Source organism: Streptomyces sp. NPDC047880, from assembly GCF_040706515.1.
GTDB lineage: Bacteria > Actinomycetota > Actinomycetes > Streptomycetales > Streptomycetaceae > Streptomyces.
The window spans coordinates 1-87,778 of record NZ_JBEZOK010000034.1; the positions used below are offsets into that span (position 1 = coordinate 1).

The 87,778-nt window shown below is 72.1% G+C and carries 74 protein-coding genes and 2 pseudogenes; 35 read left to right on the forward strand and 41 right to left on the reverse strand.

The window, feature by feature from the left end; genetic code table 11:
* Positions 1–241 precede the first annotated feature (241 nt).
* A complete protein-coding gene (locus tag AB0937_RS34815; protein WP_366717613.1) occupies positions 242–1,924 on the reverse strand; it encodes a hypothetical protein in 1,683 nt (560 codons plus the stop codon).
* A gap of 712 nt (positions 1,925–2,636) precedes the next feature.
* Here AB0937_RS34815 and AB0937_RS34820 point away from each other — a divergent pair.
* A complete protein-coding gene (locus AB0937_RS34820; protein ID WP_366717615.1) occupies positions 2,637–3,101 on the forward strand; it encodes a pyridoxamine 5'-phosphate oxidase family protein in 465 nt (154 codons plus the stop codon).
* 79 nt (positions 3,102–3,180) lie between these two features.
* Positions 3,181–3,573 (forward strand): VOC family protein, encoded by a 393-nt coding sequence (locus tag AB0937_RS34825; RefSeq protein ID WP_366717617.1) that lies wholly within the window; start codon positions 3,181–3,183, stop codon positions 3,571–3,573.
* A gap of 326 nt (positions 3,574–3,899) precedes the next feature.
* Here the strand turns inward: AB0937_RS34825 and AB0937_RS34830 are convergent, their stop codons facing one another.
* Positions 3,900–4,196: a DUF4235 domain-containing protein gene (locus AB0937_RS34830; protein ID WP_358963032.1), complete on the reverse strand. Its 297-nt coding sequence runs from the start codon at positions 4,194–4,196 to the stop codon at positions 3,900–3,902.
* Between the two features lie 34 nt (positions 4,197–4,230).
* A complete protein-coding gene (locus tag AB0937_RS34835) occupies positions 4,231–5,256 on the reverse strand; it encodes a glutathione S-transferase C-terminal domain-containing protein (protein WP_366717620.1) in 1,026 nt (341 codons plus the stop codon).
* A 13-nt stretch (positions 5,257–5,269) separates the two neighbouring features.
* Between AB0937_RS34835 and AB0937_RS34840 the strand changes: the two genes are divergently transcribed.
* The gene (locus AB0937_RS34840; protein ID WP_366717622.1) at positions 5,270–6,316 is read left to right on the forward strand and encodes a cation diffusion facilitator family transporter; all 1,047 of its coding nucleotides are present in this window, start codon (positions 5,270–5,272) and stop codon (positions 6,314–6,316) included.
* Between the two features lie 86 nt (positions 6,317–6,402).
* Here the strand turns inward: AB0937_RS34840 and AB0937_RS34845 are convergent, their stop codons facing one another.
* Positions 6,403–6,852, reverse strand: coding sequence for a nitroreductase family deazaflavin-dependent oxidoreductase (locus AB0937_RS34845; RefSeq protein ID WP_366717624.1), 450 nt, complete (start codon positions 6,850–6,852; stop codon positions 6,403–6,405).
* 103 nt (positions 6,853–6,955) lie between these two features.
* Positions 6,956–7,588 (reverse strand): LysE family transporter, encoded by a 633-nt coding sequence (locus tag AB0937_RS34850; protein WP_366717626.1) that lies wholly within the window; start codon positions 7,586–7,588, stop codon positions 6,956–6,958.
* A gap of 380 nt (positions 7,589–7,968) precedes the next feature.
* Here AB0937_RS34850 and AB0937_RS34855 point away from each other — a divergent pair, with 380 nt between their 5' ends.
* Positions 7,969–9,165, forward strand: a complete 1,197-nt coding sequence (locus AB0937_RS34855) for a cytochrome P450 (RefSeq protein WP_366717628.1) — start codon at positions 7,969–7,971, stop codon at positions 9,163–9,165.
* A 12-nt stretch (positions 9,166–9,177) separates the two neighbouring features.
* The gene (locus tag AB0937_RS34860; RefSeq protein WP_366717630.1) at positions 9,178–9,375 is read left to right on the forward strand and encodes a ferredoxin; all 198 of its coding nucleotides are present in this window, start codon (positions 9,178–9,180) and stop codon (positions 9,373–9,375) included.
* Between the two features lie 9 nt (positions 9,376–9,384).
* Here AB0937_RS34860 and AB0937_RS34865 read toward each other — a convergent pair whose 3' ends face one another.
* Positions 9,385–9,936 (reverse strand): TetR/AcrR family transcriptional regulator, encoded by a 552-nt coding sequence (locus tag AB0937_RS34865; RefSeq protein ID WP_366717632.1) that lies wholly within the window; start codon positions 9,934–9,936, stop codon positions 9,385–9,387.
* Between the two features lie 92 nt (positions 9,937–10,028).
* Here AB0937_RS34865 and AB0937_RS34870 point away from each other — a divergent pair, with 92 nt between their 5' ends.
* From AB0937_RS34870 to AB0937_RS34880, 3 genes are all read left to right on the forward strand, one after another.
* The gene (locus AB0937_RS34870) at positions 10,029–10,487 is read left to right on the forward strand and encodes a nuclear transport factor 2 family protein (protein WP_366717634.1); all 459 of its coding nucleotides are present in this window, start codon (positions 10,029–10,031) and stop codon (positions 10,485–10,487) included.
* 25 nt (positions 10,488–10,512) lie between these two features.
* Positions 10,513–11,049 carry a flavoprotein gene (locus AB0937_RS34875; RefSeq protein WP_366717636.1) on the forward strand — a complete coding sequence of 179 codons (537 nt, stop codon included), beginning with the start codon at positions 10,513–10,515 and terminating at the stop codon, positions 11,047–11,049.
* 106 nt (positions 11,050–11,155) lie between these two features.
* Entirely contained in the window at positions 11,156–12,124 is a 969-nt protein-coding gene (locus AB0937_RS34880) for an aldo/keto reductase (protein WP_366717638.1), read from the forward strand.
* Between the two features lie 16 nt (positions 12,125–12,140).
* Here AB0937_RS34880 and AB0937_RS34885 read toward each other — a convergent pair whose 3' ends face one another.
* Positions 12,141–12,983: a phytanoyl-CoA dioxygenase family protein gene (locus tag AB0937_RS34885; RefSeq protein ID WP_366717640.1), complete on the reverse strand. Its 843-nt coding sequence runs from the start codon at positions 12,981–12,983 to the stop codon at positions 12,141–12,143.
* A 192-nt stretch (positions 12,984–13,175) separates the two neighbouring features.
* On the opposite strand from AB0937_RS34885, the gene AB0937_RS34890 reads away from it, so the two are divergent.
* Together AB0937_RS34890 and AB0937_RS34895 are read left to right on the forward strand one after the other, a co-directional pair.
* The gene (locus AB0937_RS34890; protein WP_366717749.1) at positions 13,176–14,045 is read left to right on the forward strand and encodes a helix-turn-helix domain-containing protein; all 870 of its coding nucleotides are present in this window, start codon (positions 13,176–13,178) and stop codon (positions 14,043–14,045) included.
* 369 nt (positions 14,046–14,414) lie between these two features.
* The gene (locus AB0937_RS34895; protein WP_366717642.1) at positions 14,415–16,802 is read left to right on the forward strand and encodes an RICIN domain-containing protein; all 2,388 of its coding nucleotides are present in this window, start codon (positions 14,415–14,417) and stop codon (positions 16,800–16,802) included.
* A 12-nt stretch (positions 16,803–16,814) separates the two neighbouring features.
* Here AB0937_RS34895 and AB0937_RS34900 read toward each other — a convergent pair whose 3' ends face one another.
* Positions 16,815–18,044: an SLC13 family permease gene (locus tag AB0937_RS34900; protein ID WP_366717644.1), complete on the reverse strand. Its 1,230-nt coding sequence runs from the start codon at positions 18,042–18,044 to the stop codon at positions 16,815–16,817.
* Between the two features lie 307 nt (positions 18,045–18,351).
* Positions 18,352–20,739 carry a SpoIIE family protein phosphatase gene (locus AB0937_RS34905; RefSeq protein WP_366717646.1) on the reverse strand — a complete coding sequence of 796 codons (2,388 nt, stop codon included), beginning with the start codon at positions 20,737–20,739 and terminating at the stop codon, positions 18,352–18,354.
* A 256-nt stretch (positions 20,740–20,995) separates the two neighbouring features.
* Between AB0937_RS34905 and AB0937_RS34910 the strand changes: the two genes are divergently transcribed.
* From AB0937_RS34910 to AB0937_RS34920, 3 genes are all read left to right on the forward strand, one after another.
* Positions 20,996–24,091: a glycoside hydrolase family 2 TIM barrel-domain containing protein gene (locus AB0937_RS34910; RefSeq protein WP_366717648.1), complete on the forward strand. Its 3,096-nt coding sequence runs from the start codon at positions 20,996–20,998 to the stop codon at positions 24,089–24,091.
* A 153-nt stretch (positions 24,092–24,244) separates the two neighbouring features.
* The gene (locus AB0937_RS34915; protein WP_366717650.1) at positions 24,245–26,488 is read left to right on the forward strand and encodes a glycoside hydrolase family 9 protein; all 2,244 of its coding nucleotides are present in this window, start codon (positions 24,245–24,247) and stop codon (positions 26,486–26,488) included.
* Positions 26,489–26,571: 83 nt separating this feature from the next.
* The gene (locus AB0937_RS34920) at positions 26,572–27,363 is read left to right on the forward strand and encodes an alpha/beta hydrolase (protein WP_366717652.1); all 792 of its coding nucleotides are present in this window, start codon (positions 26,572–26,574) and stop codon (positions 27,361–27,363) included.
* Between the two features lie 36 nt (positions 27,364–27,399).
* Here AB0937_RS34920 and AB0937_RS34925 read toward each other — a convergent pair whose 3' ends face one another.
* On the reverse strand, positions 27,400–28,332 hold the full coding sequence (locus tag AB0937_RS34925; protein WP_366717654.1) for a sigma-70 family RNA polymerase sigma factor: 933 nt from the start codon (positions 28,330–28,332) through the stop codon (positions 27,400–27,402).
* Positions 28,333–28,508: 176 nt separating this feature from the next.
* Here AB0937_RS34925 and AB0937_RS34930 point away from each other — a divergent pair, with 176 nt between their 5' ends.
* From AB0937_RS34930 to AB0937_RS34940, 3 genes are all read left to right on the forward strand, one after another.
* Positions 28,509–28,754 carry a hypothetical protein gene (locus AB0937_RS34930; protein ID WP_030845137.1) on the forward strand — a complete coding sequence of 82 codons (246 nt, stop codon included), beginning with the start codon at positions 28,509–28,511 and terminating at the stop codon, positions 28,752–28,754.
* A 3-nt stretch (positions 28,755–28,757) separates the two neighbouring features.
* Positions 28,758–29,135 carry a toxin Doc gene (locus tag AB0937_RS34935; RefSeq protein WP_366717656.1) on the forward strand — a complete coding sequence of 126 codons (378 nt, stop codon included), beginning with the start codon at positions 28,758–28,760 and terminating at the stop codon, positions 29,133–29,135.
* Positions 29,136–29,465: 330 nt separating this feature from the next.
* The gene (locus tag AB0937_RS34940) at positions 29,466–31,088 is read left to right on the forward strand and encodes an RICIN domain-containing protein (RefSeq protein WP_366717658.1); all 1,623 of its coding nucleotides are present in this window, start codon (positions 29,466–29,468) and stop codon (positions 31,086–31,088) included.
* Positions 31,089–31,147: 59 nt separating this feature from the next.
* Here the strand turns inward: AB0937_RS34940 and AB0937_RS34945 are convergent, their stop codons facing one another.
* The 3 genes from AB0937_RS34945 to AB0937_RS34955 all read right to left on the reverse strand — a co-directional run bounded on the left by AB0937_RS34945 (position 31,148) and on the right by AB0937_RS34955 (position 33,685).
* Positions 31,148–32,317 (reverse strand): lactate 2-monooxygenase, encoded by a 1,170-nt coding sequence (locus AB0937_RS34945; RefSeq protein WP_366717660.1) that lies wholly within the window; start codon positions 32,315–32,317, stop codon positions 31,148–31,150.
* Between the two features lie 81 nt (positions 32,318–32,398).
* Positions 32,399–33,094, reverse strand: coding sequence for an alpha/beta fold hydrolase (locus AB0937_RS34950; protein ID WP_366717662.1), 696 nt, complete (start codon positions 33,092–33,094; stop codon positions 32,399–32,401).
* Between the two features lie 33 nt (positions 33,095–33,127).
* On the reverse strand, positions 33,128–33,685 hold the full coding sequence (locus AB0937_RS34955) for a hypothetical protein (protein WP_366717664.1): 558 nt from the start codon (positions 33,683–33,685) through the stop codon (positions 33,128–33,130).
* Positions 33,686–34,011: 326 nt separating this feature from the next.
* Here AB0937_RS34955 and AB0937_RS34960 point away from each other — a divergent pair, with 326 nt between their 5' ends.
* Positions 34,012–34,446: a protease inhibitor gene (locus AB0937_RS34960; protein ID WP_366717666.1), complete on the forward strand. Its 435-nt coding sequence runs from the start codon at positions 34,012–34,014 to the stop codon at positions 34,444–34,446.
* A 220-nt stretch (positions 34,447–34,666) separates the two neighbouring features.
* Here the strand turns inward: AB0937_RS34960 and AB0937_RS34965 are convergent, their stop codons facing one another.
* The 5 genes from AB0937_RS34965 to AB0937_RS34985 form a co-directional block, all read right to left on the reverse strand.
* Positions 34,667–34,873: a CDGSH iron-sulfur domain-containing protein gene (locus tag AB0937_RS34965; protein WP_366717668.1), complete on the reverse strand. Its 207-nt coding sequence runs from the start codon at positions 34,871–34,873 to the stop codon at positions 34,667–34,669.
* A complete protein-coding gene (locus AB0937_RS34970; RefSeq protein ID WP_366717670.1) occupies positions 34,854–35,510 on the reverse strand; it encodes a HemK2/MTQ2 family protein methyltransferase in 657 nt (218 codons plus the stop codon). Before AB0937_RS34970 ends, AB0937_RS34965 begins: the two co-directional genes overlap by 20 nt.
* A 21-nt stretch (positions 35,511–35,531) precedes the next feature.
* Entirely contained in the window at positions 35,532–36,539 is a 1,008-nt protein-coding gene (locus tag AB0937_RS34975; RefSeq protein ID WP_366717672.1) for an iron-containing redox enzyme family protein, read from the reverse strand.
* 173 nt (positions 36,540–36,712) lie between these two features.
* On the reverse strand, positions 36,713–36,913 hold the full coding sequence (locus tag AB0937_RS34980) for a hypothetical protein (protein ID WP_366717674.1): 201 nt from the start codon (positions 36,911–36,913) through the stop codon (positions 36,713–36,715).
* Between the two features lie 44 nt (positions 36,914–36,957).
* The gene (locus AB0937_RS34985; protein ID WP_366717676.1) at positions 36,958–37,965 is read right to left on the reverse strand and encodes a Ppx/GppA family phosphatase; all 1,008 of its coding nucleotides are present in this window, start codon (positions 37,963–37,965) and stop codon (positions 36,958–36,960) included.
* 520 nt (positions 37,966–38,485) lie between these two features.
* On the opposite strand from AB0937_RS34985, the gene AB0937_RS34990 reads away from it, so the two are divergent.
* Positions 38,486–40,525 (forward strand): multicopper oxidase, encoded by a 2,040-nt coding sequence (locus tag AB0937_RS34990; RefSeq protein WP_366717678.1) that lies wholly within the window; start codon positions 38,486–38,488, stop codon positions 40,523–40,525.
* Positions 40,526–40,995: 470 nt separating this feature from the next.
* Positions 40,996–41,748, forward strand: a complete 753-nt coding sequence (locus AB0937_RS34995; RefSeq protein WP_366717680.1) for an ASCH domain-containing protein — start codon at positions 40,996–40,998, stop codon at positions 41,746–41,748.
* Between the two features lie 41 nt (positions 41,749–41,789).
* Here the strand turns inward: AB0937_RS34995 and AB0937_RS35000 are convergent.
* The 5 genes and pseudogenes from AB0937_RS35000 to AB0937_RS35020 form a co-directional block, all read right to left on the reverse strand.
* Positions 41,790–42,597: pseudogene (locus AB0937_RS35000) on the reverse strand (transposase); the annotation flags it as partial.
* Positions 42,598–42,850: 253 nt separating this feature from the next.
* Positions 42,851–45,676, reverse strand: a complete 2,826-nt coding sequence (locus AB0937_RS35005; protein ID WP_366717682.1) for an NHLP bacteriocin export ABC transporter permease/ATPase subunit — start codon at positions 45,674–45,676, stop codon at positions 42,851–42,853.
* Between the two features lies 1 nt (position 45,677).
* Positions 45,678–47,903, reverse strand: a complete 2,226-nt coding sequence (locus tag AB0937_RS35010) for an NHLP family bacteriocin export ABC transporter peptidase/permease/ATPase subunit (RefSeq protein WP_366717684.1) — start codon at positions 47,901–47,903, stop codon at positions 45,678–45,680.
* Positions 47,900–48,706, reverse strand: a complete 807-nt coding sequence (locus AB0937_RS35015; RefSeq protein ID WP_366717686.1) for an HlyD family efflux transporter periplasmic adaptor subunit — start codon at positions 48,704–48,706, stop codon at positions 47,900–47,902. The genes AB0937_RS35010 and AB0937_RS35015 overlap by 4 nt, the downstream gene beginning before the upstream one ends.
* Before the next feature lie 164 nt (positions 48,707–48,870).
* The gene (locus AB0937_RS35020) at positions 48,871–49,086 is read right to left on the reverse strand and encodes a hypothetical protein (RefSeq protein ID WP_003994898.1); all 216 of its coding nucleotides are present in this window, start codon (positions 49,084–49,086) and stop codon (positions 48,871–48,873) included.
* 743 nt (positions 49,087–49,829) lie between these two features.
* Here AB0937_RS35020 and AB0937_RS35025 point away from each other — a divergent pair.
* Complete coding sequence (locus tag AB0937_RS35025) at positions 49,830–51,215, forward strand: S1 family peptidase (RefSeq protein WP_366717688.1); 1,386 nt, start codon at positions 49,830–49,832, stop codon at positions 51,213–51,215.
* A 114-nt stretch (positions 51,216–51,329) separates the two neighbouring features.
* On the opposite strand, the gene AB0937_RS35030 is transcribed toward AB0937_RS35025, so the two are convergent.
* Positions 51,330–53,477, reverse strand: a complete 2,148-nt coding sequence (locus AB0937_RS35030; RefSeq protein ID WP_366717690.1) for a SpoIIE family protein phosphatase — start codon at positions 53,475–53,477, stop codon at positions 51,330–51,332.
* Between the two features lie 326 nt (positions 53,478–53,803).
* Between AB0937_RS35030 and AB0937_RS35035 the strand changes: the two genes are divergently transcribed.
* Complete coding sequence (locus AB0937_RS35035) at positions 53,804–54,412, forward strand: response regulator transcription factor (RefSeq protein ID WP_366717692.1); 609 nt, start codon at positions 53,804–53,806, stop codon at positions 54,410–54,412.
* An 89-nt stretch (positions 54,413–54,501) separates the two neighbouring features.
* Here the strand turns inward: AB0937_RS35035 and AB0937_RS35040 are convergent, their stop codons facing one another.
* The 4 genes from AB0937_RS35040 to lanKC all read right to left on the reverse strand — a co-directional run bounded on the left by AB0937_RS35040 (position 54,502) and on the right by lanKC (position 60,948).
* On the reverse strand, positions 54,502–56,220 hold the full coding sequence (locus AB0937_RS35040; protein WP_366717694.1) for an ABC transporter ATP-binding protein: 1,719 nt from the start codon (positions 56,218–56,220) through the stop codon (positions 54,502–54,504).
* Between the two features lie 46 nt (positions 56,221–56,266).
* Positions 56,267–58,072: an ABC transporter ATP-binding protein gene (locus AB0937_RS35045; RefSeq protein ID WP_366717696.1), complete on the reverse strand. Its 1,806-nt coding sequence runs from the start codon at positions 58,070–58,072 to the stop codon at positions 56,267–56,269.
* An 82-nt stretch (positions 58,073–58,154) separates the two neighbouring features.
* Positions 58,155–58,271, reverse strand: coding sequence for a SapB/AmfS family lanthipeptide (locus AB0937_RS35050; protein ID WP_031113019.1), 117 nt, complete (start codon positions 58,269–58,271; stop codon positions 58,155–58,157).
* 55 nt (positions 58,272–58,326) lie between these two features.
* Positions 58,327–60,948 (reverse strand): class III lanthionine synthetase LanKC, encoded by a 2,622-nt coding sequence (lanKC, locus tag AB0937_RS35055; protein ID WP_366717699.1) that lies wholly within the window; start codon positions 60,946–60,948, stop codon positions 58,327–58,329.
* Positions 60,949–61,134: 186 nt separating this feature from the next.
* Here lanKC and AB0937_RS35060 point away from each other — a divergent pair, with 186 nt between their 5' ends.
* Positions 61,135–63,594 (forward strand): SpoIIE family protein phosphatase, encoded by a 2,460-nt coding sequence (locus AB0937_RS35060; RefSeq protein WP_366717701.1) that lies wholly within the window; start codon positions 61,135–61,137, stop codon positions 63,592–63,594.
* 218 nt (positions 63,595–63,812) lie between these two features.
* Here the strand turns inward: AB0937_RS35060 and AB0937_RS35065 are convergent, their stop codons facing one another.
* A complete protein-coding gene (locus AB0937_RS35065; protein ID WP_366717703.1) occupies positions 63,813–64,508 on the reverse strand; it encodes a type 1 glutamine amidotransferase domain-containing protein in 696 nt (231 codons plus the stop codon).
* Positions 64,509–64,661: 153 nt separating this feature from the next.
* Between AB0937_RS35065 and AB0937_RS35070 the strand changes: the two genes are divergently transcribed.
* The 7 genes from AB0937_RS35070 (at position 64,662) to AB0937_RS35100 (ending at position 70,298) form a co-directional block, all read left to right on the forward strand.
* Entirely contained in the window at positions 64,662–65,618 is a 957-nt protein-coding gene (locus tag AB0937_RS35070) for a LysR family transcriptional regulator (RefSeq protein ID WP_366717705.1), read from the forward strand.
* A 74-nt stretch (positions 65,619–65,692) separates the two neighbouring features.
* The gene (locus AB0937_RS35075) at positions 65,693–66,112 is read left to right on the forward strand and encodes a CBS domain-containing protein (RefSeq protein WP_366717707.1); all 420 of its coding nucleotides are present in this window, start codon (positions 65,693–65,695) and stop codon (positions 66,110–66,112) included.
* A 189-nt stretch (positions 66,113–66,301) separates the two neighbouring features.
* Positions 66,302–66,475, forward strand: a complete 174-nt coding sequence (locus AB0937_RS35080; RefSeq protein WP_366717709.1) for a hypothetical protein — start codon at positions 66,302–66,304, stop codon at positions 66,473–66,475.
* Between the two features lie 104 nt (positions 66,476–66,579).
* Entirely contained in the window at positions 66,580–67,647 is a 1,068-nt protein-coding gene (locus tag AB0937_RS35085) for a glucose-1-phosphate thymidylyltransferase (protein WP_366717711.1), read from the forward strand.
* Positions 67,644–68,624 carry a dTDP-glucose 4,6-dehydratase gene (gene rfbB / locus AB0937_RS35090; RefSeq protein ID WP_366717713.1) on the forward strand — a complete coding sequence of 327 codons (981 nt, stop codon included), beginning with the start codon at positions 67,644–67,646 and terminating at the stop codon, positions 68,622–68,624. The genes AB0937_RS35085 and rfbB overlap by 4 nt, the downstream gene beginning before the upstream one ends.
* Positions 68,621–69,508, forward strand: coding sequence for a dTDP-4-dehydrorhamnose reductase (rfbD, locus tag AB0937_RS35095; RefSeq protein ID WP_366717715.1), 888 nt, complete (start codon positions 68,621–68,623; stop codon positions 69,506–69,508). Before rfbB ends, rfbD begins: the two co-directional genes overlap by 4 nt.
* Entirely contained in the window at positions 69,495–70,298 is an 804-nt protein-coding gene (locus tag AB0937_RS35100; RefSeq protein ID WP_366717717.1) for a class I SAM-dependent methyltransferase, read from the forward strand. Before rfbD ends, AB0937_RS35100 begins: the two co-directional genes overlap by 14 nt.
* A 175-nt stretch (positions 70,299–70,473) precedes the next feature.
* Here the strand turns inward: AB0937_RS35100 and rfbC are convergent, their stop codons facing one another.
* Positions 70,474–71,079, reverse strand: coding sequence for a dTDP-4-dehydrorhamnose 3,5-epimerase (rfbC, locus tag AB0937_RS35105; RefSeq protein ID WP_366717719.1), 606 nt, complete (start codon positions 71,077–71,079; stop codon positions 70,474–70,476).
* A 4-nt stretch (positions 71,080–71,083) separates the two neighbouring features.
* Positions 71,084–73,027 (reverse strand): glycosyltransferase family A protein, encoded by a 1,944-nt coding sequence (locus tag AB0937_RS35110; protein WP_366717721.1) that lies wholly within the window; start codon positions 73,025–73,027, stop codon positions 71,084–71,086.
* A gap of 209 nt (positions 73,028–73,236) precedes the next feature.
* Between AB0937_RS35110 and AB0937_RS35115 the strand changes: the two genes are divergently transcribed.
* Both AB0937_RS35115 and AB0937_RS35120 read left to right on the forward strand, forming a co-directional pair.
* Positions 73,237–73,746: a metallophosphoesterase gene (locus AB0937_RS35115; protein ID WP_366717723.1), complete on the forward strand. Its 510-nt coding sequence runs from the start codon at positions 73,237–73,239 to the stop codon at positions 73,744–73,746.
* Between the two features lie 32 nt (positions 73,747–73,778).
* Entirely contained in the window at positions 73,779–74,600 is an 822-nt protein-coding gene (locus AB0937_RS35120; RefSeq protein WP_366717725.1) for a methyltransferase domain-containing protein, read from the forward strand.
* Here AB0937_RS35120 and AB0937_RS35125 read toward each other — a convergent pair.
* The 6 genes and pseudogenes from AB0937_RS35125 to AB0937_RS35150 all read right to left on the reverse strand — a co-directional run bounded on the left by AB0937_RS35125 (position 74,597) and on the right by AB0937_RS35150 (position 79,028).
* Positions 74,597–74,791, reverse strand: a complete 195-nt coding sequence (locus tag AB0937_RS35125; RefSeq protein ID WP_366717751.1) for a hypothetical protein — start codon at positions 74,789–74,791, stop codon at positions 74,597–74,599. The two genes, AB0937_RS35120 and AB0937_RS35125, sit on opposite strands and share 4 nt — an antisense overlap.
* Before the next feature lie 130 nt (positions 74,792–74,921).
* Positions 74,922–75,200 (reverse strand): annotated as a pseudogene (locus AB0937_RS35130) (carboxymuconolactone decarboxylase family protein); the annotation flags it as partial.
* Between the two features lie 73 nt (positions 75,201–75,273).
* Positions 75,274–76,326: an alcohol dehydrogenase catalytic domain-containing protein gene (locus AB0937_RS35135; RefSeq protein WP_366717727.1), complete on the reverse strand. Its 1,053-nt coding sequence runs from the start codon at positions 76,324–76,326 to the stop codon at positions 75,274–75,276.
* A 25-nt stretch (positions 76,327–76,351) separates the two neighbouring features.
* Complete coding sequence (locus AB0937_RS35140; protein ID WP_366717729.1) at positions 76,352–77,359, reverse strand: NADP-dependent oxidoreductase; 1,008 nt, start codon at positions 77,357–77,359, stop codon at positions 76,352–76,354.
* Positions 77,360–77,491: 132 nt separating this feature from the next.
* On the reverse strand, positions 77,492–77,824 hold the full coding sequence (locus AB0937_RS35145) for a putative quinol monooxygenase (protein ID WP_366717731.1): 333 nt from the start codon (positions 77,822–77,824) through the stop codon (positions 77,492–77,494).
* Positions 77,825–77,921: 97 nt separating this feature from the next.
* On the reverse strand, positions 77,922–79,028 hold the full coding sequence (locus AB0937_RS35150; RefSeq protein ID WP_366717733.1) for an XdhC/CoxI family protein: 1,107 nt from the start codon (positions 79,026–79,028) through the stop codon (positions 77,922–77,924).
* A 192-nt stretch (positions 79,029–79,220) separates the two neighbouring features.
* On the opposite strand from AB0937_RS35150, the gene AB0937_RS35155 reads away from it, so the two are divergent.
* The gene (locus AB0937_RS35155; protein ID WP_366717734.1) at positions 79,221–81,194 is read left to right on the forward strand and encodes a translation factor GTPase family protein; all 1,974 of its coding nucleotides are present in this window, start codon (positions 79,221–79,223) and stop codon (positions 81,192–81,194) included.
* A gap of 76 nt (positions 81,195–81,270) precedes the next feature.
* A complete protein-coding gene (locus AB0937_RS35160; protein ID WP_366717736.1) occupies positions 81,271–83,136 on the forward strand; it encodes an endoglycosylceramidase in 1,866 nt (621 codons plus the stop codon).
* Here AB0937_RS35160 and AB0937_RS35165 read toward each other — a convergent pair.
* Positions 83,129–84,382, reverse strand: a complete 1,254-nt coding sequence (locus AB0937_RS35165; RefSeq protein WP_366717738.1) for a YncE family protein — start codon at positions 84,380–84,382, stop codon at positions 83,129–83,131. The genes AB0937_RS35160 and AB0937_RS35165 overlap by 8 nt on opposite strands.
* 197 nt (positions 84,383–84,579) lie before the next feature.
* Here AB0937_RS35165 and AB0937_RS35170 point away from each other — a divergent pair, with 197 nt between their 5' ends.
* On the forward strand, positions 84,580–85,239 hold the full coding sequence (locus AB0937_RS35170; protein ID WP_366717740.1) for a TetR/AcrR family transcriptional regulator: 660 nt from the start codon (positions 84,580–84,582) through the stop codon (positions 85,237–85,239).
* A gap of 209 nt (positions 85,240–85,448) precedes the next feature.
* On the opposite strand, the gene AB0937_RS35175 is transcribed toward AB0937_RS35170, so the two are convergent.
* Positions 85,449–86,006: a TetR/AcrR family transcriptional regulator gene (locus AB0937_RS35175; protein WP_366717741.1), complete on the reverse strand. Its 558-nt coding sequence runs from the start codon at positions 86,004–86,006 to the stop codon at positions 85,449–85,451.
* A gap of 96 nt (positions 86,007–86,102) precedes the next feature.
* Here AB0937_RS35175 and AB0937_RS35180 point away from each other — a divergent pair, with 96 nt between their 5' ends.
* Positions 86,103–86,711 carry a DUF2867 domain-containing protein gene (locus AB0937_RS35180; protein ID WP_366717743.1) on the forward strand — a complete coding sequence of 203 codons (609 nt, stop codon included), beginning with the start codon at positions 86,103–86,105 and terminating at the stop codon, positions 86,709–86,711.
* A 93-nt stretch (positions 86,712–86,804) separates the two neighbouring features.
* Here the strand turns inward: AB0937_RS35180 and AB0937_RS35185 are convergent, their stop codons facing one another.
* Entirely contained in the window at positions 86,805–87,155 is a 351-nt protein-coding gene (locus AB0937_RS35185; RefSeq protein WP_366717745.1) for a hypothetical protein, read from the reverse strand.
* The coding region (locus AB0937_RS35190; RefSeq protein WP_366717747.1) for a cbb3-type cytochrome c oxidase subunit I at positions 87,152–87,778 on the reverse strand (627 nt) is incomplete at its 5' end. The genes AB0937_RS35190 and AB0937_RS35185, both read right to left, overlap by 4 nt.

Below are 87,778 nucleotides of genomic sequence, written 5' to 3' on the forward strand. Positions count from 1 at the left end.
CCTCGTACGGGGCGTACTCGGGCTTTCGGCCGGTGCGGCGAGAGGGCGTGCCGGGCGTCGCGACGGGGCGAACGTTGCCTGCCGCGGCACTAGGCCACGCCGACGCCGTGCGTGGGCGCAGGCCGAACACGGCCGTGCCCTGGCCGTGCTCTCGCGTCCGCGGTGGGGCCGGGCACAGGCCGGGCCGGTACCCCCACCAGGCGGGTGCGAGCAGCGGCCCGGGGCCTTCAGGATCGAGGCGTCAGCCGTCGAGCCAGTCGCCTGCGACGCCCGTGGGCCGGTATCCCGTGGCGTTCCAGAGGAAATGCGGGTGGGCGCCGCCGAACATGTAGGCGAGCAGGGCGGTGTCCTCCCTGCCGGTCCGAGGGTCGTGCAGGGTGTGGAACTTCTCGGAGCCCACCAGCCCGGCGTCCTCCTGGATCTGACGGGCGCGCTCCAGGGACGGTTCGGCGATGGACGCCTCCACGGCGGCGATGTAGGTGCGGCGCAGGATCTCCCACGCGCTGTCGGTGTTGCCGTGCCAGGGGCCGTGCAGTGCCTCGAAGGCACGCAGCTCGGTGTCGAACAGGGCCCATGCCTGAGGGTGTTGAACCCGGCAGCGCGCGGACAGCTCGGCGGCCCGGGGGCTCAGGCTCGCGACAGTGCGCCGCGGGGCGATGGTGAGGGTGGTGCCGTGGGTGAGGATGCCGCTGCACGGGGTGGGCTGCAGGTCGCACAGCGGGCAGTCCTCGGCCCGGGGGAGGCCCTGGGTGATGCCGTCGAACCACAGGGCGTGGCGGCCCGTGAGCCCCATCCAGACGACCGTGGTGGTCATCAGCCAGGTGTTCCACATCGGGTCGTGCGCCTCGGGCATGCAGCCGTACTTGACGATGGCTATGGCGCAGGCGGCGTAGAGGGCCTTGGTGTGGGTGGGCATGTCGGCGAGCCAGAAGTTGCTGATCTCGCCGGTGAGGGCGTCGGCCCGGACGTCGGCCATGTCGTCGATGGCGCGACACAGCAGCAGGGAGGCGAGGTTCTCCTCCTGCCATAGTTCGGTGTCGGGCGCGACGTGCCAGAAAAGGCAGTCCAGCATCTGCAGGATCGAGTAGGTGCTCTGGGTGAGGGGGTTGGTCTGGGGGAGTACGACGTTGCCCGCGTCGTGCTGCTGGAGCCAGTACTCGTCGACGGACCGCTTGTGGGCCGCGAAGAGGCCGGAGACCAGAGCCCGCGCACTGTTGGTGCTGAAGTTCTCGGCCAGGCGCTCTTCGACGTGCTGGGTGAGGCGGTTCGTGTCGATGGTGTCGATCACGCGTTTGTACTCGTGGAAGACGAGGATGTCGTCCTCGAAGCGGTGGCGGTGGCCGAGGTCTCGCTCGAGGTCGTTCATCTGCCGGGTCCAGGACCAGCCACCGGTGAGGACACTGTCGAGCTCCCGCCGGTGCGGCCAGTTCTTGACGGTGAGGGGGCGACCGGCGCTGTGCCGCCAGCGATAGTCGTCCAGCGTGCGTGCCGGGGGAGTCGGCAGGCGGCGGCACAGAGGGCAGGTGCAGGCGGCTGTCTGCTCCTGCTCGCGCGGCGGGGCGAGTGCCCGGGTCCTCCAGGCTCCCTCCAGCATCGTGCAGGTCAGTCTGCAGACCTCGATATCGGTGCCGACTTGCGGGAAGGCCTCTCCTATCACGCGCAGGCCGGCGTCGAGACGCCTCAACCTGGCGTAGCCCTCCTCGTCGGGCGGGAGGAACGCGGGCCGCGCCAGATGCAGGGCACCCTCCACGCGTAGCGCGGTGCTGGATCCGGCGGATCCGAGTGCGTCCAGCCGCTGCCGGGCGGCGTCCTGGCACCTCCGGTACTCCTCCGTGCTCCCTTTGACACGTTCCACCAGCAGCCGGGTCAGGGCGGTTCCCGCCTCCGTGGGCTGGAGCTGGGCGCCTGGCTGCGCTGGGATCAAGCTCTCGGCGGACGCCTTCGGAACAGCACCTGCGACTCGAGATTTCACACCGGTCTCCCAAAAAGCTGTGGTCATGACAACGGAACCGGTCGACCGTGGTCGTTGACCGGCCGTGTCCGGGAATCTTCTGTACTTTCCGCGACGGCCTCGCCGGGCAGCCGGACTCACGCGACCGGCTCTGGGCTCCCGCTACGCACGACCGCGAGGGGCACGACTGCTGCGTTGAGGGCGCTCCTGCTGCACGGCGGGCACCTGCCTCGCCGCCTCAGCCGTGTTGATCAGGAAGCACCCGCGGCCGGTCAGGTGCAGCACGACCACCGGATCCGGGACGCGCTGCTTCGCCCGGGGCGTGTGGGTGGCCGACCGGGGTGTCGAAGGGCGGGTCGAACCGGACGTCCTGAGGCATGTGCTTCCTTCCGGGAGACGGACCGCAGAGCCCCCGCCCCTGCGAGCGGACGGTGTCGTCACCGGCCGCACACTCGAACTCGGCTTCGCAGTCCGAACGTTGAACCGAGAAGCGGTACGAGACTGCCCACGGCGGGATTGCGCCATTCCGTGACACCACCGTGATCTCGGTTACGGCGGACGGCGCTTGAGCTGCGTACACTCCGTCCTCCCTCACCGGGCCCGGCTTGTCCGCGGGGCCTCCGGCGTCCTGGCACGCCACACTGGTCCGAGTCCGTTTCACGACTCCCAGGGAGGCGCACCCGCGATGACGTCCGCACCCGTACGCAGCGCTGAGCAGCGCAAGAAGGACACACTGCACCGGCTGGAGCATGACGTGGACGCCTGGGTCGCCACGGCTGACGGCGCGTCGGGGACGCCTTACCTCGTCCCGCTGTCCTTCCTCTGGAACGGCTCGTACCTGCTGTTCGCCACGCCCGCGTCGAGCCCCACCGGACGGAACCTGGCCGCGTCCGGCCGGGCCCGGGTGGGGATCGGGCCGACCCGTGACGTCGTCATGGTCGAAGGCGTCGTCGAGACCGTCCAGCCCGGCGAACTGACCGAACAGGACGCCGAACTCTTCGCCGCCAAGACGGGGTTCGACCCCCGCCGGCTCGCCACGCCGTACCTGTACTTCCGGATCGTGCCACGGCGGATTCAGGCCTGGCAGGAGGCCGACGAACTCGACGGACGCGAACTCATGCGTGACGGACGGTGGTTGAAGACCGACTGAATCGGCCGCACCGGGATATCCGCAAGGGAGAGGGCCGCGGGGCACGACCGCCCCGCGCCCGGAATCCTGCGGAGGAGACATGGCACTGGTGAAAGCGGGGGTCCTCGTGCTCGACTGCGCCGAGCCCGAGAAGCTCGCCGAGTTCTACAAGGAACTGCTGGAGGGGGAGGAGTCGGACGCCACCGCCAACCGGGTCGAGATCAAGAGCGCCGACGGCTTCCGGATCGCGCTGCGCCGGGACGTCAACGCGACCCCGCCCAGCTGGCCCCGCCCCGAGAACTCCCTCCAGGCCCATCTGGAGTTCGTGGTGGACGACCTCGACGCGGTGGAGCGCCGCGTCATCAGCCTCGGCGGCCGCCCCCTGGAGGCCAAGGAGCCCTCCGGCCCTCTGGAGGAACGCGGTTACGCGGACCCGGCAGGCCACTCCTTCACCCTGCGCCGCACCGTCCCGACGGCACCGAAGCAGGGCTGAACCGCGAGGACGACGAACAGCGCGGTCGGGTGAGGTCCGGGCCGGTGACACCGCCAGGGACGAGGGATCCCGGCAGGGCTCCGGCCGCCCGCGCCGCCGGCCCGGGGCAGAGGGGTGGCAGCGCGGCAGGGCTCCGGTGGCCCGCGTTGCCTGACCGGGAGAGGTACGTGACGGCCCGGCAGGGCTCCGGCCGCCCGCGCCGCCGGCCCGGGACGGAGGGGTGGCAGCGCGGCAGGGCTCCGGGCGCCTGCTTGCCCGCCCGGGACAGGTGCAGGAAACGAGGCCGGCCCCGCCCGGCAGCCGCTGGGCGGGGCCGGATGGCCGTGTCAGTCCCGGCCGCCCTTCTCGCCGACCGGCCAGGTGCCGGTCGAACGCTCGATGGCCTTGGCGCCCGCGCGGTCCACAGCGCTGCGCACCACCGCGAAGATCGCGCCCTGGATCGCGGCCGCCAGCAGCACTTCGCCCCAGCCACGGTCCTTGTCCAGTGCGTCCGGCGCGTCCTCCTCGTGCCGGATCGCCATCCACGTCTTGCGGAAGGCCAGCCCGGAGAGCCAGCCGCCCGACCAGCCGAGCACGAACCCCAGGGGCTTGTACGCGAGGGACATCTTCTTCTTCTTTGCCACGGGAGCTCCTTGATCGCTAAGGGGGTGAGTGTGGTCAGGGGGTGTGCGCCGCCGGGATGCGCTCCTCGGCGCGGACCGGCCCGGGCGGTGTGCCGTCACCGAACGGCCTGCCACCCAGCTCCTCACGGCGGTGCGGGGTGAGCCAGCCGGCCAGGTCCGGGCCCAGCGGCACGATGCGGGTCGGGTTGATGCCCGTGTGCACCTGGTAGTAGTGGCGCTTGATGTGGTCGAAGTCGACGGTGTCGCCGAACCCCGGCGTCTGGTACAGGTCGCGGACGTACGCCCAGAGCACCTGGTTCTCCGTCAGCTTCCAGCGGTTGCACTTGAAGTGGCCGTGGTACACCGCGTCGAAGCGGACCAGCGTGGTGAACAGCCGGATGTCCGCCTCGGTGATCGTGTCGCCGACCAGGTACCGCTGCCGCTCCAGCCGCCCGGCGAGCAGCTCCAGCCGCCGGAACACCCCGGCGCAGGCCGCCTCGTACTCCTCCTGCCCGGAGGCGAAACCGGCCCGGTAGACGCCGTTGTTGACGTCCTGGTAGACGTCGGCCATCACCTCGTCGATCTCGTCGCGCAGCTTGTCCGGGTACAGGTCGGGTGCGCCCTCCCGGTGCAGGGCCGTCCACTCGGTCGCGAGGTCGAGGGTGAGTTGCTGGTAGTCGTTGGTCACCAGCCGCCCACTGGGCACGTCCACGATCGCCGGCACGCTGACCCCGCCGGGGTAGTCGCTCTCCCGGCGGTCGTAGGCCTCGCTGAGATAGCGGATGCCGAGGACCGGGTCACGCCCGTCCTCGTCCAGCGTGAAACGCCAACTGCGGTCGTCCTGGATCGGGTCGGCGACGGCCAGGGACAGGGCGTCCTCCAGGCCGAGCAGCCGCCGGGAGACCAGCGACCGGCTCGCCCACGGGCAGGCACGGCTGACGACCAGACGGTAGCGGCCGGCCTCCACCGGCCAGCCGTCCCGGCCGTCCGCCGTGATCCGGTCCGCGAAATGCGCCTTGGACCGTTTGAACGCCCTCCTTCCGTAGTCGGTGTTGCCGTCGTCGCCGTCGTCGCGGCTCATGGGGGTGACCTCCTTGCCGTACGTGGGCCCTGGTGAACGCGTTCCCCGTTTTCCGTCGACGGCACGGTGTGAGTACCCCCGACCGGGGCAATCGGCGGAGGTGACAGATGAAGGAAGTGATCAGAAGACACGCGTCACCGTGCTGGTGGCGCTCGCGGCCAATCTGGTGATCGCGGTGGCCAAGGCCATCGGTGGACTCGCGGCCGGTTCACCGGCCCTGCTGTCCGAGGCGGCCCACTCGGTGGCCGACAGCCTCAACGAGGTCTTCCTGCTCGCGGCACTGCGCCGCAGCCGCCGCCCCGCCGACCGGCGTCACCCGTTCGGTTACGGCAAGGAGCGGTTCTTCTGGTCGCTGCTCGCGGCCGTCGGGATCTTCGTTATGGGTGGCTGCTTCTCCTTCTTCCAGGGCTTCGAGGCCCTGACGAGCGAGACGGAGGAGAAGCTCAGCGGCTATGTGGCCGGCCTGATCGTGCTCGGCGTCGCCCTCCTCGCGGAGGGCGGCTCGCTGTTGCGGGCGCTCTACCAGGTGCGACGGCAGGGCGGCGCGGGCTCCGGGCTGCGCGATCCGGCGCTGCGGACGGTCGTCGCCGAGGACGGCACCGCCGTGCTCGGCGTCACCCTGGCCATCATCGGCATGGCGCTGCACATGGTCACCGGCCAGGCGGTGTGGGAGGCGTCGGCCTCACTCGCGATCGGCACGCTGCTCGTCTACGTGGCCTTCCGGCTGGGCCGCGACGCCCGCGACCAGCTGATCGGCGAGGCGGCCGACCCCGAGGCGAGCGGGCGGATCTGCGCGCTGCTGCGGGCACAGCCCGAGATCGACAGCGTGGAGGCGCTGTTCACGATGAAGACCGGACTCGACACGGCCCTGGTGGCCGCCCGCGTCGACCTGGTGCCCGGCCTGGACAGCGAGCGTGTGGAGGAGGTCGCCGTCCGCATCAAGCGGTCCATAGCCCGGACGGTGCCCGAGGCCGACCAGATCTTCCTCGACGTGACCGATCGTCCCGCCGGCGAGGCAGCGCAAAGCCCCGCCGCGACGGGGGAGCGCGGCGGGGCCTGAACCTCGCGTGCCCCGTCGCGGCCGGTTCACGCACACGCGCGGAAGATTTTTCCGCCGGCTGCCCGCACCGGGCAGCCGGCCCGCCGTCAGCCGCCCTCGACCGGCTCCAGGACGAACACCGGAATCTCCCGGTCCGTCTTCTTCTGGTAGTCGGCGTAGGCCGGATAGGCTGCGACGGCCCGCTCCCACCAGGCCGCCTTCTCCTCGCCCGTGACCTCGCGCGCGGTCATGTCCTGCTTCACCGGTCCGTCCTGGAGCTCCACGTGCGGATCGGCGCGCAGGTTGAAGTACCAGACGGGGTGCTTCGGCGATCCGCCGAGGGAGGCCACCGCTGCGTACCGTCCCTCGTGCTCCACCCGCATCACCGGTGTCTTGCGCAGTTTCCCGCTCTTGGCGCCGCGCGAGGTCAGGACGACGACCGGCATCTTCGAGCCTTGCAACGTCGTCCCCTCGGTACCGCCGGAGCTCTCGTACAGCTCCACCTGCTTGCGCACCCACTGCGTCGGGCTGGGTTCGTACTCGCCTTCGAGCGGCATGGCATCCGTCCCATCGTCGCGTCCGTGGCTCATCGCCATCTGCCGTCAACAACCGTGCCCCGGCGAATCATCCGTACCCGCGGGATCCGGCCGGGAGCGCACCTCATCCCGGTGCGAGCGCCATCCGCACGGCGAGAGCCGTCATCACCCCGCTCGCCCCCCATGCCGTCGCAAGCCGTCCCCGACGGCCGGTCAGCGCCCGCCCCAGCAGCGCCCCGCTCGCGGCCAGCAGCACCTGCCAGCTCGCGGAGGCGGCGAAGGCGGCCACGACGAACACGGCCTGTTCCAGTGCACCGGCCGGGCTCGTGGCCCGGGATCCGACTACGAGGGCAGCGAAGTAGATGACGGTGGTGGGGTTGAGCAAGGTGATGCCCAGCAGCCCCAGATAGGCCCGGGCAGGGCTCGGGGGAGCGGGGGCCGACCGGGTCGCGAGCCGGTGGCCGCGGTACTCGCGCAGCGCGGTCAGCGCGCCCCGCGCCGCCAGCACGAGCAGCACCAGCACGCAGATCCACCGCAGCGGCCCGAGCACCGGCCACAGCACGGACGCCACCGCCGTGCCCCCGAGGGTGGCCGCGAGGGCGTAGAGCCCGTCGGCCGTGGCGACGCCGAGGGCCGCGCAGACACCGGTGCGCAAGGTGGTGCGGGCGGTGAGGGAGACGAGGTAGGTCCCGACGGCGCCCACCGGGACGGCGATGCCGTACCCCGCGAGCAGCCCCGCGACGAGCGCGGGCATCATGACCGCGGCGGCGTCGGTCCTCCGCGGCGGCCGGACTGCTGCTGTCGGCGCGCGGCGGACGCGGCGGCGGACAGCGACAGGAGGACGGTGAACGTAGGCATGGCCGGATCCTGCGGCTTGGCCGGCCGTTCCGACAACCGGTTTTCGCACCCGCGCCGCCTCCTCGGTGCCCGGGGCGGGGCACGGCTCCGCGAACGGGCGCCAGGCACCCGATCCGCTGGCCCGGCTCGGCCCCCGGCCGCTGCCGTTCGAACGGCAGCACGGCATTCCCCGGCCATGTTGGCGGCGTCCGCGATCTGGCCGAACTTCGCGTCGCCCTATAGATGCCTGGGGCATCTAATGAAGATCGGCACGACGCACTACTCGTCTGCGAGGTCTCCATGACGGAAACGACCGCACCCGTCGCGTTCCCCCAGAGCCGGACCTGCCCCTACCACCCGCCGGCCGCCTACGACGCGCTGCGCACCGAACGACCGCTGACCCGGATCACCCTCTTCGACGGCCGCGAGGCCTGGCTCGTCAGCGGGCACGCCACCGCCCGCGCGCTGCTGGCCGACCCGCGCCTGTCGTCCAACCGTGGCCGGCCCGGCTTCCCCGCCCCCACCCAGCGCTTCGCCGGGATCCGCAACCGCAGAACGGCCCTGCTGGGCGTCGACGACCCCGAGCACCGTGCCCAGCGGCGGATGGTCGTCGGGGACTTCACCCTCAAGCGGGCCGTCGAACTCCGGCCACGCATCCAGCAGATCGTGGACGAACGGCTCGACGCGATGATCTCCCAGGGCCCGGTCGCGGACCTGGTGAGCGCCTTCGCGCTGCCCGTGCCGTCCATGGTGATCTGCGCCCTGCTCGGCGTCCCGTACGCCGACCACGACTTCTTCGAGGCCCAGTCGCGGCGGCTGCTGCGCGGCCCGGAGACCGCCGACGTACTCGACGCCCGTGACCGGCTGGAGACGTACTTCGGCGGACTGATCGACCGCAAACAGCGGGAGCCGGGCAGCGGCCTGCTGGACGACCTGGTCCACCGCCAACTGCGCGAGGGCGGCCTCGACCGGGAGGGCCTGATCGCCATGGCCCTGATTCTGCTGGTGGCGGGCCACGAGACGACCGCCAACATGATCTCGCTCGGCACCTTCACCCTCCTCCAGCACCCCGAGCGGCTCGCCGAGCTGCGCGCGGACCCGGGGCTCCTGCCCGCAGCGGTCGAGGAGCTGATGCGGATGCTGTCGATCGCCGACGCCATGCTGCGCCTTGCCGTCGAGGACATCGAGGTGGCGGGGACGACGATCCGCAAGGGCGAGGGAGTGGTCTTCGCGACCTCCGTCATCAACCGCGACGAGACGGTCTACCCCGACCCGGACACGCTCGACTGGAGCCGTCCGGCCCGGCACCATGTGGCGTTCGGCTTCGGCATCCACCAGTGCCTCGGCCAGAACCTCGCCCGCGCCGAGCTGGAGATCGCCCTGCACAGCCTCATCGACCGGCTGCCCGGCCTGCGCCTGGCCGCCCCGGCCGAGGAGATCCCCTTCAAGCCCGGCGACACCATCCAGGGGATGCTCGAACTCCCCGTGACCTGGTAAGGGCTCGCGCACATGCACATCGACATCGACCAGGACGTCTGCATCGGCGCGGGCCAGTGCGCCCTGACCGCCCCGGACGTGTTCACCCAGGACGACGACGGGTACAGCACCCTGCTGCCCGGCGGCGAGGACAGCGGCAGCCCGCTGGTGCGGGAGGCTGCCCGCGCGTGTCCGGTCGGCGCCGTCACCGTGTCCGAGCAGGTGAGCTGACCCAGGAACTCATCCGGCGCCCAGGAGCCGCCGGGCCGCCTCGCGCGCCTCGGCCGCGGGCTCGGCGCTCCTGGTGACGCCCGCCGTGACCATGGCACCCTCGGCCAGCAGGAACAGCTGGCCGGCCAGCGCGTCGGGCCGTCCCGCCGTGGCCACGAGGGCTCCGAGATACTCCCGGAACGCCCGCTTGTGCGCCCGCACTTGGCTGGCCACGCGCTCCGAGGTGGCGCCCAGCTCGCCGTAGGCGTTGAGCCACGCACAGCCGCGGAAACCCGGCTCGCCGAACCACTTCCCGAGCCAGTCGAACACGGCCAGGATCCGCTCGTCGGGCTCCGGCCGCTGCCCGACGTACTCGGCCAGCTCCCCGCGCCAGCGCGTGTCGCGTCGCTCCAGATACGCCTCGACCAGCTGCTCCTTCGCCGGGAACAGCTGGTAGAGCCGCTTGAGCGAAACCCCGGAGGTGCCGCGCACGTCGTCCATCCCGACGCAGTGCACACCCCTCCCGTAAAACAGCTCCTCGGCGGCGTCCAGCGCCCGCTCCCGGGCCACTGCCCTGTCCATCTCCGGCCCTCCTTGACTCGAGAACGAGCGTTCTCCTACGGTAGCAGCCACCGAGGAGAACGGCCGTTCTCCTCTGCTGTCAGGGAGGAACCATGACCGACCGCCCGCCGCTGCCGCCCTTCACCCGCGAGACCGCCGCACAGAAGGTCCAGGCCGCCGAAGACGCCTGGAACACCCGGGACCCGCACAAGGTCTCCCTCGCGTATTCGCCGGACTCCGTCTGGCGCAACCGCGACACCTTCGTCACCGGCCGCGCCGAGATCACCGGGTTCCTGACCCGCAAGTGGGAGCGCGAGCAGGAGTACGCCCTGCGCAAGGAGCTGTGGGCCTTCGACGGCAAACGCATCGCCGTCCGCTTCCAGTACGAGTGCCGGGACACGGACGGGCAGTGGTGGCGCTCCTACGGCAACGAACTGTGGGAGTTCGACGAGCACGGCCTGATGACCCGGCGCGAGGCGAGCATCGACGACGTGCGGATCGAGGAGCGCGAGCGCCGCATCTTCGGCCCCCGCCCCGAGTCGGAACGTCAGGACACCTTCCCCGTCCGGTGAGCCGGGGAGTCGCTAGGGTTTCCGGATGACTGACCAGGCCGCCCGCAAGCCCTTCCTCTACGTCGTCGTCTGCGCCGCCGGCATCGCCGAGGACGTCGACAAGCTGATCACCGCCGCGCAGGAACGGGACTGGGAGGTGGGCGTCATCGCGACGCCCGTCGCCTTGAACGGCTTCTTCGACACCGCCGCCGTCGAGGCCCTGACGGGACGCCGCATACGCTCCGCGTGGCGCTCGCCCGGCGAGCCGCGCCCGTTCCCGGCGCCCGATGCCGTGGTCGTCGCGCCCGCCACCTTCAACACCGTCAACAAGTGGGCGGCAGGCATCGCCGACACCCTGGCTCTGGGCACCCTGTGCGAGGTCGCGGGGCTCGGGGTGCCGATCGCCGTCCTGCCGTGCGTGGCGGACGCCCTGGCAGCCCATCCCGCCTACCGGGACAGCCTCGAACGGCTGCGGGGGATGGGCGTGCGGTTCGGGGAACCGTACGCGGGTGGGCCCGGGGAGGACGGCAACCGGCCGGAGTTCGGGTGGAATCGGGCTCTGGACCTGGTCGAACGCCGCTGACGGACCAACCCGGGCCGCACTCGTACTGCCCGTCGGGGCGCGTCTTCGAGCGCACACGAACCCGTACGCTCCCCCTGGAACCCTCCCGAAGGCAGGAGCAGCAACGATGCAGTACGTGAAGCTCGGTTCGACGGGCCTGGACGTCTCGCGGATCTGTCTGGGATGCATGACCTACGGTCTGCCCGGCCGCGGCACTCACGAGTGGACCCTCGGCGAGGAGGCCTCGCGCCCGCTGATCCGGCAGGCGGTCGAGGCGGGAATCAACTTCTTCGACACGGCCAACGTCTACTCCGACGGCACCAGCGAGGAGATCGTCGGCCGGGCCCTGCGCGACTTCACCCGCCGCGACGACATCGTCCTCGCGACGAAGGTGCACGGCCGGATGCGGCCCGGCCCCAACGGCGGCGGTCTGTCCCGCAAGGCGATCATGACCGAGCTCGACCAGAGCCTCACCCGCCTCGGCACCGACTACGTCGACCTCTACCAGATCCACCGCTTCGACCCGGACACCCCGGTCGAGGAGACGATGGAGGCCCTGCACGACGTCGTCAAGGCGGGCAAGGTCCGCTACATCGGGGCCAGTTCGATGTACGCCTGGCAGTTCTCCAAGGCCCAGTACACCGCTCGTCTGAACGGCTGGACCCCCTTCGTCTCCATGCAGAACCACTACAACCTGATCTACCGCGAGGAGGAGCGCGAGATGCTCCCGCTGTGCGCGGACCAGGGTGTGGGCGTGCTGCCCTGGAGCCCGCTCGCCCGCGGCCGTCTGACCCGGGACTGGGACACCACGACCGAGCGCAGCGCCACCGACGCCTTCGGCGGCAGCCTGTACCAGGAGGGCGACCGCGCCATCGTCGAGGCGGTCACCCGCATCGCCGGCGAACGGGGTGTTCCCCGCGCCCGGGTCGCCCTCGCCTGGTTGCTGCACCAGCCCACGGTGACCGCACCGATCGTCGGCGCGTCCATGCCCGGGCACCTGGAGGACGCGGTGGCCGCCGTCGAGCTCCGGTTGAGCGACAAGGAGCTGGAGGAACTCCAGGCCCCGTACGGCCCCCACCCCATCGCCGGGCACTGAACGCACGTCCCGAAGGTCAGTGCGGGCCCTGCGGCGCGAACTCCGTTCCGCAGGGCCCCGCCCCCTCGCTCTCCGCCAGCTCCACCCTCGCCCCGCTCATCGCCAGCGTCCGGTAGAACCGCCCGATCCGCTCGGCCGAACGCCCCACGTAGTGGCCGATGAACGACCGCCGGAACCGCTCGGCCGCCCGGTTCGGCTGCGACCCGTGCACCAGGCTCCCGTTGAAGAACAGGACGTCCCCCGGCGCCATGTCCACGGGGACCGGCGTCAGCCCTTCTGGCGGCGGAACGTACTCCCGGGCGAACGACACCTCCCGGTCGGCGAGTTCCGGGCAGAACAGGTCCATGAGATGCGTGCCCGGCACGACCTCCAGCCCGCCGTTCTCCCGGTCGATCACGTCGCAGGCCACCCACGCCGCCACACACGTGCCCGGCTCCGCCCGCAGGTAGAAGTTGTCCTGGTGCAGTGCCTGCCCCCGGGCTCCCGGCGGCTTGAAGTAGAACATGCTCTGCGCGGCCAGCACCTCCTCGCCGAGGAGCACTTCCAGGACCGTCCGCAGCCGGGCGTCCAGCAGGACCTCACGCGCGGCGTCGTTGATCTCGTGCGGGTGCATCACCCGCGGCCACACGTGCAGGGGATCGGCGTCCGGCCCGTCCGCCGCTCGGGGCTCGAAATGCCCGGGTACCGGACCGGCCGCCCTGAGCGCCGCGAACTCGCCGCACAGCCGCTCCGTCTCATCGGCTCCGAAGAGCCCGCGCACCACCGTGAATCCGTCCTCCTCGAACTCCTCCCGGTACCGCCGGAGCCCGGCGGGGTCCAGAATGGAAGGACCGGTGGCCCCGTTGCCCGTGACGGTCATGAACACTCCCCTCGGTCGGGTGTCGTCGGTACGGAACGCTAGGCCGACCGGCCGCCGAGGAGGATGCCCGTGGGCGCTGACGGATTGCCTGTGACTGCTGCCGAGGGGCACCGCGAGAACGCCGCGGCCACCGCGACCGCGACGACCACCGTGGCCACCGCGACCAGCGGGGATCCCGCGCCGCCGCCCGGGCTGGTCGTGCTCGGCCACTTCGACCAGCCGTTCGGCTACGGCGTCAACCGCCCGCAGGGATCGGCGAGCTGGCTCTTCACCTGGACCACGGCAGGCGTGGGCCGGCTGCGGCAGGGCGACGCGCGCACCTCGGCCGGCGCGGGCGCCCTGGTCGTGCTCGCCCCGGGTGTCCCGCACGGCTACGGCGTCGAACCCGGCGCCCGGCACTGGCGGTTCTGGTGGGCGCACTGCCAGGCCCGCCCGTCCTGGGCCGCGTGGCTGCGGCCCTACGACACCGGGCACGGGATGTACGTGGTCACCTCGGTCCCGGCCGGGGTGCGGGGCCGCGTCGGGGCGGCGTTCCGGCGGATGCACGCCGACGCCCGCTGGACCGGCACCGGAGCACCGCCCGAGGAGTCGCCGCCGGACGCGTCGTCGCCGCATGGGCAGGTCGCCGTGGCGCACGGCAGCGCGGCCCGCGAACTTGCCCTGTGCGCGCTGGAGGAGATCGTCCTCCTCACCGCCGCCGGTGCCCGGCCGGCGGAACCCCCGCCCGGCCTCGACGAACGGATCCGCCGCGCCCAGGAGCTGATCGACGCCGACCCGGGTGCCCCGCACACCGTCCGCTCGCTCGCGGAGAGCGTGGCGCTGTCACCGTCCCGCTTCGCCCATCTGTTCAGCAGCCGGCTCGGCCGGTCGCCCATGCGCGCGCTGCGTGAGGCGCGGCTGCGCCATGCAGCCCGGCTGCTGGAGGGCACCGACCTGCCCGTGGAACGCGTCGCCGCCGCCTCGGGGTTCGTCAGCCCGTTCCACTTCAACCGCGTCTTCCGCGCGCGCTACGGGGAGCCGCCCGGGGCGTACCGCGCGACGCGCGGCGGCACGCCCGGCTGAGCGGGCTATTGGTTCCGCCGCCGGCCTCGAAAGGCCGGCGCGGAATCGCCGCCGACCGCGTGAGCTGCTGCTCAGGAGGCGGCCCAATGGTTACCGTACGGCTGGCGAGAGCGGGCAAATGTGAGCCGCTAAAGGGGCAGACGGCACGGAAATGCCTTTCGCTGCGCTCGTTGACTTCTTGTCAAAAAGCGCTGGTCGCAGTCGTCATGCGCGAAATCGCGCGATGGCTTGTTCCCTGTCCCTGACCTGTGCAAAGGTGTGCCCTGTCGGCGTGCCCCCTCACGCCTTTCTTTCGTATGCGCGAGGCCGCCGGCCGGCATACCCCTTGGTATGGACTTTATTCCGTATGTCCTTGAGAGGAATGCAGCCGTGAAAGACGCAGGCCCGTCGAATTCTCCGGCCTCGGCCCGCGGGTTCGGTGCGACGGACGAGCAACTGAGCGCGGAGCTCAGGAAGTGGACCGGGGCGACCCCCGCGCTCCACCCCGTCGGCGAACTGCTGGACCGGCACTGGGAGGCGGCCTTCGCGTACGCCCGGCTGTGCACCGACGGCCCGCGCTCCGCGGGCATGCTCACCACTGCGGCCTTCACCCGGCTCTTCGGTGAGACCCTCCGGCAGAACGGCCCGACGTCCGCGTGGCGGCCCCATCTGCTGCTCACCGTGCGGCGCATCGCGGCCGAGTGGGCGGGGGACCACCGCTGCGACATGCTCCACCCCGAGCTGCTCGCCGGGACCGGCGAGGGGGAGCGGCCCGCCTCCCGTCTGCTGCCGTCGCGGCACCGGCGCCTGCTGTCCGGGGCCTTCCAGCGGCTGCCCCAGTCCGCGCGGTGCCTGCTGTGGCACGTCGAGGTCGAGGCCGAACCGCTGACGTCCCCGGCCGGACTGCTCGGCCTGGACGAGGAGGGCGCGCGCGTCGAACTGGGCCGGGCCCGGGACCGGTTGCGCGAGGAGAGCCTCCAGCTCCATCGCGAACTCGCCCCCGACGAGGAGTGCCGGCGTTATCTGCGCCTGCTCGACGTGACGTACCGGCGCGGCGGTCTCGACATCGACCCCGATCTACGCGCGCATATCGAGGGGTGCGGACACTGCAGCGTCGCAGCGGACCAGCTCGACCAGTTCAACCACGGTCTCGGCGTCGCCCTGTCGGAAGCGGTGCTGGGCTGGGGCGGGCGGGGTTACGCGGAGGCCCGTCTGGGGGAGGCGGGTGAGAGTGCCGCGGAGCGCGGGCGACTCCGCGGAGCAGCCGGTGCGTTCGGTGCGGCCGGCGCCGAGGCTCCGGCCGTAGCGGCGCGCGCACTGTTCCCGGACCCGGTGGCCCTGGCGCGCGAGGTCTTCCCGGACCCGGACCCGCTGGCGTACGAGATCATTCCGGACCCGGCGAGTGCGGCGCGCGGGGCCTCTCCCGGACCGGCCGGTGCGGCGGGTGAGGCCTTCAGGGGGCCGACGGGTGGGGCGCGTGAGATCTTTCCGGGGCCGGCGGGTGCCGCGCGTGAGGCCTTCACGGGCCCGGCCGGTCCTGCACCGCAGGGATTCCCGGACTCGGTTCGTGCGGCGCACGAGACCTTCCCCGGAGCGACCGCAGGTGCACATGACGCGTTGCGGGCCCCGGACGGCTCGGCTCCTGCGGCCTTCCCCGTCCAGGACCCGGTCACCGGTGCGGCCCACAAGGTCTCTTCGGACCCGGTCGCCCTCGCCGGGGCGGTCGGGGAGTCGTTCACCGATCCGGGCGGCCCCGCGGCCGCACCGCCGTTCCCGCCCATGGCCGAGGGTGCGGCACCTGCCCCCGCACCGGCCCGCACCGTACCGCCCGCGCCCCCACGCCACCGGCCCGAAGGCGCGCGCACGGCCGCCCGGAGAGCCGCCCACCGGGCGGCCCGCCGCGCGGCCCGGCGGCGCAACCTCACCGCGGGCATCCTGACCGTCAGCGGCCTCGTCGTCCTGCCTCTGGTCCTGTGGTCCACCGGCGACTCCGGTGACAGCGCCCCGGCCGGCGGGGACCGGCCCGCCGGGGAGGCACCCGACGCCGGAGCGGGCGGCGCGACCACCGACCCGTCCCGGACCGGCGCGGGCGACGCACAGAAGGGCGCCCTGCGCGGCCGGCTGCACAACGTCGCCTCGGACCTGTGCGTCGGCATCGAGGGCGAGAAGGCGGTCCAGGGCGGGGAGGCCGAGCTCACCACCTGCTCCGCGGACGCCGCCCAGCAGTGGACGTACGAGACCGACGGACTGCTGCGCAACGGCGCCGACCCCGACCTGTGCCTCGACTCGCGGCTCGGCTACTCCGTGCGGCTGGCTCCCTGCTCGGGCCCCTCCCGGCCGGACCCGAAGAACATCCGCTACGACTTCACCCTCCAGGGCGCCCTGGTGCCCCGCTGGGACCAGGACCTCGCCCTCGCGCCTGCCGCCACCGACGGCTCGGGAGCCCTGGTCGTCAAGGCCCGTCAGGACGACGAGGTCCAGCGCTGGGTGATCGACACCGTCAAGGCCGACCTCCAGATGCAGGCCGTCAACTGGAACGCCACCGTCCCGGCCGCCCGCGCCACACCCACGCCGACACCGTCGAAGACGCCCGGGACCGCACCGGCCCCGTCCCCGGCCACCTCGGCCCCGCGGCCGGCACCGAGCAGCCCGGACGCCACCGAGCCGCCCTGCGACCGCTACGGCTACTACTGCGACCCGGACGGTCGGTACGGCAACCCGGACTACGGCTACCCCGGCTACGGCTACGGGGGCCACGGCGGAGGCGGCCGCCGCTGACCCGGTATGCGCTCAGGTGCCGACGACGGTCAGCGACAGCCACAGGGCGGTCACGGCCGACACCAGCGCGGCCGGTACCGCGAGCAACCCGAGCCGGGTGAACTCCCCGAGCCCGACCCGTTGCCCGTCCTGCTGGACGATCCGCCGCCACAGCAGGGTCGCCAGCGACCCGGCGTAGGTCAGGTTGGGGCCGATGTTCACGCCGATCAGCACCGCCAGTACGGCACCGGGACCGGACCCGGCGGTCAGGGGCAGCAGCACCAGCACGGCGGGCAGGTTGTTGATGAGGTTCGCCAGCACCGCGGCCAGCACGGCCACGCCCAGCAGCGTGAGCAGCCCAGATCCGTCGGGCAGGACACGGCGCAACGCGTCGGCGAGCCCGTGGTCGACGACCGCGCGCACGACGACGCCGAGCGCGAGCACGAACGCCAGGAACGCCGGAGCCGCGGACCGCAGCACCGTGAGCGGCGTGGCCCGCCGCCGCGCCAGGGCCCGCCCGGCCAGCACCAGCGCACCGGCCAGAGCGGCCCACGCCGGCGCGATGCCCACCGCGGACGCCACGACGAACCCGGCCAGTGTGCAGCCGACCGTGACGAGGGCGAACAGCGGGAGCGGTTCGGGACGCGGCCCCGGATCGGGGGAGGGCGGAGGGACCGTGAGTTCCTCGTCGAAGAAGCGCCGGAACACCAGGTACTCGGCGGCGATGGCGACCAGCCAGGGCGGTGCCATGAGCGCCGCGAAGCGGGTGAAGCTCAGCCCGCTCGCGGTGAAGGCCAGCAGATTGGTCAGGTTGGAGACCGGAAGCAGCAGCGAGGCGGTGTTCGACAGGTGGGCGCACGCGTACAGGTGCGGCCGTGCCTGGACGCCCATGCGGGTGGCGGTGGCGAGCACCACAGGAGTCAGCAGGACGACGGTGGCGTCCAGACTGAGCACGGCCGTGATCACGGACGCCAGGGCGAACACCGCGGTCAGCAGCCGCGTGGGGCGCCCCGCGGCCCAGCGGGCCATCCACGCCCCGCAGGCCGTGAAGAGCCCTTCGACGTCACAGAAGTGGGCGAGCACCAGCACGGCGGCCAGGAAGCCGACCACGGGCCCGAGCCGCTGGATCTCCTCCCAGGCGTGGTTCGGCGAGATCACCCCGAGGGCGATGGCGAGCCCGGCGGCGGGCACCGCGAGCACGGCCTCGGGCAGGCCCTTCGGGCGGGCGACGGCCCAGACGAGGACGGCGGCCAGCAGCGTCACGGACAGGACTTCGGCGAGCGGGGTGTTCAGGGCGGGGTCCTCCGGAGCGTGATCTGGCCGTGCCCGCCCATGAAAGCAGGCGTTGGTAAGAGAGCCGCCGTCGGCCTGTCCTGCTCAGGGGCCCGTCTCCGATCGCGGACATCGGCAAGGGTGCGGTCGGTCTGTCCTGGGCAGGGCCCGTCTCCGATCGCGGACATCGGTAGGGGTGCGGTCGGTCTGTCCTGGGCAGGGCCCGTCTCCGATCGCGGACACCGGCAAGGGGTGCCTCCTGCTCGGGCCGCACGCCCGCCGGATCGGGAACGCGCGTTCAGATCTCTTCGTCGAGCAGGGCCAGCTCGGCCCAGATCGTCTTGCCCTCGACGGTGTGCCTGCTGCCCCACCGCTGGGTGAGCTGGGCGACCAGGAGCAGCCCGCGGCCGCCCTCGTCCCAGGTCTTGGCCCGGCGCAGGTGCGGCGCCGTGTGGTTGGTGTCGGACACCTCGCAGATCAGCGTGGCCGCGTCATGGATCAGCCGGAGCCGGATGGGCGGTGCGCCGTAGCGGATGGCGTTGGTGACCAGTTCGCTCACCACCAGCTCGGCGGTGAACGTGGCCTCGAGCAGCCCCCAGCGTTCCAGCTGGTCGACGACCTGCTTGCGGATGGGGGCCACCAGCGCCGGGTCGGCCGGTATGTCCCAGGTGGCGACCTGGGCGGACGGCAGGCCGCGGGTGCGGGCCAGCAGCAGGGCCACGTCGTCGCTGGAGCCGCCCGGCGGGAGCAGGGTGTTCAGCACGCGGTCGCAGGTCTCGTCCAGGGAATCGGCAGGCGCCGACAACGCCTCGCGGAGCATCCGGCCGCTCGCGTCGACGTCGCGCTCTCGGCTCACGAGCAGCCCGTCCGTGTGGAAGGCCAGGATGCTGCCCTCCCGCAGCTCCACCTCGGCGGCCTCGAACGGCAGTCCTCCGACCCCCAGCGGGGGCCCCGAGGGCAGGTCGAGCTGGTGCGCCGGACCGCCCGGCGGCACCAGCAGGGGCAGGGGGTGCCCGGCCCGGGCCAGGGCGCAGCGCCGGGACACCGGGTCGTACACCGCGTACAGGCAGGTCGCGCCCACCTCGCCGGTGCCGTTGTCCCCGCCGGACTCCTCGGACAGCCGGACGACCAGGTCGTCGAGGTGGGTGAGCAGCTCGTCCGGGGCCAGGTCGATGTCGGCGAGGGTACGGACGGCGGTGCGCAGCCGGCCCATGGTGGCCGAGGCCTGGATGCCGTGGCCGACGACATCGCCGACGATCATGGCGACCCGCATCCCCGACAGCGGGATCACGTCGAACCAGTCGCCGCCCACGCCGGAGCGCGTGGCCGGCAGATAGCGGGAGGCGGCCTCCACCGCCGCCGTGTGCGGCAGGGTGCGGGGCAGCAGGCTGCGCTGCAGGGTGAGGGTCGTCTCGCGCTCGCGGGAGTAGCGGCGCGCGTTGTCGATGCAGACGGCGGCCCGGGCCGTGACCTCCTCGGCCAGCAGCACGTCGTCGGGGGTGAACGCCTCGGGGCGGCGGAAGCGGGTGAAGACCGCCACACCGAGGGTCGTGCCCCGGGCCTGCAGCGGCACGGACATCGTGGAGTGGATGCCGTACTCCTGGACCCGCTGGAAGCGCACGGGGTCCCAGGCGAGCCAGCGTTCGAGGTCGCCGGACGCGCCCGTGGCCACGACCGTGTGCCCGGCCATCAGGGAGGCGGCCTGCGGGGAGTTCTCCGGGTAGACGTCCACCTGCCCGGGCTTGGCGACGGCCTCGGGGCTGCCCCTGTTGACCGACTGGTGGGCGCACCGGCGCAGGCTCAGCGGCGGGACCGGTGGCCCGGCGGACTCGCCGCCGTACTCCCGGGGGTCGAGCAGGTCGACGCTGACGAAGTCGGCGAGCGCCGGCACGCAGACGTCCGCCAGCTCCTGGGCCGTGCGGGTGACGTCGAGCGTGGTGCCGATGCGCACGCTCGCCTCGTTGACCAGCAGCAGCCGCTCCCGCGAGCGGTACTGGTCGGAGAAGTCGTGGGCCGTCACGCACACGCCGCGCACTTGACCGGCGCCGTCGGTGATCGGGGCCATCCTGGCCAGCCAGGCGTGGGCCCCCCGGCTCTCACCGGTCGCCTTCATGTACGTCTGCATGTCCTGCCGCCGGCCGGTGTCGAGCACCCGGCGCAGATATTCCTCGAGCTCGGCGTTCTGCGGCCGGCTGCCGACGTCGGTGGGCTTCAGACCCAGCATCCGCGCTGCGGGCAGTCCCAGCAGGTCCGCCATGGCGTCGTTGAGGCCGCGCAGCCGCAGCCTCTCGTCGAAGATCATCGTGGCGCAGGGCGACTGCGTCAGGGCCATGCGCACCATTGGATCGTCCGGCAACCCGTCCCCGCCGGCCTCCGGCGGGGACACCGCGAGCCAGTCGGTCGCCTCCGGTCCGTCGGGCGGCCTGCGGTGGGCGAGCACCCAGACGGACACCGGGTGGCCGTCGCGGTGGCGCAAGGTGAGCGTGCCGCTCCAGCGGGAGTCGCCCGCCACGGAGGGCGGCTCCGCGCCGTCGGCCAGCAGCGCGGCGGCCGGGCGTCCCACGACCTCGGCGGCCGTGTGGCCCAGCAGACGGCGGGCGCCCTCGCTCCACTCGGTGAGCGTGCCGTCGGCGGCGATGACGGCACGGGCGGCCACGCCATCGTCGAACGCCTCGTCCGGGCTCATCGTCGCGACTCCATACGGACACTCACAGTGAACAGGGAAGTCAGTTGAGTTCCAGCGTAGTCCGTAGGTGCCCGGCATGGATCGGTAACCCCGCTGCCGGCCCCCAGGCCGGGGTGAGGCGCACATCCGGCCGAAGTGATCGCCGGCTCAGAAGGATGCTGACGCACCCTTGACGATCGTCCATGACGCTTCGACAGAATCTGTTTGTTCGCGATCAGTTGTGAGTACTTTTGGGCCCCGATGAGGGAGAGTCTCCATGTCGGTCATGCGTAGATCCTTCTTGCTCGCCTCCGCGGCCGCGCCCGCGGCCGGAGCGCTGCTCGGCGCCCCGGAGGCGTGGGCCGACGGGGAGGCGCGCGGCACGTCCGGCCGCTGGACGGTCGCACTCCGTGACGGCTGGCGCTTCGTGCTGGTGAACCCCGGCGGCATCACCGACCCGACCGGCGCCTACGCCGACGCCCACCTCCCCGGATACGACGACTCCGGATGGCGCGAGACGGCCGTCCCGCACGACTGGAGCATCGAGCAGACCCCCACCACCGAACACGGCACCACCAGCGGCACCGGCTTTCTGCCCGGCGGCCTCGGCTGGTACCGCCTGGCCTTCACCCTCCCGCCCGCCCTCGCCGGCCGGCGCGTCTCGGTGGAGTTCGACGGCGTCTACATGGACTGCACCGTCTACTGCAACGGCACGGAGGCCGGCCGCCATCCCTACGGCTACACCGGCTTCGCCCTCGACCTCACCGACCTGGTGCACACCGACGGCACCACCGAGAACGTGATCGCCGTCGAGGTCCGCAACCGGCTTCCCAGCAGCCGCTGGTACTCGGGCAGCGGCATCTACCGCGAGGCCCGCCTGGTGATCACCGAGCCGGTGCACGTGGCCCGCTGGGGCACTCGCGTCACCACGCCCGAGGTCTCCGCCGAGCGCGGCGTCGTCCGGGTCGCCACCTCCGTGGTCAACGCCTCCGGCGAGACCGCGGACGTCGAGGTCGTCTCCCGCATCACCGACCGCAAGGGCCGCACGGTCGCCCGTACCTCCTCCACCGCCGCCGTCACCGGCGAGCACACCGAGACCCACGAACTCACCGTCCGGCGGCCCGACCTGTGGGACTTCGCGACACCGCACCACTCCATCCTGCACACCGAACTGCGCGTCGGCGGCAGGACCACCGACACCTACCGCACGGTCTTCGGCTTCCGCACCTTCCGCTTCGATCCGGACGAGGGTTTCTTCCTCAACGGCACCCACCACAAGATCAAGGGCGTCGACCTCCACCACGACCTCGGCGCGCTGGGCGCCGCCGTCAGCATCGACGCCGTACGCCGACAGCTGGAGATCATGCGCTCCATGGGCGTCAACGCCCTGCGCACCTCCCACAACCCGCCCGCGCCCGAGGTGATCCGGGTCTGCGAGGAGCTCGGCGTCATCATGCTGGTGGAGGCGTTCGACTGCTGGCGGACCGGAAAGAACCGGTACGACTACGGCCGCTTCTTCGACGAGTGGTGCGAGCGGGACGCCACGGAGATGGTGCTTGCGGCCCGCAACTCGCCCGCCGTGCTGGCCTGGTCGATCGGCAACGAGGTCCCCGACTCCACCTCGACCGCCGGCCTCGCCATGGCCGACCGGATCATCGGGGCGATCAGGGCCGCCGACGACACCCGCCCGCTGGTCATCGGCTCCGACAAGTACCGCCGCCTGCCCGCCAAGGGCTCCGCCGCCGACCTGATGCTGGCCAAACTGGACGGCCTCGGCCTCAACTACAACACGGCCAAGTCGGTCGACCAGCTGCACGCGGCCTACCCGCACCTGTTCCTCTTCGAGTCCGAGTCCTCCTCGGAGACCTCCACCCGCGGCACCTACCAGGAGCCCGAGCACCTCAACACCGGTGAGAACCACACCCCGGGCAGACGCTCGACCTCGTCCTACGACAACAACCTCGCGTCCTGGACGATGAGCGGCGAGTACGGCCACAAGAAGGACCGGGACCGGAAGTGGTTCGCCGGGCAGTTCCTCTGGTCCGGCATCGACTACATCGGCGAACCCACCCCGTACGACGTCTTCCCGGTCAAGGCCTCCTTCTTCGGTGCGGTCGACACGGCGGGCTTCCCGAAGGACATGTACCACCTGTTCCGGAGCCAGTGGACCAGCGAACCGATGGTCCACCTGCTGCCGATGACCTGGAACTACGAGAAGGGCGACACGGTCGAGGTCTGGGCGTACGCGAACGTCGACACCGTCGAGCTGTACCTCAACGGCAGGTCCCTCGGCGTACGGCGGTTCGACACCAAGAAGACCGTCGACGGCCGCACCTACCTGGAGACGACCGAGGCGACCGGCGACGACAAGACGTTCACCGACGGCCCCCACCCCGGCAGCTACACCAGCCTGAACGGCAGCGCCGGAAAGCTCCATCTGACCTGGCGGGTGCCCTTCGCGCCGGGCGAGCTGAAGGCCGTCGCACGGCGGGGCGGCGAGGTGGTCGCCACCGACGTGCTGCGCACCGCCGGAGACCCGCACGCGATACGCCTCACCGCGGACCGCGCCTCCGTCGCCGCGGACGGCCGCTCCCTGGTCTTCGTGACCGCCGAGGTCGTCGACCGGCACGGTGTGGTGGTGCCCGGTGCGGAGCACCTGCTGTCCTTCGCCGTGACGGGCGGCTCCCTCGCCGGGCTCGACAACGGCCGTCAGGAGAGCGCGGAGCGCTACCAGGCGAGCACCCGCACCGCCTTCCACGGCAAGGCCCTCGCCATCGTCCGGTCCGGCACGAAGGCCGGCGCGGTGAAGGTGACCGCCCGCGCGCAGGGCCTGCGCACCGGCACGGCGACCGTACGGGCCACCCGGGCCGAGGACCGCGCCGAGACCGCTCCGGCAGCCTTCCGGCCCGAGCACCCGGCCCCCGCCGACCACCCGCTCGCGGACGCGAGCTACTCCGGACGCCCGGACACCCTGCCCGCCGCCATGCTCGACGGCGACCCGGCCACCGGCTGGTCCAACGGCTTCTTCAAACAGGCCACGCCCCTGTTGCCGGCCTTCGACGGGGCACGGGCCGAGGACTGGGTCTCGGTCGACCACGGGCGCCCCCGCGGCTTCGACCGGGTGGACGTGTCCTTCACCGTGGACGCAGCGCACAGCCTGCCCGCGGCGATCGAGGTGGCGGTCTGGGACGGCCGCGCGTGGCAGGCGGCGCGGGACACCGCGATCGGCTGGGCGACCGCCTCCGACGTCCCCACCGTGATCACGTTCGAGGCCCTGCGGGGCTCCGGGATCCGGCTCACCCTGACGAGCCGCCACCCCGGCGAGCCCCGGGGAGCGATCCGCATCAGCCGCCTGGACACCCCGGCCGCCTGAAGCCCCGCCACCACGGTCCGGACGGGTGGCGAACAGCCAGTCCTGTCCGGACCGTTGACGAGGCGTCACATCTGCCACAACCATGGCCTGCGTCCGCATCTGGGAGCGCTCCCATGCCGAGCGCCACCCGCACCTCCGACGAGGAGCCCAGACGTGAAACGACGCAGAACCGCCCTGCTGTCCCTGACGGCCCTGCTGGCGGCCGCGCTCACCGCGCTGCCGTCGGCGCCTGCCGGGGCCGGCGAGGTCGAGCAGGTCAGGAACGGCACCTTCGACACCGACACCGCGCCCTGGTGGACGACCAGCAACGTCACCGCGGGCGTCTCCGAGGGCCGGCTCTGCGCCGACGTCCCCGGCGGCACCGCCAACCGCTGGGACGCCGCCGTCGGGCAGAACGACATCACCCTCGTGAAGGGCGAGTCGTACCGCTTCTCCTTCAGTGCGACCGGGACGCCCGCCGGGCACGTGGTGCGGGCGATGGTGGGCCTGTCGGTGTCGCCCTACGACACCTACCACGAGGTGACACCGCAGCTCAGCGTCTCCGGCGACCGCTACTCCTACACCTTCACCTCGCCTGTCGACACCGCGCAGGGCCAGGTCGGCTTCCAGCTCGGCGGCAGCGCGGACGCCTGGCGCTTCTGCATGGACGACGTCTCGCTGCTCGGCGGCGTGACGCCGGAGCCGTACGAACCCGACACCGGTCCCCGGGTGCGCGTCAACCAGGTCGGCTATCTCCCGGCCGGCCCGAAGAACGCCACCCTGGTCACCGACGCGACGGCCAGGCTGCCCTGGCAGCTGAAGAACTCCGGCGGGACGGTCGTCGCCCAGGGCACGACCCTGCCGCGCGGGGTCGACGCCTCCTCCGGGCAGAACGTCCACTCCATCGACTTCGGCGCCTACCGCACCAAGGGCACGGGCTTCACGCTCGTCGCCGACGGCGAGACCAGCAGGCCCTTCGACATCGGCGCGAGCGCCTACGAGAGGCTCCGGCTGGACTCGGCGAAGTACTACTACACGCAGCGCAGCGGCCTCGCGATCCGCGACGACCTGCGGCCCGGCTACGGCCGCCCGGCCGGTCACGTGGGGGTGGCACCCAACAAGGGCGACACCGCCGTGCCCTGCCAGCCGGGCGTGTGCGACTACACCCTCGACGTCAGCGGCGGCTGGTACGACGCCGGCGACCACGGCAAGTACGTCGTCAACGGCGGCATCTCCACCTGGGAGCTGCTCAGCACCTACGAGCGCGCCCGGCACGCCCGCACCGGGCAGGCGGGCAGACTGCGCGACGGCACGCTCGCCATCCCGGAGAGCGGCAACAAGGTCCCGGACATCCTCGACGAGGCACGCTGGGAGCTGGAGTTCCTGCTGAGGATGCAGGTGCCCGACGGCAGGCCCCTGGCCGGCATGGCCCACCACAAGATGCACGACGAGCAGTGGACCGGCCTTCCGCTGCTGCCGAGCGACGACCCGCAGAAGCGCGAACTGCACCCGCCGTCCACCGCCGCCACCCTGAACCTCGCCGCCACGGCCGCGCAGGCCGCCCGTCTGTACCGCCCCCATGACAGGGCGTTCGCCGACAAGGCCCTGGCCGCGGCCCGCAAGGCCTGGTCGGCCGCGCTCGCGCACCCCGACCGCCTCGCCTCCGACAGCGATGGCGTCGGCGGCGGTGCCTACGCGGACGGCGACGTCACCGACGACTTCTACTGGGCGGCGGCCGAGCTGTACCTGTCCACCGGGGAGAAGCGGTACGAGGAGTACGTCCTGAGGTCCCCGGTCCACACGGCCGACCTCTTCAAGCCCATCGGCTTCGACTGGGCCCGCACCGGCGCGGCGGGGCGGCTCGACCTCGCGACCGTGCCGAACAAACTGGCCGGCCGGGACGCGGTGCGCCGGTCCGTCGTCCAGGGCGCCGACCGCTACCTGGCCACGCTCACGGCACACCCGTACGGCATGCCGTACGCACCCGACGGCAACACCTACGACTGGGGCTCCAGCCACCAGGTCCTCAACAACGCCGTCGTCCTCGCCACCGCGTACGACCTCACCGGCGCCTCGAAGTACCGGGACGGCGCGCTGCAGAGCATGGACTACATCCTGGGCCGCAACGCGCTGAACATCTCCTACGTCACCGGCTACGGCGAGGTCAGCGCACAGAACCAGCACAGCCGCTGGTACGCCCACCAGCTCGACCCCGCTCAGCCCAACCCGCCGAAGGGCACCCTCGCGGGCGGACCGAACAGCGGCATCCAGGACCCCTACGCGCAGAGCAAACTCCAGGGCTGCGTCGGCCAGTTCTGCTACATCGACGACATCCAGTCCTGGTCGACCAACGAGCACACGATCAACTGGAACGCCGCCCTGACCCGCATGGCCTCCTTCGTGGCGGACCAGGCGTAGCCAAGGGCAGGAACCGGGCAGCCGCCGTGTGCCGGGGAGTCCGCCGGGAGGACGCCTCCGGCACGCGCGCGTAGCCTGGTGTCATGCCAGCGGTGCGGGTCGACGGCATCGAGGTCGCGTACGACCGGGTGGGCCAGGGGCCGCCCCTCGTGCTCGCGCACGGCGCCACCGCGGACGCCCGGCTGTTCCGCCCCCAGACCGAGGACCTGGCCGACGAGTTCACCGTCGTCGCCTGGGACGAGCCGGGCGCGGGACGCTCCTCCGACGTCCCCGCCCCCTTCACCCTGGCCGACTACGCCCGCTGTCTGGCGGCCGTCATCGAGGACGTCGACCTCGGCCCCGCCCACGTCCTCGGCACCTCCTGGGGCGGGACCGTCGTGCTGGAGCTCTACCGGCACCACGCCGAGCTCGTCCGGACGCTGCTCCTCGCCGACACCTACGCCGGCTGGAAGGGGTCGCTCCCGGCGGCGGAGGTGCGGTCCCGGGTCGAGGGGGCGGAGCGCATGCTCGCGGTCCCGGCCGAGGCGTTCGCACCCACCATGCCGGGACTGTTCGCCGGGCCGCCACCCGCCGAAGCCGTCCGTCTGCTGTCGGTGATGTCGGCCGACACCCGCGCCCAGAGCATGCGGACCGAGCTCACCGTCATGGTCGAGGCGGACCTGCGGGATCTGCTGCCGAAGATCGAGGTGCCGACGCTCCTGCTGTGGGGCGAGCTCGACGCCCGCTCACCCGTGGAACCCGTCGCCCACCAGTTCCTCGAAGCGGTGCCGCGGGCCACGCTGGTCGTACTGCCGGGCATCGGGCACCTCAGCAACCTCGAGGCTCCGGAGCCGTTCAACCGGACCGTCCGGGAGTTCTGCCGCGCGCACTCCTGACCGGTCGCCCGGTCCCGCCGCCCCCGCCCGCCGCCCTCACGCAGCCGCCCGGGGCAGGTGGGCGAGCTTGTCCGGGTTGGCCACGACGTAGATGCCGCGCACCCGGTCGCCCTGCGGGGTGAGGTCCAGGACCAGGACGGCGAAGGGCGCGTCACCGTCGAACAGCACCGCGGCGTCGTCGCCGTTCACCCGCCGGTAGCGCCAGACCGGATGGTCCGGGCCGCCCCGCCCGGCGGTGAGCAGACGGGCCACCTTGTCCCGGCCGTGCACCGGGCGCAGACCGGCCCGCCTGCGCTTGCCGCCCGCGTCGGTCCACGCCGTGACGTCCGGCGCCAGCACCTCCATCAGCTCGGCGATGTCCCCGCCGAGCGCCGCCCGCACGAACCGCTCGGTCGCCTCCCGCCGCACCCGCGGATGCGCCTCGTACCGCGGCCGCCGGGCGTGCACGTGCTCCCGGGCCCGGTGCGCCAACTGGCGTACCGCGGCGGGGGAGCGGTCGATGATCTCCGCGATCTCGGCATGCGGGTAGCCGAACACCTCACCCAGCACGAACACGGCCCGTTCCAGCGGGGTCAGCGACTCCAGGACCACCAGCATCGCCAGCGACACCGACTCGGAACGCAGCGCCGGGCCCTCGGCGGTCTCGGCGCCCTCCGCGGCGACCAGCGGCTCGGGCAGCCACGGGCCGACGTACGTCTCCTGCCGGCGGCTGATCACGGCACGGCGGCGCAGCGCGTGGTTGACGGCCACCCGCACGAGATAGGCGCGCGGATTGTCGACCCCGGCCAGGGGAGCACCCCCGCCACGGGCCGTCCAGGACAGCCACGTCTCCTGCAGCACGTCCTCGGTGTCGGCGACACTGCCGAGCACGTTGTAGACGACGCCGAACAGCAGCTCGCGGTGGTCGACGAACACCCCGGTCGCCGCGTCGAGCGGGGCGTCGGTACGGGGTGCGGGGATCTCGGTCATGCGGGGGCCTCCCTCGGGCACGCTCACCACTGCGAGCCGGACAGGGCCGCGGAATGTGACATGCCGCGCACCGATGTGACCCACCTCTCAACCGGGGCGCCCGTCCCGGTACCGTCAGCTGTCCTCCCTGACCTGGGGATATTTACGCGCCAGTACCCGAGCGGTACCGTGAAGGCATGCCAGCTCTCAACGTGGAGTTCAGCGACCGCGAACTTGAGGACCTCAGGCAGATCGCCAAGGAGCGCGGTACGTCCATGAAGGCGCTCGTGCGGGAGGCGGCCGCGGCCGACATCGCCCGTCACCGGGCGCTGCAGGAGGGCGCGGAGGCCTTCCGCCGGTTCTTCGCCACCCACGCCGACGAGTTCGCCGCCGCCTTCCCCGACGACGAACCGCCCGCCAAGGGCGAAGGGCGGGCCGCCTGACCCATGGCGCCCCTGATCCACATCGACGTGCCCTGGCTGCTGCAGCGCCACGAAGAGGTCCTGCCGGACCAGCCGACGGTCAACGACTTCTCCGCGCTGGTCGCCGCCGTCGCCCGGCACCGCGTCGACCCGCCGCGTCTCGGGGTGAACTCCGACCCGGCCTGGCGGGCCGCCGCGCTGCTGCACGCGATCACCGTGCTCCGGCCGCTGCCCTCGGCCAACGCCCGCTTCGCCTGCGCGACCGCCGTGGCGTACATGTTCGTCAGCGGCGCCGGCATCGACCCGCCTTACGGCGCCCTCGTCGACCTCGCCCGCGACCTGCTGTCCGGCGCCACCGACGTCTACGGCGCGGCGGACCGGCTGCGCTCCTGGCAGATCTGAGGAACCGGGCCGGATGCCCGATTCACACAGGCCGCAGGGAAATGTCGAAAGCGGGTGCGAGCCGCGTGCATACGTTCCCCGTTTCTGACTTTCTGTCAATGGCGGGGATGTTGTCCGGGCGCCTTGTTGGCCGTGTGGGGGTTGTGCAAGAGTGAAACGCACGTGCGGGGGGAATGGCTGGGTGTCGCACGTGATTTGTGGACCGCGTCCGATTCGCCGTCGGTGAATTCGCACCTCCCGCGCCGCGCCAAAAAAGGTACGCACCAACCGGGCTTCCTTTTTCGGCGCCAGGTCTTCTGTGTGTCACATGCGTGGGAAGGAACCATCTCAGTGCCCACCCCCCACCCCCCTCGCCCCCCGTATCCCCCGCCCGGCGGGGATCCGGGGGAATCCGATGAATCACTCGCCGCACCGCTGAGAGGCAGTCCGGAGGGCGAGGTCGCCGCCCATTCCGTCGCGCTGCTGATGGCGCGGCACTACCAGCCGGTGCACGACTACGCGGTCATCTGCCTCGCCTCGTCGGCGCAGGTCGCCGAGATGGTGACCGGCACCGCCTTCCACCGGACCCTCAACCGCCTCGCCTTCGGCGAGTCCGCCGTCGCGCTGCGCCCGGCCCTTCTGGTGACCGTGCGCGACACGATCCGCGAGTGGTCCGGCGACGATCGAATATCAGCCGTTCTGCCTGCATTGCAGAAACCGGCCGGTGGGCGCGGACTGCGCGCGGCGACCTCCATGACGCCCGAAAATCGAACCCTCGCGGAGCGGGCATTCCAGGCACTTCCCGCGGGCGCGCGCTGTTTGCTCTGGCACGTCGAGGTCGAGGCAGATCCTTTAACCGTCCCGGCCGGCCTGCTGGGCATGGACACGGACATCGCCGCGGCGGCCCTCGAACAGGCGCGGGACAAATTCCGCGAAGGCTGTGTACGCGCCCATCGCGAACTCGCGCCGACCCATGATTGCCGGTTCTACAACCGCCTCCTCGACGTCCCGATCCGCCGGGGAGGCGCACTGCTGCCGGACGTCCAGCAGCATCTGGACGAGTGCCGATACTGCCGGCACGCGGCGGAACAACTCAGCCACTTCGAGGGCCCGCTGGGGCAGTTGATCGCCGAGGCGGTGCTCGGCTGGGGTTCCCGCCGCTACCTCGACTCGCGCCCGGGACGGGCTCCGCACGGCACCCGGGGCGCTCGCGCGGGCCGGCGCGGCGGACGGCGGGGCGGCGGACGGCACGGGCTGCTGTCCCGGCTCCCCGTGCCCGCCCGCCGGGTTCCCGAGACGCTGCGCACCCCGCGCGCGCTGCTCTCGGGCGTCGGCGCGGTCTCGGCCGGGGTGCTGGCGACGGTGCTCATCATCAGCGCGTCCTCCTACGACGGCGGGGAGGCCGACCCGGCCGGCTCCAACAGCGCCGCCGGCGGCAGGGGCTCCACCTCGGCGACGCCACCCGGCACCGCCGGTCTTCCCGCGGCCCAGGGGGTGACACGGCTGCGCAACACCGGTGCCGACCTGTGCCTGGACATCCGCGACCTGCCGAAGGAGGGCTCGGGTACGAAGCTGGCGCAGTGCTCGGCGGTGTGGACCCAGCAGTGGACGTACGAGGACGACGGGCTGCTGCGCAGCGTCGCCGACCCCGGGCTGTGCCTGGACTCCCACAAGGACGCCGGTGTCGTCGTCCTCGGCACCTGCGCCGACGAGGATGCCGAACGGGGCGACGACGTGCGCTACGACCTCACCGTGCAGGGGGAGCTGCTGCCCCGCTGGGACGAGCGACTGGCCCTCACCCCGGCCGACGACGACCCGGACGCAGACCTCGTCGTCAAGGTCCGCGACCGCGCCTCCGACGCCCAGCGCTGGCAGCTGGAGCGGCTGCCGACGGCGGAGGGCTCCCTGTCGATCGAGGAGCAGGACGACCCGGCGGCCCGGCAGGTGACCCTGTCCGGGGGCCGCACCGCGTGACGAGGTCCTCCGGGCCCTGAGCGGGGCTGCGCGGCGAACGCGCCGCGCAGCCCCGCTCCTCACACCGGATCCTCGACGAGGTCGGCCGGTCCGACCGTGCTCGGCGTGGCATGGCCCGACAGGGCGAGCGTCAGGTCGAGTTCGGCGAGCAGACAGCGGATGACGTGCTCGACGCCGGACCGGCCGTCGAGGCCGAGGCCGTAGACGTACGGGCGGCCGACGAGCACCGCGCGGGCGCCGAGGGCGAGGGCCTTGACGATGTCGTCGCCGGTGCGGATGCCGCTGTCGAAGAGCACGGTGAGCCGGTCGCCCACGGCCTCCGTCACGCGAGGGAGGGCGTCGGCCGCAGCGACGGCCCCGGCCACCTGGCGGCCGCCGTGGTTGGAGACGACCACGCCGTCCATGCCGGCGTCGGCGGCCAGGCGTGCGTCGTCCGGGTGCAGGACGCCCTTGAGGACGATCGGGCCGTCCCAGTTCTCCCGCAGGAACGCCAGGTCCGGCCAGCTCTTGGCCGGGTCGGAGAACATCCCGACGAAATGCATCACGGCCGCGTTCGGATCCTCGTGCACCGGCTTGGCCAGACCTGCCTGAAAGGCCGGGTCAGAGAAGTAGTTGGCCGTGCCGACCCCGTGCAGGAACGGCAGGTACGCCTGGTCCAGATCGCGCGGCCGCCAGGACAGCAGCGGCGTGTCCAGGGTGACGACCAGGACGGTGAACCCGGCCGCCTTCGCCCGGTTCAGGAAACTGCGGGCCACCTCCGGGTCCTTGGGCCAGTACAGCTGGAACCAGCGCTCGGCGTCGCCCATGGCTTCGGCGACCTGCTCCATGGGTGTGCTGGACGCGGACGACAGGATGTACGGCACGCCCTGCGCGGCGGCGGCCCGGGCCGCGGCGGACTCGGCGTCCGGGTGCATGATCGACAGCACTCCGACCGGGGCCAGCGCGAGGGGTGCCGGCAGGGCACGGCCCAGCACCTCGACCGACAGATCCCGGTCGTGCACGTCGCGCAGCATGCGCGGCACGATCCGGCGGCGCTCCAGGGCCGCCCGGTTGGCGCGGGCCGTACTGCCGTTGCCCGCGCTGCCCGCCACGTAGCCGACCGGGCCGGGCCCTAGCCGTTGTTCGGTGAGCTCCTCCAGCCGGGGCAGGTCGGTGGGCAGCCGCGGCACGGCGCCCGTCATCCCGTTCAGATAGATCTCGTACTGGAAGTCCGCCCAGTGCTTGCCCACCGTACGCCCCGCCTCTCGTCGTCTCCTCGTCGAGACCGTGCCGTAGGGGCGACGATACCGAGCGGTATGCGCTGCGGTGGGTCAGGGGCGGGCCGCTGCCTCGTGCAGTACCCGGGCCAGTGCGCTCGGCTGCGAGAACATCGGCCAGTGGCCGGTGTCCAGCTCCACCAGCTCCCAGCTGTCACTTTCGAGCAGCGCGGCCACCGCCGGCATCGGTTCGTCGCCGTCCAGGAGGCACTTCACGTACGTCGCAGGCAGTTCGTCCAAGGGGCGGTCGAGGACGGCCGGTTCGGTGAGCGTGATGCCCGGGTGCGGGGTCGCCCCCACGATCCGGGCGATCTGCTCGTCCGTCAGCCCCTGCCCCGCGTACTCCTCGGGGCCGAGCGGTGGCCAGTAGCCGCCCTGTGCGTCGATCGTCCGCCGTACGTGCTCGCTGGGCCAGCCCGACAGGAACGACTCCCCGTCCACCGGCACGTTCGCGTCGACGAACACCACGCGCCGCAGCCGGTCGCCGATCCGCTCGGCGGCCTGCCCGACCGGAACGCCCGCGTAGCTGTGCCCGACCAGGACGACGTCCCGCAGACCGAGCCGCTCCACCTCCCCGACGATGTCCCGGACGTGGGTCTGCTGTCCGGCCGGCTGTGTGTCCCGTCTCTCGGCGAGGCCCGACAGCGTCAGCGCATGGACGTCATGCCCGGCGCCGCGCAGCTCCGCGGCCACCTCGTCCCATGCCCACGCCCCGAGCCATGCCCCTGCCACCAGTACGAAGTCGGTCATGCCCGCAACGTAGCCGAGGGGTCTGACAACGCCTCACTCCTCCGCGTCCGCCCGCGGTGCGGGGTCGGGCTCGGCGTCCGGGCCCTGGGCCCTGACGCGCTGCACGTGTTCGAGGGACTCGCGCAACTCGGCGAGCCAGTCGTCCGTATGGCGCTGGACCAGGCGCACGCACCAGGCAAGCGCGTCGCTGCGGCTGCGGGCGACGCCGCCGGCGATCAGGGTGTCGAGGACCTGGCGTTCCGGCTGGCGCAGCCGTGTCATGACGGGCGCGGCCACGTGTGTGAAGAGGGTCCGCCGCCCGCCGCACTCCACGCCCCAGGACACCTTGCGGCCGAACCGCTGCTCGGCCTCCCGGGCCACGGCCATCCGGTCCTCACGGGTGCGCTCACGGAACTCCTGCGCACGGCTCTCCAGGGCCGCGTCCCGCTCGGCGGCCGGGGCGTCCCCGGCCAGCCGCGGTGCGGGGATGCGGCCGATGACGGTGATCTCCTCGCGGTCGACCGAGATCTCGGTCAGCTCCTCGAAGAGGTCGTCGGGCAGGCGGCCGGCGAACCAGCCGCGGAGCTTCTCTCGCTGCTCTCTCGTAATCATGTAATGACGATTACTCGACCGGCCCATGAACACAAGGGGTCACAAAGCAGTCGGCCGAGAGCGGAATCGGAATGTTTCAGGCCTATTAACGAACCCGCGGCAATCGGCCATCTGGCCGCTTCGCGCTCCCGGGAACCGCGCAGTTACGGGCTTCACGCACGCCGATTCCGTAACTTCACGCCACTGTTTCAATACGCAAGGTTACTGAAACCCATGGGGTCGATGTGTGTTTCCGCTGTGGACTCGGCAGACTCGCGCTCGCCGCTCCGGGCACCGACCGAGCACGGGACGGCACACCCTGTAATCGATGCGGAAGGATGCACACAATGCGGACCACCGCGCGCTGGGCCATGACCATCGGCATGACGGCCACCGCCGTCTGCGGACCCCTCTCGGGGGCCGCGCTCGCCGCTCCGGGTCAGGCCCCCACCGCGCTCTACGCCCCCTCGGCCCTCGTTCTCACAGTGGGCCACGGGGAGAGCGCGATCGAAGCGACTCCGGAACGCGCGGTCACCCTGACCTGTGCCCCGACCGCCGCCGGAACGCACCCGGCGGCAGGCGCGGCCTGTGCCGAACTGCGTGGCGTCGGCGGCGACTTCGACGCCCTGACCGCGAGGGGCGGCGTGATGTGCACCAAGCAGTACGACCCCGTGGTCGTCACGGTGGACGGCGTATGGCAGGGCAAGCGCGTCTCCTACGAGCGCACCTTCTCCAACGACTGCATGAAGAACGCCTACGGGACGGGAGTCTTCTCCTTCTGAGAGGGCTGAGCCCACAGACCGGGATCGCACTGTACCCGTGAAGCACAGCGGGCCGTGGCTGGGGAGCCGGGCCGTTGTCACGAGGAGTCGCGATCTCGCGCAAGGGGGCCGGCGGGCGGAGTGGGGCCGCCCGCCGGCCCCTGGGACGTTCCAGGCCCAGGCTCTCACGCCCGGTCCGGCGCCCGGGCTCTCGTGCCCGGTCCTGGTGGCGTCGGGGCTCTCACGCCCGGTCGCGGTGGCTCGTGTCGCACCACGGGTAGCGGCGGCTGCGGCGGCAGGTGCACAGGGCTACGCGGAAGCGGTCGGAGGAGACGATGGAGCCGTCCTCCAGCTCCACCTCCACCGGGCCCTCCATCAGCAGCGGGCCCTTGCGCTGGACGCTGACGCGGCGCGGCGCCGCGGAGCGGTCAGACGGGGAGTTCGGCACGGACGACCACCAGCTCTTCCTTGTCCTCGGCGGCGGACAGCAGCCCCCGCTCCCGCAGCCAGCGTTCCCGGCCGCGCAGTACGGGCCCGAGCGCGATGCGGTGCCGACGGGTCACCGCGGCCTTCAGACCCGCCGAGCGCAGCCGCCCGACGGTCAGGTCCGGCCCGCTGAGCGCCGACTGCACGAGCAGCAGCACCCCGCCCGGGCGCAGCAGACCGGGCGCCTCGCGGCAGATCCGGTCGACGACCAGCCGCCCGTCGGCACCCGCGTCCCACGCGCGGGCCGCGCCCCGGGGAGGCCTGTGATGGCCGTCCGGTGACGGTACGTAGGGCGGGTTGGCCAGGATCAGGTCGAACTTCTTTCCGCGCACGGGCTCGAAGAGGTTCCCGTGCCGGATGCGGACCGGGAGTCCCGCGAGCCGGGCGTTCAGCCGCGCGACCCACACGGCGCTCCAGGACACGTCCACGGCGGTCACACGGTTGCCCCGGCGCGCGGCCTCCAGGGCCAGGGCGCCACTGCCGGTGCCCACGTCGAGGACTTCCGCGCCGGGAGGCAGCGTCTCGTCGGCCAGGGCACCGGCCAGCAGCTCGGTGTCCTCCTGCGGGGCGTACACGCCCGGGAGTACCAGTGCAATCACGGACGCCGGGTACCCCAGAAATCAGGAGATATGGGCTTCTTCCAGGTCAAGTGGAGCATGCAGTGACGAACGAGATGCGCGCCAGTCGGCGAGGAGCCGGGCGCCGAAGCGTTCCTCCACGAGCTCCGTGGCGTCGATGCCGAAGGCGACGTCCGAGGCGAGATACGGCTCGCCTTCCAGCAGTCCGTCGATGACCTCGTGCCGCACCACCTGCTCGTGGACCGCGTCCGCCTCGACGTGTTCGTCGTAGAAGTGCTCGGCGGCCGGTCCCGCGCCGGTGCGGCGCATCGCCTCGGCGAGCCGCCGCGACCCCGGTGACGAGGTGATCTCCACCGTCGCGAAGTGCCCGACCAGGGCGCCCCTGAGGGCGCGGTGCAACCCGAAGAGGGACATCATGTTCACCGTGACCAGGGCCTGTGCGCACGCAGCGTCGAGATAGCGGCCGTAGGCGGTGTCCAGGCCCAGGTCCGCCATCAGGTCGGCGAACAGGCGGGCGTGCACACGCTCCGCACGGCCGCCGCCCCACTCGTCGAACTCCACCGCCGCCATCGCCGCCTTGGCCCGGCCCCACAGCCGCGGCAGCACCCAGGCGTGCGGGTCCGCCTCCTTGAGGTGGTAGAGGGAGCGCTGGGCCGCGTACTCGCGCACCTGCCACAGCTCGCCCTCGGCACACAGGAAGTGGCTGACGCCCGTGCTCTCGACGGGCTCGACCAGCAGCCCGGCCAGCGCCTCGTCCACGCTGTCGTGGACGTGGGCGTCGCTGCGCAGGGCGGACAGGAAGCGGTGCTCCATGGCCGCGCGGACGCGCAGCAGGTCCGGGTCCCACTCACGTTCCGGGGGAACGCCCGCGAAGCCGCGGTAGTGCAGCTCGTAGCACAGATAGAGGGCGAGCTGGAGGTCGTCGCCGTACACCTCGGCACGGGCGACCTCCTCCAGGCGGGGCAGGCGGCCGACGCCCCGCATATAGGCGTCGACGCCCCTGCTCAGCGGTCCGCGCGGGGTGGGAAGTAGTGGTCCTTCGTGCTCCATGCACGCCGGGTACCCGCCCGGCGACCCGGGTCACCCGCCAGTGGCGTACGCCCGGGGGAAGCGGCCGGCAAGATCACGGTCGCCCCGGGGCGACCGGACGGGCCGTGGCGGCGAAGCTGCCCGGTGTGGCCCGAGTGCCGGATGCGCTGCCGCCCGGGCCCGCCCGGTTCCCGTCAGTCCCCCTCGGACTCCTCCTGCGCGCGGGTGTTGGGGGTGATGGCCTCACCGGCCTCGCCCCGGTGGCGGCGCTCCTCGGCGGAGTCACGGGTGCGGTTCTCGGCGTCCTCGACCTCCCGCAGCACCTCCTCGAGTGCCGTCTCGGCCGGCTTGCCGTGCAGGTCCTCGTCGCGGTGGTGATCCTGGTGCTGGGACACAGAGGGCTCCTTTCCTTGTGCGGTAGGTCCGTGCGGTGGAGTGGTCAGATGGAGGACCGGGCGATGCGCAGCGGCACCGGGTCGGCGGGGGCGGCCTCCTCGCTGCTCCTCGCGATGTCGGCCCACCAGGAGGGGCCGTCCTCGATGTGGCGGAGCAGCACGCCCTCGCGGATCGCCCAGGGGCAGACCGTGACGGCCTTGATGCCGGTCAGCTTGAGCGCGGTGTGCCCCACCACCGCTCCGGCCAGGCTCTGTGCGGCGCGCGGTGCGGAGATGCCGGGCAGGTGCGCGCGTTCGGCGGCGGGCAGGGCGGCCAGCTGCGTGATCGCCGTCCGCAGGTCGGAGCGGTGCATCTGCCGGTCCACGAAGGGTCCGTGGCGTCCGGGCGCGGCACCGCACAGCCGGCCCAGCTGCTGGAAGGTGCGGGAGGTGGCGACCGCGGTGCGCGGGCCCTCCCAGCGGATCCGCGCGGCGACGTCCCGCAACTGGTGGCGGACCTTGCGGCGCAGCGCCCGGACCCGCTCCGGCGACGGCGGGTCCTCGTCGTCGAAGAACTCGTGCGTCAACCGCCGCGCCCCCAGCGGCAGCGACGCCACGAAGTCCGGCAACCGGCCGCGTCCGAAGGCGACTTCGAGCGTGCCGCCGCCGATGTCGAGCAGGGCGAGCGGTCCCGACCGCCAGCCCATCCAGCGCCGGGCCCCGAGAAACGTCAGCTCGGCCTCGACCTCGCCCGGCAGGGTGCACAGGTCGACGCCGGTCCGGGCACGGACGGTGCGCAGCACCTCGTGCCGGTTCGGGGCGTTGCGCACCACGGCGGTCGCGAACGCCGGCGGGTCGGCCGCGCCCCAGCGGGCGGCGGTCCTGCTCGCCTCGGCCACTGCGTCCACCAGTTGTGCCACGGCCCGTTCCGGGATGGGTCCCCCTGGTGTGACCTGCTCGGACAGCCTCAGTCGCCATTTGGCGGTGTGCACGGGCAGCGGCACCCCGTCCGCCGCGTCCGCGACCACAAGTCTGACCGTGTTCGATCCCACGTCCACCACGCTGATTCGCATGGGCGGTGGGTACCCATTTACCGGGCGGGTCAACAGCTCGCACACTGCGCGGGGGACGCGCCCGCGGCAGGGGAGAGGGGGCCGCCGCGCCCCCGCGCACGACGGCCCCGGCACTCCCGGTCGGTCACACGTGCACTTGGCGTCACCTCTCAACATGCGGCCCGTCCCCTTCAGCCTGCGCCGCCCTCCCCGGAACGGCAACGCGTGGTGGACAGGGTGCCCGGGCGTGCCGGAATCACCTGGCTGACCCCGGGCTCTGGGCTTGGCAAGCTCGTATGCTCCGACTCCAGTTGCCTTACTGGCCTGCGGCTAAGAGGTTTTTGGCCTTGGCGCGACTCGCCCCTGGGATTCATAACCCGTCGGCTGTCCCGATCGCGGGACGCGGCCATTTGCAGCTAACGGATTTTGCCCATCACTGCGCCGATTGCAGACCGCACGTCGCCCGGTCCCGACAACCTGGCGACACGCTGGGCGCCGTTCAATTACTGAATGTGCATTCGTCTTAACATCCGGTGAGGAAGTGATCGACGCCTTCGGGCGGCAGAAGGCGAGAGAAATGATCGCACGAAGAGACGTGATCGCAGCCGGGGCCGTTGGTGGGGCGGCCCTGGTCCTTCCAGGATCCAACGGGGCGGTGGCGCTCCCACAGGGGACCGCGGTGGCCCCGGGGATCGGGTCTGCCGCCAAATTCCCAGTCCCCACCCTGGACCCCACGACCATCCCGAAATACGTCACCACCTTGGTAATCCCCCCGGTGATGCCGAAGGCTCGCCACCCGCAGCGGCACGGCATCGACACGTACGTCATCGGCGTCCGGCAGTTCAGCCAGCAGGTATTGCCGCCTTCGCTGCCGTCCACCACTGTGTGGGGATACGGCTCGCTCGGGGACGACGACACGTTCAACTACCCGTCGTTCACCATCGAGGCCAGGGTCGACCGGCCTGTCCGGGTCACCTGGGTGAACGATCTCGTCGACAGCCAGGGCCGTTTTCTCCCGCACTTGCTGGCGGTCGACTCCACCCTGCACTGGGCGAACCCGCCGGGCGGCAAGGCCGGGCGCGATTCCCGGCCGACGTTCACATCGACGCCGGGTCCGTATACCGGCCCCGTGCCGATCGTCACTCACCTGCACGGTGGCCATTCCACCGAGGAGAGCGACGGCTACAGCGAAGCGTGGTACTTGCCACGCGCGAACAACATTCCTCCTGGATTCGCTACCGTGGGCTCGTTCTACAACGAGTTCCGGGAGAAGTTCGCCGATGAGCACGGCCTGAAGTGGGACCCGGGTACCGCGACCTTCCAGTATGCCAACGACCAGCGGGCGGCGACTCTCTGGTTCCACGATCACTCCTTGGGTCTGACCCGGCTCAATGTCTACGCCGGGCCCGCCGGGTTCTATCTGCTGCGCGGCGGCGACTGCGACCTGCCCAAGGGGGCTCTGCCCGGACCGGCGCCCGCCTTCGGCGATCCGCCGGGCACCCGATACCACGAGATCCCCCTGGCCATCCAGGACCGCTCGTTCAACTCAGACGGCTCGCTGTTCTACCCCACGAGCCGGGAATTCTTCGACGGGTTCGCGGGTCCGTACATTCCCACCACCGATGTGTCCCCCATCTGGAACCCCGAATTCTTCGCCAACACAATCGTGGTCAACGGCCGGACATGGCCAAAGCTCGAGGTCGAACCGCGCCGCTACAGGCTGCGCTTCCTCAACGGATGCAATGCCCGGTTCCTCATCCTGAAGATCGCGGACAGCCCGACCGCCCGGCCGGCACAGTCCGCCGTACCGTTCTGGCAGATCGGCAACGAAGGCGGGTTCCTGCCCGCCCCGGTGCAGCTGGAGCGGCTGCTGTTGGCCAACGCGGAGCGGGCCGACGTCATCGTCGACTTCACCGAGATCCCGGAAGGGACCGAGCTGTACCTCATCAACGAGGGCGCGGACGAGCCCTTCGGCCGGGGCGAACCAGGCGTGGACTTCCCCGTGGCAGATCCGGCCACCACGGGGCAGGTGATGAAATTCGTGGTCGGCCCGCTGGCGAGCAAGGACACCAGCGTCCCGCCGGATCGGCTCAGGCTGCCCAGGGTCAGGCCACTCGGCTCGGCGAGCGTCACCCGTCGACTCTCCCTCAACGAGGCGAACTCCAGCAGTCCCCTGGTGCCACCTGGAACGCCGGTCCAGAACTTGCTCGGGACGGTCGACTCCGCCGGCAATCCGGTGTTGCTCGGCTGGGCCGACCCGGTGACGGAGAACCCGAGGCTGAACGCAACCGAAACATGGGAGCTGCACAACTTCACTGTGGACGCCCACCCGATCCACATCCACGAGGTGGCGTTCGAGGTGGTGAACCGGCAACCGTTTAACGGGTCACCCATTCCGCCGGAGAGCTGGGAGCGTGGCTTCAAGGACACCGTGATCGCCTATCCGGGAGAAATCACCCGGGTGAAGGCCCGGTTCGATCACCCCGGTCGCTTCGTCTGGCACTGCCACATCCTCGAGCACGAGGACAACGAGATGATGCGGCCGTACCACATCGGAGGCAGGCGCAAGAACGACCACTGACAGGTCGGCGCCCGTGGTCGGTCACAGCATTCAGGCCACCACGGGCGCGGTTTACCGCACACAGGGCACGGCAGATCAGGAAGAGGGCGACGCATGGCCTGATCAACTTCGGTTGGCCTTTGAACCCACGACCTATTCGTCCCGAAGTCCGTGCTCGTCCGCCGTCGTTCGTCGACGTTGTCACGCAGTTGGACACTCACCGGATGCGCGGATCAGCGGCAGATCAACTGCGGGTGCCCAGGTCGGAGCGGGGTGGGGGCGGTCACCTGTGGGTGGCGTCTGCCGGCGTTGGCCGACCCCGGACGGCCCAGAGCCGGCCCAGGACGCTCAGCCAGCGGGCCATGAGGCGCCCTCTCTCACGCCCGAATCAGCATCCGATCACCTACTCGAGGGGCATTTCGCTAGTGCTGTGACCGGGAACGTTCACCGGGTAGCAGGGCTTGGGAACGTGTATGAGTACTGTCTGTTGGATGGACAGCACGATGCATCTGCCGACGGAAGAAGATCTGGAGCTAGTCGAGTTCGCCCAGCGCGTTGTTGAGGCCAACGGTGACGGAGAGGTGCACACCGTCGGGGCAGCCGTGCGAGACGCACAGGGCCGGATGTTCGGTGGCATCAACCTTCATCACTTCACGGGCGGACCTTGCGCTGAGTTGGTGGCGCTCGGGCATGCGCGCGCTGCGGGAGCACGTGACCTGGTGGCGATTGTTGCCGTCGGTGACACGGGGCGCGGCGTGCTCGCGCCGTGTGGCCGGGACCGGCAGGTCCTGCTGGATTACCACCCGGGCATCCGCGTCCTCGTGCCGGTAGCCGGCGGCATTCGCAGTGTCGCGGTCTCCGACCTTCTGCCTCATGCCTATGTCTGGGGGGAGCAGTCCGCAGGGTCCGACAGCGCGCTGCGCTCGAGCGCGATACAGGCCCTGCATTTCCATCCCGCCTATCTCGATGCTGTACGCGCCGGGCGGAAGACGACCACGGTGCGGTTCCGAGACCCAGTAGAGACAGGCCCGGTGAACATGGTGTTCGAGTTGGATGACGAGGTGGTGCTGCCGGGTGTGATCACTCAGATCACTTCCAAAAGAGTTGCCGAGTTGACCGAGGCGGACGCTATCGCCGACGGGTTCCGCGATCTTGCCGAGCTGCAGGACAGGCTGCGGTTCCACTACCCCGACATCAAGTCGACCGATGACGCCACCATCGTTCACTTCCGTCTGACGAGTTGACTGCATCCGCCCAACAAGCGCACGGGCGCGTTTCGCGTCGCTGCGGCCAGGACGCCGGGGTGGCGGGCGTTCCGGTTGCGCCAGCGCAGGTAGGCGTGCAGGGCCCGGGGCTGAGCCGTGTGGTCAGGGTGGTGGGAGTTGGCGAGGGTGAACTGTCGTAGCAGTCCGAAGTGGGCTTCGACGGGGTTGGCCCAGGACGCGTAGGTCGGGGTGAAGCACAGCTCGATCTTGTTCTTCACCGCCCACCGCTTCATCCGCCAGTTCGTGTTGGCGGAGAGGTTGTCGAGGATCACGTAGATCGGGGCGCCGTCCGGGGCGGGCGCCCGGATCGTTCTCGAGGCCGCCCAGGTGTGGTCGATGCCCCTGCGACGACGCTTGACGCCCCACATCTGGTCGTCGCCGACCGAGTAGCGGCCGTGGAAGCAAGTGATGCCGTGGGCGCGGCGGTAGGTGGCCGGCAGTCGGTCGGGACGGTTTTCTTCTGCCCGGCAGGAGCCGGCGTTCGGGCGGATGCCCAGCGGGCCGAACGCGAACATGCGGTCGGGCCGCTCGTTGATCGCGTACTCGATCCGCTCCCGCTTGGCGTCGAAGTCCGGGGGCGAGCTTGCGGATCGACCAGCGGGTGAAGGGATTGCCCAGCTTGGTGGGTCGGGTGGTGGCAGTCAGCACGACGACGTCTTCATCGTCACGGTTCGGCAGGCGGGGACGGCCTCCCGCCCAGCGAGGGTCCAGGCATGTGAGCCCGATCTCGTTGAACTTGTGGATCACGTCCCGAGCGGTGTTCTCGTCCGCCTGCACCAACCGCGCGATCACCGGGACCGTGCTGCCGCCGGCCGAGGCCAGAACCATCAAAGCCCGACGGAGCCACACCGAGTTGGCACTTCCCCGCCGCACGAACTGCTGCAGCCTCTGCCCCTCCTGACATCCGACCAGCACAACGAGCAACCCGGCAAACCTTCCCGGTCACAGCTAAGGGCTGTCCCGGAAGTGAGGGTGTCCCGACTCAGTGGGATTCAGTCGACATACTGGAAGGAGCTCTACGCCGCCTATGTCGCTGCGGGAATGCCCTCCGGCGCGCCGGTGCCCGGACCGGACTGACCGCTCAGGCCATCTGACGCCGCACCAGCTCGTGCAGCCGGCCTCCGGTGTCGGCGAGCAGCTGGGCCGGCGGGCCCTGCTGGATGACCTTGCCCTCCTCCATCACCACGACCCGGTCGGCGTCCAGCACGGTCGACAGCCGGTGCGCGATGACGATCCGGGTGGCGTTGAGGGCCTTGGTGCTCTCGATGACCGTGCGCTGTGTCTCGTTGTCGAGCGCGCTGGTCGCCTCGTCGAAGAAGAGGATGCGCGGCCGCCGGATCAGCGCCTGGGCGATCATCAGCCGCTGGCGCTGACCGCCGGAGACGGCTCCGCTGCCCGCGACGATGGTGTGCAGCCCCATCGGCATCCGCTTGATGTCCTCGGCGAGACCCGCCATCTCCGCCGCCGCCATCGCCTCCTCCGGCGTGTACGGCTCGGTGCCGCAGATGACGTCCAGGATCGAGCCGGTGAACGGCTGGGCGTGCTGGAGCACGACACCGCACTGGCGGCGCACCGCCGACTGGTCCAGGGCCGCCAGGTCCTGCCCGTCGTACAGCACGCTGCCCGACACCGGCCGGTCGAAGCCGATCAGCAGCCGCAGCAGCGTCGACTTCCCGCAGCCGCTCGGGCCGACGACCGCGACGAACTCGCCCGGCCGCACCTCGAACGACACGTCGTCCAGGACGAGGGGGCCGTCGTCCGAGTAGCGGAAGGACAGCCGCCGCGCCTCGATCGCACCGGTCAGCGGACCCGGCCGGGTGCTCGCCGTGCGCACCTCGGGCGTGGCGTCCAGCACCGGCTTGATCTCCTCGAACAGCGGCAGCGCGGCCACCGCCGAGACGAACGAACCCGTCAGCTGCGTGACGGAGGTCAGCACCATCGTCACCGAGGTGTTGAAGGTGAGGAACGCCGCCGCCGACATCGATCCCCGGGCCGGACCCGCCAGCAGCATGAACATCAGCAGGGTGCACAGCGGCAGGTACACCGCGCCCAGCACCGTCGTGAGGTTCTTGATGCGGCCGACCTTCTGCTGGAGCTCCCGGCTTCGGGCGAACTCCGACGCCCACGCGGCGTACGCGTAGTTCTCGGCGGCGGCCACCCGCAGCTTCGGCAGCCCGCGCAGCGTCTGGAACGCCTGGTTGTTCAGCTTGTTGGAGAGCACCACGAGACGCCGCTGCCAGCGCACCTGCCACAGCCCGAGCCCCAGGAACACGGCCGCGATGACGACGAGCATGCCGATCGCGGCCATCGCCATCGGCACGCTGTACCAGAGCAGCAGCCCCAGGTTCATCGCGCCGATCGTCACCGACTGGGCGACCGTCGGCCCGACGCCCGCCAGCAGCCGGCGGATCGAGCTGATGCCCATGGCCGCGCTGGCCAGTTCGCCGGTGGAGCGCTCGGTGAAGAACTTCGTCGGCAGCCGCAGCAGCCGGTCCCACACCGCCGGCTGGAGGGTGGCCTCGATCCGGCCCTCGATCCGCAGGATGGTGAGGTTCTGCAAGAGCATGAAGGCCGCGGCCACCACACTGCTCAGCATCACCGCGAGACACACCTGCACGATCAGGCCCGTCTGCGCCCTCGGCACGAACTCGCCCAGCACCTTGCCGGTGGCGATCGGTACCAACGCGCCGATCGCCACCGTGACCAGGCCGCTGAGCAGCAGGCCCGTCAGATCGCCGCGCATGCCCTGCATGCAGAACCGCAGCAGCCCCAGCGGACTGAGCCGCCGCTCCGGCAGCGGACGGTAGAACATCACCGCGCGCGGCTCGAACTCGTCCGCGTTGGCCTTCTCGATCGGCGTCTCACGCCCGGTCGACGGATGCACCGCGACATAGCCGCCGCGCCGCCACAGCAGCGCCACCGGCGCCCCCGACAGGGCCCGCTGGCCGACCAGCGGCCCGACGTCGTCCCGCCACCAGCGGCCGTCGAGCCGTACGGCCCGGGTGCGGACGCGCGAGGCCAGGGCGACCTGCTCGACCGGGTCGAGACGGTCGCCCCCGGTGCCCTTCTGGGTCGGCTCGGTGATGCGGATCCCGGCCGCCTGCCCGACCAGCTTGCACGCCGCGTACGTGGCGTCGGCGTCGGCCGAGGTGGTCCGCTTGCCCGACCGCTTGCCGATGGAGGCGAGCAGCGTCCGGTCCGCCTGGGCGCGTACCGCCTCACCGGCCTTGATGCCCTCGGCGGTGCGCGTCTCGTGCGTGCGCTCCAGCTGCTCGATCCAGCGGTCCAGCGTGGTCAGCAGCCGGTACTGCTGGTCGACCATGGACTGCCACAGGGCCGGGTCCATCAGGAGGTCGGCCGCGGCCTCGGCGCCGTAGAGCGAGCCGTACTGCACGCTGCCCGGCGGCACCTGCATCCAGAACACGTCGTCGTCAGTGGGCGCGGCGGCCCGCTCGGTGGCCATCGGCGCCTGGAAGAGGATCGACAGGCTGCGGCCGACCCCGAGGGCGAGCGCGTACTCCAGCGGACTCGTCGTCGGCGGCACGTACTGCGGATTGCCGTACTCGTCGTACGACCAGGTCGCGGTGTTGGCCGGCTGGTACAGCTCGCGCAGGCCGATGCGGTGCACCACGCAGTCCCGCAGCGGGCGGGCCACCAGGGTGTGCTGCGGGCCCGGCACCGGGCCGAGCACCAGTGAACCGGCCTCCAGACGGCCGAGGTGGTGCCAGTGGCCCTGCTGCCCGGCGTCGACGGCGAACAGGTCCACGGCTCCGGACACGACCAGCCACAGCACCTGCGGGCCTTCGAGGTCGAGCCGGTTGAACCCGGCGCAGTCGATGCGCGAGCCCATCTGCCCGAAGGCGCCCAGCACCAGGTCGCCGTCGTGCCCTTCGTGAACGGTCGTCATCTCACCGCTCCCTGACCAGTGCCGCGTACGCTCCGCCGCGGGCCACCAGGTCCTCGTGCCGTCCCCGCTCCACGACCGTGCCGTGCTGCAGGACGACGATCTCGTCGCTGTCGCGGACCGTGCTGAGCCGGTGCGCGATCACCACACAGGCGCAGCCGCGCCGGCGCAGGTTGTCCATCACGACCTGTTCGGTCTCGGCGTCCAGGGCGCTCGTCACCTCGTCGAGCACCAGGATGCTCGGCCGGCGTACCAGCGCCCGCGCGATCTCCAGGCGCTGGCGCTGCCCGCCGGAGAAGTTGCGGCCGTCCTGTTCCACCTTGCTGTGGATGCCGCCCGGGCGGCGCGTGATCACGTCGTACAGGGCGGCGTCGCGCAGCGCGTCCTCCACCGCGTCGTCCGGGATGGACGGGTCCCACAGTGCCACGTTGTCGCGGACGGTGCCCTCGAAGAGGAACACGTCCTGGTCGACGAAGGACACCGACGCGGCCAGCGCCCCGCGCGGGATGTCCTCGATGCGCTGCCCGTCGATGCGGATCACCCCCTCCCACGGTGCGTACAGCCCGGAGATCATCCGGGACACCGTGGACTTGCCGCTGCCCGAGCCGCCCACCAGCGCCACCTGCTGCCCCGGCCCGACCGTCAGGTCGAAGCCGGCCAGCAGCGGCTTGTCGAGGGGGCTGTAGCCGAAGGTGATGTTCTCCAGCTCGACATGGCCCTGGAGCCGGCGCGTCGACTCGGCGGCCCCGGGCCGGCCGTAGAGCGGGTCGGCCTGGAAGTTCTCCACGTCCTTCAGCCGGGCCACGTCCGCCGCGAAGTCCTGGATGCGGCCCGCGACGCCGTTCAGCCGGGTCAGGGGGGCCGTGAAGCGGGTGACCAGGGCCTGGAAGGCGACCAGCAGACCGACCGAGATGTGCCCCTCGACCGCCCGCATGCCGCCGATCCACAGGATCAGCGCGCTGTTGAGGGTGGCGAGCGTCGGCGCGACCACGCCCAGCCAGGCGCTCGGCACGCCGAGCCGCTGCTGCTCCTCCAGGGTGGTGGCGTGCTGTCCGGCCCACTTGCGGAAGTAGCCGTCCTCGCCGCCGGTGGCCTTCATCGTCTCGATGAGCTGGAGGCCCGTGTAGGCGGTGTTGGTGAGGCGGGCGGTGTCCGCGCGCAGCTTCGCCGTGCGGGTCGCGCGCAGCCGGATGACGACCCGCATGGCCACGACGTTCAGCAGGGCCACGCCGATGCCCACGAACGTCAGCTGCGGGTCGTAGGTGTACAGCAGCACCGCGTACAGCACGACCACGATCGCGTCCACGCCCGCCGCCGCGAGGTCCCGGGACAGGGTCTCGGACACCGCGTCGTTGGACTGGAGCCGCTGTACCAGGTCGGCCGGGCTGCGCTGGGAGAAGAACGTCACCGGAAGCCGCAGCAGATGCCTCAGGAAGCGGGCGCTGGACAGGGTCGAGGAGATGATGCGGCCGCGCAGCAGGTTGGCCTGCTGGAGCCAGGTCAGCACGACCGTGAGCAGCACGCAGGCCGCCATCGACGTGAACAGCACGCCCAGCAGCGAGGTCTGGTTTCCGATCAGGAACTCGTCGATGTAGGTGCGGCTGAGCGCGGGCACCGCCGCGCCGACCGCCACCAGCAGCAGGCTCGCCAGGACCGCGGCGGGCATGGTGCCCGCGGTGCCGCGCAGACGTGCGGGCATCGCGCCCAGCACGCCCGGCTTGCGGCCGCCCCGGGTGAAGTCCTCGCCGGGCTCCATCACCAGCACGACACCGGTGAAGCTGCCGTCGAAGTCCTCCATGGGCACGAAGCGGCGGCCCTTGCCCGGGTCGTTGATGTAGACGCCGCGGCGGCCGAAACGCCGGCCCATGCCGTCGTAGACGACGTAGTGGTTGAACTCCCAGAACAGGATGGCAGGCGACTTCACCTCGGCGAGGGCGGCCAGGTCCATCTGCATGCCCTTGGCCGTCAGGCCGTAACTGCGGGCCGCCTTGAGGAGGTTGCTGGCGCGTGAACCGTCCCGGGATACGCCGCAGGCGATGCGCAGCTCCTCCAGCGGGACGTGCTTGCCGTAGTGGCCGAGCACCATCGCCAGGGATGCGGCGCCGCACTCGACGGCTTCCATCTGGAGCACGGTGGGGGTGCGGACGGTCTTCGCCCGGGCCTTGGGCACCTTGCGCTTCGGCGGGGCGGCGCGGCGCCTGCTCCGGGGCTCCTGTGTGGTCGCGCTCATGGCAGCAGCCAGTCGACGGGACGCTGGTCGGCCAGCCGGATCGAACCGGAGGCCAGCGTCATGGAGGTCAGCTTGAACGGGGGCCCGTCCGCGGACGACCACCGGTAGCCGCTCTTCGTCGCGGAGGACTTGTCCAGCCGGACCGTCACGGCCACCGGCCTGCCCTTCTTCGTGAACTGCTCGCCCAGCTGGCTGTCCCCGAGGAACGCGGCGATCGTCTGCGGGGACTGCGCCGTGCGGTCCACCGACTTCACATGGCCGCGCAGCACGCCGTACTCCTGCGTCGGCACCGACTGCACGGTGAGGTCCACGGCCGCGTCGTCGGGGATCGACGCGGCGTTCTGCGCAGGGACGTACACGGTGGCGTAGAGCGGGTCGCCGGAGCGGGCGACCTTCTCCACGGCGGCGACGTTCGCGCCGGTCTGGATGATCTGCCCGACGGTCGCGGCCAGCGCCGAGACCCGGCCAGCGGCGAGCGTGCGGACGACCGCTTCGCCCTTGGCCGTGCGGACCTTGAGCACGGGGGAGTTCGCGGGAACCTGCTCACCCTGCTTGGCGAGCACCGCGGTGACCTGGCCCGCGACGGGGCTCTGCAGGAGGTAACTGCCCTGTCCGTGCGTGATGATGGCGGGCGCGCTGACGGTGGAGGTCACCGAGCCGGTCACGGCCCACACCGAGGCGGCCGCCATGGCGACGACCGTCACCGAGAGCACGAGCCAGCCCTGCGGGCGGGCGAAGCGCACCGGGAGGTCGAGTTCCTCCGGGGACTGGAGCTTGGCGAGGGCCTGTTGGCGGAACTGCAAGGAACTTCCCTCACCCATGGAAGAGGTTCATACGGAACCGTGGAGAAGGTGCAGACGGAACCGTGGAGAAGGTGCAGACGGAACCGTGGAAGAGGTTCGTACGGAACCCGAAGAACCCGGAACCGCCGGCTGCGGTTCCGGGAATCAACGGCACAAGGGCTCGATCAGAGGCCGGAGACCAGACCGGTGACCGGGGCCGTGTTCAGGCCGGTGACGCCCTCGACGGTGCCGACGGCGGTGTCGACCAGGCCGGAGACCGGGGCAATGCCGTCAACGGTGTCGGTGACGGTGTTCACGGCGTTCACGGAGAGGCCACCGGAGATGGCGTCGAGCTGGGCGTCAGCGATCTCGACGGTCTCGACCTGGGGGGTGGAGTTCATGGTGGAACTTCCCTTCATATGGATATCTCACAAGGGGGGAGCGGCCCCCTCTGGGGACAGATGACGGCCGCGACCGCGAGCGCCGGACATCCGTTTCCGAGTGCCCTGAGCGGCCCCCGCGGTGCGATGGATCAAAGCACGCTGCGGCTCGCCGCTTCCAATCAACCACCCCCCTCACCAGGCAACTTGCGCCCCAGTGGCACCGATCGGTGGAGGTCTGCGCACCGCTTGGCGGCGAGTTCTTCACATGCGTCATCGCATCGGCGCATCCGGGGGCTTGAGTCGCCCGGAGGCGAATCCGGCACTCCCGCCCCAAAGGCGTGACCGACGCGGCCGGGCTGTGGATAACCCTCCTTTCGGTGACCGGGTTGAGCATTCGATGTGCAGATTCGCTGAAGCCGAGGTTCGACTCCGGAACTGCGACAGATCGTTCCCGGCCGGATACGGAGCGTTTCCTTCCGGTGGGCTGACGCGGCGTCCGTTGCTGAGGGGCCGTCATCCGGCCATGACCCGTCGCGGTCCCGCCGGGCCCGTCCCGCCGGACCGGCCGCTGTGAGCAGGTGGTCGCCGCGTGCGTGGGTCCGCGTGCCCACGGCGGGAGTTGGCTGATTTCGCGGTGCGAAGGGATCACTTGCCATCGGAATTGAACGCCCCGTGCGGCCCGTGCGTACCAACAGCCATCCAGGCGCCCCCAGAAGCTGCCGGACGGCGGCACCTACTCCGTTCCCCAGGAGGAGAGAAGTTTGAGTCACAAGCGAATTCCGAAGCGCAAGGCCGCGATAGCGGCGGGCGGCGTGGTGGCGCTCGGCGCCGCCGCGATCCTGCTCCCCAACGCCAACGCTTCGCAGGACGGTTCGTCCGGCGACGCGGCGGCCGCGCCGAAGACCCTGAAGGCGGGCGACGCCTCGGATCTCGCCTCGCAGCTCTCCGGGCTCCTCGGTGATGCTTTCGGCGGCTCGTACTACGACGGCGACAACAAGCAGCTCGTCGTCAACGTCGTCCCGGGCGACGACAACAACGTGATCGTGAAGGCGAAGGCGGCCGGCGCGAAGGTCCGTGAGGTCGACAACAGCTGGTCGGAGCTCCAGGAGGGGGCGTCGACGCTGAAGTCCGAGGCGACCATCGCGGGCACCTCGTGGGCGATCGACCCGCGCACCAACAAGCTCCTGGTGACGGCCGACAGCACCGTGACCGGCGCCAAGTGGGACAGACTGGAATCCACCGTGCAGGAGCTCGGCTCCGGCATGGCCACGCTGAAGAAGTCCTCCGGCACCTTCAAGCCGTTCGTCTCCGGCGGCGACGCCATCTTCGCGGGCGGCTCGCGCTGCTCCCTCGGCTTCAACGTCACCGCGGGCGACGGCTCCCCGGCCTTCCTGACCGCCGGCCACTGCACCCTCGGCGGCAACGAGTGGTCCGACACCCAGGGCGGCCAGCCGATCGCCACGGTCGACCAGTCGACCTTCCCCGGCAACGGCGACTTCGCACTCGTGAAGTACGACGATCCGGCGACCGAGGCGCCCAGCGAGGTCAACACCGGCGACCAGACCGTGCAGATCACCGAGGCCGCCGAGGCGACCGTCGGCCAGCAGGTCTTCCGGATGGGCAGCACCACCGGGCTCAACGACGGCCAGGTCCTCGGCCTCGACGCCACGGTGAACTACCCGGAGGGCACGGTCACCGGCCTCATCCAGACCGACGTCTGCGCCGAGCCCGGCGACAGCGGCGGCTCGCTGTTCACGCAGGACGGTCTCGCCATCGGCCTGACCTCCGGAGGCAGCGGTGACTGCACGGCCGGCGGCGAGACGTTCTTCCAGCCGGTGACCACCGCCCTGGAGGCGGTCGGCGCGACCCTCGGCGCGGGCGGTGCCGCGGGCGGCGGCGCCGGTGCCGGTGACGAGGCCGGGGCCGGCGACGAAGCCGGCGCGGGTGCCGGTGAGGAAGCCGGAGCCGGTGAAGAGGCCGGCGCGGGTGCCGGTGAGGAAGCCGGAGCCGGTGAAGAGGCCGGGGCCGGTGCCGGCGAGCAGGCCGGAGGCGAGGAAGCGGGCGCCGGAGCCGGTCAGGACGCGGGCGCCGGCCAGGACGCGGGTCAGGGTGCCGAAGACCACTCCGGTCTGACCGAGTCCCGCTGACCCCGGCACAACCGTCGGCCGCCGGTCCGACGCAGCCGGCCCGGTTCCGCCCCCTTCCTGGCGGAACCGGGCCGGCTCCCCTGCGTCCAGGGCCGGCGGCCGACCCCGCCGGCCCTACCCGAGGGCCCTGATCAGCAACAGAGCGATGTCATCGAGCCGTTCCTCCCCGTCCGGGTGGTGCCGCTCCTGGTGGACGAGGCTGTCGGCCAGCTCGTCCAGCGGCAGGTCCCCGGCCTCGCCCAGCCGCCGGCCGAGATCCGCGAGGGCCTCCTCGAAGTCCGTACCGGGGGACTCGACGAGACCGTCCGTGTAGAGGACGAGCAGCGAACCGGGGAGCAGGGCGACCTCCGTCGTCGGGTACACCGCCGAGGCGTCGATGCCCAGCAGGGGGCCGCCGGCCAGATCGAGGACCCGCACCCGGCCGTCCGGCCGTCTCAGCAGCGGCGGGGGGTGCCCCGCCCGGGACATCACGGCCCGCCCGTGCTCCGGGTCGAGTCGCAGGTACAGGCAACTGGCGAACAGGTCGGACCCGAGGTCGAGCAGCAGCCGGTTGGTGCTGCGCATGACCTCCTCGGGCGCCTGCCCCACGGTGGTGTACGCGCGCACCGCCGTGCGGACCTGGCCCATCAGCCCGGCGGCCGTCACATTGTGCCCCTGCACGTCCCCGATCACCGCCGCCGCCGTGCCCTGGGCGCCGACCAGGTCGTAGAAGTCACCGCCGATGTCCATGCCCTGAGTCGCCGGCACATAGCGGCCGACCGCCTCGACGCCCGGCAGTGACGGCAGGGAGTGCGGCAGCAGCGCCTCCTGGAGGCCGTGCGCGAGCCGGTGCTTGGCGTCGTAGAGCAGCGCCCGCTCCAGGGCCTGGGCGATCAGCCCGGCCATGCTCGTCATCACCGCCCGCTCCTCCGTCGGGAACGGGTGCGGCTCGGCGTAGGAGAGCACGCACGTCCCCACCGGGCGGCCCTGGGCGATCAGGGGCAGGAACGCCCAGGCCGCGAACCCGTCGGGGGTCGCGAGCCGCGCCGGGTACAGGCGCTCCAGCTCCTCCTGCGACTCGAAGAACGCGGGCACGCCCGTCCGCAGCACCTGGGTGCCCGGTGTCGACTCGGTCAGGGGCATCCCGTCGAACCGCTCCACCACGCGCGGGTCCCGGTACCCGCGGTGCCCGAGCACCCGCAGCCGCTTGGCCCGCGAGCCCAGCACGACCAGGGCCTGGCTGCCCACCGCCGGGGCGATCTCGTCGGCGACCAGCTGCACCACGTCCTGCACGCCCACCGCCTCGGTGAGCGCCCCGGCCAGGTCCAGCACCTGCGAGATGGTGACCAGCCGGGACGGCGCCCCGTCGGGCGGCGGAGCGGTCCGGTTCATCCGGGACACGGCCCGGGACCTGGTGATGCGGACGCTCAGGCCCGTCGTGCTCGGGTACAGCCGGAACGACAGCCACTCGCCGGGCGGGCGCAGCGCCACGAACGAGGTGACGTGCTGGCTCAGCAGCGCGGCCCGGTAGCGGTCCTCGTAGACCGGGTCGTTGAGCCAGGGCACCGATGCCCACAGCTGGGTGCCGAGCAGTCGGCTGACCGGGACGTTCAGCAGCTCGGACGCCGCCGCGTTCACGAAGCCGACCCGTCCGTGCAGGTCCAGGGAGACCAGGCCGTAGGGCAGCCGGCTCACCATTCGGGCCGCCTCGACGGTGCCGAGCGTGCCGGCCATGCCGCCCACCAGGGGCGAGGCGAGCAGGTCGGTCTCGGGATGCGGCGGGATGCTGTGCTCGGCGGCCCGCTGCAGCCGGACCGCCAGCCGGCCGCAGGCCGCGGTCAGATGCTCACGCTCGTGGTCGGACATCTCCGCCGGGTGGGCACCGGGCCAGGTCACGAAGACCGCGCCGTAGACGGTCGACTCGGTGGCGACCGGCACCGCGGCCAGGGCGAACGGGTAGGGCAGCACCACGGCGATCCGCGGGTAGAGGCGCGCCATCTCCTCCTCGCCGCCGACCCACACCAGCCGCCGTTCGCGCGCCGCGTCGGCCACCGGGATCGGCGCGCTCAGGCCCACCCGCTCCCAGGGCGCCGCGAACGCCCGGGGGAGGCCGGCCATCACGGCCATCTCCAGCACCGGCTGATCCGCCGCCATCAGGTACACCGCGCCGGAGTGGGCGTGCACCTCGTCCATCATCGAGGCCAGCGCCAGCGAGAGCAGGGGACGGCCGACCGGCGTCCGGGCGGCTGCCGGCGCCTGTGCGGACGACTGCCCTTCGGACACGTCGACCACCTCCTCGCACGGCCGCGCGACCGGGTTCAGGAACAAATCTCCCCCCTGGCGGCCCGTCCCGCACGACGAGCGGTTCCGGAACGGTGCGGGTTACCGTCGGTCACACAGATGTCGGACCTCAAAGGCGCCCACTCGTACCCCGACCGCCCCGACCCATGCCCCCGTAGTCGAAGCGTGGCCGGGCGTAAGGGTGCCGGGCGTGCGCCCCCACGCCTCGCGATGGCCGGTTCTTCGCGCCCGGGCAGGGTCACGGTCGCGAACAATGGGGCACGCGTTCACCAAGACGAGGGGGCGTACGGCGAGCCGAGGGGGTGGCAGTGATCCGGGTGCTTCTGGTCCACGACGAGTGTCTGGTGCGGTCGGTGCTGGCGGAGTGGCTGCGGCAGGAGTCCGACCTGGCGGTGCACGACACGCCGTGGCGCGGCGCGCCGGGCACGGTGCGGTCGTTTCGGCCGGACGTGTGCGCGGCGGACCTGGAGTGCGCGGACTCCTACGGCATCCCACCGCTGGGTGAGCTGTGCCGGCCCGGGCCGGACCGCACGCGCCCCCGATTACTCGTGCTCGCCACCGCGAACCGGCCGGGCCTGCTCAAGCGGGCGGCCGAGGCGGGGGCACTCGGGTACGTCGACAAGGAGGGGTCCCCGCGGAATCTGCTGCGCGGGATCCGTCGCGTTGCCGAGGGGGAACGTTTCGTCAACGACTCACTGGGCTTCGGGTTCCTCAAGGCGGCCGAGATGCCGCTGACCCGCAGAGAACTGAGCGTGTTGTCCCTCGCGGCCGAGGGAGCCTCCATCGCGGAGATCGCCGGGAGCCTGCACCTGTCCCACGGGACGGTGCGCAACTACATGGCCGCCATCACCCGCAAGACCGGGGCCCGCAACCGCGTCGACGCGATACGCATCTCGCAGGGCCAGGGCTGGCTCTGACCCCTTTCGCGATCGCATCTCGCGCCGGAGCGGGCCGGACTCCGGCCCCAGGCGGCCGCATCCCGCCCCAGCAGGGCCGGCTCCGGCCTCTACCGGGCCGGTGCGGGAGCCCAGCCTCCGACGAGGTCCCGGTACAGCGCGCAGGACCGCAGCAGCTCCTCATGGCCGCCGTACGCCGTGCTCCGGCCGTCCATCACCAGCACCCGATCGGCGCGGCGGGCCGAGCTGATGCGGTGGGCCACGACCACCAGGGTCCCGCCCGGCCGCGCGGCGAACGCCCGCTCGGCGCGCTCCTCCGCCCCGGGGTCCAGATGGCAGGTCGCCTCGTCCAGCAGGGCGAGCGGGGCGTACGACAGATAGGCCCGGGTCAGCGCGATCAGCTGCCGTTCGCCGGCCGACAGCGCCGTGGGATCGACCCGGGCGCCGAGGCCGCCGAGCCGGGCGGCCAGCGGGGCCAGACCCACCGCCTCGGCCGCGGCCAGCAACTCCTCCTCGGGCACCGGGCCCGGACGCAGATAGGCGAGATTCTCGGCCAGGGTGCCGCCGAAGACGTACGCCTCCTGCGGGATGAGGACCCGCGAGGCGGCGGCCCCGGGGCCGGGCACGGGGTGTCCGGCGACCCGCACGGTGCCGTGCGAGGGCGTGAGCAGCCCCGCCACCAGCGCGGTGAGCGTGGACTTGCCGGTGCCGCTGGGACCGACGACGGCCAGGTGCGCGCCGGGCGGGAGCGTGAGGTCGAGGTCGTGGACGACGGGCGCACTGGCGGACCCGTAGGCGAAGGTGACGGACGCGAGGGAGAGGGCGGGAGGAGGGGTGCCGCGGTCCGCGGTGGTGCCCGGGGGCACGGACCCGCTGTCCGGCGGCCGGGACGGCCCGGTGCTCGTCCCGGCCAGTCTGCGCAGCACCACCGTCAGGCGGGAGCCGCTCGTGCCCAGTCCGTGGATCAGGTTCCGCAGGGCCGGCAGCAGCGACTGGGTGACGTAGGCGAGGGCACCGACCAGGGCGCCCGCGGTGACGCCGTGGGCCAGCAGCCAGGGGGCGACGGCCAGCAGCAGCACGATCGGCACCTGCCCGCCGATCGTCAGGGACGCCACCCGCAGCACGCCCCAGCGGGCGAGTGCCCGCGCCGCCCGCAGTTCCGCCTCGACCCGTTCCCCGGTGCCCGCGGCGATCTCCGCCTCGGCGCCGGTCGCCGTGACGTCGAGCAGGCCCGGACAGACGGTGCCGAGGTCGCCGGCGAGGGCCTCGTCGGCGACCAAGAACGTCTCCTGCCGCCGGGCCAGGGGCCGCAGCGTCGCGGCGAACAGCGCCATGCCCACGGCCAGGGGCGGCCCCACGGCCAGCAGCAGTGGCGGCGCGAGGGTGAACAGTCCCGCCAGGGCACCGGCGGAGGTGAACACGAAGGAGCGGGAGACCATGACCAGTCCGGCGAAGGTGTCCCGAGCGATCTCCACCTGCTGGGTGAGCCCGGACAGGGAGCCCGCCTCACCGGTCCGCACCCCGCGCGTGACCACCCGCTCCACGAGCCGGTCCCGGAGCGGTTCGACCAGGTCGGCGACGGCGGCGTAGACCCGGGCGGTCCCGTACGCGCCGAGCAGGACACCCAGTCCGGTCACGGCCAGCCAGACCAGTCCGGCATCCGCCCGCCCGCGCAGGAACCCCTCGTCAAGGGCCCGGGCGGGGCCGTAGCCGATGAGGAAGGTCTGCCCGGTCTCCAGCACGGACCAGGCGGTGAGCCGCAGCAGCACGCGCCGACGGGACAGCAGGAAGCGCAGGCCGCGGGCGGCAAGGCCGGTGGCGGCGGTCATGGCCGCACTCCGCCCGTGGCGGACCCACCCGTCCATGTCCGGCCGCTCATGCCGTCGTCACACCCCTTCGCCCGCTCGTCGTGCCCCGGGTGTCCGGGGAGGGCCGTGAACCGAGGTCCGCTGCCGGGGGGCCGGCGGGGTCCGCCCCGTCCCCGAACACCGCCCGGTACTCCGCCAGCCGCCACAGCTCCTCGTGCCGGCCCACCGCCCGCACCCGCCCGTCGTCCAGCCACGCCACGGCATCGGCGCACGCGGCCGTCGCAGCCCGGTGGGCGACCAGGAGCCGGGTGGTTCCCGGGCCGTCGCCGAAGAGCGCGTCGGTGATGTGGCGTTCGGTCACCGTGTCGAGGCTGGAGAGGGCGTCGTCGAGGATCAGCAGGCGCCCACCGTGCGCGAACGCCCGGGCCAACCCCAGCCGTTGGGACTCGCCACCCGAGCGTGGGGCGTCCGCGACGGGCGTGCCGTATCCGTCGGGCAGACGGCGCACGAAGTCGTCCGCGCGGGCCGTGCGGGCCGCCTCCCGGATCAGGCCGGGGGAGGGGGCGGCCACGCCGAGGCCGATGGCCTGCTCGACCGTCCCGCCGAGGAGTGCGGGGCGGGCGAAGGCGTAACCGACGGCGCCCCGCAGGTCGTCGTGGCGCAGCTCACGCAGCGGCACACCGTCGAGCAGCACCTCGCCCGCGTCCGGGTCGGTCAGCCGTCCGGCTAGCGCGGCCAGCAGCGACTTGCCCGCACCGGACCGGCCGACCACCGCCAGCGTGGTGCCGCCCGGCACGTCGAGGTCCACCCCGTCGAGCACGGTGCGTCCGCCGCGCCGGGCCGTCACCCCGCGCAGCTCCAGCCGCCCGGGCCCGGCGGGCAGCCTGCGGTCGCCGTACGCGGTGGCGGGCTCGGTCCCGACCTCGCCCAGGCGCCGGGCCGCGGCCCGGGCCCGGGCCAGGCCCGCGAGGCGGCCGACCAGCACGCCGACACCGGTCGCCAGCACCGCGTACCGGGAGGCCGCCAGCACCTCGCCCACCGAGAGCCGCTCCCGGGTGAGCAGGACCCCGGCCACGGCGACCACCGCGAGCTGCAGCAGCGGCGCCACGGCGACCGCCCGGCCCGCGGCCCGGCCCTGCACCCGCCACATGCGGTGCCCGGCCCGGGACAGCTCGGGCAGCGGCCGCAGCACCCGGGCCGTCTCCCGGTCCTCCGTGCCCGCCGCCCGCACGGTGCGCACCCCTTCGACGGCCTCCGCCAGCGCGGCCGCGATCCGGCCCTGGGCCTGCTGGTAGCGCGACGCGCTCTCGGAGGTGTCCCGGGAGACGGCGCGCAGGAGGAGGGCCAGCGCGGGGGCTCCGGCGAGGAACACGGCCGCGAGCCACCAGTCGATCACCGCCAGTGCGACCATCCCGCCGACCGGGCCGGCGAGCGCGGCCAGCATCGCCGCACGGGCCGCCGGAGTGGTGCCCGCCTCGGCGGCGTTGCCCACCAGGCGGGCCACGAGGTCACCGGAGCCGAAGCGGTCGGCCGCCCGCGGGCCGACGCCCAGGACGTGCCCGGTCAGCCGGCGGCGCAGCCAGGCCGTGGTGCGGGCGTCGACGGTGCCGGTGAGGACGGTCTGGGCCGCGTCGAGCAGACCCAGCAACAGGACGAGGCCGGCGCAGCAGAGCACCCACCGGGTCGCCGGGGCGTGCGCCAGCACAAGATCGAGGGCCCGGCCGAGCACGGCCGGGAGCAGCAGTCCGGCACCCGTGGCGACGATGCTCACCAGGCACAGCGCCACACAGCGGGACCCGCTGTACCGGGTGGCCGTGCGCAGCAGCGTGCGCGCGTGTCCGGCCGCCGGGTCGTCGTCGCCGCGCGAGGTCATACGGGCCTTTCCTGGGGCGGGAAGGACCCCGGGCGGCCCCTCCCCGACGGGAGGGAGCCGCCCGGAGCGAGCAGACCGCGGGTCAGAGACAGAGCAGAACGCTCGCGGCGCTGATGCAGGAGAGCAGGCTCACGGTGCTGTTGCCGCCGCCGTCCGTGCGCTCTTCGGTCTCGATGGTCTGCAGGTCGAGAAGTGCCATGGTGATTCCTTCCGTTGGGTGTCCGTCCGTGGTCATCCGTGGGGACGGGGTGGTGTCACGACTCCGCGGGATCGCGGAACCGCGTCTGAGGGCCGCCGGTGGGCGGCGGGAGGAACGGCAGGTGGGCGCCGGTCGCCGGGTCGAGGGCCGCGCCGAGCGCCAGCAGGCACCCTGCCGTTCCGGTGGCGAGGTCCATGGAGAGCCGCATCATCTGGTGGCCGGGGAAAGCAAGTTGGCCCTCATAGGCCATCGCGAACCAGCCGAGCCCGGCGATCTGCGCGGCCAGCCGGTCCTCGGTCGCGCCCGGCGTGGTCGTACGGCTGAGGTGCAGGATCATTCCCGCGCGGCCCTGGAAGAGTCCGGGCTGCGCGTAGAAGCGGGAGGTGGCCGCGGTGAGCACACCGGAACGGGCCGCTGCGAACTCCCCGGCACGGCCGGGGGAGTGGGTCACCAGGTCGTCGAGGACCATGCCCAGGCCCGCGCTGCCGTCGCCGAGGTAGGGCAGGGTCCGCCAGCCCTCGTCGACCTCCAGCGACCCGTTCTCGCGGGTCACGCAGGACGCCAGGTCCCGGTGCAGGGCCACGGCCGCCGCCTCCAGCCAGGCCTCCTCGCCGGTCCACTCGTACTGCCGCAGCATCAGCAGGGCGGCACCGCTCGCGCCGCGCAGCAGACCGGCGCGCGGCCGGGACGCGGCCGGGACCGGCTCGGCGAGGCGCTGGACGAGGATCCGCGCGGCCTCGTGGGCCCGCTCGCCCAGCTCCGTCTCGCCGGTCGTGCGGGCCAGATGCCCGAGGACCAGGCCCAGCCCGGCCAGACCGCCGTGCAGGTCGGACGAGAGGTTCTGCCACCGCTCGGCGACGATGCCCTCCACCAGGTCCAGCGCCCGCTGCCGGTGCCCGAGCCGGTCGAGGACCAGGGCGACGCCCGCGAGCCCGTCGTACAGACCGAGCGGGGTGCCGACCGGTGCCGGAGCCGTCCGGTCCAGCAGCCAGCGCTCACCCTCCTCGTACCGCTCGGCGCCGGCCGCGTCCAGCGCGAACAGCACCCCCGCGGCGCCGTGCGCCAGCCCGAGCCCGCCGCCGTCGGAGAACTGGGCGACGTCGCCGGGAAAGAGCCGGTCGTCGCGCTCCGGCGTGGCCGAGGCGAGGATGGCCTTGACCATCGAGTCGCGGCTGTAGGGCCAGTCGCCCGGGTCCACCGGCGCGGAGGGGGCGGCCACCGTACGGCCGGACACCTCGCGGGTGATCTCGGTGACCGCCTCGTCGAGGAACTCCCGCGGCACGTCCGGGAATTCCTGCGAGATCACCTCCGCCAGATGCGCCGCCTTGCCGCGGTCGACCACGAACAGCGTGGTGACGGGCAGGAACAGGGCCAGCCGCAGACAGGCCAGCGCATACCGGTCCACGTCGGCTCCGCGGCGGTCCGGCGGGGCGAAGAACCCGGGGTGGGCGACGACCTGACGGCCGTTCTCCCCGGCCGGGGCCGCGGCCTCGAAGTCGAGCAGGAACACGGTCTCCTCGTCCGGGGCGACCATGATGTTGAAGACGTGCAGGTCGTTGAAGACGATGCCCCGGGCGTGCACCGCCGCCACCGCCTCCTCCACCCTGCGGTGGATGCGCAGCGCCCAGGCCGTGTAGGCGGCCACCGCCTGCGCGTCGGGGTCTTGAGTGAGCAGCGGATGCCGCTCCGAGAAAAAGGAGTTGAGCGGACGGCCCTCCAGGAAATCCATCACCAGGAAGCGGTGGCCGCCGAGCTCGAACCAGTCCCGCACCTCCGGAACCACACCGGTGCCCGCGACCTGCTCCAGCGCCTGCTTCTCCCGCTCCAGCCGGGCGATCGCGTCGGCGCCGTCCGAGGCGAGCCCCGCGTGCGGCCTGCCCTCCTTGAGGACGACCTTGCGTCCGTCACGCGTGTCGGTGCCCGCGTAGACCCCGCCGCCGTTGGAGAAGTGCAGCGCCTTCTCGATGCGGTACGGCAGTTCGCCCGTCGTCGTGTTGTTCCGCGCGTCGAGATGCGGCTGGAGGAACGCCGGCAGCGTCACCCACTCGGGCACCTGGAAGGACGGCGACCGCCGGTCCGGCACCAGCCGGCCCTCGCCGTCGCGCACCGCCGGCACCAGCGAGCCCCGCTCGTCCACCACGAACGCGCGGGCGAAGGCGCCGTAGCGCACGTACAGCGGGCCCTCGCCCCAGCGCAGGTCCGTGAGGATGTACGGCCCCTCGAAACCCTTCAGCAGCGCGCCCAGTTCACGCAGCACCCGGTGCAACTGCTCCTCGTCGGCCGGATAGACCGTGACGAACTTTCCGCTGCCGTCGCGCGGGGCGTACTTGGTGTTGCGCAGGTGGAGCAGGTGCGGACCCGGCACGAACTTGAAGGGGACCCGCTGCTCGACGCAGTAGTCCCACACGATCCGGGCGATCTCCTCCGCGTTCGCCCGGGTCGCCGAGACGTGGATCTTCCACCCCTGGGCCGGGCCCCGCAGCGGTTCGCCGTCCGGGCCGAGCGGTGTCATCGTCCGCCAGTCGCCGATCCGGGCCGACTCCCAGCCCCCGGGCAGCGGCCGGCGGGCCGCCTCGTAGAGGTGGGAGGCCGTGTCCTGCCCGCCCCGCGTGAGCCGGTCCGGCGTCTCGTAGAAATGCCGGTCGGCCAGCGCGTACACCTCGTACCGCTTGTCCATGCGTCCCCCTCCCTGACGAGCACCGAGCTTTCCAGTCACGCACCGGGCACGCACAGTCACGCCTGTCACGAGAACACCGTGCGGAACGCATGCGTCAAGACATGTTCGGTTTCATTCGAGCGACCACGTCGGCGCCGGTCCACGGAACGCCCACAGGGGCTGCGCAGGTGTCTCATTAGCGCTGTAATGGCCAACGTGGTCAGTCAGGGCGCCCAGGAGCGCGGAACGCGGACACTGCGTGCCGAAGGTGCCCTGAAGGCGATCGCGGTCGATCAGGAGGCGCCCGGACGGCTGCGCCGTGTCCTCGAACAGGCCCTGGTCTTCGCCGGCGCGTCGCTCGCCGCCGTCTACGCGCCCGGCGAGGACGGCGAACTGCTGTGCCTGATGGAGTCGGCCGGGGTCCCGAGGACGCTGTACGGACTGCGCGACAGCTACCCGCGCGCCGGGCGGTCCCCGGTCGCAGAGGCCCACCGCGGCGGCCGGACGGTGTCGCTGGGCCCGGCGGAACTCGCCGAGCACGCCCAGGCCCGGCGCGTTCCGTCCCCCCACTTCTCCCTGACCGCCCTCCCCGTGCGGGCCGGGGGCGGCTGCCTGCTGGCCGTGAGCGAGCGCCCGGGAGGATTCGGCGCCGACGACCTCGGGTGCCTGAAGCTCATCGCCGACGCGGTCGCCTTCACCGCCCCGGCCGCGCCCGCCGAGGCCGGGGAGCTGCCGCCGGGCGCCTTCAGCCTCGCCATGGACACCGGCCGCGTCCGGGTCGGCGACGACCTGCTGGACCTGTTCGGCCTGGACCCGGTGGAGTTCGACGGCCGGGTCGAGACGCTGCTCAGTCTGACCGTCCCCGAGGACCTGCCCTCACTGATGTCCGTGGTGGAGGCCGACCACATGTCCATCGGCGACCGCGAGCTGGAGTTCCGGGTGCTCCAGCCCGCCGGCCCGCCGAAGTGGCTCCGGCTGCGCGGGCGCCTGCTGCCCGGCGGCGAGGGCCGTCCGGCACGGCTCGTGGGCACGGTGGTCGACGTCTCCACGCTGCGCTCCGACGTCACCGACGTCGCCCGGGTCCAGCGCCTGGCCGCCGCGCTGGCCACCGCCGTGACCGTCCGCGACGTCGGCAAGGCCGTGGTCGCCGCGCTGCGCCGGCCGCTCAGGGCCGACCGGATCGCGCTCGCCGAGCTGGAGAGCGAACGGCTCGTCGTCACCGTCCTCGACCCGCCCGAACCCGACGCCTGGCCGGAGCTGTGGCGGTCGGAGTGGCGCACCGAGTGGCCCGACGCGCCTGTGCGCGCCATGCCCACCCTCGCCGCGGCGCTGCGCGAGGGCCGGGCCCGCATCTGGCCCGCCGGCAGCCCCCTCGAACGTGCCCTGGCCGAGGTCGGCCCCGGCGGCCTCGCCGTGCTGCCGCTGCCCGCCGGGAACCGCATGGCCGGAGCCTGTCTGATCGGCTGGGACACCCCGCACGACTTCGGCGCCGACGAACGCGCCCTGCTCACCGCCTGCGCCGGACTCGCCGGGCAGGCCCTGGTACGGGCCCGTGCCTTCGACGCCGAGCACGAACTCGTCGGCATGCTCCAGCGCCAGCTGCTGCCGCGCAGCCTGCCCCGGCTGCCGGGCGCGGTGGCCGTCGCCCGCTACCTGCCCAGCACGGCCGGACTCGAACTCGGCGGCGACTGGTACGACGTCATCCCGCTGCCCGATCACCACGTCGCCCTCGTCATCGGCGACGTCCAGGGCCACAGCGCCGGTGCCGCGACCCTCATGGGCCAGATGCGCACCGCCCTGCGCGCCTACGCCGTCGAGGGGCACCCGCCGGACGTGGTCGTCGCGCACGCCAACCGGCTGCTGACGGGCATGGACAGCGACCTCTTCGCGACCTGCTGCTACGTCGACGTCGACCTGGAGGAGGGCGCCGCGTGGTGCGTGCGGGCCGGGCACCTGCCGCCGGTGCTGCGCTACCCGGACGGCCGGACCGAGATCGCGGAGGCCGAGGGCGGCCCGCCCCTCGGGGTGGTCACCCGGGCCGACTTCCCCATGAGCCCGCTGCGGCTCCCGCCCGGCACCGTGGTCGCCCTGGCCACGGACGGGCTCGTCGAGACACCCGACTCCGACATCGACGAGGGCATGGACCACCTCGCCCAGCGGCTGGCGGACGCCACCCCCGCCGACCTGGGGCTGGTCGCCGACGCCCTCCTGGGCGACGCCCCGCGCAGCGACGACGTCGCCCTGCTCCTGCTGCGCTACGACGGCATGGACCTGCGCCCGCTGCGGGAGAGCTGGACGGTCTGGCGGGTGCCGCAGGCCGTCGGGCACGCCCGCCGCTTCGCCCGGCGCACCCTGCGTTCCTGGGGCGTCACCGCCGACTACGACGCCGTCCTCCTCGTCATCTCCGAACTCGTCACCAACGCCCTGGTCCACACCGACGGCAAGGTCCGCATGGATCTCACCCTCGTCAACGACCGGCTGCGCATCGCGATCGCCGACGCCTCCCCGCGCTCACCGGTCAGACCGACCAGCATCGGCTGGGAGGCCACCGGCGGCCGCGGCATCCTCCTCGTCGAGGCCCTCGCCGCGACCTGGGGCACCCTGCCGGTCAGCGGCGGCAAACAGGTGTGGGCGGAACTGCCGCTCGGGCACCGGCCGACGACGTGACCGGCTGCGCGCGGTGGCGTGGCCGTCGCCGTGCGAAGGGGTGTGCGTGCCCGGGCCCGGCGGCTCGGCCGCAGGGACGCGACCGGCCGGGCCTCTCGGCTGCGACACGAATGGCGGCCCCTCGGCCGCAGGGACATGACCGGCCGGCAGGGGGGGCATGCCCGTGTCCACCGGCTGGTCGAGCCGCCGCGGGGCCGGACCGCCCCGGCGGTGTCTGCTCAGCTCAGCCGCTTCAGCAGCTCCTCCGCCAGCGGGGCCGACGAGGCGGGGTTCTGGCCCGTGACCAGGTTGCGGTCGGTGACCACGTGCGGGGCCCAGGGCTCACCGGCCCGCACGGTCACCCCGGCCTCGGTGAGGCGGTCCTGGAGCAGCCACTTCGCCCGGTCGGCGAGACCGCCCTGGATCTCCTCGGCGTTGGTGAACGCCGCGACCTCGTACCCGGCGAAGGCGTTCCGGCCGTCGCTCCCGACGGCGGCCAGCAGTGCCGCCGGCCCGTGGCAGACGACGCCGAGCGGCCTGCCCGACTCCAGGGCCCGGGCGAGCAGCCGCCCGGAGTCGGCGTTCACCGCGAGGTCCTCCATCGGACCGTGGCCGCCGGGGTAGAAGACGGCCGCGTAGTCCTCCAGCCGGACGTCCTCGAGCCGGACGGGATGCCGCAGCTCGGTGAAGGACTCCAGTGCCTTCGCGATCCGGTCGGCGTTCTCCTGTCCCCCGTTCACCTCGGGAGCCAGGGACGCCCGGTCGACGGTGGGCTCGACACCGCCGGGCGTGGCCACGACGACCTCGTGACCGGCGGCCCGGAACGCCTCCCAGGGGGCGACGGCCTCCTCGGCCCAGAAGCCGGTCGGGTGCCCGGTGCCGTCGGCCAGGGTCCAGGTGTCGGCGCCGGTGACGACGAAGAGGATCTTCGACATGGTGGTGCATCTCCATCAGACGGGCCGCGGTCCAGCAGCGCGGCGATGACTCGGACGATGACGACCGTAGGCGCCCGGATCACATGTTTTCCAATGGCATGACCGATGGCTGCCATAGGTTTTTCCATGGCGGACCCCGGTAGGGTCGGATCCGTGAGGCCCCTCGACCCCGTCGGCGCGGCCGGGACCCCCGCGCAGCCCGACCTCAACCTGCTGCGCACCTTCCTGGCCGTGTACCGCTCCGGCTCCTTCACGGCCGCCGCGCACCTGCTGGGTCTGTCCCAGCCGACCGTCACCACGCAGATCCGCTCCCTGGAGCGGCAGACCCGCCGGGAGCTGTTCGAACGACTGCCGCGCGGCGTCGCCCCGACGGCCGTGGCCCACGACCTCGCGGCACGTGTGGCCGCCCCTCTCGACGCGCTCGCCGCCGCCACCGGCCACGGCCCCAGGGAGCAGGCGCACGCGGAGCCGGTCCACCTGGCCGGCCCTGCGGAACTGCTGTCCACCCGGGCCCTGCCCGCCCTCGCCCCGCTCGTCACGGAGGGCGTCCGGCTGCGCGTCACGACGGGGCTGACCGATCCCCTGCTCGACGAGCTGCGCGCGGGCCGCCACGATCTGGTGATCGCCACCACCCGGCCCCGCGGCCGCACCCTGTCCGCGGTGCCGCTGACGGACGAGGAGTTCGTCCTGGTCGCCGCCCCCGCCTGGGCCGACCGCGTACTGGGACGCACAGCCGCCGGCGGACCGGCCGCGGCGCTCGACGTACCGGCCGCCCTGCACGACGTGCCGCTGATCACGTACGCCGAGGACCTCCCCATCGTGCGGCGCTACTGGCGACACGTCTTCGGCCGGCGTCTCAACTGCCGTGCCGCGGTCTCGGTGCCGGACCTGAGGGGCGTCCTCGCACTGGTCACGGCGGGCGCCGGCTTCAGCGTGCTGCCGCGCTACCTGTGCGCCGGGGAACTGGCGTCCGGTGCCCTGGTCCTCCTCGACGCCCCCGAGGACGCGCCGATCAACACCGGCTTCCTCGTCCAGCGGCCCGGCGCCTCCGGCAGCCCACACGTCACCCTCGTCCGTGACCGACTGCTGGAGGCCGGCCGCACCTGGTGACGCCGCGGGCCAGCCGGGTACCCGCCCTGGCGTAGGACGGAGAGACCGCCACGAGCCGAAGGAAGAGGAACATCATGGCTCAGCACGTCCGCGACATCATGACCGGCGACCCGGTCACCGTCGAGCCGCAGACCTCCGTCGCCGAGGTGGCGCGCATCATGCGCGACGAGGACCTCGGGGCCGTACTGGTGACGGACGGCGACCACCTGCGCGGCCTGGTCACCGACCGTGACCTCGTGGTGCGCTCGGTGAGCCGTGGCGGCGACCCGGAGCGGATCAGCGTGGCCGGTGCGTGCAGCGACGAACTGGTCACCGTCGGCCCCGACGAGGACCTGGGGCAGGCGGTTCAGCTGATGCGCGAGCACTCCGTGCGCCGCATCCCGGTCGTCGACCACGGGCACCCCGTCGGCATCATCTCCCTGGGGGACATGGCCATAGAGCGCGACCCCGAGTCCGCGCTCGGCGACATCAGCGCCGCGCGCCCCAACGCGTGACCGGCGCCCCGCTGGACGGCCCCGCGCACCACACGGCGTGCGGGGCCGTCGCGCGTGTCGCGAACGCCGGGTCCGCGCAGGGGAGTTCGACGCGGCGGCACAGGCGCTCCGCGCCGGGTTTGTTCGGTTTTCCGCCGGGAACTCGAACGGCAGTGGCAAGAAGAAGGAAGATGATGAGTCGTGGAGTCCATGGACACCAGTGCGAAGCCCGTCGTCCGTCAGCACGAGACCGGCTGGTCGAAGGCACGCCGACTGCGCGGCAAGGCCGCCCTGCGCACCTGCCTCCCGGCCGTGGAGGACCGCGGCGCCCCCGTGACGTCACGCTCCGGTTCGGAGTGGAACATCGTCCGGGGCGAGGACTGATCCCTCCCCGCGGCCCCGCGCGGTGACGATCCGAGCAACTCCGCGCATCGACAAGTAAAAGAAGTGATGTTCACATCCGCCGGTTCACGACTAAGGTGAACCGAATGAAGGCTCTCGTGCTGTCCGGCGGCGCAGGAACAAGACTGAGGCCGATCACACACACGTCGGCCAAGCAACTGGTGCCCGTGGCCAACAAGGCAGTGCTGTTCTACGGGTTGGAGTCGATCGCCGAGGCCGGCATCACCGACGTGGGCATGATCGTCGGAGAGACGGCCGACGAGATCGAGGAAGCGGTCGGGGACGGGTCGAGGTTCGGCCTCAAGGTGACCTATATCCCCCAGGAGCGGCCCCTCGGGCTGGCCCACGCGGTGCTGATCGCCCGGGACTACCTCGGTGACGACGACTTCGTGATGTACCTCGGCGACAACTTCATCGTCGGCGGCATCACCGGCCTCGTCGACGAGTTCCGCCGCAACCGGCCCGACGCGCAGATCCTGCTCACCCGCGTCGCCGACCCCCGCGCCTTCGGGGTCGCCGAACTCGGCCCGTCGGGCCAGGTGATCGGCCTGGAGGAGAAGCCCGAGCAGCCCAAGAGCGATCTCGCGCTGGTCGGCGTCTACATGTTCACGCCCCTCATCCACGAGGCCGTGCGCGCCATCGAACCGTCCTGGCGCGGCGAACTGGAGATCACCCACGCCATCCAGCACCTGATAGACACCCGCGCCGACGTGCGCTCCACGGTCATCAAGGGTTACTGGAAGGACACCGGCAACGTCGGCGACATGCTCGAGGTGAACCGCACGGTCCTCGAAGCCATGGAGCGCCGCATCGACGGCGAGGTGGACGACGCGTCCGAGACCATCGGACGCGTCGTGCTCGAAGAGGGCGCGCGGATCGTCAACTCCCGTGTCGTCGGACCCGTCGTCATCGGCTCGGGCACCGTCGTCAGCAACTCCTACGTCGGCCCCTTCACCTCCGTCGCCGAGAACTGCCGGATCACCGACAGCGAGCTGGAGTTCTCCATCGTGCTGCGGGACTCCTCGATCCAGGGCGTCGGCCGCATCGAGGCCTCGCTGATCGGCCGGCACGTCGAGGTGACCCCCGCCCCCAGCGTCCCCAGCGCCCACCGTCTCGTCCTCGGAGATCACAGCAAGGTGCAGATCACTTCATGAACCTCCTCGTCACCGGCGCCGCCGGGTTCATCGGCTCCCGCTACGTCCGGGCACTGCTCGCCTCGGACGCGCCCGACGCGCCGCGCATCACCGTGCTGGACAAGCTCACCTACGCCGGCACCCTCGACAACCTCGAACTCACGCACCCGCGCCTGGAGTTCGTACAGGGCGACATCTGCGACGCCGAACTGGTCGACAAACTGATGGCCGACGCGGACCAGGTCGTGCACTTCGCCGCCGAGTCCCATGTCGACCGCTCCATCAGCGGCGCCGCCGACTTCGTCCGCACCAACGTCCTCGGCACCCAGACCCTGCTGGACGCCGCCCTGCGCCACGACGCCGGCCCCTTCGTGCACGTCTCCACCGACGAGGTCTACGGCTCCATCGAGTCCGGCTCCTGGCCCGAGGACCACCCGCTCCAGCCGAACTCGCCCTACTCGGCCTCCAAGGCCTCCTCCGACCTCCTCGCCCTGGCCTACCACCGCACCCACGGTCTGGACGTGCGTGTCACCCGCTGCTCCAACAACTACGGTCCGCACCAGTTCCCCGAGAAGGTCATCCCGCTCTTCGTCACCAACCTCCTCGACGGCCACAAGGTGCCGCTGTACGGCGAGGGCCGCAACATCCGCGACTGGCTGCACGTCGACGACCACTGCCAGGGCGTCGACCTCGCCCGCACCAAGGGCCGTCCCGGCGAGGTCTACAACATCGGAGGCGGCACCGAGCTCACCAACAAGGAACTCACCGGCCTGCTCCTGGAAGCCTGCGGCGCCGGCTGGGACCGGGTGGAGTACGTCGAGGACCGCAAGGGCCACGACCTGCGCTACTCCGTCGACTGGTCCAAGGCCCGCGACGAACTCGGCTACCGCCCCCGCCACGACTTCACCACCGGCCTCGCCGAGACCGTCGCCTGGTACCGCTACAACCGGGCTTGGTGGGAGCCTCTGAAGCGGCGCGTAGCCCAGGAGCGGGCATGAGGTGGCTGATCGCCGGGGCGGGCGGGATGCTCGGCCGTGACGTCGTCGAGGAACTCACGCGGCGCGGCGAGACGGTCGTGGGCCTCGGCCGCGCCGCCCTCGACATCACGGACCCCGGGGCAGTCGACGCCGCCGTACGGGAGCACCGCCCCGGCCTCGTCGTGAACTGCGCCGCCTACACGGCCGTCGACGACGCCGAGACCGACGAGGGCCGCGCCCTGGAGATCAACGGCGACGGCCCCCGCCTGCTGGCCCGGGCCTGCGCCGCGCACGACGCCCGCCTGATTCACGTCTCCACCGACTACGTCTTCTCCGGCGAGGCCCGCACCACCCCCTACCCGGAGGATCACCCGACCGGCCCGCGCACCGCCTACGGCCGTACCAAGCTGGCCGGGGAGCGGGCCGTGCTGGAGGAGCTCCCCGGTGCGAGCGCGATCGTGCGCACGGCGTGGCTGTACGGCGTCCACGGCCCCAACTTCGTCCGCACCATGATCGGACTGGAGGCGCGGCGGGACACCCTCGACGTCGTCGACGACCAGCGCGGGCAGCCCACTTGGAGCGCGGACGTCGCCGAGCGGATCGCCGATCTCGGACCCCGTCTCGGCCCCGGCGCGCACGGCGTCTTCCACGCGACCAGCTCCGGCGAGGCCTCCTGGTACGACCTCGCCCGCGAGGTGTTCTCCCTCATCGGCGCGGACCCCGACCGGGTGCGCCCCACCAGCAGCGCGGCCTTCCCCCGGCCGGCGCCCCGCCCGGCGTACAGCGCCCTCGCGCACCGGCGGTGGCAGGAGATCGGCCTGCCGCTGCCACGCGACTGGCGCTCCGCCCTGCACGAAGCACTGCCCCGCATCCGCAAGGAAGGTCTTCCTCGTGAAACGCCATGAGTTCCTCCGGGAACTGCACAAGGTCAGCGCCAATCGCAACTACCTGGAGATCGGCGTCAACGACGGGCGCAGCCTGACGCTGTCCCGCGTGCCCAGCATCGCGATCGACCCGGCCTTCAAGGTGGTCTCGGAGCTGAGGTGCGACGTCCACCTGGTGAAGGCGACCAGCGACGACTTCTTCGCGCGTGACAATCCGCTCCAGCACCTCAAGGGCGGCCGTCACCCGCTGCGCAACCTGCGCCGCGGCCGCAGCCCGATCGGCTACTGGCGCCGCACGACGCTGGACCTGTCGTTCATCGACGGCATGCACCTGTTCGAGTTCGCGCTGCGCGACTTCATGAACGTCGAGAAGTACTCGGACTGGGGCAGCGTGATCGTCCTCGACGACATGCTGCCGCGCAGCGTGGACGAGGCCGCCCGGGACCGGCACACCAACGCCTGGACCGGCGACGTCTTCAAGATCACCGAGGTGCTGGCGCGTTACCGTCCCGACCTGGTCACGGTGCAGGTGGACACCGCCCCCACCGGCCAGCTGGTCGTCTTCGGTGCCGACCCGGACAACCGGGTCCTGCACGACAAGTACGACGAGATCATGGCCGAGTACAAGATCCCCGACCCGCAGAAGGTTCCGGAGGCGATCCTGGAGCGGGCCGGCGCGGTCCGCCCGGAGGCCCTCCTGGAAGCGGGCTTCTGGCGGCCTCTCACGCAGGCCCGCAACCGTGGCCTGCCCCGCTCCGTCGGCTGGGAGCCCCTGCGCAAGGCCCTGCAGCAGGTCGGCGTCAGCCGCTGAGACGACGGCGCCGGCCACCGCCCGGGGGCGGCCGGCGCCGACGCTCTTCCCGGCCCCGGGCGCAACACAGGCCCGGCCCCGGGCGGCAACACAGGCCCGGGACGCGCACGACGCAGGCCCGGACGCTGCTCGCGTCCGGGCCTGCGGTATGTCCCTCGTTCCTCGGCTGGGGGAGCTACGCCCCCTGCCCGCCCCGCAGTTCCCCGTAGTACGCCAGGCAGGCCTCGTACGAGGGCAGGAGCCCCCGGCGCTCCGCCTCGGCCAGGGTCGGGGCCTGCTGGTCCTTGGGGGACAGGAGCGGGGTGATGCCCTCGGGCCATTCGATGCCCAGGGCCGGGTCGAGCGGGTGGATGCCGTGTTCGCGGCCCGGGGCGTAGCCCTCCGAGCACAGATAGACCACCGTCGCGTCGTCCGTGAGGGCCATGAAGGCGTGACCGAGGCCCTCGGCGAGGAACACGGCGTGACGCGTGTCGTCGTCGAGCCGTACGGCCTCCCACTTCCCGTAGGTGGGGGAGCCGACGCGGATGTCGATCACCACGTCCAGAACGGCGCCGCGTACGCACGTGACGTACTTGGCCTGGCTGGGCGGCACGTCGGCGAAGTGCACACCGCGCAGCACGCCCCGCCGCGAGACCGAGCAGTTGGCCTGGGCCAGGGACAGGTCGTACCCCGTCGCCTCACGGAACTCGGCACCGCGGTACCACTCGTGGAAGCTGCCCCGGTCGTCCGGAAAGATCTTGGGTTCCAGGACCCAGGCGCCCTCTATTCCCAGGGGTCGCACGTCGTCACCGCCCTCCGGTCTTGATACGGGAATTCACCTTGCGGCGCGCGGCGCCGAGCACGCGTCGCGCACGCCGGGCCAGCCGCAGCGCGACACCGGGCCCGGGAACCGGTGTCACCAGCACGCTTCCGCCCCCGGCCCGCAGCGCGAACGGCAGGCCGGCGAAGCGGGCTCCCTCGGCGCCCGGGTTCAGACACACGGCAACCCGCCAGACGTCGCCGGAGAGGTCCTCGCCGCGCAGATCCGCCGCCAGCACCGAGCCCGCCCGGTCCGCGTCGGGGGAGAGGGCGCCGGAGGTCTCCAGGATCCGGCTGGAGGAGACGAACCGCAGCCGCGCCCGGGTGCCGGCCGGGACGTGCACCGGGAGCAGGACACGGAAGCGCCCGTCGGAGACGGAGACGTCCCCGAGCTGCACACGGCCCAGTCCGAGCCGCTTGCCGCGCGCGCCGAGTTCCAGGGAGAGGTTGCCGTGCGGTTCGGTCCAGTACGGCAGTACCGCACGGTCGCCGACGACTCCCGCACGGGGCGTGGGCCGCTCCTCGCGCGGCGCCGGGCCGAGGCGGCACTCCTTGGTCCAGCCGCCCGACTTCACCCGGACGAGGGCGTCCCAGACGCCGTCGCGGGGCAGATCCGCCGGGTCGACCGTGGCGGTCGCCCGCAGCACCAGCCGGACCTCCTCGCCGTCCCCGGCCGGCACCGTCTCGCGGGTGAACTCCACCGGCTGGAAGTACTGCGCGGCGCTGGAGCGCTCCCGCAGCAGCAGATCCGCCGTGGCCTGCCCGAACCGCGCGGCGGTCTCCGAGGCCACCCAGCGCACCGCCTCGGTGACGTCCTTCGGCACGTCGGTCAGCGGCGCCGCCTCGGCGTCGGCGGGGAACAGCATCGGCTCGCCGCCGGACAGGTACTCGGCCGTGAAGCCGATGCGGAGCGAGCCGTCGCGCCACTCGATGCCCCCGGGGGCCGCCGTGGGCGCGACACCCGCCTCCCACTCCGCGAAGGCCACCACGTCGTCGTACCGGTCGGCCGCCGTCAGCGCCGCGATGACCTGCTGCGTCGGCTGAAGACCGGCGGTGACGCCGGGCCCGAAGCGCTCGACGACGACCTCGTGGATCTCCCCGAACAGTTCCCTGCGGTAGTCGTCCGGCAGGCTCAGCAGGCGCCGCGCCCGCAGCCGCTCCACCATCTCCACGCGCAGCCACCGCCGGAACAGCCGGTCGCGCACCGGACCGGGCTCCGTGTACTGCTCGACGACGTCGAGGGCCTCGCGCAGGTTCTCGAAGTAGCCGACGGGGTCGAAGCGTTCGAAGCCCGCGTTGGAGCCGTCGTCCCGCCGGATGTGGTAGTAGCAGACGTAGTCGCTGAGCACCGAGACGTTCTCCGCGCGCAGATACGCCTCGGCGATGAAGACGTGGTCCTCCAGGCGCCGTCTGCCCTCGGGAAAGCGCAGGCCGATACGGTCCAGGAAGGCCCGGCGGACCATCTTGTGCGGGGTGAGACTGTCGATGAGCGGGGCGTTCTCGACGGTGGCACGCGGGTGGTTGCGGCGGAACAGCTCCACCGGCACCCCGCGGTTCTTGCCGGCCATCTTGCCCACGACGACATCGGCGCCGTTGGCCGTGCCGTAGTCGTACATCCGCTCCAGGGCCTCGTCGCCCAGGTAGTCGTCGTTGTCGACGAACATCACGAACTCGCCCCGGGAGGCCTCGATGCCGACGTTGCGGGGCTTGCCCGACCAGCCGGAGTTCTCCTGGTGGATGACCTTCATCCGGGGGTCCTCGGCGGCGAGCGCGTCGAGCCGGGCCGGGGTCTCGTCGGTCGAGCCGTCGTCGACGAAGATCACCTCGAACTCGTCGGGAGGCAGCGACTGCCGCTGCAGCGAGGAGATGCAGTCCTCGATGTAGATCCCCGGGTTGTACACGGGGACGATGACGCTGACCTTGACCGGCATCGGGTTTCCGGGCCCCTTCGGGTCGCTTGCCGTAGACGTCCTGTTGTACTGCGTGGTGCCCGATGCTAACCCGCTCGGCGAGGTCGCCTCACCTTTCGAGACCTCGCCGTGATCACTTCCACGGAGAGGGCAACTGAGCTGCGGCGTCTGTCTGTTCGCGGTCAAACGGGTTCCGGGCCGGAGCGTCCCGCACCCTCTAGGGTGATGATGTGCGACTGCTCCTGATGTCCGACACCCATCTGCCCAGGCGTGCGAGGGAACTGCCCGCCCCCCTGCTCGCCGAACTCCCGCGCGCCGACGTGGTGTTCCACGCCGGGGACTGGGTCGACACGGACACCCTTGATCTGCTGGAGGCGCGCTGCCGCAAGCTCGTCGCGGTGTACGGGAACAACGACGGGCCGGATCTGCGGGCCCGGCTGCCGGAGGTGGCCTTCGCGGAGCTGGGCGGGCTGCGCTTCGGCGTGGTGCACGAGACGGGCGCCAAACAGGGCCGGGAGCAGCGGTGCGCCGCCCGATTTCCCGACCTTGACGTGCTTGTCTTCGGCCACAGCCACATCCCCTGGGACACCACGGCCGCCACCGGCCTGCGCCTGCTGAACCCGGGCTCCCCGACGGACCGGCGCCGCCAGCCCCACTGCACCTACATGACCGCCATGGTCGCCGACGGGCGGCTCACGGATGTGGAACTGCACCGGCTGCCGCCCCGCGCACCGCGCTGAACCGCCCGCCGTGCCCGTGACGTGATCGCCGCATGGGGCAGGACGAGCGGTACCTCCTGGACAACCGGCAGGCCGAGGCCGGCACACGCTTCGACGCGCTGGCTGCCCTCTTCGACGCCTCCACGTTCCGGCACTTCGAGACGGCCGGCATCGCCGAGGGCTGGCGGTGCTGGGAGGTCGGGGCGGGCGGCCCGAGCGTCGCGGCGTGGCTGCGCGAGCGCGTCGGACCGCGGGGCCGCGTGATCGCCACCGACATCGACGTCTCCTGGACCGGGACGGCCGCCACCGAGGGCGTCGAGGTGCTCCGGCACGACGTCGGCCGCGACGCTCCTCCGCCCGGCCCCTTCGACCTGGTGCACGCCCGTCTCGTCCTGGTCCACGTCCCCGAGCGCGACGCCGCGCTGCGCGCCATGGTCCAGGCGCTGCGGCCCGGCGGCCTGCTGCTGGTCGAGGACGCCGACCCCGCGCTCCAGCCGCTGATCTGTCCCGACGAGCACGGCCCGGAACAGCAGCGCGCCAACCGGCTCCGCAACGGCTTCAGGGAACTGCTGCGGCAGAGCGGCGCCGACCTCTCCTACGGGCGCCGACTGCCGCGGCTGCTGCGCGAGGCGGGCCTCGTGGACGTCGAGGCCGACGCCTACTTCCCGGTCACCTCGCCCGCCTGCGACGTCCTGGAGGCGGCCACCGTCCGGCAGGTGCGGGACCGGCTCGTCGCGGCGGGCCTCGCCACGGACGAGGAGGTCGACGGGCACCTCGCCGCGGTGGAGGCGGGCCGCCTGGACCTCGCCACCTCACCGATGATCTCGGCGTGGGGCCGCAGACCGTCAGGGGACGACTTGCGGCGAGCCGTCTAGGTCCCGACCTGCCTCTCCGTGAACCCGGTGCTGTCGAAGCCGGGCTCCAGTTCCACACCGGTGGCGTTCAGGAAGAAGGCCACCATCTGGTACTGCCCCACCAGCATGAGGATCTCGATCAGTTCGGCGTCGCCGAAGTGCCCGGCCAGTGCCTCCCAGGTCGCGTCGGGCAGTGTGGCGTCGCCGTGCAACTCCTCCGCCGCGCGGATCAGCTGCCGCTGGAGGTCCGGCCAGCCCGGGTGCCTCCGGTCCTTCGCCGATGCGGTCGATGTCCGCGTCAGGGAGGCCCGCGGCCCTGGCCAGGGGAAGGTGCCGCCCCCATTCGTACCGGGCGCGGGTGTTCCACGCGGTGCGCAGGATCAGTAACTCGCGCAGGTCTCCCGGCAGCCGGCCCCTGCCGAGCAACTGCCCGCCGAAGGGCAGGAACCGCTCGTACAGATCGGGGTGGCGCACCAGCGTGGTGAAGATGTTCGGGACCTCGCCCCCCGGGTCGCGGGGAGCGAGCGCCAGCAGTTCCCGGGTCCGCGGGTCCCGCCGCTCCCCGGGGAGCGGCGCGACCCGCGGACGGTTGGTTCGGGCGGCTTCGTCGCGCTGTGACATGGCGGCCTCCGCTTTCCGAGGGACTCACCCCAGGAGACCGGCTGAACGCCCGGCAGGGAAGGCCCGGGAGCGGTCAGCCCGTCGGGTCGAGGACGATCTTGCGGACGCCGTCGGAGCGGCCCGCGAACAGTTCGTACGCCGCCGGCCCTTCGGAGAGGGCGAAGCGGTGGGAGACCACGGCCTCGGGCGTGATCCGTCCGGCACGGGTGAGGGCGATCAGGGGAGGGAGTTCGTAGTGCACCGAGCACAGCCCGATGGCGAACTCCAGTTCCTTGACCTGCGCCAGGTACATGTGGAACGGGAAGGCCTTGTTCTGGCTGACTCCGATCACACTGACCCGGCCCGCCTGCCGTACGGCCTTGCAGGCGAGCTGGATGGTGGCGTCGGAACCGACGGCCTCCACCACGGCGTCCGGCCCGCGGCCGGCGGTCATGTCCCGGATGGCCGACCGCACGTCGTCACCCTCGACCGGCTCGACGCCCAGGCCGGCGGCGAAGGCGCGGCGTTCCGCGACCAGGTCCACACCCAGCACCCGTGCCGCGCCCATCGCGAAGGCGGACTGAGCCGCCATCAGGCCCACCGGGCCGAGGCCGACGACCAGGACGGTCTCGCCCGGCTGGATGCGGGCACGGCGGCAGCCGTACCAGGCGGTGGGGGCGTTGTCCGTCAGGACGACGGCGGCCTCGTCGGAGATGTCCTCGGGCACGTGCACCAGGTTGACATCGGCCTGGGGTACCGCCAGGGCCTGGGCCTGGCTGCCCGGGAGCTTCGGACCGACTCCGTAGCAGAGCTCCGTGCTCGACGTGGCGCGCTCGCACCGGGCGGTGAACCCGGCCGCGCACTGCCGGCACTGGGCACAGCCGACGGAGGCGGGCACCAGGACCCGGTCGCCGGGCTTGAACCGGGTGACCCGGCTGCCGGTGTCGACGACCACGCCGACGCACTCGTGTCCCGGTGTGTAGCCCAGTTCCGGGCTGAACCCGTTGTCTTCGTAGATGTGCAGGTCGCTGCCGCAGATGCCGGCCGCGGTCACCCGGACCACCGCGTCGGCGGGGCCGGTGACGGCCGGGTCGGGGACGTCCCCGAAGCGGATGTCGTGACGGCCGTGGTAGGTCAGTGCCTTCATCGGATCTCCCCTTCCCCGGGCCTGGTCAGTCCGCGATCTTCAGCACCAGCTTGCCGTGGTTGTCACCACGGAACAGGCGCATCAGGGTCTCGGGGAACGCCGTGACCGGGCCGGACACCACGTCCTCCAGGGACTTCAGCCGGCCCTCCGCCCGCCACGCGGCCATCTGCGCGATGCCCTCCGCGTACCTCTCGGCGTAGTCGAACACCACGATGCCCGTCATGGAGGCGCGGTTCACCAGCAGCGACAGGTAGTTGGCGGGGCCTTGCGGCTTGGTGCTGTTGTACTGGGAGATCGCGCCGCAGACCACGACGCGGGCACCGCGCGCCAGCCGCAGCAGCACGGCGTCCAGGACGTCGCCGCCGACGTTGTCGAAGTACACGTCCACGCCGTCGGGGGCGTGCTCGCGCAGCGCCTTGCGGACGTCCTCGCTGCGGTAGTCGATCGCGGCGTCGAACCCGAACTCGTCCACCACCAGACGGCACTTGGCCTCGCCGCCGGCGATGCCGATGACCCGGCATCCGAGGATCTTGGCGATCTGCCCGACGACGCTGCCGACGGCTCCGGCCGCTCCGGAGACCACGACGGTCTGCCCAGGCTCGGGACGCCCGACCTCGATCAGGCCGAAGTAGGCGGTCAGCCCCGACATGCCGAGCGTGCCGAGATAGGTCGGCAGGGGAGCGGCCGCGGGGTCGACCTTGGTCACGCCGCGCCCGTCCGACACGCAGTACTCCTGCACACCGAACGTGCCCGACACATGGTCGCCGACCGCGAACCCGGAGTGCCGGGAGGCGACCACCCGTCCCACCGCCCCGGCGCGCATCACCTCGCCGATCTCCACCGGGCGGATGTACGACCTGCCGGCGTTCATCCAGCCGCGCATCGCCGGGTCGATCGACAGGCAGAGGACCTGTACCAGGAACTCCCCGTCGCCCGGCTGCCTCGCCGGCTCCTCGACATGCTCCCAGTCGGTGGGAGCGGGCTCTCCCACGGGACGTGCGGCCAGGCGTACCTGGCGGTTGATCGTAGTCATCTGCGGCGACTCTCCTCGGCTGCATACCGTCCAGTCGGTACGGCCGTGAGCGTACGGGTGCCCGCCGTCCGGGGCAAGAGCCGGTCCGGCACGACTTACGGCTCATGCGGGCGGCGATGCCGGGGCGGCGGGCTATTCCTGCCCGGGCACCGCCATTTCGCCGAGGAGTGACCAGTCGTCCTGCGGGACGTTCGCGTTCACGATGCGCGGCGTCTCGGCCAGATGCGGGGGCAGCGTCCGCTGCGCGGCCTTGAAGTGCGCGGACTGCACGTGTGCGGCTCCGGCCGCCTCGTCGCGGAAGGCCTCGACGAGGACGTACTCGGAAGGCTCCTCCACGCTTCGCGACCAGTCGAACCACAGGCAGCCGGGCTCGGCGCGCGTCGCCCGGGTGAAATCGGCGGCGATCTCGGGCCAGCGGTCGGCGTGCTCGGGGCGGACCCGGAACTTGGCGGTGATGAAGATCATGAGGTTCCCTCCGTTGCTGGGTTGCTGGGTTGTTGGGTTGCTGGGTTGCCGAGTTGCTGAATCGCTGTGTCACGGAGCTGCTGCGCGGCGCCGGTGTTCAGGGGGACCGGCGCGGGTGCACCGCCCCTTCCGTCCCGGTGAGCGGTGCTCCCGTGCCGCCCCAGCGCAGCGCCACGATCTCCGCGGCGACCGACACCGCCACCTCCTCGGGCGTACGGGCCCCGAGGTCGAGGCCGACCGGTGAGCGCATCCGGGACAGCTCCCCTGCCGTGAGCCCGGCCTCGGCCAGCCGGGCCGCCCGGTCGGCGTGGGTGCGGCGGCTGCCCATCGCCCCGATGTAGGCGGCCGGGCGGCGCAGCGCCTCCGTCAGCAGCGGCACGTCGAACTTCGGGTCGTGCGTGAGGACGCAGATCACCGTGCGCTCGTCCGTGGCCGTCTCCCGAAGGTAGCGGTGCGGCCACTCGGCGACCACCTCGACGCCCTCGGGGAAGCGCTGCGGTGTGGCGAAGACGGGGCGGGCGTCGCAGACGGTGACCCGGTAGCCCAGGAAGTCGCCGATGCGGGCCACGGCCGCGGCATAGTCGATCGCGCCGAAGACCAGCATCCGCGGGGGCGGGGCGAACGACTGCAGGAACACACTGACGGCGTCCTCGCGGCGCTGCCCCCCGGGCCCGTAGTGCCGCAGACCGGTCGCGCCGAGGGCGAGTTCGCCGCGGGCGTCGGCGGTCACGGCCGCGTCCAGGCCGCTCGTGCCGAGCGAGCCGACGGCCCGGTCCGGCCACACGGCGAGGGCGGCACCGCGCGGTGCCGGTCCGTCGGTCACGGTCGCCACGGTGACCGGTTCGCCCGCCGCGACCGAGTCCGCGACCGCGCCGAAGCCGGGATCGCGCTCGGGCGTGACGGCACGCACGAGCAGTGTGATCTCGCCCCCGCAGGTCAGGCCGACCGCGAAGGCGTCCTCGTCGCTGTAGCCGAAGGTCTCCAGCCGGGCTTCGCCGTCCGCGGCGACGGCCTGCGCCAGCTCGAACACCGCTCCCTCGACACAGCCCCCGGACACGCTGCCCACGACCTCGTCGTCCGGGCCCACCGCCATCGCCGCGCCCGGGTCGCGCGGCGCACTGCGGCTGACCTCGACCACCGTCGCGAGGCCGAACGGCACCCCGGCCGCGTACCACCGGCTCAGCACCGGGAGAACGTCACGCACGAGCCGCTCCTCTCGATCCGGGCTCCCTCGCCGGGTACCCCGGCGGCGGTTAATTCCGTTGTGGCCTCCCGCGCCGGTCTGCTGCACTGCACAGGACAGCGACACCGACCGTTCCGAGGAGTTCCCGAATGCGCACTGCGTGCATGTCCCCCCAGTCAGGAAAGGACCTCTCTCCGAAGGACATGACGCTTCGTGCACATGATCAACCTTGGAATTCTCGCCCATGTCGACGCCGGTAAGACCAGCCTGACCGAGCGGCTGCTCCATTCGGCCGGTGTGATCGACGAGATCGGCAGCGTCGACGACGGCAACACCCGCACCGACACCCTCGCCCTGGAACGGCAGCGCGGCATCACCATCAAGTCGGCCGTCGTGTCGTTCCCGCTCGACGGCGTGACCGTCAACCTCATCGACACCCCCGGCCACCCGGACTTCATCGCCGAGGTGGAGCGCGTGCTCGGCGTGCTCGACGGTGTCGTCCTGGTGATCTCCGCCGTGGAGGGCGTGCAGGCGCAGACGCGGGTGCTGATGCGGACGCTCCAGCGGCTGCGCATCCCGACCCTGTTCTTCGTCAACAAGATCGACCGCGGCGGGGCACGCCACGAGGCGCTGCTGCGGGAGATCTCGGCGCGGCTGACGCCCGCGATCGTGCCGATGGGGACCGCCACCGGTCTCGGCACCCGCACGGCCCGCTTCATCCCCGGGCCCGGGACGGCCGGAGCCCTGGACGTCCTGGCCGAGCACGACGACACCCTGCTGGCGGCGTACGTCGAGAACACCGTCACGGACGCGCTGCTGCACGCGTCCCTCGTCAGGCAGACCCGGGAGTCGCTCGTCCACCCCGTCTACTTCGGTTCCGCCGCCACCGGCGCGGGCGTGGCGGCGCTGCTGTCCGGTGTCGAAACCCTGCTGCCGGTGGCCGACGGGGACGCGGACGGGCCGGTCTCCGCCACCGTGTTCAAGATCGACCGGGGCCCGGCGGGGGAGAAGGTCGCCTACGCCCGGATGTTCTCCGGGACCCTGTGCACCCGCGACAGGGTCCCCTTCGGTGCGGACGGGGCCGAAGGCCGGATCACCGGCATCAGCGTCTTCGGCCACGGCACGGACACCCGCGCGGACTCGGTCACGGCCGGCCGGATCGCCCGCCTCACCGGACTCGGCGACATCCGGATCGGCGACGCGATCGGCGAACCCCGCACGGCGCACGAGCACTTCTTCGCCCCGCCGACCCTGGAGACGGTCGTCGTCCCCGGCCCGGACGTCGACCGGGGGGCGCTCCACGTGGCGCTCACCCAGCTCGCCGAGCAGGACCCGCTGATCGGCCTCCGCCGCGACGAACGCCGCCGGGAGACCTCCGTCTCCCTGTACGGCGAAGTGCAGAAGGAGGTCATCCAGGCCACCCTCGCCGGGGAGTACGGCCTGGACGTCACCTTCCGCGAGACGACGCCCCTGTGCGTCGAGCGGCTCCTCGGCAGCGGGCAGGCCGTGGAGTTCAACAAGAAGGACCCCAATCCGTTCCTCGCGACGGTCGGCCTGCGCGTCGACCCCGCCCCGGTCGGTTCGGGCGTCGGCTTCCGGCTGGAGGTGGAGCTCGGCTCGATGCCGTACGCCTTCTTCAAGGCCGTCGAGGACACCGTCCGCGAGACCCTGGAGCAGGGACTGCACGGCTGGCGGGTCACCGACTGCGTGGTCACCATGACCCACTGCGGCTACTCGCCCCGCCAGAGCCATGCCCACCAGGGCTTCGACAAGAGCATGTCGAGCACGGGCGCCGACTTCCGCGGTGTCACCCCGCTGGTGCTCCTCGAGGCGCTGCGGCGGGCCGGGACGCGCGTCCACGAGCCGCTGCACCGCTTCCGCATCGAGGCGCCCGCCGACACCCTGGGCGCCCTGCTGCCGGCCCTCGCCCGGTTCGCGGCCGTACCGGAGACGACGCGCAACAGGGCGGAGCTCTGCGTCCTGGAAGGCACCGTGCCGGCCGCCCGGGTGCACGCCCTCCAGCAGGAGCTGCCGGGGCTCACCCGTGGGGAGGGCGAGCTGGAGAGCTCCTTCGCCCACTACGCGCCGGTCACGCACGGCACGATCCCCGAACGCCCGCGCACCGACCACAACCCGCTGAACAGGAAGGAGTACTTGTTGAACGTGACACGAAGGGTGGGTGGTTGACGTGTGAGGGTTCTCCGGGCGGGAACTTACTCCGGAGTCAGGGGTGTTGACGGTGTCCTGATATGGCCGGACTGTAATGCACATGCCGACTATCCGAGCGCGTCTGCTGGTCGTCCTGGGTGTCCTCTTCGGCTCCGTCTCGGTGGCGGGCGTACCGCCGGCCACCGCCGCGCCCCCGCCCGGCTCCCTCTGGTTCGACGATCCCACCGTCACCGTGCGAGGCGGCCGCTTCATTGACGCCCACGGCCGCGAGATCGTGCTGCGCGGCTACAACGTCTCCGGCGAGACCAAGCTCGCGGAGAACAAGGGCCTGCCCTTCGCCTCGGTCGCCGACGCCCGCACGTCGGCGACCGCGCTGCGCGCCCTCGGCGGCGGCAACACCGTCCGCTTCCTGCTGTCCTGGGCCTACGCCGAACCCGAGCGCGGCCAGGTGGACACTGGCTATCTGGCCGCCGCGACCGACCAGATGAAGGCCTTCCTGGACGCCGGTATCCGCGTCTATCCCGACTTCCACCAGGACCTCTACTCCCGCCACCTCTTCGACACCGACAGCTGGTACACCGGCGACGGGGCCCCCGAGTGGGCCGTGGACGCCGGGAACTACCCGGACGAGTCCTGCGGGATCTGCCTGTTCTGGGGACAGAACATCACCCAGAACGAGGCCGTGAAGCGGGCCACGTACGACTTCTGGCACAACGCGCACGGCGTGCAGGACGCCTTCCTCGCCACCGCGCAGAAGACCATGGAACACCTGCGACAGCACCTGAGCGCCGACCAGTTCAAGGGCATCGCCGGCTTCGACCCCTACAACGAGCCGCACGCGGGCGTGTACGACTCCGGGCAGACCAGCCGTGCCTGGGAAAAGGACGTGCTCTGGCCCTTCTACGAGAAGTTCCGGGCCCGCATGGACACGGCCGGCTGGCGCGACAAGCCCGCGCTCGTCGAACCGAACCTCTTCTGGAACGCCAACCTGGACTTCCAGAAGCAGGAGGGCGGCCTGCTGGACGCCGGCCCGCTCGGACCGCGCTACGTGTTCAACACGCACTTCTACGACCAGAAGGCCATCTCCGGGGTCTTCATGTGGGGCAAGGCGGCCGACGGCCAGTACGCGGGCGACTTCCGCACCGTCCGCGAGCGGGCCGCCGCCGCACGGACGGCAGCCGTGGTCAGCGAGTTCGGGCATCCCCTCGCCGGCACCGTCTCCGACAAGGCGCCGACCGTCCTCAAGGCGATGTACCAGGCGCTCGACTCCCGCCTCAAGGGCGCCGACTGGTGGTCCGACCCGGCCGCCTCGGGCCCCGTGCTCTCCGGCTCGCAGTGGCAGTGGGACATCTACAACGGCCGCCATCGCGAACCGATGAACGGCAACCCCGGCAAGGTGCTCACCACCGGCGACGCCTGGAACGACGAGGACCTGTCCGCCGTACGGCTCGACGACACGGGCACGCCCGTGCTGCGCCAGGACGCCCGGCTCCTGGACCGCCTCTACCCGAGCGCCACCGCCGGTGAGACCGTCGCCTTCACCTACGAGGACCGCTCCCGGGACGGGGCGACGACCCTGACCTGGAACCCGGTGCCCGGCTCCCTGCCGAACGTGCGGCGGCTGGTGGGGTCAGGACAGTACGGGCTGCTGCTGTGGCGCTCGAACGGCGGCCCGGCACCCACCGAACTGCACCTGCCGGCGAGCTTCCCGACCGGGTCCACCACGGTCGTCTCCGACCTGGCCACGGTCCACGCCCCACCGGCCTACCCCTCGACGAGCGCGGTCGGCGTGGCGCAGGAACCCGGCGGCACGGGAAGCCGCCGCCTGCTGCTCACCGCGCCGGACTCGGGCGTCCTGCACTACGCGCTGGTGACCAACGGGGCGACGGCTCCCCCGGCGGAACTGCTCGCAGCGGCCCGCTCCGAACTCGCCGTGTGGGCCGCGAAGGAGGTCAGTTAGCGGACGGGCTCGTCCAGCCGGCCGCGACCTGGCCGAGCCGGACGCGCTGCGGGTGGTCACCGACCGGCACGGACACGACCTTCTTCCCGGAGGCGAAGTCGATGGCCGTGACCTGGTCGGTGCCGCTCTCGGACACCACGCAGGACTTGCCGTCACCGCTGACCGTGGCCCAGTAGGGCTTGGCGGCGGTGACGAGCGGGCCTTCCTGGAGGGTGGCGCGGTCGACGACGGTGGCGTAGTCGTCCATGGTGCCCGCGACGCACAGCTTGCGGCCGTCCGGGCTCATCGAGATGCCGTGGTGGCGCGAGTCGTTGACGAAGGTCGTGCGGTCGTCGCCGGTCGCCGGGTTCTTCGGCAGGGTCTTGGTGCGGGTGATCTTGTCGGCGGCGATGTCGTACTCGAAGAAGCCGTTGAAGAAGGAGACCTGGAAGTACAGCTTCGACTCGTCCGGGGAGAAGACGGCCGGGCGGACCGCGTCGGAGTGGTCCTTGAGCCCGAGCGCGTCGAGGTGCGCACGCATGTCGATGACCTTGACCTGCTTGTACGTCGCCGCGTCGACGACGGTGATGCGCCGGTCGCCCTTCGTCCAGTCCAGCCACGGGGCGTCGGTCTGCGTGTTCACGTCCCCGATCGCCATGTTGTAGATGTACTTGCCGTCGCGGGTGAAGATGTTCTCGTGCGGCTTGTCGCCGGTGCCGAACTTGCCCAGTTCCCTGCCGGAGACGATGTCCAGCACGTGCACGGTGTTGGAGGTCGACGCCGATACCGCCACGCGCTTGCCGTCGGGGGAGACCGCCATGTGGTCGGAGCGGTAACCGGACACCGGGAAACGCCAGTTGAGCTTCCCGGAGGCGAGGTCGATCGAGACGACGTCGGCGAAGCTGGGCCGCGAGACGACCACCGCCGTCCCGTCCGGCGTGGAGTACATGTCGTCGACGAACTGGTCATGGCCCTCGCCGACGCTGTTGCGGATCGCCATGAAGTAGATCCACTTGATCGGGTCGGCGTTGATCGCCGCCATCCGCTCGTCCTTGTCGGGGACGACGTTGATCCGGCCGATCTTCGCGAAGTCACCGCCGGAGCGGATGACATCGGCGGTGCCGTCCCAGTTGTTGCCCACGAACAGCACCTCGCGCAGCGCGGCGGAGGAGCCCGGGGCCGCCGTGGCGGCGGTCGCGGGAACGGTGAAGGTCAGGGCCAGGGCTGCGGCTACGGAGCACAGGTGCCGGCGTCGGAAGACGGGCATGACGGCTCCCCTCTCTGCTGTGGGGTCGCTGCTGCGGGGACGAGCATGGTGAGTGGGACATGCCAAAGCGGATGGCGCGTGGAAACTGAACACACGTGCTTTCAGAGTCAACTTACTGCAAAGTAAGGAAGGGGTGGCCTTCTCCACAAGACCGCGTGCACGACAAAATCGGTGTTCGAACGACGAAGGGATAGCCGGTGCCGGGCAGACTCAGAGCGCCGACCGGCCGCTACGGCGGCAAGACCGCCGAGGAACGGCAGGCCGAGCGACGCCGGCGGTTTCTCGACGCCGCGCTCCAGCTGTTCGGCGACACCCCCGGTTTCCGCTCCACCACGGTCGCGGCCCTCAGTGAGGCGGCCGGGCTGTCCACCCGGCAGTTCTACGAGGAGTTCCGCACCCTCGAGGACGTGCTCGCCGCGCTGCACCTCCAGGTCAACGGCTGGGCCGAGGCCGCGGCGCTGGAGGCGGCCTCGGGTGCGGCCGGCCTGCCGCTCGTGGAGCGCGCCACGGCTGTCTTCCGCGCCTACGCGGGGAACGTCACCGCCGATCCGCGCCGGATCCGCATCACCTTCGTCGAGATCATCGGCGTCAGCCCGCGCCTGGAGGAGCAGCGGCTCGCCCGCCGGGCCGGCTGGGTGGACCTCATCTGCGCCGAGGCCGACGCCGCCGCCGCACGCGGGGAGGCCGCACCGCGCGACTACCGCCTCCCCGCCACGGGCTTCATCGGGAGCGTCAACGGCCTGCTGCATGACTGGAGCGCCGGCTGGGTCGACGCGACCCTCGACGAGGTCGTCGACGAACTGGTCCGGCAGTTGCTGGGCATCCTGTGGCCGCCGGGATGGAAGCCGGAAGGGTGACGGTGGTTGCCGGGTGCGGGGGAGTGCCCTCCGCCCGCCGTCCGGCCCCCGGCCGGTCGCGGCCCCTGCCGGGCGGCACCTGCGCCGGTGGCCCCCGAGCTGGTCACGGCCACCGCCGTGAGACCGGCACCGCGGACCGCGGAGCGGACGACGGCGGTCTCCTGAGCCAGGTACGGACGGGCCCGGCTTGATCAGGGTCTGACCGGCTATCAGCTCAACAACCGCGTCCTGACCGCGGCGAGGACTTCCGTGCGGCTGCGCGGGCCGTTGTCGGCTGCGATGAGGTGGTCGCCGATGCGCAGCGAGAAGGTGATCAGGCAGCGGGCCTCGACATCGTCCTCGTCGGGACAGAAGGCTCCGTAGAGCTCACGCAGATAGTCCATGCGCCGGTTGTCGGCCCGGCGGAGGCAACGCGCGACGCCTTCGTCGCGCCGGGCCCAGTCCCGGATCGCGAGCTCGACCCCGGCGCTGGTCACGCGCTTCTCACCCGACCCCACGAAGTCGAAGAGGCGCCCGAGCCGCTCGCGGGCGTCGCCCCCGTCGCGCTCGATCCGCTCGATGACATCCTCGGTGACCGCTCGCTCCCAGGTGTCGAGCATCTCCTCCAGCAGGCCGGCACGGTTGCGGAAGTAGCCGTAGAAACCGCCCTTGCTGACGCCGAGCGCCTGGGCGAGGACCTCGACCCGGACAGCCTCGGGGCCGCCGGCGGCGAGCGCCCGCAGCCCTTCCTCGATCCACTTGTCCCGCGGTGTACGGATCGCGCCCATGCTGTGCCTTCCCTCACGTGTCCCGCCCAAGTATACGGAGGCGTATAGATGGGTCTATGCTCGATCTATACGCCACCGTATAGACAAGGATCTGCCATGAGCGGTCTGCGCCTTCCCTCAACCGACCACACGTCCCGCCCCTGGCGGATCCACGAGATCGCCGGCGACTTCCGGCTCGAGGATCTGTGGGCGCTGCCGACGCCGGGCGGCCCGGACGACCTGCATCACCTGGTCCAGCAGATGGCGGAGGGCAAGGGCGGTCCGGACGGCGGCAACCCCGTGGGCCGCTTCCTCTTCGCGGTGCGCTGGAAGCTCGGCGCGCTGCTGGGCTGGGACAAGCCGGACTCGGGTGTCGGCGGCCGGGTGGCGACGCTGCGCGACCGGCTGCCGGACGACCTGCGCGTGGGGCCGCAGGGGCCCGACCTCAGCGCTGCGCCCTTCACATCGGTCTTCCAGACACACGACGAGTGGGCCGCCGAGTGCGCCAACAAGACCATGCACGGGGTGATGCACATCGGCTGGGTGCCCGACGGGAAGGGCGGCTACCGCGGTCAGATGGCCGTCCTGGTGAAGCCCAACGGCCGCCTCGGCTCCCTGTACATGCTCGGCATCAAGCCTTTCCGGTATCTGGGGGTGTACCCGGCCCTGATGCGGTCGATCGGCCGGGAGTGGCGAGAGAACGCGGCGCGCCGAACGGCGCGCTGACGCCTCTCCTCCCCGCGACCCGGGCTCCACCCGAGCCCCCGCTCCTGGAACGGCGGGGGCTCGGGCGAGAACCCGAAGGTTCACCAGAACCGCTCAGACCGAAACCAGCACCACGAGATCCGCCGCCACCACCAGCGCGACCGCCAGAAGAAGTCCGGCCAGCAGCCGCGCGCGGAGCCTGCGGTAGACCGCCTCGTACTCGCTCCGCAGTTCCTCATCGCGCCGGGCCGTGTGCTGCCACGAAGCCCGGGCGAGGGCCAGATGCTCCGCCGCGAACAGCCGCTCCACCTCGGCCTGTTGTCCCTCCGTAAGCCAGTCGAGCCCGGCGGCGAAGCGGGCGGCCGCCGTGTGGGCCTCCTCGCGGGCGGCGGCGGCCAGGAGGTGGCCCTCGACCTCGTTGTGGAACGCTCGCAGGTCCACGGGAAGCCGCTCCATGGCGGTCATCGGTGCGTCAGCTCCCGCTCGGCCGCCGCGACGGCCTCGTGGTGCAGGTCGAACGCCGGGGATTCACTGCGGATCCGCGGCAGGGCGACGAAGTTGTGCCGCGGCGGCGGGCAGGAGGTCGCCCACTCCAGGGAGCGCCCGTAGCCCCACGGGTCGTCGGTCGTGACCTTCTCGCCGTGCTTCGCCGTCTTCCACACGTTGTAGAAGAACGGCAGCATCGACATGCCGAGCAGGAACGAGAAGACGCTCGACACCGTGTTGAGAGTCGTCAGACCCTCCACCGCCAGATAGTCGGGGATCCGCCGCTGCATGCCGCCGGCGCCCAGCCAGTGCTGGACCAGGAACGTGCCGTGGAAGCCGATGAACAGCGTCCAGAAGGTGATCTTCCCGAGGCGCTCGTCCAGCATCCTCCCGGTGAACTTGGGCCACCAGAAGTGGAACCCGGAGAACATCGCGAACACGACCGTCCCGAAGATCACGTAGTGGAAGTGCGCCACCACGAAGTACGTGTCGGAGACGTGGAAGTCGATCGGCGGCGAGGCCAGGATGACACCGGTCAGACCACCGAAGGTGAAGGTGATCAGGAAGCCGGTCGCCCAGAGCATCGGTGTCTCGAAGGACAG

Excerpts from the sequence above, each read along its gene's own strand:
- AB0937_RS34820 (WP_366717615.1), top strand. The coding sequence starts at position 2,637 with ATGACGTCCGCACCCGTACGCAGCGCTGAGCAGCGCAAGAAGGACACA.
- AB0937_RS34825 (WP_366717617.1), top strand. The coding sequence starts at position 3,181 with ATGGCACTGGTGAAAGCGGGGGTCCTCGTGCTCGACTGCGCCGAGCCC.
- AB0937_RS34835 (WP_366717620.1), bottom strand. The coding sequence starts at position 5,256 with ATGAGCCGCGACGACGGCGACGACGGCAACACCGACTACGGAAGGAGG.
- AB0937_RS34845 (WP_366717624.1), bottom strand. The coding sequence starts at position 6,852 with ATGCCGCTCGAAGGCGAGTACGAACCCAGCCCGACGCAGTGGGTGCGC.
- AB0937_RS34850 (WP_366717626.1), bottom strand. The coding sequence starts at position 7,588 with ATGATGCCCGCGCTCGTCGCGGGGCTGCTCGCGGGGTACGGCATCGCC.
- AB0937_RS34855 (WP_366717628.1), top strand. The coding sequence starts at position 7,969 with ATGACGGAAACGACCGCACCCGTCGCGTTCCCCCAGAGCCGGACCTGC.
- AB0937_RS34860 (WP_366717630.1), top strand. The coding sequence starts at position 9,178 with ATGCACATCGACATCGACCAGGACGTCTGCATCGGCGCGGGCCAGTGC.
- AB0937_RS34865 (WP_366717632.1), bottom strand. The coding sequence starts at position 9,936 with ATGGACAGGGCAGTGGCCCGGGAGCGGGCGCTGGACGCCGCCGAGGAG.
- AB0937_RS34870 (WP_366717634.1), top strand. The coding sequence starts at position 10,029 with ATGACCGACCGCCCGCCGCTGCCGCCCTTCACCCGCGAGACCGCCGCA.
- AB0937_RS34875 (WP_366717636.1), top strand. The coding sequence starts at position 10,513 with ATGACTGACCAGGCCGCCCGCAAGCCCTTCCTCTACGTCGTCGTCTGC.
- AB0937_RS34880 (WP_366717638.1), top strand. The coding sequence starts at position 11,156 with ATGCAGTACGTGAAGCTCGGTTCGACGGGCCTGGACGTCTCGCGGATC.
- AB0937_RS34885 (WP_366717640.1), bottom strand. The coding sequence starts at position 12,983 with ATGACCGTCACGGGCAACGGGGCCACCGGTCCTTCCATTCTGGACCCC.
- AB0937_RS34905 (WP_366717646.1), bottom strand. The coding sequence starts at position 20,739 with ATGAGCCCGGACGAGGCGTTCGACGATGGCGTGGCCGCCCGTGCCGTC.
- AB0937_RS34910 (WP_366717648.1), top strand. The coding sequence starts at position 20,996 with ATGTCGGTCATGCGTAGATCCTTCTTGCTCGCCTCCGCGGCCGCGCCC.
- AB0937_RS34920 (WP_366717652.1), top strand. The coding sequence starts at position 26,572 with ATGCCAGCGGTGCGGGTCGACGGCATCGAGGTCGCGTACGACCGGGTG.
- AB0937_RS34925 (WP_366717654.1), bottom strand. The coding sequence starts at position 28,332 with ATGACCGAGATCCCCGCACCCCGTACCGACGCCCCGCTCGACGCGGCG.
- AB0937_RS34930 (WP_030845137.1), top strand. The coding sequence starts at position 28,509 with ATGCCAGCTCTCAACGTGGAGTTCAGCGACCGCGAACTTGAGGACCTC.
- AB0937_RS34935 (WP_366717656.1), top strand. The coding sequence starts at position 28,758 with ATGGCGCCCCTGATCCACATCGACGTGCCCTGGCTGCTGCAGCGCCAC.
- AB0937_RS34950 (WP_366717662.1), bottom strand. The coding sequence starts at position 33,094 with ATGACCGACTTCGTACTGGTGGCAGGGGCATGGCTCGGGGCGTGGGCA.
- AB0937_RS34955 (WP_366717664.1), bottom strand. The coding sequence starts at position 33,685 with ATGATTACGAGAGAGCAGCGAGAGAAGCTCCGCGGCTGGTTCGCCGGC.
- AB0937_RS34960 (WP_366717666.1), top strand. The coding sequence starts at position 34,012 with ATGCGGACCACCGCGCGCTGGGCCATGACCATCGGCATGACGGCCACC.
- AB0937_RS34975 (WP_366717672.1), bottom strand. The coding sequence starts at position 36,539 with ATGGAGCACGAAGGACCACTACTTCCCACCCCGCGCGGACCGCTGAGC.
- AB0937_RS34985 (WP_366717676.1), bottom strand. The coding sequence starts at position 37,965 with ATGCGAATCAGCGTGGTGGACGTGGGATCGAACACGGTCAGACTTGTG.
- AB0937_RS34995 (WP_366717680.1), top strand. The coding sequence starts at position 40,996 with ATGGACAGCACGATGCATCTGCCGACGGAAGAAGATCTGGAGCTAGTC.
- AB0937_RS35005 (WP_366717682.1), bottom strand. The coding sequence starts at position 45,676 with ATGACGACCGTTCACGAAGGGCACGACGGCGACCTGGTGCTGGGCGCC.
- AB0937_RS35010 (WP_366717684.1), bottom strand. The coding sequence starts at position 47,903 with ATGAGCGCGACCACACAGGAGCCCCGGAGCAGGCGCCGCGCCGCCCCG.
- AB0937_RS35020 (WP_003994898.1), bottom strand. The coding sequence starts at position 49,086 with ATGAACTCCACCCCCCAGGTCGAGACCGTCGAGATCGCTGACGCCCAG.
- AB0937_RS35040 (WP_366717694.1), bottom strand. The coding sequence starts at position 56,220 with ATGACCGCCGCCACCGGCCTTGCCGCCCGCGGCCTGCGCTTCCTGCTG.
- AB0937_RS35045 (WP_366717696.1), bottom strand. The coding sequence starts at position 58,072 with ATGACCTCGCGCGGCGACGACGACCCGGCGGCCGGACACGCGCGCACG.
- AB0937_RS35050 (WP_031113019.1), bottom strand. The coding sequence starts at position 58,271 with ATGGCACTTCTCGACCTGCAGACCATCGAGACCGAAGAGCGCACGGAC.
- lanKC (WP_366717699.1), bottom strand. The coding sequence starts at position 60,948 with ATGGACAAGCGGTACGAGGTGTACGCGCTGGCCGACCGGCATTTCTAC.
- AB0937_RS35060 (WP_366717701.1), top strand. The coding sequence starts at position 61,135 with ATGGCCAACGTGGTCAGTCAGGGCGCCCAGGAGCGCGGAACGCGGACA.
- AB0937_RS35065 (WP_366717703.1), bottom strand. The coding sequence starts at position 64,508 with ATGTCGAAGATCCTCTTCGTCGTCACCGGCGCCGACACCTGGACCCTG.
- AB0937_RS35075 (WP_366717707.1), top strand. The coding sequence starts at position 65,693 with ATGGCTCAGCACGTCCGCGACATCATGACCGGCGACCCGGTCACCGTC.
- AB0937_RS35080 (WP_366717709.1), top strand. The coding sequence starts at position 66,302 with ATGGACACCAGTGCGAAGCCCGTCGTCCGTCAGCACGAGACCGGCTGG.
- AB0937_RS35085 (WP_366717711.1), top strand. The coding sequence starts at position 66,580 with ATGAAGGCTCTCGTGCTGTCCGGCGGCGCAGGAACAAGACTGAGGCCG.
- rfbB (WP_366717713.1), top strand. The coding sequence starts at position 67,644 with ATGAACCTCCTCGTCACCGGCGCCGCCGGGTTCATCGGCTCCCGCTAC.
- rfbD (WP_366717715.1), top strand. The coding sequence starts at position 68,621 with ATGAGGTGGCTGATCGCCGGGGCGGGCGGGATGCTCGGCCGTGACGTC.
- AB0937_RS35110 (WP_366717721.1), bottom strand. The coding sequence starts at position 73,027 with ATGCCGGTCAAGGTCAGCGTCATCGTCCCCGTGTACAACCCGGGGATC.
- AB0937_RS35120 (WP_366717725.1), top strand. The coding sequence starts at position 73,779 with ATGGGGCAGGACGAGCGGTACCTCCTGGACAACCGGCAGGCCGAGGCC.
- AB0937_RS35135 (WP_366717727.1), bottom strand. The coding sequence starts at position 76,326 with ATGAAGGCACTGACCTACCACGGCCGTCACGACATCCGCTTCGGGGAC.
- AB0937_RS35140 (WP_366717729.1), bottom strand. The coding sequence starts at position 77,359 with ATGACTACGATCAACCGCCAGGTACGCCTGGCCGCACGTCCCGTGGGA.
- AB0937_RS35145 (WP_366717731.1), bottom strand. The coding sequence starts at position 77,824 with ATGATCTTCATCACCGCCAAGTTCCGGGTCCGCCCCGAGCACGCCGAC.
- AB0937_RS35160 (WP_366717736.1), top strand. The coding sequence starts at position 81,271 with ATGCACATGCCGACTATCCGAGCGCGTCTGCTGGTCGTCCTGGGTGTC.
- AB0937_RS35165 (WP_366717738.1), bottom strand. The coding sequence starts at position 84,382 with ATGCCCGTCTTCCGACGCCGGCACCTGTGCTCCGTAGCCGCAGCCCTG.
- AB0937_RS35175 (WP_366717741.1), bottom strand. The coding sequence starts at position 86,006 with ATGGGCGCGATCCGTACACCGCGGGACAAGTGGATCGAGGAAGGGCTG.
- AB0937_RS35180 (WP_366717743.1), top strand. The coding sequence starts at position 86,103 with ATGAGCGGTCTGCGCCTTCCCTCAACCGACCACACGTCCCGCCCCTGG.
- AB0937_RS35185 (WP_366717745.1), bottom strand. The coding sequence starts at position 87,155 with ATGACCGCCATGGAGCGGCTTCCCGTGGACCTGCGAGCGTTCCACAAC.